This is a genomic window from Pelotalea chapellei, assembly GCF_018531195.1.
GTDB lineage: Bacteria > Desulfobacterota > Desulfuromonadia > Geobacterales > Pseudopelobacteraceae > Pelotalea > Pelotalea chapellei.
In genome coordinates this window covers 1-115,343 of the sequence record NZ_JAHDYS010000009.1, presented here as the reverse complement: position 1 = coordinate 115,343, position 115,343 = coordinate 1, and the positions used below count along the sequence as shown (strand labels likewise).

The 115,343-nt window shown below is 51.9% G+C and carries 112 protein-coding genes, 1 tRNA gene and 1 riboswitch (1 of these 114 running past the window's edge); of the genes, 47 read left to right on the top strand and 66 right to left on the bottom strand.

Features of this window, described 5'->3' with window-relative positions; genetic code table 11:
* The 4 genes from hemE to serS form a co-directional block, all read right to left on the bottom strand.
* A protein-coding gene (hemE, locus tag KJB30_RS10990) for a uroporphyrinogen decarboxylase (RefSeq protein WP_214299105.1) crosses the window boundary here: on the bottom strand, positions 1–865 show its 5' portion. Its footprint begins 158 nt before the window's first position; only the first 865 of its 1,023 coding nucleotides appear in the window; its start codon is at positions 863–865; its stop codon lies beyond the left edge, outside the window.
* A 165-nt stretch (positions 866–1,030) separates the two neighbouring features.
* Entirely contained in the window at positions 1,031–1,249 is a 219-nt protein-coding gene (locus tag KJB30_RS10985; RefSeq protein WP_281415610.1) for an RNA-binding S4 domain-containing protein, read from the bottom strand.
* A 71-nt stretch (positions 1,250–1,320) separates the two neighbouring features.
* Positions 1,321–1,408: transfer RNA gene (locus tag KJB30_RS10980), tRNA-Ser, on the bottom strand.
* A 63-nt stretch (positions 1,409–1,471) separates the two neighbouring features.
* Entirely contained in the window at positions 1,472–2,740 is a 1,269-nt protein-coding gene (serS, locus tag KJB30_RS10975; protein ID WP_214299104.1) for a serine--tRNA ligase, read from the bottom strand.
* Positions 2,741–2,820: 80 nt separating this feature from the next.
* On the opposite strand from serS, the gene KJB30_RS10970 reads away from it, so the two are divergent.
* Together KJB30_RS10970 and KJB30_RS10965 are read left to right on the top strand one after the other, a co-directional pair.
* Positions 2,821–3,843, top strand: a complete 1,023-nt coding sequence (locus KJB30_RS10970) for a CapA family protein (RefSeq protein ID WP_214299103.1) — start codon at positions 2,821–2,823, stop codon at positions 3,841–3,843.
* Positions 3,818–5,542, top strand: coding sequence for a B12-binding domain-containing radical SAM protein (locus tag KJB30_RS10965; RefSeq protein ID WP_246545638.1), 1,725 nt, complete (start codon positions 3,818–3,820; stop codon positions 5,540–5,542). Before KJB30_RS10970 ends, KJB30_RS10965 begins: the two co-directional genes overlap by 26 nt.
* A gap of 38 nt (positions 5,543–5,580) precedes the next feature.
* On the opposite strand, the gene KJB30_RS10960 is transcribed toward KJB30_RS10965, so the two are convergent.
* Positions 5,581–5,823 (bottom strand): DUF4911 domain-containing protein, encoded by a 243-nt coding sequence (locus KJB30_RS10960; protein ID WP_214299102.1) that lies wholly within the window; start codon positions 5,821–5,823, stop codon positions 5,581–5,583.
* Complete coding sequence (locus tag KJB30_RS10955; RefSeq protein WP_214299101.1) at positions 5,820–6,722, bottom strand: polysaccharide deacetylase family protein; 903 nt, start codon at positions 6,720–6,722, stop codon at positions 5,820–5,822. The genes KJB30_RS10960 and KJB30_RS10955 overlap by 4 nt, the downstream gene beginning before the upstream one ends.
* Positions 6,723–6,943: 221 nt before the next feature.
* Between KJB30_RS10955 and KJB30_RS10950 the strand changes: the two genes are divergently transcribed.
* Positions 6,944–8,764, top strand: a complete 1,821-nt coding sequence (locus tag KJB30_RS10950; RefSeq protein ID WP_214299093.1) for a KUP/HAK/KT family potassium transporter — start codon at positions 6,944–6,946, stop codon at positions 8,762–8,764.
* On the opposite strand, the gene mnmL is transcribed toward KJB30_RS10950, so the two are convergent.
* The 13 genes from mnmL to KJB30_RS10885 form a co-directional block, all read right to left on the bottom strand.
* Complete coding sequence (gene mnmL, locus KJB30_RS10945; protein ID WP_214299091.1) at positions 8,745–9,689, bottom strand: tRNA modification radical SAM protein MnmL/YtqA; 945 nt, start codon at positions 9,687–9,689, stop codon at positions 8,745–8,747. The two genes, KJB30_RS10950 and mnmL, sit on opposite strands and share 20 nt — an antisense overlap.
* Before the next feature lie 49 nt (positions 9,690–9,738).
* The gene (locus KJB30_RS10940; protein WP_367618970.1) at positions 9,739–10,380 is read right to left on the bottom strand and encodes a GDSL-type esterase/lipase family protein; all 642 of its coding nucleotides are present in this window, start codon (positions 10,378–10,380) and stop codon (positions 9,739–9,741) included.
* A gap of 73 nt (positions 10,381–10,453) precedes the next feature.
* Positions 10,454–10,960, bottom strand: a complete 507-nt coding sequence (locus tag KJB30_RS10935; protein WP_214299089.1) for a hypothetical protein — start codon at positions 10,958–10,960, stop codon at positions 10,454–10,456.
* A 130-nt stretch (positions 10,961–11,090) separates the two neighbouring features.
* On the bottom strand, positions 11,091–11,507 hold the full coding sequence (locus KJB30_RS10930) for a F0F1 ATP synthase subunit epsilon (protein ID WP_214299087.1): 417 nt from the start codon (positions 11,505–11,507) through the stop codon (positions 11,091–11,093).
* A gap of 87 nt (positions 11,508–11,594) precedes the next feature.
* A complete protein-coding gene (gene atpD, locus KJB30_RS10925) occupies positions 11,595–13,010 on the bottom strand; it encodes a F0F1 ATP synthase subunit beta (protein WP_214299085.1) in 1,416 nt (471 codons plus the stop codon).
* A 56-nt stretch (positions 13,011–13,066) separates the two neighbouring features.
* A complete protein-coding gene (gene atpG, locus KJB30_RS10920; RefSeq protein WP_214299077.1) occupies positions 13,067–13,933 on the bottom strand; it encodes an ATP synthase F1 subunit gamma in 867 nt (288 codons plus the stop codon).
* A gap of 18 nt (positions 13,934–13,951) precedes the next feature.
* Complete coding sequence (gene atpA / locus KJB30_RS10915; protein ID WP_214299075.1) at positions 13,952–15,460, bottom strand: F0F1 ATP synthase subunit alpha; 1,509 nt, start codon at positions 15,458–15,460, stop codon at positions 13,952–13,954.
* 8 nt (positions 15,461–15,468) lie between these two features.
* The gene (locus KJB30_RS10910; protein ID WP_214299073.1) at positions 15,469–16,011 is read right to left on the bottom strand and encodes a F0F1 ATP synthase subunit delta; all 543 of its coding nucleotides are present in this window, start codon (positions 16,009–16,011) and stop codon (positions 15,469–15,471) included.
* Positions 16,008–16,619: a F0F1 ATP synthase subunit B gene (locus tag KJB30_RS10905; protein WP_214299071.1), complete on the bottom strand. Its 612-nt coding sequence runs from the start codon at positions 16,617–16,619 to the stop codon at positions 16,008–16,010. The genes KJB30_RS10910 and KJB30_RS10905 overlap by 4 nt, the downstream gene beginning before the upstream one ends.
* A 1-nt stretch (position 16,620) precedes the next feature.
* Positions 16,621–17,046, bottom strand: coding sequence for a F0F1 ATP synthase subunit B (locus KJB30_RS10900; RefSeq protein WP_214299062.1), 426 nt, complete (start codon positions 17,044–17,046; stop codon positions 16,621–16,623).
* Between the two features lie 216 nt (positions 17,047–17,262).
* Positions 17,263–18,111: a ParB/RepB/Spo0J family partition protein gene (locus KJB30_RS10895; protein WP_214299060.1), complete on the bottom strand. Its 849-nt coding sequence runs from the start codon at positions 18,109–18,111 to the stop codon at positions 17,263–17,265.
* Complete coding sequence (locus KJB30_RS10890) at positions 18,104–18,877, bottom strand: ParA family protein (protein WP_214299058.1); 774 nt, start codon at positions 18,875–18,877, stop codon at positions 18,104–18,106. Before KJB30_RS10890 ends, KJB30_RS10895 begins: the two co-directional genes overlap by 8 nt.
* Before the next feature lie 321 nt (positions 18,878–19,198).
* The gene (locus KJB30_RS10885) at positions 19,199–20,080 is read right to left on the bottom strand and encodes an RluA family pseudouridine synthase (RefSeq protein WP_214299056.1); all 882 of its coding nucleotides are present in this window, start codon (positions 20,078–20,080) and stop codon (positions 19,199–19,201) included.
* Positions 20,081–20,163: 83 nt separating this feature from the next.
* Between KJB30_RS10885 and mnmM the strand changes: the two genes are divergently transcribed.
* The 8 genes from mnmM to KJB30_RS10845 all read left to right on the top strand — a co-directional run bounded on the left by mnmM (position 20,164) and on the right by KJB30_RS10845 (position 26,381).
* Positions 20,164–20,754 (top strand): tRNA 5-(aminomethyl)-2-thiouridylate-methyltransferase MnmM, encoded by a 591-nt coding sequence (gene mnmM / locus KJB30_RS10880; RefSeq protein WP_246545637.1) that lies wholly within the window; start codon positions 20,164–20,166, stop codon positions 20,752–20,754.
* Between the two features lie 2 nt (positions 20,755–20,756).
* Positions 20,757–21,899: a bacteriohopanetetrol glucosamine biosynthesis glycosyltransferase HpnI gene (gene hpnI / locus KJB30_RS10875; protein ID WP_214299054.1), complete on the top strand. Its 1,143-nt coding sequence runs from the start codon at positions 20,757–20,759 to the stop codon at positions 21,897–21,899.
* Positions 21,900–21,991: 92 nt separating this feature from the next.
* Complete coding sequence (locus tag KJB30_RS10870) at positions 21,992–22,762, top strand: MlaE family ABC transporter permease (RefSeq protein ID WP_214299052.1); 771 nt, start codon at positions 21,992–21,994, stop codon at positions 22,760–22,762.
* Positions 22,763–23,509: an ABC transporter ATP-binding protein gene (locus KJB30_RS10865; protein WP_214299050.1), complete on the top strand. Its 747-nt coding sequence runs from the start codon at positions 22,763–22,765 to the stop codon at positions 23,507–23,509.
* Positions 23,510–23,527: 18 nt separating this feature from the next.
* Complete coding sequence (gene mlaD / locus KJB30_RS10860) at positions 23,528–23,980, top strand: outer membrane lipid asymmetry maintenance protein MlaD (protein WP_214299048.1); 453 nt, start codon at positions 23,528–23,530, stop codon at positions 23,978–23,980.
* 11 nt (positions 23,981–23,991) lie between these two features.
* Positions 23,992–25,362 carry a TolC family protein gene (locus KJB30_RS10855; RefSeq protein WP_214299046.1) on the top strand — a complete coding sequence of 457 codons (1,371 nt, stop codon included), beginning with the start codon at positions 23,992–23,994 and terminating at the stop codon, positions 25,360–25,362.
* Between the two features lie 26 nt (positions 25,363–25,388).
* The gene (locus tag KJB30_RS10850) at positions 25,389–25,979 is read left to right on the top strand and encodes an MlaC/ttg2D family ABC transporter substrate-binding protein (RefSeq protein ID WP_214299044.1); all 591 of its coding nucleotides are present in this window, start codon (positions 25,389–25,391) and stop codon (positions 25,977–25,979) included.
* Positions 25,980–26,177: 198 nt separating this feature from the next.
* Entirely contained in the window at positions 26,178–26,381 is a 204-nt protein-coding gene (locus KJB30_RS10845) for a cold-shock protein (RefSeq protein WP_214299042.1), read from the top strand.
* An 82-nt stretch (positions 26,382–26,463) separates the two neighbouring features.
* Here KJB30_RS10845 and KJB30_RS10840 read toward each other — a convergent pair whose 3' ends face one another.
* The 3 genes from KJB30_RS10840 to KJB30_RS10830 form a co-directional block, all read right to left on the bottom strand.
* Positions 26,464–28,326: a YgiQ family radical SAM protein gene (locus KJB30_RS10840; RefSeq protein ID WP_214299040.1), complete on the bottom strand. Its 1,863-nt coding sequence runs from the start codon at positions 28,324–28,326 to the stop codon at positions 26,464–26,466.
* A 20-nt stretch (positions 28,327–28,346) separates the two neighbouring features.
* Complete coding sequence (gene argC / locus KJB30_RS10835; protein WP_214299038.1) at positions 28,347–29,387, bottom strand: N-acetyl-gamma-glutamyl-phosphate reductase; 1,041 nt, start codon at positions 29,385–29,387, stop codon at positions 28,347–28,349.
* A 148-nt stretch (positions 29,388–29,535) separates the two neighbouring features.
* Positions 29,536–29,772, bottom strand: a complete 237-nt coding sequence (locus tag KJB30_RS10830) for a hypothetical protein (protein WP_246545636.1) — start codon at positions 29,770–29,772, stop codon at positions 29,536–29,538.
* 163 nt (positions 29,773–29,935) lie between these two features.
* On the opposite strand from KJB30_RS10830, the gene KJB30_RS10825 reads away from it, so the two are divergent.
* Complete coding sequence (locus KJB30_RS10825) at positions 29,936–32,464, top strand: ATP-binding protein (RefSeq protein WP_214299036.1); 2,529 nt, start codon at positions 29,936–29,938, stop codon at positions 32,462–32,464.
* Between the two features lie 86 nt (positions 32,465–32,550).
* On the opposite strand, the gene KJB30_RS10820 is transcribed toward KJB30_RS10825, so the two are convergent.
* From KJB30_RS10820 to rplM, 4 genes are all read right to left on the bottom strand, one after another.
* Positions 32,551–32,694, bottom strand: coding sequence for a hypothetical protein (locus KJB30_RS10820; RefSeq protein ID WP_214299034.1), 144 nt, complete (start codon positions 32,692–32,694; stop codon positions 32,551–32,553).
* Positions 32,694–33,029 (bottom strand): hypothetical protein, encoded by a 336-nt coding sequence (locus tag KJB30_RS10815; protein WP_367618969.1) that lies wholly within the window; start codon positions 33,027–33,029, stop codon positions 32,694–32,696. The genes KJB30_RS10820 and KJB30_RS10815 overlap by 1 nt, the downstream gene beginning before the upstream one ends.
* Positions 33,030–33,175: 146 nt before the next feature.
* The gene (rpsI, locus tag KJB30_RS10810) at positions 33,176–33,568 is read right to left on the bottom strand and encodes a 30S ribosomal protein S9 (RefSeq protein WP_214299032.1); all 393 of its coding nucleotides are present in this window, start codon (positions 33,566–33,568) and stop codon (positions 33,176–33,178) included.
* A gap of 21 nt (positions 33,569–33,589) precedes the next feature.
* Positions 33,590–34,018, bottom strand: a complete 429-nt coding sequence (rplM, locus tag KJB30_RS10805; protein WP_214299030.1) for a 50S ribosomal protein L13 — start codon at positions 34,016–34,018, stop codon at positions 33,590–33,592.
* A 199-nt stretch (positions 34,019–34,217) separates the two neighbouring features.
* Here rplM and gatC point away from each other — a divergent pair, with 199 nt between their 5' ends.
* From gatC to KJB30_RS10755, 10 genes are all read left to right on the top strand, one after another.
* Positions 34,218–34,505 (top strand): Asp-tRNA(Asn)/Glu-tRNA(Gln) amidotransferase subunit GatC, encoded by a 288-nt coding sequence (gene gatC, locus KJB30_RS10800; RefSeq protein WP_214299028.1) that lies wholly within the window; start codon positions 34,218–34,220, stop codon positions 34,503–34,505.
* A 76-nt stretch (positions 34,506–34,581) separates the two neighbouring features.
* Complete coding sequence (gatA, locus tag KJB30_RS10795) at positions 34,582–36,039, top strand: Asp-tRNA(Asn)/Glu-tRNA(Gln) amidotransferase subunit GatA (RefSeq protein ID WP_214299026.1); 1,458 nt, start codon at positions 34,582–34,584, stop codon at positions 36,037–36,039.
* Between the two features lie 63 nt (positions 36,040–36,102).
* Positions 36,103–37,545, top strand: coding sequence for an Asp-tRNA(Asn)/Glu-tRNA(Gln) amidotransferase subunit GatB (gene gatB, locus KJB30_RS10790; RefSeq protein ID WP_214299024.1), 1,443 nt, complete (start codon positions 36,103–36,105; stop codon positions 37,543–37,545).
* A gap of 144 nt (positions 37,546–37,689) precedes the next feature.
* On the top strand, positions 37,690–38,553 hold the full coding sequence (locus tag KJB30_RS10785; RefSeq protein ID WP_214299022.1) for a LolA family protein: 864 nt from the start codon (positions 37,690–37,692) through the stop codon (positions 38,551–38,553).
* Between the two features lie 11 nt (positions 38,554–38,564).
* Entirely contained in the window at positions 38,565–39,272 is a 708-nt protein-coding gene (locus tag KJB30_RS10780; protein WP_246545635.1) for a LolA family protein, read from the top strand.
* Between the two features lie 129 nt (positions 39,273–39,401).
* Positions 39,402–39,887, top strand: coding sequence for a YajQ family cyclic di-GMP-binding protein (locus KJB30_RS10775; RefSeq protein ID WP_214299018.1), 486 nt, complete (start codon positions 39,402–39,404; stop codon positions 39,885–39,887).
* Positions 39,888–39,930: 43 nt separating this feature from the next.
* Complete coding sequence (gene rimO / locus KJB30_RS10770; RefSeq protein ID WP_214299237.1) at positions 39,931–41,244, top strand: 30S ribosomal protein S12 methylthiotransferase RimO; 1,314 nt, start codon at positions 39,931–39,933, stop codon at positions 41,242–41,244.
* 25 nt (positions 41,245–41,269) lie between these two features.
* On the top strand, positions 41,270–41,824 hold the full coding sequence (locus KJB30_RS10765) for a chromate transporter (protein WP_214299016.1): 555 nt from the start codon (positions 41,270–41,272) through the stop codon (positions 41,822–41,824).
* Positions 41,824–42,342, top strand: coding sequence for a chromate transporter (locus KJB30_RS10760; RefSeq protein WP_214299012.1), 519 nt, complete (start codon positions 41,824–41,826; stop codon positions 42,340–42,342). Before KJB30_RS10765 ends, KJB30_RS10760 begins: the two co-directional genes overlap by 1 nt.
* Before the next feature lie 51 nt (positions 42,343–42,393).
* Positions 42,394–44,937, top strand: a complete 2,544-nt coding sequence (locus KJB30_RS10755; protein WP_214299010.1) for a helicase C-terminal domain-containing protein — start codon at positions 42,394–42,396, stop codon at positions 44,935–44,937.
* A 54-nt stretch (positions 44,938–44,991) separates the two neighbouring features.
* On the opposite strand, the gene KJB30_RS10750 is transcribed toward KJB30_RS10755, so the two are convergent.
* Positions 44,992–45,471, bottom strand: coding sequence for a hypothetical protein (locus tag KJB30_RS10750; RefSeq protein WP_214299008.1), 480 nt, complete (start codon positions 45,469–45,471; stop codon positions 44,992–44,994).
* Positions 45,472–45,621: 150 nt separating this feature from the next.
* Here KJB30_RS10750 and KJB30_RS10745 point away from each other — a divergent pair, with 150 nt between their 5' ends.
* The 6 genes from KJB30_RS10745 (at position 45,622) to dtd (ending at position 51,754) form a co-directional block, all read left to right on the top strand.
* Positions 45,622–46,593, top strand: a complete 972-nt coding sequence (locus KJB30_RS10745; RefSeq protein WP_214299006.1) for a sensor histidine kinase — start codon at positions 45,622–45,624, stop codon at positions 46,591–46,593.
* On the top strand, positions 46,583–47,299 hold the full coding sequence (locus KJB30_RS10740; protein ID WP_214299004.1) for a response regulator transcription factor: 717 nt from the start codon (positions 46,583–46,585) through the stop codon (positions 47,297–47,299). The genes KJB30_RS10745 and KJB30_RS10740 overlap by 11 nt, the downstream gene beginning before the upstream one ends.
* A 188-nt stretch (positions 47,300–47,487) precedes the next feature.
* A complete protein-coding gene (locus KJB30_RS10735) occupies positions 47,488–47,820 on the top strand; it encodes a hypothetical protein (protein ID WP_214299002.1) in 333 nt (110 codons plus the stop codon).
* Entirely contained in the window at positions 47,817–49,727 is a 1,911-nt protein-coding gene (gene selB / locus KJB30_RS10730; protein WP_214299000.1) for a selenocysteine-specific translation elongation factor, read from the top strand. The genes KJB30_RS10735 and selB overlap by 4 nt, the downstream gene beginning before the upstream one ends.
* 269 nt (positions 49,728–49,996) lie before the next feature.
* The gene (locus tag KJB30_RS10725; RefSeq protein ID WP_246545634.1) at positions 49,997–51,256 is read left to right on the top strand and encodes a glycosyltransferase family protein; all 1,260 of its coding nucleotides are present in this window, start codon (positions 49,997–49,999) and stop codon (positions 51,254–51,256) included.
* A 60-nt stretch (positions 51,257–51,316) separates the two neighbouring features.
* Positions 51,317–51,754 (top strand): D-aminoacyl-tRNA deacylase, encoded by a 438-nt coding sequence (dtd, locus tag KJB30_RS10720; protein ID WP_214298998.1) that lies wholly within the window; start codon positions 51,317–51,319, stop codon positions 51,752–51,754.
* A 124-nt stretch (positions 51,755–51,878) separates the two neighbouring features.
* Here the strand turns inward: dtd and KJB30_RS10715 are convergent, their stop codons facing one another.
* From KJB30_RS10715 to KJB30_RS10690, 6 genes are all read right to left on the bottom strand, one after another.
* Positions 51,879–52,799 (bottom strand): AEC family transporter, encoded by a 921-nt coding sequence (locus KJB30_RS10715; RefSeq protein WP_214298996.1) that lies wholly within the window; start codon positions 52,797–52,799, stop codon positions 51,879–51,881.
* Positions 52,800–52,884: 85 nt separating this feature from the next.
* A complete protein-coding gene (locus tag KJB30_RS10710) occupies positions 52,885–53,760 on the bottom strand; it encodes a LysR family transcriptional regulator (RefSeq protein WP_214298994.1) in 876 nt (291 codons plus the stop codon).
* 96 nt (positions 53,761–53,856) lie between these two features.
* On the bottom strand, positions 53,857–54,306 hold the full coding sequence (locus KJB30_RS10705) for a ferritin family protein (protein WP_214298992.1): 450 nt from the start codon (positions 54,304–54,306) through the stop codon (positions 53,857–53,859).
* A 39-nt stretch (positions 54,307–54,345) separates the two neighbouring features.
* Positions 54,346–54,990, bottom strand: a complete 645-nt coding sequence (locus KJB30_RS10700) for an HAD family hydrolase (RefSeq protein WP_214298990.1) — start codon at positions 54,988–54,990, stop codon at positions 54,346–54,348.
* Positions 54,991–56,133, bottom strand: a complete 1,143-nt coding sequence (locus tag KJB30_RS10695) for a class I SAM-dependent methyltransferase (RefSeq protein ID WP_214298981.1) — start codon at positions 56,131–56,133, stop codon at positions 54,991–54,993.
* Positions 56,134–56,414: 281 nt separating this feature from the next.
* Positions 56,415–57,440 (bottom strand): helix-turn-helix transcriptional regulator, encoded by a 1,026-nt coding sequence (locus tag KJB30_RS10690; protein WP_214298971.1) that lies wholly within the window; start codon positions 57,438–57,440, stop codon positions 56,415–56,417.
* A 207-nt stretch (positions 57,441–57,647) separates the two neighbouring features.
* Between KJB30_RS10690 and KJB30_RS10685 the strand changes: the two genes are divergently transcribed.
* From KJB30_RS10685 to KJB30_RS10675, 3 genes are all read left to right on the top strand, one after another.
* Positions 57,648–58,136, top strand: coding sequence for a YqaA family protein (locus KJB30_RS10685; protein WP_214298969.1), 489 nt, complete (start codon positions 57,648–57,650; stop codon positions 58,134–58,136).
* A gap of 70 nt (positions 58,137–58,206) precedes the next feature.
* Positions 58,207–59,100: a complex I NDUFA9 subunit family protein gene (locus KJB30_RS10680; RefSeq protein ID WP_214298967.1), complete on the top strand. Its 894-nt coding sequence runs from the start codon at positions 58,207–58,209 to the stop codon at positions 59,098–59,100.
* A gap of 96 nt (positions 59,101–59,196) precedes the next feature.
* A complete protein-coding gene (locus KJB30_RS10675; RefSeq protein ID WP_214298965.1) occupies positions 59,197–59,706 on the top strand; it encodes a septal ring lytic transglycosylase RlpA family protein in 510 nt (169 codons plus the stop codon).
* Positions 59,707–59,860: 154 nt separating this feature from the next.
* On the opposite strand, the gene KJB30_RS10670 is transcribed toward KJB30_RS10675, so the two are convergent.
* The 3 genes from KJB30_RS10670 to KJB30_RS10660 all read right to left on the bottom strand — a co-directional run bounded on the left by KJB30_RS10670 (position 59,861) and on the right by KJB30_RS10660 (position 62,630).
* A complete protein-coding gene (locus KJB30_RS10670) occupies positions 59,861–61,342 on the bottom strand; it encodes an ammonium transporter (RefSeq protein WP_246545633.1) in 1,482 nt (493 codons plus the stop codon).
* A 59-nt stretch (positions 61,343–61,401) separates the two neighbouring features.
* On the bottom strand, positions 61,402–61,740 hold the full coding sequence (locus KJB30_RS10665; protein WP_214298963.1) for a P-II family nitrogen regulator: 339 nt from the start codon (positions 61,738–61,740) through the stop codon (positions 61,402–61,404).
* 83 nt (positions 61,741–61,823) lie between these two features.
* Positions 61,824–62,630 (bottom strand): hypothetical protein, encoded by an 807-nt coding sequence (locus KJB30_RS10660; RefSeq protein WP_214298961.1) that lies wholly within the window; start codon positions 62,628–62,630, stop codon positions 61,824–61,826.
* A 364-nt stretch (positions 62,631–62,994) separates the two neighbouring features.
* Between KJB30_RS10660 and KJB30_RS10655 the strand changes: the two genes are divergently transcribed.
* The 9 genes from KJB30_RS10655 to KJB30_RS10615 all read left to right on the top strand — a co-directional run bounded on the left by KJB30_RS10655 (position 62,995) and on the right by KJB30_RS10615 (position 71,155).
* Positions 62,995–63,294: a Rieske (2Fe-2S) protein gene (locus tag KJB30_RS10655; protein WP_214298959.1), complete on the top strand. Its 300-nt coding sequence runs from the start codon at positions 62,995–62,997 to the stop codon at positions 63,292–63,294.
* A gap of 89 nt (positions 63,295–63,383) precedes the next feature.
* A complete protein-coding gene (cls, locus tag KJB30_RS10650) occupies positions 63,384–64,796 on the top strand; it encodes a cardiolipin synthase (protein WP_214298957.1) in 1,413 nt (470 codons plus the stop codon).
* A 146-nt stretch (positions 64,797–64,942) separates the two neighbouring features.
* Positions 64,943–65,413, top strand: a complete 471-nt coding sequence (locus KJB30_RS10645; RefSeq protein WP_214298955.1) for a VOC family protein — start codon at positions 64,943–64,945, stop codon at positions 65,411–65,413.
* A gap of 38 nt (positions 65,414–65,451) precedes the next feature.
* Positions 65,452–65,646: a hypothetical protein gene (locus tag KJB30_RS10640; protein WP_214298953.1), complete on the top strand. Its 195-nt coding sequence runs from the start codon at positions 65,452–65,454 to the stop codon at positions 65,644–65,646.
* Positions 65,647–65,693: 47 nt separating this feature from the next.
* Positions 65,694–66,647, top strand: coding sequence for a UDP-N-acetylmuramate dehydrogenase (murB, locus tag KJB30_RS10635; protein WP_214298952.1), 954 nt, complete (start codon positions 65,694–65,696; stop codon positions 66,645–66,647).
* 120 nt (positions 66,648–66,767) lie between these two features.
* Entirely contained in the window at positions 66,768–67,229 is a 462-nt protein-coding gene (locus KJB30_RS10630) for an RrF2 family transcriptional regulator (RefSeq protein ID WP_214298950.1), read from the top strand.
* Positions 67,230–67,737: 508 nt separating this feature from the next.
* Positions 67,738–68,334 (top strand): peroxiredoxin, encoded by a 597-nt coding sequence (locus tag KJB30_RS10625; RefSeq protein ID WP_214298948.1) that lies wholly within the window; start codon positions 67,738–67,740, stop codon positions 68,332–68,334.
* A 94-nt stretch (positions 68,335–68,428) separates the two neighbouring features.
* Positions 68,429–70,666: a DNA polymerase domain-containing protein gene (locus KJB30_RS10620; RefSeq protein ID WP_214298946.1), complete on the top strand. Its 2,238-nt coding sequence runs from the start codon at positions 68,429–68,431 to the stop codon at positions 70,664–70,666.
* A gap of 87 nt (positions 70,667–70,753) precedes the next feature.
* Positions 70,754–71,155 (top strand): exosortase system-associated protein, TIGR04073 family, encoded by a 402-nt coding sequence (locus tag KJB30_RS10615; protein ID WP_214298944.1) that lies wholly within the window; start codon positions 70,754–70,756, stop codon positions 71,153–71,155.
* Positions 71,156–71,226: 71 nt separating this feature from the next.
* Here KJB30_RS10615 and galU read toward each other — a convergent pair whose 3' ends face one another.
* The 5 genes from galU to KJB30_RS10590 all read right to left on the bottom strand — a co-directional run bounded on the left by galU (position 71,227) and on the right by KJB30_RS10590 (position 75,719).
* Positions 71,227–72,090: a UTP--glucose-1-phosphate uridylyltransferase GalU gene (gene galU, locus KJB30_RS10610; protein ID WP_214298942.1), complete on the bottom strand. Its 864-nt coding sequence runs from the start codon at positions 72,088–72,090 to the stop codon at positions 71,227–71,229.
* A 213-nt stretch (positions 72,091–72,303) separates the two neighbouring features.
* Positions 72,304–73,179, bottom strand: coding sequence for a methylenetetrahydrofolate reductase (locus KJB30_RS10605; protein ID WP_214298940.1), 876 nt, complete (start codon positions 73,177–73,179; stop codon positions 72,304–72,306).
* A gap of 9 nt (positions 73,180–73,188) precedes the next feature.
* Positions 73,189–73,836: a methylenetetrahydrofolate reductase C-terminal domain-containing protein gene (locus tag KJB30_RS10600; protein ID WP_214298938.1), complete on the bottom strand. Its 648-nt coding sequence runs from the start codon at positions 73,834–73,836 to the stop codon at positions 73,189–73,191.
* Positions 73,837–74,043: 207 nt separating this feature from the next.
* Entirely contained in the window at positions 74,044–74,889 is an 846-nt protein-coding gene (gene folD / locus KJB30_RS10595) for a bifunctional methylenetetrahydrofolate dehydrogenase/methenyltetrahydrofolate cyclohydrolase FolD (RefSeq protein ID WP_214298936.1), read from the bottom strand.
* Positions 74,890–75,328: 439 nt separating this feature from the next.
* Positions 75,329–75,405, top strand: a riboswitch (cyclic di-GMP riboswitch).
* Positions 75,406–75,482: 77 nt separating this feature from the next.
* Positions 75,483–75,719, bottom strand: a complete 237-nt coding sequence (locus tag KJB30_RS10590; RefSeq protein ID WP_214298934.1) for an FmdB family zinc ribbon protein — start codon at positions 75,717–75,719, stop codon at positions 75,483–75,485.
* 430 nt (positions 75,720–76,149) lie between these two features.
* Between KJB30_RS10590 and KJB30_RS10585 the strand changes: the two genes are divergently transcribed.
* Positions 76,150–78,495, top strand: coding sequence for a multiheme c-type cytochrome (locus KJB30_RS10585; RefSeq protein WP_214298932.1), 2,346 nt, complete (start codon positions 76,150–76,152; stop codon positions 78,493–78,495).
* A 655-nt stretch (positions 78,496–79,150) separates the two neighbouring features.
* On the opposite strand, the gene KJB30_RS10580 is transcribed toward KJB30_RS10585, so the two are convergent.
* From KJB30_RS10580 to KJB30_RS10570, 3 genes are read right to left on the bottom strand one after another with little or no spacing between them, the layout of a single operon-like run.
* Positions 79,151–80,050: a CxxxxCH/CxxCH domain c-type cytochrome gene (locus KJB30_RS10580; protein ID WP_214298930.1), complete on the bottom strand. Its 900-nt coding sequence runs from the start codon at positions 80,048–80,050 to the stop codon at positions 79,151–79,153.
* A gap of 12 nt (positions 80,051–80,062) precedes the next feature.
* Entirely contained in the window at positions 80,063–80,539 is a 477-nt protein-coding gene (locus tag KJB30_RS10575; RefSeq protein ID WP_246545632.1) for a cytochrome C, read from the bottom strand.
* Positions 80,536–81,882 (bottom strand): hypothetical protein, encoded by a 1,347-nt coding sequence (locus KJB30_RS10570; RefSeq protein WP_214298928.1) that lies wholly within the window; start codon positions 81,880–81,882, stop codon positions 80,536–80,538. Before KJB30_RS10570 ends, KJB30_RS10575 begins: the two co-directional genes overlap by 4 nt.
* Positions 81,883–82,165: 283 nt before the next feature.
* On the opposite strand from KJB30_RS10570, the gene KJB30_RS10565 reads away from it, so the two are divergent.
* The gene (locus KJB30_RS10565; RefSeq protein WP_214298926.1) at positions 82,166–83,332 is read left to right on the top strand and encodes an ATP-binding protein; all 1,167 of its coding nucleotides are present in this window, start codon (positions 82,166–82,168) and stop codon (positions 83,330–83,332) included.
* 13 nt (positions 83,333–83,345) lie between these two features.
* Here the strand turns inward: KJB30_RS10565 and KJB30_RS10560 are convergent, their stop codons facing one another.
* From KJB30_RS10560 to KJB30_RS10510, 11 genes are all read right to left on the bottom strand, one after another.
* Complete coding sequence (locus KJB30_RS10560) at positions 83,346–84,053, bottom strand: Smr/MutS family protein (RefSeq protein WP_214298924.1); 708 nt, start codon at positions 84,051–84,053, stop codon at positions 83,346–83,348.
* Positions 84,053–84,895 (bottom strand): OmpA/MotB family protein, encoded by an 843-nt coding sequence (locus KJB30_RS10555; RefSeq protein WP_214298915.1) that lies wholly within the window; start codon positions 84,893–84,895, stop codon positions 84,053–84,055. The genes KJB30_RS10560 and KJB30_RS10555 overlap by 1 nt, the downstream gene beginning before the upstream one ends.
* A 13-nt stretch (positions 84,896–84,908) precedes the next feature.
* Positions 84,909–86,117, bottom strand: a complete 1,209-nt coding sequence (locus tag KJB30_RS10550) for a DUF401 family protein (protein WP_214298913.1) — start codon at positions 86,115–86,117, stop codon at positions 84,909–84,911.
* Positions 86,118–86,127: 10 nt separating this feature from the next.
* On the bottom strand, positions 86,128–86,514 hold the full coding sequence (locus KJB30_RS10545; RefSeq protein ID WP_214298911.1) for a response regulator: 387 nt from the start codon (positions 86,512–86,514) through the stop codon (positions 86,128–86,130).
* 112 nt (positions 86,515–86,626) lie between these two features.
* On the bottom strand, positions 86,627–87,553 hold the full coding sequence (locus KJB30_RS10540; RefSeq protein WP_214298909.1) for an ABC transporter substrate-binding protein: 927 nt from the start codon (positions 87,551–87,553) through the stop codon (positions 86,627–86,629).
* A 13-nt stretch (positions 87,554–87,566) separates the two neighbouring features.
* The gene (locus tag KJB30_RS10535; protein WP_214298907.1) at positions 87,567–89,663 is read right to left on the bottom strand and encodes a hypothetical protein; all 2,097 of its coding nucleotides are present in this window, start codon (positions 89,661–89,663) and stop codon (positions 87,567–87,569) included.
* Between the two features lie 2 nt (positions 89,664–89,665).
* On the bottom strand, positions 89,666–90,643 hold the full coding sequence (locus KJB30_RS10530; RefSeq protein WP_214298906.1) for a DmsE family decaheme c-type cytochrome: 978 nt from the start codon (positions 90,641–90,643) through the stop codon (positions 89,666–89,668).
* A 49-nt stretch (positions 90,644–90,692) separates the two neighbouring features.
* Positions 90,693–91,142, bottom strand: coding sequence for a hypothetical protein (locus KJB30_RS10525; protein WP_214298905.1), 450 nt, complete (start codon positions 91,140–91,142; stop codon positions 90,693–90,695).
* 211 nt (positions 91,143–91,353) lie between these two features.
* A complete protein-coding gene (locus tag KJB30_RS10520; protein WP_214298904.1) occupies positions 91,354–92,262 on the bottom strand; it encodes a tetratricopeptide repeat protein in 909 nt (302 codons plus the stop codon).
* Positions 92,259–93,098 (bottom strand): hypothetical protein, encoded by an 840-nt coding sequence (locus KJB30_RS10515; RefSeq protein ID WP_214298902.1) that lies wholly within the window; start codon positions 93,096–93,098, stop codon positions 92,259–92,261. The genes KJB30_RS10520 and KJB30_RS10515 overlap by 4 nt, the downstream gene beginning before the upstream one ends.
* Positions 93,076–94,236, bottom strand: coding sequence for an acetoin utilization protein AcuC (locus tag KJB30_RS10510; RefSeq protein ID WP_214298900.1), 1,161 nt, complete (start codon positions 94,234–94,236; stop codon positions 93,076–93,078). The genes KJB30_RS10515 and KJB30_RS10510 overlap by 23 nt, the downstream gene beginning before the upstream one ends.
* 334 nt (positions 94,237–94,570) lie before the next feature.
* Here KJB30_RS10510 and KJB30_RS10505 point away from each other — a divergent pair, with 334 nt between their 5' ends.
* From KJB30_RS10505 to KJB30_RS10490, 4 genes are all read left to right on the top strand, one after another.
* Positions 94,571–95,488 carry a cytochrome C gene (locus KJB30_RS10505; RefSeq protein WP_214298898.1) on the top strand — a complete coding sequence of 306 codons (918 nt, stop codon included), beginning with the start codon at positions 94,571–94,573 and terminating at the stop codon, positions 95,486–95,488.
* Positions 95,489–95,607: 119 nt separating this feature from the next.
* Positions 95,608–96,915 (top strand): hypothetical protein, encoded by a 1,308-nt coding sequence (locus tag KJB30_RS10500; RefSeq protein WP_214298896.1) that lies wholly within the window; start codon positions 95,608–95,610, stop codon positions 96,913–96,915.
* Entirely contained in the window at positions 96,912–97,379 is a 468-nt protein-coding gene (locus KJB30_RS10495; RefSeq protein ID WP_214298894.1) for a cytochrome C, read from the top strand. The genes KJB30_RS10500 and KJB30_RS10495 overlap by 4 nt, the downstream gene beginning before the upstream one ends.
* 23 nt (positions 97,380–97,402) lie before the next feature.
* A complete protein-coding gene (locus tag KJB30_RS10490) occupies positions 97,403–98,584 on the top strand; it encodes a hypothetical protein (RefSeq protein WP_214298892.1) in 1,182 nt (393 codons plus the stop codon).
* Positions 98,585–99,066: 482 nt separating this feature from the next.
* Here KJB30_RS10490 and KJB30_RS10485 read toward each other — a convergent pair whose 3' ends face one another.
* Positions 99,067–101,304 (bottom strand): EAL domain-containing protein, encoded by a 2,238-nt coding sequence (locus KJB30_RS10485; protein ID WP_214298890.1) that lies wholly within the window; start codon positions 101,302–101,304, stop codon positions 99,067–99,069.
* Positions 101,301–103,469, bottom strand: a complete 2,169-nt coding sequence (locus KJB30_RS10480) for an HDOD domain-containing protein (RefSeq protein WP_214298888.1) — start codon at positions 103,467–103,469, stop codon at positions 101,301–101,303. The genes KJB30_RS10485 and KJB30_RS10480 overlap by 4 nt, the downstream gene beginning before the upstream one ends.
* A 399-nt stretch (positions 103,470–103,868) precedes the next feature.
* Here KJB30_RS10480 and KJB30_RS10475 point away from each other — a divergent pair, with 399 nt between their 5' ends.
* Positions 103,869–104,735 carry an NAD(P)-dependent oxidoreductase gene (locus KJB30_RS10475; RefSeq protein ID WP_214298886.1) on the top strand — a complete coding sequence of 289 codons (867 nt, stop codon included), beginning with the start codon at positions 103,869–103,871 and terminating at the stop codon, positions 104,733–104,735.
* Here KJB30_RS10475 and KJB30_RS10470 read toward each other — a convergent pair.
* From KJB30_RS10470 to KJB30_RS10430, 9 genes are all read right to left on the bottom strand, one after another.
* Positions 104,732–105,097, bottom strand: a complete 366-nt coding sequence (locus KJB30_RS10470; protein WP_214298884.1) for a hypothetical protein — start codon at positions 105,095–105,097, stop codon at positions 104,732–104,734. The genes KJB30_RS10475 and KJB30_RS10470 overlap by 4 nt on opposite strands.
* Positions 105,098–105,136: 39 nt before the next feature.
* Entirely contained in the window at positions 105,137–106,285 is a 1,149-nt protein-coding gene (locus tag KJB30_RS10465; protein WP_214298882.1) for a Na+/H+ antiporter NhaA, read from the bottom strand.
* A gap of 250 nt (positions 106,286–106,535) precedes the next feature.
* Complete coding sequence (locus KJB30_RS10460; RefSeq protein ID WP_214298880.1) at positions 106,536–108,326, bottom strand: glycoside hydrolase family 15 protein; 1,791 nt, start codon at positions 108,324–108,326, stop codon at positions 106,536–106,538.
* A 78-nt stretch (positions 108,327–108,404) separates the two neighbouring features.
* Complete coding sequence (locus KJB30_RS10455; protein ID WP_214298878.1) at positions 108,405–108,746, bottom strand: DUF190 domain-containing protein; 342 nt, start codon at positions 108,744–108,746, stop codon at positions 108,405–108,407.
* Positions 108,747–108,767: 21 nt separating this feature from the next.
* A complete protein-coding gene (gene crcB, locus KJB30_RS10450; protein ID WP_214298877.1) occupies positions 108,768–109,145 on the bottom strand; it encodes a fluoride efflux transporter CrcB in 378 nt (125 codons plus the stop codon).
* A gap of 38 nt (positions 109,146–109,183) precedes the next feature.
* A complete protein-coding gene (locus tag KJB30_RS10445) occupies positions 109,184–112,870 on the bottom strand; it encodes an AAA family ATPase (RefSeq protein WP_214298875.1) in 3,687 nt (1,228 codons plus the stop codon).
* A complete protein-coding gene (locus KJB30_RS10440; protein ID WP_214298873.1) occupies positions 112,867–114,099 on the bottom strand; it encodes an exonuclease SbcCD subunit D C-terminal domain-containing protein in 1,233 nt (410 codons plus the stop codon). Before KJB30_RS10440 ends, KJB30_RS10445 begins: the two co-directional genes overlap by 4 nt.
* Positions 114,100–114,296: 197 nt before the next feature.
* Complete coding sequence (locus KJB30_RS10435; RefSeq protein ID WP_214298871.1) at positions 114,297–114,722, bottom strand: YbaN family protein; 426 nt, start codon at positions 114,720–114,722, stop codon at positions 114,297–114,299.
* Entirely contained in the window at positions 114,712–115,158 is a 447-nt protein-coding gene (locus tag KJB30_RS10430) for a hypothetical protein (RefSeq protein WP_214298869.1), read from the bottom strand. The genes KJB30_RS10435 and KJB30_RS10430 overlap by 11 nt, the downstream gene beginning before the upstream one ends.
* Positions 115,159–115,343: the final 185 nt, after the last annotated feature.

The following is a 115,343-nucleotide window of genomic DNA, read 5'->3' as shown; positions in this document are numbered from 1 at the left end:
AGGCATACAGTACGGTGGGATCAAGGTTACCCTGAACCGCCATCTCTGCGTTAAGAATATCGCGCGCCGAGCCCAGGTTGACATGCCAATCCAGACCCATAACGTCTCCGCCCGCCTTTTTGACTGTGTCCAGCATGGTACCGGCGCCTTTGACGAAATGTATCACCGGAGTTTCCACCCGGTTAAGACCATTGATCAGCTTGGTAGTATAGGGAAGCACATAGCGCTCGTAATCGGCGGGGGAAAGAATGCCGCCCCAGGTATCAAAGATCTGGATACACTGGGCACCCGCCTTGATCTGGGCATTCAGGTACTCCATGCTCATCATCGTGATTTTTTCCATCAGGGCTGCATAAACCTCAGGTGCAGCATACATCATGCGCTTGATCTGGGCAAAATCCTTGGACCCCTTTCCTTCAACCATGTAGCAGGCAAGGGTGAAAGGTGCTCCACCAAAACCGATCAAAGGGACCTTGGTGGCCAATTCCCGCCTGAGAATTTTGAGGGTTTCCAGCACGTAAGGTACATCCTGTTCCATCTGGGGGATACGCAGTTTTTCAACATCCGCCATGGTACGAATGGGACTTTCAAAAACCGGACCAGGCACAAAATCCAGTTTCATTCCCATCGGTTCAACCGGAGTAAGGATATCGGAGAAAAGAATGGCTGCGTCAACACCCAGAATATCCACGGGCTGGAGGGTAACTTCGGCGGCTAGTTCAGGTGTTTTGCATAATTCCAGAAAAGTACACTTGGAGCGTACAGCCATGTATTCAGGCAGATAGCGACCCGCCTGGCGCATCAGCCACACTGGCGTGCGGTCAACAGGTTTTCCCCAGCAGGCATCTAAAAAGCGTGTGTTCATGTCGGTCTCCTGAATGCGGTGCGCAGTGCCAGAAAACATCGGCGTGGCGTTCCGTGTGAAATATGATTTAACAAAAAAGATTGAAATTGTAGTTCCATACGGCCGAAAAAGTCAATGCATTTGAGGCGTGGCACAGCTCACTACACCAGACTGCCAGGCCCTCTGTTATAAGTCTATCCGTTCAACCCTGAATTCATATCCACCCACGGATGCAGTATCGCCCGGATACAACTTGCGGCCTCGACGCAACTCCACCTCACCATTAACCCGTACAAGACCATCTGCAATGACAATTTTAGCTTCGCCGCCGGAACCGACGACATTAACCGCCTTGAGCAGGCTGTCCAATTTAATGTATTCGGTCGTTATTTCAAACTCCATCATTATTCCTCCCGTAGCGACCATCTAATAAAAAACAAGGGGGCAACCGGTGTGGCTGCCCCCTTGGCAATATCTGGCGGAAGAGGTGAGATTCGAACTCACGGAGCTGTTACACTCGGCGGTTTTCAAGACCGCTGCCTTAAACCACTCGGCCACCCTTCCAGATTTGAGTTTTAATATATAGCACAGTAATTTTAAAAATTCAAAGATTAACAGCAGTCCCTATCAGGCAATCCGTTCCAGCCCGCCCATATAGGGCCTTAAGACTTCCGGAATAAGCACCGAACCATCTTCCTGCTGGTAGTTTTCAAGAATAGCTACAAGGGTGCGTCCAACCGCCAACCCGGAACCATTGAGGGTATGGACGAATTCCGGCTTGGATTTCTCATCTTCCCTGAAACGGATACCGGCACGACGAGCCTGGAAATCGCCAAAGGTACTGCATGAAGAGATTTCACGATAGCAGCTCTGCCCCGGCAGCCAAACCTCGAGATCATAGGTTTTGGCTGCGGAAAAGCCGATATCACCACTACACAGCGCCATGACGCGGTAGGGAAGCTCCAGCAGTTCCAATACTTTTGCAGCATTAGCGGTGAGCTTTTCCAACTCTGCATCGGATTCCGAAGGATGGGTAAATTTGACCAGTTCCACCTTGTTGAACTGATGCTGGCGAATCAAGCCCCTGGTGTCTTTTCCATATGAGCCGGCTTCACGCCTAAAACAGGGGGTATGGGCTGCATAGCAGATGGGAAGATCGCTTTTTCTGAGGATCTCGCCGCGGTGGATATTGGTAACCGGCACCTCAGCAGTCGGAATCAGGTAAAATTCAGGATCTCTCAGCGTGAAGAGGTCGTCGGCAAACTTGGGCAGCTGGCCGGTTCCGATCATGCTCTCCCGGTTGACGAGAAAAGGGGGCAAAACTTCCTGGTAGCCATGCTGCTCAGTATGGAGGTCAAGCATGAAACTGATCAAGGCCCGCTCAAGCCGCGCACCTGCACCACGATAGAGGGTAAAACGGGCGCCCGTCAGTTTGGCACCCCTCTCAAAATCCAGAATACCGAGAGATTCACCTATCTCCCAGTGCGGCTTGGCGGAAAAACTGAGCTGCCGCGGATCCCCCCAACTGCGAACGATAACATTGTCATCCTCGGATGCCCCCACCGGTGTTGCGGCTGCAGGCAGATTAGGAACCGTCAGCATGAACATCTGAAGCTCATCATCCACCAGCTTGAGTTCCTCGTCCATTGCCTTGATCTTCTGGGACACTTCACGCATTTCGAGAATTTTGTCCTGAGCCTGGCTCTTGTCCTTGATGCGGGCAATTTCCTCGGAGGCGGCATTTCGCATCGCCTTCAACGACTCACTATCGCGGAGCAGAGCACGGCGTTTTTCATCCAGATGGCGGAATCCTTCAAGGTAAGCCTCACCACCGCGGGTACGCAGCCGACGCTCGGCCTCTTCCAGGTTTTCACGGATAAATTTCATGTCAAGCATCTGAAAACACCTTTATTTTTGATGGTTAAGAGTGTATTTATTAGCATTACCAACGCCTTTTCGTCAAATCAAAAGAACCCATGAAGCTTCGTGCGCTCCCCATAGCTACATACATCATCATTCTTGTTCTGCAATTGCCTGCAGCAGCGGAAGAGATCGTTATCAATGCTGTTGGTGACATCATGCTGGCCGGCCGCTGGACAGCGGAGATCAGAAAAAAAGGATACGATTTTCCCTTTGCCGCCACTTCGGCCGAACTGGCCCAGGGTGATATCAACCTGGCTAATCTCGAATCACCCATCTCCCGTAGAGGTCAGGAATTCACACAGAAGAAGTTTCGTTTCCGCGCAGAACCGGCGGTAGCCAAGGCATTACGTACAGCCGGCTTCAATCTGGTCACCCTTGCGAATAATCACAGTATGGATTTCGGTGGTGATGCGCTAAGCGAAACCTTGCAACACCTCGAATCGGCAGGTGTCGCCTGGATCGGTGCAGGAGAAAACCTCGGCGAAGCGCGCAAACGGGCGGTCTATACTGTTAAAAACAAGAAAATTGCTTTTCTTGGATATTCATTGACCCAACCGATTGAGTTCTATGCAGGCAGCAGTCGCCCCGGCACAACCCCCGGATGGGAAAAGGTCTACACTGAAGACATTGCTCGAGCACGTCGCGAAGCTGATTATGTGGTCGTCTCCTTTCATTGGGGCGCCGAAGGAAGCACTGCGGCAAGTCCCTACCAGCGCACGGCCGCCCATAAAGCCATCGACGCCGGTGCAGACGCGGTTATTGGGCATCACCCCCATGTATTGCAAGGAATGGAGCGCTATAAGAAAGGTATCATTTTCTACAGCCTGGGAAATTTTGCCTTTGCCAGCACCAGCACAACAGCCGATTTCGGCGCACTTCTACGCCTCCGCTTCAACGAAACATCCCGTGAAGCTGAAATTTTGCCGCTGGATGTGCTAGCCAGCAGAGTTCGCTTTCAGCCCCGGGTTTTGACCGAAAATAAAGCCGCTGCTGTCATCGACAAACTGAACCTTCTCTCGGCACCATTCAATACGGAGATCCAGAACCGGAATGGCCGGTACGTTCTCCCCTTCTGACATGAAACTACTTCTCACTACTCTGCATGCCAAATATTCCCATGCCTCGCTGGCACTTCCCTGCCTTGCTACCTGTTGTCGCGACCTTTCCGGGATAGAAACCGTGATACGCGAATGGACTGTCAATGAACCTCGTGAACAGATTTTGCGGCAGATAATAGCGGAACGGGCCGATATAATCGGCTTCTCCTGCTATATCTGGAATATCGAGCCGACTCTGCAGCTTATTTCAGACATTAAAAAAATTGCTGCTGACACCATCATTATTCTCGGCGGCCCTGAAGCTTCCTTCAATGTCTTTGAGCTGATGCATGACAATTCGGCAGTGGATTTCGTGGTCAAAGGAGAGGGAGAAAAGGTTTTCAGAAAATTGCTGGAAACGGTGCTTGCTCGGCACATTGCTCCTCCAGAAAGTACCAAAGAGATAGAGAATCTGTTTTCGCGGGAGGATGGCGACATTGTCAGCGGTCCGCTCAGCACGGCCACTGTGGAACTGGACAGCATTCCATCTCCCTTCAAGGCCGGACTCGTGGAGTTGAGCAAGCCGCTTATCTACTATGAAACCTCCCGCGGATGCCCGTTCTCCTGTGCCTTTTGCCTCTCCTCAGTAGAAGGAACGGTACGCTCCTTCTCGCCCCAGCGCATAGAATCCGACCTGCTTTTCCTGATGGATCGGAATATTGCCCAAATAAAACTGGTTGATCGAACATTCAACTACGATGCCAGGCGAGCCGATCAAATCTGGGAGTTCATTCTCGAGCACAACCAGGGCAGCCACTTCCATTTCGAGATTGCTGCTGACCTGCTGACTGGTGACAATCTGGAACTGTTGCGCCGGGTCCCGCCTGACACTTTTCGCTTTGAGATCGGTGTGCAGTCCACCTCCCCGGGCACACTTCAGAGCGTAGCCCGCAAAGCTGATCTGGTCCGCATCTGCGACAATGTCAAACGCCTTCGAAATGAAACAGAGGTGGAGCTGCATCTGGATCTCGTTGCCGGCCTGCCCGGCGAAGATTACAACGGATTGCTTGCTTCTCTGCAAGTGGTTGCCGACCTGAACCCCCACGTCATTCAGATCGAACCACTCAAGGTCCTCAAGGGATCACCCATGCGGGAAATTGCCCGACGCGAAGGCTACCGCTACTCCGACTCCCCTCCCTACACCATCCTTGGCACGCCTTGGCTCTCTTTCGATGACATCTGCCGTATCGTGACAATTGGCCGACTGCTGGACCTGTTTCATAATCACGGAGGATTCAAACACGCGCTGCACTTCATGCAGCAGCGTATGAGCCTTAGCGAATTCCTCGACACCATCTCACGCAGGAGCGCCGGTGAAAATCTCTCCGGCCGCAATACCCGCCGGATATATGAGCTGTTTGCACACCTGGCAGATCCGTTGCTGTCCGAAGCAGAACGTCATCAGCTGCATGACGCGCTCTTTTTCGACTACTGCTGCAGTGAAATGCCCCTGCAGGGAAAGCTGCCTGCCTTCATTGGCGACCGTCAGGAGTGTGCCTGGCCCAGTCGCCGTGAGTTGCCCGATGGACTGGAGCTGCCGGAAGGTAGCCGAATCAAGATTTTCACTTTCAGTTTTCTGAAGGATTATCGTGGGGATAAATGGCAGGAAGGACCAGCGGCGGTTACATTTGTGTATGCATCCGTCGCCGGAGATGGGTTGCGGATCATTGTTGCATAAGAGAGCCAGTTGCTGCTGGCTGGATTCTTTTACAATATCTATTCCCTATCAGCAAAGGGAGAGTCCCTGTCATCCCACTCAACCGGCTCCATCGTCACCTGACTTCCCAAATCTGCCAGAAGTGCGTCCATGTCTTTTACAAAACCTGGCATGATCGCGATGCGAATGATGCCGACTTTATTATCAACAGTACTCATTACATTCATCCCTTCATAGGCTTCCAGGATGAATTTGAGATAAACCATGTCACGATGGTTGACTTTAAAATAGCGACAGATCATGAAACCTCAGCCCCCTGAATGGCAACCTTTCCAACTCTTCCTGGGAATTCCCCCAGGAACAACTCACAAGCTGGCGCGTCCATTACATTTTCCGCCACCTTTCCCAACGTAATGCAACGGATGCCGGCAGAAGCAACCCGTTCCAGCATCCGCACAAAGTAAGGTCGCATCCTGCCCCCCTCCAACTCGGCCTGAATAGTCATGACATTGATGCCCTCTTTCAAGTTATCCATATAGTAGTCATCAAGATTTTCGGGGGCGATACCGTTTGCACCAAGCAGCTCATCAGCGGTCGGCAGAGTGGTTGGAATCTGCAGAGTACGGAAGCGGCGACCTGCCATAACCGGATAGAAGGGATGGGTCCCACGACCATCGCTGCAATAGTCCAATCGCAAGACATCCTGTACTTCCAGTGAATCGGGAGAGACCATCCAGCCAGGCGCAGCGCAGGTAGTGGCCCAGTGCCCAACAATTTCTTCGAACAACCCGAAAGCCCTGCCCAATTCAAGGGCGGTCAGGTGTTTGGGAAGCCAGGGGAGGTAGTCGTGCCATTTCACATGGTCCCAGCAGTGGATTCCCATTTCGTGCCCCAGGCGTTTAGCCTCGCATAATACATCGGGAAAGGCTTCAGCAATCATCGGCGCCGGCAGGAGAGTACCATAGAGCATCGTTTTCAGATTATACTTTCTGGAAGAATTATTGCTGATCAGCTTCTTTAAAAACCCTTTGCAGGTGAAGATACGGCGGATCGCCTTGCCGGTATTATCCGGTCCAAGGGAAAAGTAGAAAGTAGCCTTTATACCGAAACGGGCCATGTCCTCCAAAAGGCGCGGGACTCCATCACGCGTACCGGCATACGTGTCCACATCAACCTTGAATGCAAGTATTTTTTCAGCCATGCATCACGTCCCTGCCACAGAAAAGTCAACATACTAACAGCTTTACTTTTACTGTAAACATCAAACTGTTATATGCATAATACCTCCTTGCGTCATCCCGGCAACTCATGGCATGACTCGGATCAGTACCTTGAGGGTTGGAATGTTACGCCATTTGGTATATAAGCGGGAGCGGCAATGACTGTCATTTTAATGTTCAGCTATAGTGCATCGGGAGTTTCATGAATTACAAAAACGAGGATTCCTTCTGGGGTGGCATCATTAAGGCTCTTGGCCTGGTATTCGGCGACATCGGTACCAGTCCGATTTACACCCTGACTGTTGTCTTTACCCTCACAAAACCGACTGCACAAAATGTCTACGGAATTCTGTCACTGGTGTTCTGGACTATGACCATCCTGGTTACGGCTGAATATGCTTGGCTGGCCATGAGTCTTGGCAGAAAGGGGCAAGGAGGAGAGATTGTCCTCAGGGAGATTATAATAAAGCTCTTCAAGAAGGGCCGCGTGCTGGCTTTTGCCGGTTTCCTTTCTTTTCTTGGTGTTTCCCTGTTGCTGGGAGATGGCGTCATCACACCGGCCATCTCCATTCTGTCTGCAGTTGAAGGTCTGCTGCTGATACCGGGACTCGAAACAACCCGTCAAGAGATTCTTGTCGTGATTGCCGCACTGATTGCTTTTACCCTCTTCTTCTTTCAGTCCCGTGGAACTGACAAGATGGCAGGCATTTTCGGACCGGTCATGGTGGTGTACTTTCTTTCTCTCCTGGTGTCAGGCCTGGTCTCCATATACGCAACGCCCGCCATTGTCACTGCGATCAACCCGTGGCACGCCGTCGAGTTTTTCCGGGAGAACGGCATTGCCGGTTACTTCGTACTTTCAGAGGTTATCCTCTGTTCCACCGGAGGTGAAGCCCTGTATGCAGATATGGGGCATCTCGGTAAAAAGCCAATCATTCGGGCATGGTATTTCGTCTTTGCAGCCCTCTACCTGAACTACCTTGGCCAAGGCGCATTTATCCTGCGCAACCCTCAAACGAAGAACATCCTCTTTGCCATGATCCAGAACCAGTCTCCAATGATGTACATCCCCTTCCTGGTACTCACTATCCTGGCCACGATCATTGCCTCCCAGTCAATCATCAGCGGAGTTTTTTCCATTGTATACCAGGGGATCACCACACGGCTCATGCCGCTTTTCAAGGTTGATTACACCTCAAGCCATATTCAGTCCCAAATCTACATTGGTGCCGTTAACTGGGGCTTGATGTGCGCTGTAATATTTGTCATGTTTTTCTTTCAAAAGTCCGTCAATCTGGCTGCAGCCTACGGAATGGCTGTCACTGGATCAATGACCATCACCGCCATAATGATGATCATGGTCTTTTCCAAAACCACCAAGAAATGGAAAGTACCGATAGTCGTTGTGATCGCCCTGATGGATCTCATTTACTTTACGTCCACTTTTTCTAAATTTCCCCATGGCGCCTACTGGTCAATCATTCTGGCTTCCATACCGTTTATCACCATTCTCATCTGGACCAATGGCCAGCGGGCGCTCTACCGTTCCTTGCGGCCGCTGGAAATGGATGTCTTTATGCTGTCTTATGAACAGATTTACGCAAAGGGGAAAAACATTCCCGGCACTGGGCTCTTTTTCATTAAAGAGCTGGATGTTATTCCTCCCTACATCGTGCATTGCGTCATCCGCTCAAACATCATCTATGAGCGCAATATTTTCATCTCCATCATCCGCACGGACGACCCATTCGGAACATACATCCACCACAAACCTGACGTCGGAACCGGTCTGGAGTTTTTTGAAATTAAGGCAGGCTATATGGTGGTGCTGGATATTGAGTCAGCCTTAAAACAGCACGGGATTCAGGAGAAAGTAATCTTTTACGGTATTGAGGATATCGAAACCGGGAACCCGATATGGAGGGTGTTCGCACTGCTGAAAAAACTGACCCCAAATTTCGTACAGTTCAACAAACTGCCCGCGGCTAAACTGCAAGGTGTCGTTACCCGGGTTGAGATGTAACTCCCGGGAACCCGCATCCCTGCCTGGTGCCGCGCTTTTCTAGTTCAGCATCGATAAGGTTAAGCACTTCGAATTTTTTCAGCGACCACAGCGGTGCAACAAGACTGTCGTGTCCACCGTCGCCCGTCAGGCGATGAATCAGGATGTCTGGATTCAAACGCTCCAGCACATCACAGACAAGACCTGCATAGTCATCTCGCCCCATGATTGCCAAACTGCCTTGCTCGTACATCGCGGCCAGTCGGGTTCCCTTCATGACATGCAGCAGATGCAATTTGATTCCTTCCACACCTACCCTATTCAGCTCATCAATGGTCGCCAGCATATCGCTTCTGGATTCTCCCGGCAGGCCGAGAATCACGTGTGCGCACACGCGCAATCCACGGGCTTTTGCCTGTTCAATTGCAGACAGGGAACAGGCGTAGTCATGACGGCGGTTGATGAATTCAAGGGAGCGGTCATGAATAGACTGCAACCCGAGTTCAAGCCAAAAATAGGTTTGCCTGTGCAATTCCGCCAGATAATCAAGAACACTGTCCGGCAGGCAATCAGGTCTGGTGGCCACAATCAGACCGGCAATTTCAGGGATTTCGAGGGCTGTGCCGAACAGTTTACGCAATCGTTCAGGCTGGGCGTAGGTGTTGGAATAGGACTGGAAGTAGGCCAGGAATTTTTGGGCCTTGTACTTTCTCCGCATGACCTCTTTACCATCTTCCAGTTGCCCTGCTATGTCCAGTTCTCGGCGAATGCCGTGGGAGCCGGAACCGTGCCCTCCGCAAAAAATGCAGCCGTCGCTGTCCAGCAGACCATCCCGATTGGGGCATGAAAAACCGGCATCTACGGAAATCCGCTGCACCCTTGTACCAAAGATTCGCTTCAGTTCATCCGAAAAGGCATTGTAACGCTTGACTGACCCTGCGGTCATTGGTTCCCTCACATGATTGGCATTTCCGTCCAGGGCTTCGACAATCAATCTAGCGTTCGAGAGCACCGCTGGACCTGAGTAATTCTGCTACCGCTTCGGCTAGTTGTGCATAACCTGCGGCATTGGGATGAATATAGTCCGACTTTAAAGAGGCGGTCCCAAGAATACGTCGCACCGCTTTTTGTTCCACAGGCAGTCCGAACTCCTTTGCAACCTCCTCATACAGTGCTGGCGGCCTAAGGGCCGGATCAGGCGCCGGCACAGCCAGTAAAACAACAGCTATTCCTCTCTCATGTGCGAGCCGTACCATTGAGCGCAGGTTGTGCGCAATCTTCTGGTTATCATGGCGCGCTAACATATCGTTGCCTCCATGGCAAAGGATCAGCAGAGATGGATGTTCCTGATCAAGGACATTCGCCAAACGGGCTGTCCCGTCTGCTGAAAACTCACCCGGAATACCGGAATTCACAACGGTACGCGCCACAAGCCGGGACAGAACAGCAGGATAACTCTCAGCTTCTCCGGCACCGGTTCCAGCAGTAAGGCTGTCACCAAAAGCAACAATTACGGCTCGTTCGGGCAAAGGTGATAGCTGAGGCACTTTTGAGCAACCAACATACAGCATGACTATTGACCCGACTAGAATATGCCGTGCTCTCCCTGTAAGAAATTGTATGATGTGCTGAAACACGGGGGCTCCGATCTAGGCTGCAATTTACAAACTCTTTCAACGCGAAAACCGTCTCCAGCTAGTAATGCCTTCATCAGATGGAGGCCCGCCTCTCCAACCGTTCTATCCAGCATTGTTCAACAGCGAGATGACGCAGAAACTCGGCAAGAAACTGGAACTTGATCTGGGGTACCGGCACGCTGATAAAGTCTTTCCCACGCGAAACAGTAAGGGCAAATCCATTTTTGCCACTACGCTCCCATTTTTCAACCGCTAATGTGGTGACGGTCTCCCCTTGTTCTCCTGCCTGGAATTTGTGGGGATTCAGTTTTTCTTTGCAAGGGACCGAAGATCCGGCTATCTGAGCTATCATTATTGCTAGATTATAGGCTTCATCAGGCTCACAGATAAAGCGAATCTGTGTAACTTCCTCCGGTTTTGATTTGGGCATCAACTTAAAGAAACGCAGTTGAATCCTGCCGATGCGTCCCACAGCCTGGTCATGTTCCTTGAGTGTTTTGGACATCCCGCTTATTTCCAGCCCGGTAGACTGGGAGAAAATTTCATAACATTGGCTACGCTTACAGTTGTCTAGTGGCATCCGACGCTCCTTGTTGATTACATGAATTTGAGGTGCATCGTACTTAATACCAAGGAGCAGGATTAATTACCACAAATACAAAAAGAGCGGCATCGCTGCCGCTCTTTTGAAAACACTTTATAAGACTAGCCTACTTGCGGGCAGCCTTTCCAGCAACCTGCACGCGAATCAATGCGCGCTCAAGCGCTGCTTCATATACCCTGAACTGCTTGTCTTCCGGCGGAAGTTGTTTGAGCTTATCTTCTGCTCGCCCCAGAGCAGCCTTTGCGCGTTCGACGTCGATTTCATCCGAACGTTCGGCAGTTTCTACCAGAACAACAATCTTGTCATCCTTGATTTCAAAATAGCCCCAGTTAAGAGCCATGCTCGTAGATGCGCCATTGTTCTTGTAGCTGAGTTCGCCGATGCGCAACGAGGTCAGGAAAGGTGCATGGCCCGGCAATACGCCGAATTCTCCGAGCTTACCGGTGGCCGTAACCTCGTCAACCTCCATGTCGACAACTTTGCTGTAAGGGGTGACTATTTCAAGCTTCATCTTTTCAGCCATATATAAAACCTCTAAAGGTTGAGGCTGAGGTTGAGGTCAAGAGAATATCTCAAACTCAACCTTAACCTCAATCGTAACCTGTCTTTTTTATACTGCAGCCAGTTTAGCGGCTTTTTCAAGAGCCTCTTCAATTGATCCGACCATATAGAAAGCCTGCTCAGGCAGAGAGTCGTGCTTTCCGGCAACGATTTCCTGGAAACCTTTGATCGTATCCTTCAGCTCAACATATTTACCGGGAGAGCCGGTGAAAGCCTCAGCAACATGGAAGGGCTGGGACAGGAAGCGCTGGATCTTGCGGGCACGTGCCACAACCAGTTTGTCTTCCTCGGAGAGCTCATCCATACCGAGAATGGCGATGATGTCCTGCAGGTCCTTGTACTTCTGAAGCACGTACTGTACCGAACGGGCGACTGCGTAATGCTCATCTCCGATAACCTGTGGATCGAGAATGCGGGAGGTTGAATCCAGCGGGTCAACGGCAGGATAAATCCCGAGCTCGGCAATCTGACGTGAAAGAACAGTAGTAGCGTCCAAGTGGGCAAATGCAGTAGCAGGTGCCGGGTCGGTCAAGTCGTCAGCAGGCACGTAGATGGCCTGGACCGAAGTGATCGAACCTTTTTTGGTTGAGGTAATACGCTCCTGCAACTCACCCATTTCAGTAGCCAGTGTAGGCTGGTAACCAACGGCGGAAGGAATACGACCCAAAAGGGCGGAAACTTCAGAACCCGCCTGGGTGAAGCGGAAGATGTTGTCAATGAACAGGAGAACGTCCTGGCCTTCTTCGTCACGGAAATATTCAGCGACTGAAAGTGCGGTCAGCGCAACGCGAGCACGGGCACCGGGAGGCTCATTCATCTGGCCATAAACAAGAGCTGCCTTGTCGAGAACGCCCGACTCCTTCATCTCCATCCAGAGGTCGTTTCCTTCACGAGTACGCTCACCAACACCGGCAAAAACGGAGTAGCCACCGTGCTGCTTGGCGATGTTGTTGATCAGCTCCATGATCAGAACTGTCTTGCCGACGCCGGCGCCGCCGAACAGGCCGATTTTACCACCGCGGGCATACGGAGCGAGCAGGTCGACAACCTTGATGCCAGTTGTGAATGCTTCAACTTTGGTAGACTGATTTTCAAAAGAAGGAGCTTCACGATGTATGCCGTATTCCTTATCGTTGCCAATCGGTCCCATTTCGTCTACAGGCTCGCCGATAACATTCATAATGCGGCCCAGAGTTTTGGCACCAACCGGAGCGCAGATCTGTTTACCGGTATCAATGACAACCTGACCGCGTTTGAGACCATCGGTAGAGTCCATTGCGATCGTGCGAACGGAGTTCTCACCCAGATGCTGAGCAACTTCCAGTACAAGGTTATTTTCACGGTCATCAATGGCCGGATTTGTCACGCGCAGAGCGTGGTAGATTTCCGGCAGCTTGCCGGGCTCGAATTCGACGTCGATAACGGCGCCGATGACCTGCGAGATTTTACCTGTGTTCTGACTCATGGAACGATGTCCTCCTGCGGCCGTGAGGCCTCATATAGTTATACGTATTTTGTGTATTAGCCTTTAATAGATTCAGAGCCGGAGATGATTTCCATCAATTCCGTAGTAATTGCAGCCTGACGCGCTCTGTTGTACTGGAGGGTCAGCTTACCGATCATCTCATTTGCGTTTTTGGATGCACTATCCATAGCTGTCATACGAGCACCGTGCTCTCCGGCAACCGTCTCCAGCATGGCTTTGAAGATCTGCACTTCGATATTTTTAGGCAATATCTCAGCCAGCAATTCTCCTACAGAGGGCTCATAGATAAACTCTACAGGGGTTTCGTCTGTGGTTCCCGTCTCTTCCGTCACGACTGGAAGCATCTGCTGAAAAGTTATGTCCTGAGTCATGACAGTGCGAAACGAGTTATAAAGAAGTTCTACCTGATCGTACTCTCCAGCAACAAAGCCGTCGATAACTTCCTGAGCAAGCATGGCTGCTGTTTGGTAGTTAGGCTTGGCCAGAACGTTAGAAAAGTTTTTATAGACCGTATAGCGGCTTCTGAGAAATTCGTGACCCTTACGGCCAATTGTCATGACGCTGATCTGCTCGTATTGGCCAGATTTTTCCTTGATATAACGATCAGCAGACTTGCAGAGGTTCGTATTAAACCCGCCACACAATCCTCTATCAGATGTAAGAACGATCAGAAGCAGTTTCTTGACCTCACGCTTCTCAAGCAGCGGGTGAAGATCACCCTCAAGGCTCGCCGACAATGACCGCAGCACTTCACCAAGCTTTTTTGCATATGGACGTGCAGCCACTACGTTTTCTTGGGCACGGCGCAGTTTGGCAGCCGAAACCATTTTCATGGCCTTGGTGATCTGGCGAGTATTTTTTACGGATACGATCCGTTTTTTAATGCTTTTTAGGCTTGCCATATCTCAAACCGTCCTTGTTTACGCGGTAAATTCCTTCTTTAATTGTCCCAGAGCGGCAATGATTCTGCCTTTCATATCATCATCGATGGCTTTTTTGTCACGAAGTTCAGCAAGCAGTTCCGCCTGACGATTATCGAAGAAAGCATACAGTTCAGTCTCATACTTTCTGAGGGCAGAAACTGGATACTCATCGAGGAAGCCGTTGTTGGCAGCAAAAATGATCAGAACCTGCTTTTCGTTGGGAATCGGACGGTACTGCGGCTGTTTGAGGATTTCAACAAGACGCACACCACGCTCTAGCTGCATCTGTGTTGCCTTATCAAGATCTGAGCCGAACTGAGCGAAAGCAGCCATCTCGCGATACTGAGCAAGGTCAAGGCGCAGGGTGCCCGCAACCTGTTTCATTGATTTAGTCTGCGCTGAACCACCGACGCGAGAGACGGAGAGACCGACGTTGATCGCCGGACGTACGCCGGAGAAGAACAGGTCGGATTCCAGATATATCTGACCATCAGTGATGGAAATAACGTTGGTCGGAATATAGGCGGAAACGTCACCAGCCTGGGTTTCAATGATCGGCAGTGCAGTCAGTGAACCAGCACCGCGATCATCGGAAAGCTTGCAAGCACGCTCCAGCAGACGGCTGTGGAGATAGAAGACGTCGCCTGGATATGCCTCACGTCCTGGCGGACGGCGAAGCAGCAGGGAGAGCTGACGATAAGCAACAGCTTGTTTGGAAAGGTCATCATAGATGATCAATGCATGCTTGCCGTTGTCACGGAAGAATTCTCCCATGGTAACGCCGGTGTAGGGAGCAATAAACTGCAGCGGAGCCGACTCGGAAGCGGTTGCAGCAACGACGATGGTGTAATCCATTGCACCATACTCAGTCAGCTTGGAAACAACCTGTGCAACCGTGGAACGTTTCTGGCCGATAGCGACATAAATACAGACAACATCGCCACCCTTCTGATTAATGATCGTATCGATCGCAACAGCTGTTTTGCCCGTCTGGCGGTCGCCAATGATCAGCTCACGCTGGCCACGCCCGATTGGAACCATGGAGTCAATTGCTTTGAGGCCGGTAGCCATCGGCTGGTGAACCGATTTACGGTCAACAATGCCGGGAGCCTTGATCTCTACCTTGCTGAAGGTACTGGTAGTGATAGGACCTTTACCATCGATTGGTTGACCGATGGCATTAACAACGCGACCGATCAGAGCATCGCCAACCGGAACCTCGGTGATTCGGCCGGTACGCTTGACAGTGTCACCTTCCTTGATCTCGGAAAATTCGCCGAGAATAGCGGCACCGACATTGTCTTCTTCCAGGTTGAGAACCATGCCGGACACGCCGCCTGGAAACTCCAGCAGTTCGCCGGCCATGGCGCCAGCCAGGCCGTGAATACGGGCGATACCGTCTCCAATGGAAATGATCGTGCCGGTCTCCGACACCTCAACTTCCTTGCCATACTCCTTGATCTGCTTTCTGATGATCTCGCTGATCTCTTCCGCTCTGATTTCCATAGAAGCATTTACCCCTTCTGTAATATATCTTGAATCCGTTTAAGCTGAGTTTTAACACTGCTGTCATAGGCAATGTCGCCAATTTGTATAACAACACCGCCTAAAAGGCTTTTGTCTATTGCAACTTCCGGGATGACTTTTTTCCCGCTTTTTTTCTCCAGGGCACCCTGAATCAGATTTACCTGATTCTCTTCCAATGGAAAGGCTGTCCTGATCACCGGACGGATCGTACCCGACTGCTCATCGGAAAAAGTTTCGTAGGTATGTACTATCTGGCTTAAAAAAGCGACTCTGTTCTTATCCACCAGTAACATCAAGAAATTGCCGACCAACTCGGAACAGCCAAGCTTGACCACCAACTCCTTCATGATCTGTCTTTTCTGCTCAGCAGTGAATGCGGGATTGGCAAAAGCAGCCCCTACATCTGCATTGGCGGCAAACAGGTCGTTTATGGCGGCAAGCTCTTTACGAAAGCTGTCAACCTGACCGTTTTCCGATCCAATCTGAACAAGGGCCTTGGCGTACCTTTTTGCTATTGTATTATTGATCACTGGGCCTGTACCACCTTGTCAAGATATTCACCGACAAACCGGTCATGATCACCTTTTTGAATGGCAACGGCAAGTTTTCCGCTGGCGAGCTGCACTGCCAGGCGGCCTGCCTCGGCTCGCAACTCAGCGCGGGCCTTGAGGGTTTCCTGCTCGGCAGACAGAGCAGCCTGGGCAGCGATCTTTTCGGCGGCCTTTTTGGCCTCGGCGATAATGCGTTCCTTTTCCTGCTCTCCTTCACGAATGATGGCTGCATGCAGTTCATCAATTTCGTGGGTAGCCTGGGCAAGCTTGATGCCGTATTCCTTCAACTTGGCTTCAGCTGCTTCACGTCCCTGCTGGGCTTCCTTGAGATCCTTCTCAATTTTAGCCTGGCGATCGGACAACATACCTTTGAGGTTAGCTTTTTTGAGTGCCCAGACAACAACACCGGCCAGGACGGCAAAGTTAAGAACCCTCCAGCCGAAATCCTTCATCTGTGCAGCCTTGTCTACGTGATGCGCCCCCTCGCCTCCTTCGGACGCAAAACAGGCAGCAGCCACAAGGACAAGAATGGCCGCACCGGCCAGGGAGACAGCTGTTTTTCTGGTGCGATCAGATACCATATGCATGCTAGAGGCTCCTCCCCAGAATTTTTTCGCTGATATCAATTGATAAAGCTTCGGCCTGCGTTGCCAGCTGAGCCCTGGCCTGGGCAGCTTCCTTAGCCACTCTGTCACGAATAGAGCCAAGAGAATCAGCAGCTTCCTTGCGTGCCTTTTCCAGCACAGTGGTCTCTTCCTGCTGGGCCTGCTTGAGCGCCTCTGCCCTTCGAGTTCCGGCTTCAGCTTTAGCCTCTTGGAGACGAGCCTCATACTGAGCCATCTTCTCCTGCACTTCCTGATCGACAGACAAAGCTTTCTCACGGGCAGCATCAATAACCTGACGACGTTCTGCCAGTATTCTGCGGATCGGCTTATACAGGAAGATGTTGAGAATCAGGACAAGGAGGCCAAAGTTGATCAACTGGACAACAAACGCTAAATTTAATTCAATCACGAACTACCCCTTGCTGCTTGACGGAATGTATACTGTATCCCAGACGGGTGCAAAACAGAAATTAGCTACCATAGCGCCGGCAGTATGTCAAGACAATTGACGTTTTTTTCATTTCCCAAAAACTGCGGAACAACTTGGACACAAAGCTGACAGTCCAGTAACCTGAGGCGCAGCTTTATTTATCACTATCCCTGCACGTGGATGATGCGGCGCAGACTAGATGTCAAGGAAGTCGATCAGTCGCGTCAATTCATCAGAGTCACTGAAATGAATTTCCACCTTTCCCGCTTTAGCACCGATTCTGCGGATGGCGACGCGGGTCTGAAAACGTTTCTGCAGCTGTTCTTCCAAGGAGCTCATCAGCAAGTCAGGCTGCCGAGCTTGCTTGGCAGGCGCCGGATTAATCTTGAGTTTTCGTACCAGTTCTTCAGTAGCACGAACACTGAGCTGACGCTGCAGAATCTCGTGACGGGCTCTTTCAATTAGTTCAGGACCATCAAGTGCAAGCAGCGCACGGGCATGCCCCATGCTCAAACGTTCCTCTACAATATCCCGCTGAACTTCATCAGGCAGACGCAAAAGACGTAACGAATTTGTAACTGATGTACGGTTTTTGCCAACCTTCTGGGCTATAGCTTCCTGTGATAGAGAGAAGTGCTCCACAAGTGACTGATATGCCTGGGCTTCCTCAATTGCATTCAGATCCTGGCGTTGAATATTCTCTACCAGGGCAAGTTCAAGCACAGCCTCGTCACTGGCCTCGCGGATAACCACCGGCACTTCGTGGACTCCTGCCTTCTGGGCCGCTCGCCAACGTCGTTCGCCAGCTATTATCTCAAAATAATCGTCTTTCCTGGTCACAACCAACGGCTGGATTATGCCCTGCTCACGAATAGAGGCCGCCAACTCTTCAAGTTTTTCAGTCGCAAAATGCTTTCGAGGCTGATTTTTATTTGGACGAATCTTCTCGATCGGACAGATAAAATAAATTCTGCCTTCCTCTACCACTTCCGTAACCTGCAGAAGCGCAGCCATGCCTTTGCCAAGGCCGCCTATTCTAGCCATTGGCTTCCTCCCTCTGAATAATTTCCCGTGCTAGCTGCAGGTAACTGGCAGCACCACGCGAAGTAATATCGTAATAAATTATCGGCTTGCCATGGCTGGGCGCCTCGGCCAAGCGGACATTTCGAGGAATAACCGCTTGAAAGACCTTATCAGGGAAATGCCCCCTAATTTCCTCGGCCACATCTTTGCCCAAGTTACTGCGGGCATCAAACATGGTCAGCAGGATGCCCTCTATAGCCAGCAAAGGGTTGATCATTTTCTGGATAAGTTTGATGGTATGCAGTATCTGGGAAAAACCTTCCATGGCGTAAAACTCGCATTGCAGCGGGATCAGCACCGAATGGGCGGCGGTCATTGCATTGATTGTCAAAAGGTTAAGTGAAGGCGGACAATCGATAATAATGTAACTGTACTGTTCCGCTACCTCCGCAAGAATGAACTTGAGACGCTGCTCCCGGGCAAGTTCGCCGGCAAGCTCCAGCTCGGCACCTGCCAGGGCCGAATTAGCCGGCAGAATATGCAGAAAAGGATGACCAGTATCTAAAATCAATTCACGAGGATCGACCTCATTGATCAACGCATCATAAACAGTCCGCTTGAGATTGACCTTTTCCACCCCCACACCGCTGGTAGCGTTGCCTTGGGGGTCGATATCCACGATGAGAGTCGGTCTTTCGGCAGCAGCCAGCGAAGCAGCCAGATTGACGGCGGTAGTTGTCTTGCCGACGCCCCCCTTCTGGTTGGCGATGCAGATAATCCTGGACATGTGTGTGATTTTCCGCCTGAACGGTTGATGAGATATCAGAGTCTTGGGCTGTGGGGAGTGCCGGGGAGCAGGGAAATTACCATAAAGCGGCAATGGGTGCAAATAACATTTTATAATAAACCATCTGCGTTTTTTTGACACCGACCAAATTATTCACCGTTCTACAACTGCTAGGATTGACCCAAAATCTATAGCAGACGGAGCGCAACAATGCTGACAAAGTTGGTGGAAAGGGACCGAAAGACCTGCCTCTTAAAACGCCGGAAATCAACGAAGCGGTCGCCTTCCATGCCACGGGGAATCAGCCTTCACTGAAAGCTGTCAATATTCCAGTCCCCGCTCGGCCATGAAACCCCTAAAAGCTTCGTCCAATGGAGCATGCACCAGAATTTGCCCGCCACGTTCGTTTTTAAAAACCAGTTCCGCACAGTGCAGCATCATCCTTGCTGCCTGCTGGCCACCATAGGTAGCGTCTCCTACAATGGACAACCCGGATGATTCCAGGTGCACCCGAATCTGATGAGTACGTCCGGTCAAAGGCTTGGCCTCCACCAGCGCATAACCTCCTGACGCCGCCAGCCTGCGGAATTTTGTCACTGCAGCACGCCCGCCGGGCATGATGCCATAGCGTGAAGGTCCTATTTTTCCGATGGCACCCTCCACGGTCCAGTCCTCCTGTTCAGGGGATCCATACACCAGTGCGAGGTACCGTTTTTCCATCAGATTGTCATGAAAACGCTGGGAAAGCCAGGCAGCAGCCCGCTTGTGTTTGGGAAAAAGCATTGCCCCGGAGGTGCCGCGATCGAGACGATGAATGACCCTGGCCGGTTCATTGATGTTCTGCTTTCTAAAATATTCGCTGACCCAGTATTCAAGAGTTCCTTTGAGCTGGTAAGGGGTGCGCTGGGTATTTACTCCAGCCGGCTTACAGACAGCGATCAGTTCCTGGTCCTCATAGATGAGAGCATCCGGCGCAAGAACAAGTTCACTGAAGCGCCCAGGCTCCATTATTCCCACTTCGATGACATCTCCGGCTTTCACAAGACGCGAAGCAACCCGTACCATGCCGCTATTGACCGAACAGCCGCCTCGGTCAATGATCCGGCGTGCTTCGCTCTTGCTGAGCCCCTCGAAAAGCAGGGCTGCCACATCATCCAGGCGTCGCCCGCCCATGTTTTCCTGTACCGTTCCTTTGCGTATCATACCTCTGTACTAGCCTGTTTCAGAGCAACAATGCAAACATTTTCAGATGACGAAGCCACACCGTTTTGATACCCTGTGCCGCCATGAAACCTGACACCTCCATACCCATGCCCCTGCTGCGCGGCCCGGTGCAGCTCTCCCGCCTCGTACTTGAAATATTTGTGAGAGCAGGCAGCCGGACCGTCGATGCCACCTGTGGCAACGGTCATGACACGCTGCTTCTGGCACGGCTGGTGGGAGCGAGCGGCAAAGTCTGGGCTTTCGATATCCAGGAGCAGGCTTTGCTGGAAACGCACCGAAAGCTGGAAGAATCAGGTCTGGAACAACGGGTATCGCTCCTTCATCAGGGCCATGAGCACATAGCAGAATATGTACCTGCGCCAGTCGACGCGGTGATTTTCAATCTTGGCTACCTACCGGGGAGTGATCGCAGCATTATCACCCGCCCGGAGACGACCTTGCTGGCCTTTGACCAGGCTCTGCAGCTGCTGTCACCCGAAGGGATACTCATAGCTGCCGTGTATCCAGGTCACCCGGGAGGTTGCGAAGAGGAACACGCCATCGAAGTCTGGGCGAGGGAATTGCCCCAGGAAGCATACCACGTCTGGCGCATGGGGCAGGTAAACACACAGCTCAATGCCCCCTATCTCATCCTGATTCAAAAGGCAGTTTAAATATGTTGCGTACATTGCTTCCTTTCATTGCCATACTACCGGCGCTGACCTATTCCCTCTTGTCCTTCTTTTCTGCCCGCCTTTTTTTCAGATCACCTGTCCCGAAACTTCAGCTTCCTGCTCCGGACGTAACCATTCTCAAACCGGTCAAGGGAATGGATGAAGACAGCTATGCCAATTTCGCCTCATTCTGCAACCAAAAGTTTCCCTCAAAGGTACAGCTGCTGTTTGCTGCCGCCTCTGCAGATGACCCGGTCATCCCTGTCATTCACAGCCTGTCTAAAGAGTTCCCGGACCAAGACATTTCTCTGGTCATCAATCCCGCCATCCATGGCCCGAACCACAAAGTCTCCAATCTGATCAATTCCTTCTCCAAGGCAAAACATGACATCATTATCATCTGCGACAGCGATATACGCGTCACCCCAGACTATCTGTCCAGGGTTATCGCCCACTTCGATGACCCACGGACAGGGCTGGTGACCTCTCTCTACCGCACCTCCCAGGTCCACGGCTTGGCCACAGCAGTTGAAGCGACCGGATTTTCCACCGAAATGATCCCCAATGTCATGGTAGCCCTGCAACTGGAAGGACTTTCCTTTGCTCTGGGCGCCTCCATGGCGGTTCGACGTGAGGCCCTGGCCGCCATAGGTGGATTCAAATCCCTGGCAGATTATCTTGCCGATGACTACCAGCTCGGCAACAAAATCAGCAGGGCCGGATGGAACATTGCTCTTGACAGCTGTTTTGTCGAAAGCGTGATGAAAGCTGAAGATCTACCCACCGTCTTCAACCGGCAATTGCGTTGGGCCAGGACCATGCGCATCAGCCGACCGGGTGGCTATCTTGCCTCCGGCATTACATTTCCCTTTCCCGCTGCTGTAGTGGCAGCCTTTCTGGCCACCGACGTCGCCACTGCCCTGACTGCAATCGGTTTGCTGTATGTTGTTCGACTTACCGTCAGCACTCTTTTTAGCCGCGCATTGGTTCGGGACAATCTCCTCCCCCGCTGGCTCTGGCTTATCCCGCTGCGCGACATGCTTTCCTTCTTCTCATGGGCACTCTCCTTTATGGGCAATAGTGTGGAATGGCGCGGGAACCGTTTCAGAATAAAACCTGGCGGAAAACTCGAAGAGGTAGTTTAAGCTTCAACTGCGCATCCTGAAAGCACGCTTCCCCCTTTACTTTTTCTATCAACCTGATGTATAAGTTCTTTTTTATTTAATGAGGTAATGCATTGGTAACTCTGGTTCAATCCATAGGGCATTCAACCCTCGGTTATGTGCATGAGCTGGGCAAAATGGGATGGTTTCTCATCTATTCCTTTTACATGGTTGCCCGCCGTCCCGGCCGTGCAGTACACATCCTCAAACAACTACGCTTCATCGGCGCAAAATCCCTCTTTGTCATCTGTCTTACAGCAGCCTTTACCGGCATGGTGCTGGGATTGCAGGGCTACTATACCCTGACAAAATTCGGCTCTGAAGGGATGCTTGGCACCGCTGTGGCCCTTTCCCTGATTCGTGAACTGGGACCGGTGCTGACGGCACTGATGGTGACCGGCAGGGCCGGCAGTGCAATCACCGCCGAAATTGGCATCATGCGCATCAGTGAACAGATAGAGGCCCTGGAAACCATGGCCCTTGATCCGTTCAAGTACCTGATTACCCCCAAACTCATTGCCGCTATCATCGCCCTGCCGCTTCTTTGCGCCATTTTCGATGTGGTCGGCATCTACGGCGGCTGGCTTGTGGGAGTCAAACTGCTGGGAGTCAATCCGGGAGCATACTTTTATGAGATGGAGAAAGCGGTTGTATGGCGGGATGTTTTCTCCGGCTTCGCAAAATCTCTCTCTTTCGGGGTCATTATCGCCTGGGTTGGCTGCTACAAGGGGTATTATGCAGGCCATGGTGCTGAAGGAGTCTCCCGCGCCACAACCGAATCGGTCGTGCTGACCTCGGTACTTATCCTGATCTGGGATTATTTCCTCACCTCGGTGTTGTTATAGATGATCAGCCTGAGCAACCTGCATAAATCATTCGGCAGTCAGACTGTCCTGAACGGCCTGGACCTGGAAATCCCGGCCGGACAGATTACCGCCATCATCGGCCCCAGCGGTGAAGGCAAGAGCGTCCTTATCAAGCACATGATCGGGCTGATGCAGCCGGACCAGGGGCGCATTGAGGTAGACGGCGAAAGCATTCTTGGAATCCGGCGCTCCCAACTGAACAGGATCCGCGAAAAGTTCGGCATGCTCTTTCAGAACGCGGCTCTCTTTGACTCCATGAATGTATTCGAGAATGTTGCCTTTCCACTTCAGGAAAAAACAGCTCTCTCCAAAAGTGAGATCCGTGACCGCGTGATCTCCGCCCTTGAAGATGTGGGACTGAAGAACGTTGAACATAAATACACCGATGAACTTTCCGGCGGAATGAAGAAACGGGTGGGACTTGCCCGGGCGCTGCTGCTCAATCCGAAGATCATTCTGTTTGATGAGCCGACTACGGGACTTGACCCGATTATCAAGCGAGCGATTCACCAGCTGATCAAAGACACCCACGCAAAGTTCGGTTTTACTGCGGTGGTGGTATCTCACGAAATACCGGAAATATTTGATGTGGCCCAGAATGTGGCCATGCTTTACAAGGGCAGGATCCTGCAGTTTGGAACAGCAGCTGAAATCAGGCACTCCCAGGACCCGGTGGTACGGCAATTCGTCAGCGGCAGCCTGGATGGCCCCATTCAAATGGTATAGCGCAAAGGTGGAACAGTAATGAGTATGGCAAAACTTGAAATGGTTGTCGGCGGTTTCATGGTCGTCGGAATCCTTTGTCTGGGATACATCTCCGTCAAGCTGGGCAAGATGGAGCTGATTGGCGGAGATTACTACACCGTGTCCGCAGGATTTGACTCCGTCTCAGGCCTCAAACCGGGTGCCCGGGTTGAACTGGCCGGCGTCGAGATAGGCAAGGTGGAGCGGATAACCCTTGACCCCCAGAGCGGCGACAGGGCCCTTGCTTCCATTAAAATCCAGCGTGATGTGAAGATCACCGACGATGTGATCGCCTCTGTGCGCACCAGCGGGATCATCGGCGACAAGTTCATCAAGCTCAAGCCCGGAGGCTCGGACCGCTTCCTTAAACAAAACGACAAGATCCGCGAGACTGAATCAGCCATCGATATAGAAGAGCTGGTCAGCAAATTCATCCACGGCAAAGTGGAATAGCAGGAATGGATATGAAAATATTTCGCACGCTTTTACTGACAAGCGCACTGCTTGTCCATGCCGTTGTCATCTCCGCCACCGAGATCCCTTCAGAAAAGAAAATGCTGCTGAGCCTTGATGACTGTATTCGCATGGCGTTGAAAACAGCCCCGGAACTGGGCGAGGCCCAGGCGGACATAGATCTGACAGCCAGCAAACTGGGTGAAGCCCAGGCCTATCGGTACCCGCGCTTCGAAATGACGGCCCTGCTTGGCCCTGCCCCCGGTGCACGCAGGGAAGATTTCCTCCGTACGGACAAAGAGTTCGCTTTCAAGGAATTGACCTGGTTCGCTGGAACCGATGCGACCCTGATCCAGCCCCTGTATACCTTTGGTAAAATTTCTGAAAACATGAAGGCAGCCACCCATGGAATCGAAGTGGACCGCTCCCGCAAAGAGCAGCGTTCCCACGAGATTGCCCTCAAGGTACAGGAATATTATTACGGGCTGTTGCTGGCACGGGAGATGAAAGAACTGGTGCTTGAAGTTCAGGAAACTTTGGACAAGGCGAGGGAAAAAGCCCGCAAACTTATTGATCAGGGTTCCGACAGCGCTGATGAACTGGACATCTATAAGTTGGATGCCTTCACCGGTGAAGTTTCTAAATACCGCGAAGAGGCTCTCAAAGGAGAGGCCCTTGCACTTGCTGCGCTTAAAACCCGCCTCGGCCTTCCCATCGACACCCCCCTTGATATAACTTCGCAACGACTATTCACTGTTGACGTTGAAGCTCCCCCTTTTGAAGCTCTGGTGCAAAAAGCCAACGAAAGGCGTCCCGAGTTTCACCAGATTGCAGAAGGACTCAAAGCCCGTTCTGCGCTGGTTGAGGCAGCAAAAGCCAATTATTACCCTGATATCTTTCTGGGGGCTCTTCTCTCTTGGGCTTACGCAGAAGATCGTGACCGCATCCACAATCCCTATATCAGCGATCAGTTCAAGCACCTTAGCGGCGGAGTTGCACTGGGAGCCCGGTGGAAGCTCGATTTTGGCATAACCGGAGCCAAGGTGGCCGCTGAACAGGCCCAATATAACCGCCTGCTCAGTACCCGCGATTATGCAAATGCAAATATTCCGTTACAGGTCAGAAAATTTTATCTGGAACTGAAAGAAGCAGAAAACAGCATTGCTGCAACCAAATCAGCCTATACGAATTCAAAAAAATGGGCAGTAACTGCTCTTGCCAATTTTGATTTCGGTGTCGGTCCGGCCAAAGAAATTTTTGAAGCACTACAGGCTTATGCCCGCATGCGCGGAGCCTACTTCCAATCCATTTACAATTACCGCATTGCCTGGGCCAATCTTGATTATGCCACGGCAGAGTCCCTGCAATCCCTCGCCAAATAGGTAAAACTACACCTGAAGGAGAAGTCATGTTACAGCGCATCATGGTCTTACTGGTATCTATACTATTTCTGGCTGCAAACGCCTTTGCGACACCCACCGCTGACGTCAAAAAAACTGTAGATCAGGTTGTCGGCATAGTTGCTGATAAAGAGATGAAGAAGAATGAGCAGAAGCGCCGCCAGGCACTGAAAAAATCCATCAGCCAGATTTTCAATTACGGTGAAATGGCAAAACGCTCCCTTGGCAAACACTGGAATCAGCGAAACGAGACTGAGAAAAAGCAGTTTGCCGATCTTTTCGCCACCCTGCTGGAAAATTCCTATGCGGCTAAAATCGAGTCCTACAACAACGAAAAGATCGTCTACATCAAGGAATCCATTGACGGAGATCATGCCGAGGTCAAATCAAAGGTCATTACCGCCAAACGCGACGAATTTACCCTTGATTACCGCCTTATCAACGAAAATGGCAAATGGATGGTCTATGACGTGGTTATCGAAGGGGTCAGCCTGGTATCCAACTACCGCAGCCAGTTCAATCGGATCATTACAGCTAATGGCTATGGCGAATTGCTCAAGAAACTAAGAACCAAAAACGATGAGCTGAAGGCACCATAACCCTATATTAAAATAACTTGACATGCACTTTTGGCCTATGATAAACGACTTTGGCAGCAAGTTTCGGAAGTTCCTGCGAATCGTAGAAGAACCCCTGTGTCACCAGGCTTTGCGGTTTTCCTGCATCAGACTCCGGAAACTTAGGCGTATCCCACTTGGTTCCGGTGTATGACCGGAGAAAAAAAAGGAGGTAGGAAAATGGCGCAAGGCAAAGTTAAGTGGTTCAATGACACCAAGGGTTTTGGCTTCATCGAGCAGGAAGGTGGCGAAGATGTATTCGTCCACTTCTCCGCCATCCAGGGTGACGGTTTCAAATCCCTCGCCGAAGGCGATGCTGTTACTTTCGACATCACCCAGGGTCCCAAGGGCCTCCAGGCTTCCAACGTTAACAAACTCAGATAAGCCTGAATTCACCCACAAAATCAAAACCCACTGAATTTTATTCAGCGGGTTTTTTTATGCTTAAAGGGATGCAGGAGAAGCTTTAGCGGCACCGTTTATGCTGGCCGGAACCTTGGGGCTTTTTTCTTTGTGGATGTCTATCACCCCTCTGTTCTCTTCCTGCCGCTGCTCCTGTGGCAGCACCCTCTGGTATCAGCACATTCGCCAATTCCTCCCGGCCCAGTTCCCTGAGCCCCTCCAGGCACCGTCGCCGCTCATCAGGCAGATGCCAGAGCAACAGTGCTTTCTGCAGCCCTTTTTCCCGATCGCTCTTCGCCACATGCAACGCTTTGCCACTGTCAGGGTCCATACCAGTGTAAAACATGCAGGTGGAAAGCGTTCCTGGTGTGGGTGTGAAATCCTGTACCTGTTCTACTTTAAGACCAAGTTTTCTAAGAACCAGGGCCAGATCCAGCATATCTCCCAGCGTGCATCCGGGATGTCCCGAGATCAGGTAAGGCACAATTGACTGACGCTTCCCCAGACGAGCACTTTCTTCTCTGAAACGCTTGAAGAACTCCTCAAAAGTCTTCCTGCCAGGCTTGTGCATCAGTGCCGTGACATGCTCTGCCAGATGTTCGGGCGCGATCTTGAGCAGCCCACTGACATGATGCCCCACCAGATCTGTAAAATATGCGGGCTGACGCTCCATCAGGTCGTACCTGACACCCGAGGAAACCGCCACGTTCCTGACCCCCTTCCGGGCCCGCACCTTGCGCAATAAACCTACGGCGCGCTTGTCACCGGTTGACAGGTTTTTGCAGATCTGCGGAAAAAGGCAACTTGCGCGTCGGCATAACTTACGACTGGCAGGATTGCCGCAGGAGAGTCCATACATATTGGCTGTCGGCCCCCCCACATCGCTCACACTCCCCCTGAACCACGGTTTTGCGGCCAAAGCGTCAATTTCGGCAATCACAGAGGCTTCGCTACGGGACTGGATTGTCGTGCCCTGGTGCATTGCAATGGCACAGAAGGCGCAGCCGCCGAAACAGCCCCGGTGACTGGTGATGCTGGCCTTTATTTGCTCCCAGGCCGGAATGGTATCCTTGTAGCCGGGATGCGGAGCCTTTTCAAAGGGCAAAGCGTAGACTCTGTCAAGCTCGGCTTCGGTCAAAGGCATTGCCGGAGGCATGCAGACCATCAACCGGCTGCCATGTGGCTGAATTACTATCCGGGCGCACTCGGGATTCTGCTCCTGGCTGCTAAGCCTAAAAGCCTCGGCAAATTTAGATTTGTCTGTAACTACCTGGTCAAGAGAGGGGAGCTCAATCCTTTCCCCTTCAAGCCGTTCCTGGGTACTCAAAGAAAAACATGTACCCCGCACATCCCGGATATCAGCCATTCTCTCACCTGAACGAATGCGCTGCGCCACTTCCAGAAGCGCTCGTTCGGCCATGCCGTATACCAGCAGGTCAGCCTTGGCATCCAGCAGCAGCGATCGCCGCACCTTATCCTCCCAATAATCATAATGGGCGAAACGACGCAAGGAGGCCTCGATGCCACCGATAACCACCGGGACATCCCGATAGGCTTCCTTCAGACGTGAGGTATAGATGATCGTGGCCCGATTGGGACGGGCACCATGGCGATTGCCGGGCGTATAAGCATCATCGTGGCGTAGTTTGCGGGCCGGCGTGTAATGGGCAACCATGGAGTCCATTGCTCCGGCGGATATGCCAAAAAAAAGACGTGGGCGCCCCAGGGCCATGAAGGACTCCTTGGAGCGCCAGTCCGGTTGGGAAATTATGCCGATGCGAAACCCGTGAGCCTCCAGCCAGCGGGCCAGCAACGGCACTCCAAAGGAAGGGTGATCGATATAGGCATCGCCGGAAATGAAGATAACATCCAACTCATCCCAGCGGCGCTGTTTCATTTCTTGCAGTGTTGTCGGAATAAAAGGCATGTCAGCTCTCTGCCGTTCGTCTACGGAAACAGCGCCAGCCCTTCCAGGCCCATTGTTTCAGGAAGGCCACAGACGATGTTCATGTTCTGCACTGCCTGGCCGGAAGCACCCTTACCCAGGTTGTCGATTGCGGACACGATGATGATACGGCCGGTACGGCTGTCAATCAGTGGTGAAATATCGCAGAAATTGGAACCACGTACAAAGGATGTTGAGGGAAGACTGCCCTGGGGCAGTACCCTCACAAACGGCTCTCCGCTGTAAAATTTATCGTACAGCTTGATAAGGGCCTCTGTGGTGGTCTCTTTCGAGGGTGCTGCATATATGGTTGAGAGTATCCCGCGATCCATGGGAAGGAGATGCGGCGTGAAGGTAACCATCAACTTTTCACCTGCCAGAAGCGAAAGTTCCTGTTCGATCTCCGGCGTATGACGATGTACTCCCCCCACTCCGTAGGCCTTGTAACCTTCATTGACTTCGCAAAAAAGTGAGTCGACCTTGGCCGCCCTACCGGCGCCGGTTACGCCGGAAGCTGAATCGGCAATTATGCTGTGCGGATTAATCAATCCCTGCTTCAGCAGGGGTGCCAGTCCAAGAATAATGCTGGTTGGATAACAACCGGGATTTGCGACCAGCTTGGCACCTTTAATTTTTGACCGCCGTATTTCCGGCAGCCCGTAGACCGCCTTTTTCAGGTTAGCCGGATTCAGGTGCGGCTCATACCATGCCCCGTATGTCTGGGGGTCAGACAGACGGTAATCGGCAGACAGATCTATGACCTGCTTGCCCAATTTTAAAAAGGTCGGCACAACTTCCATGGCCGCTTTGTGCGGTAGTGCAGTGAAGATTACATCCGCTTTTTCCGCAACTCGTACCGGCTCAAGATTTTCGAGCACCAGATCGCAGCGCCCTCTCAAAGTAGGAAAAATTTCTGAAATTCTCTTTCCGGCGCTCTGCTCGGACGTCAGACAAGTTACCGCCACCTCCGGATGACGATACAGAATTCTAATCAATTCCAGACCGGTATAGCCGCTGGCTCCAACAATAGCAACATTAAGCATGAAAAGCCCTCCTCTGTGCTAACCATACGCAAACAGCACCTTTAAGGCAAGTTTTTCGGGGTGGAATAACAATGGGCGAATGGGTAAATACCAGCTTCAACGTAGAAAGGAGATTTGTAAGGATAAAGGCAGGTTTATACTATTGATTCTATACACGCTCTTCAGGGCCGCCTAAATATTTGCTCACTTCGTTAGCGAGGATTGAGTAATGAAGTAGCCTGCCAGGAATTTTTTCGCTGCCGAAAAACTCTTTCTGCCACGGTTGGCGTTTGAGCCAGTCCATAAGCAATTGCCAAGAAGTCCAGTCATTGAACTCACGATCAATACCGGTCAACTGAGTAAGAAACTGGTCTCTAGGACTTTTCATTCGTGATGGAGGTGCCATGAATTCTTTCTGTTCAAGGGATGCCAGTTTCCAAACTACCTCCGAACCCCGTTGGAGTCAAGTCGTGAAGAGCATAAATGCAACAACAAATTGACTATAACTTATTATAAATGATAAATGTTTATGACCGTCGTGCACCGTAGGATTAAATGGAGAATCCGGAATGCATAAGCAGCTACAGCAACTCTGGAGCAATCGTGAAAATGATTCTTCCACAGATTTAGAATTTCGCCAGTTCCGGCTGATCTGCCTGTTGATTTCTCTTCTTTTCATCCTGCTTGTCTTTCCAATAAATTTGCTTCAAAAATTGCCAATTTCTCTGGATGTATCAATATTTCTTTTCGGCGTATTTTCCCTCTACTGTTATCGTGCTTCATCCAGTGGCCGCCACCATACAATTTTATTCTACATTATGGCATTGTTGCTATTGAATCTCGCCTGGTTCCTGAACGCCGGCTCTGCAGGCAGTGTCAGCTTCTACTTCTTTGCAATGGCACTCTACCCGCTGATTTTTTTTCATCGTAAAACCCGTTGGTTTACGCTTGTGCTGCTCATGACAAACATCTGCATACTTCTGCTGCTAGAACAGTTAATTCCTGCATGGATCACCCATTTTCACAGTCCGCAAGATCGCATTGTCAACATTGCCACAGGACTTTTTTTCAGTGGCTTTATCTGCATGATCTTATTCTGGTTGATCCTGTCCGGCCAACGGCGTGAATTGATTGTACGCCGCTGCACAGAAGAAGACCTGAAGCGGGCCCAGATCGAAGCAGACGAGAAAAGAAATGCACTTGAACATTTTCTGGTTGAGTACAGAAAAGTGCAGGACGAACTCAAGCTGTATCAGGCGGAGCTTGAGGCACGCGTTGCAATAAGGACAGAGCAGCTAGCGGGAAGCATCGAACAACTCCAGCAGGAAATTGCAACACGTAGGACTATCGAAAAAGAACTTAGGCACAGCAAGGAAACTCTCCAACTGGCGATAGAAGCTACATATCTGGGAACCATTGATTTTTATCCCCTAACCGGACAGTTATTGTGTTCTGATATAGCAAGACGACACTTCGGTTTGACTCAAAACGCCCATCTCAATTATGACATCCTGCTCAGTTCAACTCATCCTGAGGATCGTGCAAGGGTTGTTCGTAAAATAGAAGAAATATTACACTTCGGCAGTGGAGGTTTATTCAGGGAAGAATTTCGTCTGGTCGGAATCGAAAACGGCAGACAAAACTGGCTTTCTCTGCGTGGACAGGCTTTCTACAATGAAAGCGGTGTTGCAGTACGCCTCATTGGCATAACAAGAGATGTCAGCAGGGAAAAACACTCGGAAGAAATGATTCTGCGTATGAATCGGTTCTATGCTGTGCTGAGCGCTACCAATCAAGCCATCATATACAACACCGACAGCAAATCGATATTTAACGAGTTTTGTCGTGTGGCCGTTGAGCAGGGTGGGTTTAGACTCGCCAAAGTAGGGCTGGTCGACAGAGATACAGGGCAAGTATCTGTTGTGGCTGCATGCGGAACAACGGAGTATTTGGAGGGAATAAACATTTCCGTCAGAGGTCCGGAAGGAATGGGGCCAACCGGTTTGTCAATCCGTACGGGAAGCTACTATGTTTGTAATGATTTTTGCAATGCTCTCATTACCCTTCCATGGCACGAAAAGGCGAAAGCAAATGGGATTTATTCCGCCGCCAGCATTGCAATCAAGCAAAACAACGAAGTAATTGGTGCACTGTCATTATATGCGAGCGAGAAGAATTTTTTTGATTCTCACCAAATAGAACTACTTCAGCAGATGGGGGCTGATGTCTCATTTGCCATGAATATTATCGACAGGGAAACTCGTCGCAGTGAAGCTGAGCGTGCCCTGCAACACGAAACAGAGGAACGAATCAAGACATTGGAAAAACTGCGCCACAAAGAGCAAATGCTGATTCAGCAGAGTCGACAGGCAGCAATGGGTGAAATGATCGGCAACATTGCCCATCAATGGCGCCAACCCTTAAACACGCTTGGTTTGAACATTCAGCATTTGATGTTGTTTTATGACATGGGGAAGTTCAGCAGAGAGTTTCTGGAGGAGGGTGTATGCAAATCGATGGAAATCATCCAACACATGTCGCAGACAATTGATGACTTTCGCAGTTACTTCAAACCTGACAAGGAAAAAGTTGACTTTCGCGTACATGAAGCTGTAACCAAAACAATCTCACTTATGTCAGCAAGCTTCCAGAATAATCAGATAAGCATATTCATCGACGCTCAGGCAGATCCGGTAATATGTGGATATCCAAATGAGTATGCCCAGGTATTATTAAATATTATGATCAATGCCCGAGATGCTTTTTTGGAACGCGGTACCCAGTGTCCGCACATCACTATAACCATAGATCAAAATAATCAGTCGAGTGTCGTAACGATTTCAGACAATGCCGGAGGAATTCAGGAAGAAATCCTTGAAAAAATCTTTGACCCTTACTTTACAACCAAGGGCCCACAGACAGGCACGGGTATTGGGCTTTTTATGTCAAAAGCGATTATCGAAAAGAATATGGGTGGCCATCTCAGTGTGCGAAACATACAGGAAGGTGCCGAATTCCGCGTTGAAATGATAGTGAGTGAAGCTGCTTACCGACTTACAACACCTTGCAATTCAGATACTCTTTTATTTCCTGCCTGAACTTCAACAAAGCGATTTTTTCATCTCCAAAAGTATTGGGATGGTTAATTATACTCGTGACCAGAGAATTTAATTTCACGATCCTGTCATGATCGCCTGATGCACTCCGTAGTTCCCGCCGCAATTCCTGAACCGACCTGCTTTCGTCCCTCATTTTCACCTCCAGCAATGATAACACTGGCACTAAAATCGAAGATCAATTTACCTTCGACTTCTGTCAAACTATTCATTAGCTTTCTGCCTTCCCCCATGTATCGTTGAAAAAGCAGTGGTGCAATTTATTCTGAACATTTACTGCGCCGAGAATTTCCTCGCCCTCTTCCTGAGTCAGGCCAACTTTGGGCCTCACTCCCATCCAGTAAGCTGCATTTCCGGTAGAATTTTCAGCTAAGCGGGGCAATGGTGGACCGGGCTTATAATTTCCTTCGATAAAAAGAGCCGCTTCATAATGTCCTTCACACCTCACAAGGTAAACCTCTACGAGCATTCCATTTGAAAGGGTTTTCTCGATGATTTGGGAAAGGACCTCGGTACCATCAGGCACCCCTGTTAATGACAAAGCCACGTCATGCCTCCTCTGTTATAGGTTCGAAATTTTATACGCCTTTCGCTCACCGAAATCATTATAAAATATTTTCATGGAACAGCCATATGACAAAGGGGAAGTCCTTTTCTGGACTTCCCCTCTGCAACATCTTATATAATCCAGTATTAACGCTTGGAGAACTGGAAACGTGCGCGTGCTGATTTGCGACCGTACTTCTTACGTTCTTTGACGCGTGAATCACGTGTAATGAAACCGGCTTTTTTCAAGGTGCCGCGCAATTCCGGATCGGTCCCCAAAAGTGCTTTTGTGATGCCGTGACGAATGGCACCTGCCTGACCGGAGTCGCCTCCGCCCTGAACGGTGACAAAAATATCGAACTTCCCGACTGTCTCGGTCAATTCCAAAGACTGACGCACAACCATTTTTGAAGTTTCACGCCCGAAATATTCTTCAAGGGTCTTATTATTGACTGTGATAGCGCCTGCACCCGGCTTAAGCCATACCCTGGCTATCGAACTCTTGCGCTTGCCTGTTCCGTAAAAGCTAACTGCTGCCATATCGTGCCTCTCCTCGGAGTATTAAATTGCCAGGTTCTTGGGTTGCTGGGCGTCGTGGGGATGGGACTCACCCGCATAGATCTTTAGTTTCTTGAGCATGTGCCGGGACAGCTTATTTTTGGGAAGCATTCCCTTAACAGCTTTCTTAATGATGTCTTCCGGCTTCTTTTCCAGAAGCTTGCCGGCTGTAATCTCTTTCAAACCGCCAGGAAAGCCGGAGTGACTATAGTAAACCTTGTCAGCCAACTTGCGACCGGTCAACGCGATCTTATCAGCGTTCACTACGATGACAAAGTCTCCTGTATCAACACTGGGGGTGAAAATGGCTTTGTTTTTTCCACGCAGAACATTGGCGACTTCACTGGCAAGCCTGCCAAGCACCTTGTCCTGTGCATCAACCACGTACCAATCCCGCTTCAAGCCTTCAGCTTTTGCTACTTCCGTTTTCATAGAATCCTCACATAACATACTAAACCTGACACATCAGGCCATGGTTTTTTCGAAGAGGTGTAAATTACTGGACGATGTCTTACATGTCAAGCAAAAAAATCTATCTATTCCCCGCATAATTGAACAATTGTTGTCAATCCACCTGATTCATGATACAAAACCGGCTGCACAAGCACCCTGTCTATACGGAGTATATCCAATGAAGATAACTGCTGCCAATGTGGAGCATGTCGCCCGGCTGGCACGACTGGAACTGAGCGACGAAGAAAAAAACCTTTTTGCGGGACAGATGGACGCCATCCTTGCCTATGTGGAAAAACTGAAAGAACTGGACACCGACGGAGTTTTGCCCACCTCCCATGCTGTACCCATGGAAAATGCCTTCCGCGAAGACGTGACCGAACCTCCCATAGGGACTGAAAAGGCATTGGCCAATTCACCCGATAGGGCTGATGCTTTCTACCGTGTTCCCCAGATAATCGAATAACCTGGACAGCCGACATCCCGCCTCTATGATTTGCCTGATATCAGCGACTACTGGCGAGTGACTACTGGAGTATATCATGGAAATTTACGACCTCACCATACATGAGCTGCACGACAAACTGAAAACCGGGGAAGTATCCGCAGTGGAAGCAACCTCCGCCATGCTGGACCGCATTGAAACGGTTGAGCCGCAGATCGGCTCATTTATCACCGTTGCCCCGGAACAGGCGCTTGCTGATGCAGCGGCAGCCGACCGACGTATTGCAGCCAAAGACATCGATCTTTTGACAGGTATTCCCCTGGCCCTCAAAGACATTTTTCTGACAGAGGGAATCCGCACCACCTGCGGCTCGAAAATTCTGAACAACTTCGTCCCCCCCTACAGCGCCACCTCTTTTGAAAAGCTCAAACAGGCTGGTGCTGTGCTGCTTGGCAAACTCAACCAGGATGAATTTGCCATGGGTTCCTCCAATGAATCCAGCGCCTATGGCTGCACCCGCAATCCCTGGGACCAAACCCGCATCCCTGGCGGCTCTTCGGGCGGCTCGGCCGCGGCCATTGCGGCACGCCAGGCCACGGCAACCCTCGGAACGGATACGGGCGGCTCCATCCGCCAGCCTGCCTCGCATTGCGGCTGCGTCGGACTTAAACCCACCTACGGCCGCGTATCACGCTATGGTGTCATTGCCTATGCATCCTCCCTTGATCAGGTCGGCCCCTTGACTCGTGATGTCACCGACAGCGCCATCATGCTGGCTGCCGTGGCCGGCCATGACCCCAAAGACTCCACCAGCGTCGATGTAGCGGTGCCAGACTACCTCGCAGCCCTTACCGGCACAATCAAAGGATTGCGCATCGGTTTGCCCAAAGAGTATTACATCGCTGGCCTCGATGCCGACGTACAGAGTGCAATGAACTCAGCCATTGAGACCTACCGCAGGCTTGGGGCAGAATTCGTCGACATCTCGCTGCCACATACCGACTATGCAGTAGCAACCTATTACCTGATTGCCACTGCCGAAGCGAGCTCAAACCTGGCACGTTATGACGGGGTTCGCTTCGGCCACCGCACCGAAAATGCAGACAATCTGCTCGAAATGTACTGCAAAAGCCGCAGCGAAGGTTTTGGGGCAGAAGTCAAGCGCCGCATCATGCTTGGCACCTATGCCCTTTCCGCCGGCTACTACGATGCTTATTACGTGAAGGCCCAAAAGGTGCGCACCCTGATCATGCGGGATTTCATTCAGGCCTTTGAAGGCGTTGATGTGATCCTGACACCTGTGGCACCCACCCCTGCCTTTCGCATCGGAGAAAAAACCAATGATCCACTACAGATGTACCTGTCCGACATTTTCACCATACCTGTGAATCTGGCAGGCACCTGCGGCATCTCCGTGCCTGCCGGCTTCAGCGCCGATGGATTGCCCATCGGCCTGCAGCTGATCGGTAAACCCTTTGGCGAAGAAACCATTCTTCGAGCAGCACACGCCTTCGAACAGGCGACGGACTGGCATATGAAAAGGGCGCCTCTTTAAGCGAAGCACGATCCCTGATTTTCAATTACAAATCATCACCTAAGCAACTCCGGAGATTGTTACATGAAATTTCAACCTGTCATTGGTCTCGAAGTTCACGTTCAGCTCAAGACCAATTCAAAAATTTTCTGTGGCTGCTCAACCGCCTTCGGTTCGTCACCCAATTCCCAGACTTGTCCGGTCTGCCTGGGACTGCCCGGCGCACTACCGGTATTGAACAAGCAGGTGGTGGAATTCGCGATCAAGGCCGGCCTCTCGACCAACTGTTCCATCACCCCCCGCAGCATCTTCGCCCGCAAAAACTACTTTTATCCAGACCTGCCAAAAGGGTACCAGATCAGCCAGTTCGAGGAGCCGATCTGCCAGCATGGCTGGCTGGATATCCAGGTGGAGGGGCAGGACCAGAAACGTATCGGCATCACCCGTATTCACATGGAAGAGGACGCCGGTAAACTTGTTCACGGAGAAATCGCCGGACTTGAAAAAGGTTCCGGCGTTGACCTCAACCGCGCCTGCACACCGCTCCTCGAGGTTGTCTCCGACCCAGATTTGAGAACTTCAGACGAAGCGGTGGCCTATTTGAAACAGCTTCACCAGATTGTCACCTGGCTTGGTATCAGCGATGGCAACATGGAAGAAGGAAGCTTCCGCTGCGACGCAAATGTGTCTGTCATGCCGGTTGGGGCCGCACAGTTCGGCACCCGCGCAGAAATAAAGAATGTCAATTCTTTCAAGTTCGTGAAGCAGGCCATCGAGTATGAAATCCAGCGCCAGATCGACCTGATCGAGGATGGCGGCACAGTGGTTCAGGAAACGCGTCTGTTCGACCCGAACAGCGGCACCACCCGTTCGATGCGCGGCAAAGAAGAGGCCCATGACTATCGTTATTTCCCGGATCCTGACCTTGTACCGCTGGTCATTGATCCCGCATGGGTGGAGCGCAGCCGCAGCGAACTGCCGGAACTGCCGGAAAAGAAGAAGCAGCGCTTCATGGAAAGCTACAGTCTACCCGCCTATGACGCCGATGTGCTCACCGCTACACGGGCCTTGGCAGAGTATTACGAAGAGTGCCTGGCGCTCCAGACCAACCCGAAGGCAGCCTCCAACTGGATAATGGGAGAAGTCATTCGCGGTCTTAATGATTCCGGTTTGCCCATAGAAGAATGCCCGGTAACTCCGCGCCTGCTGACAGACCTGCTCAGGTTGATCGAAGAGGGCACAATCTCCGGTAAAATAGCAAAAAAGGTCTTCGATGAGGTCTGGAAGAGCGGCAAGGACCCCAAAACCATCGTTGAAGAACAGGGGCTGGTACAAGTATCGGACAGTAGCGCCATCGAAGCAATCATTGATGATTTGCTGGCCAGAGAAGCTGGACAGGTGGCCGAATTTCGCAGTGGAAAGGACAAGCTGCTCGGCTTCTTTGTCGGACAGGTAATGAAAGCCAGCAAGGGAAAAGCAAACCCTGCCGTGGTAAACGACCTGTTGCTGAAGAAACTGAAAGGCTAGAATCTCCAAATCCAGCTGGAACAGCTCCTCAAAAGGCGGTTGCGATACCTGAAAGCTTATGGCAAAATCGACATTCGCTTCCACTATCAGGCCGTTGGAGGCGAAGCGCCTTGATCCCAAACCCTTGACTCCTGGAGAAAAGCTATGAGACGAATCATGCTGGCTATGGCCCTGCTGCTTTGTTCATGGACCTGGGCTTCTGCAGCCACCATGAATGCCGGACTGAACGATGTCATTGCAGCTGTTGAAAAAGCTTTTCAGCAGGACAACAGCGGGCATGCACCGATCAGTGATTTTACGGCAGATTTTTTTCAGCGCACCCAGCTCTCCACTGATCGCCGGGAAATGCGCGGTGATGGCCGGGTAAGCGTCAGAATGCCTTCAGACGGCCAGCCACTCATGTTCCGTTTTGAGTATTATCGGCCAGCGCGGCAGGAAATAGTCAGTGATGGGCGCTCCATGTGGATTTATCTTCCGGAAAACCGGCAGGTAATCCTTAGCGATGTCAGTTTTCTCTATGACCGCCGCAGCCTGAGTCCCAACAACGACCCATCCGTCAACTTCCTGCAGGGCTTGGGACGAATTTCAAAAGATTTTCAGATCAATTTTGCTCCCGGCATGTACGATGCCGCCGGTAACTACGTGCTGGAACTCAATCCACGACGTTCAATGCTCAACACCCGTCGGATTTTGCTGGTGGTTGACCGTGACAGTGTTGTGGCCAGGACCGCCGCCAAAGGAAGTACCCCAACCGCGCCTCCAACAAACCGGCCCGGATCACCAGCTGCCAAAACTGGCCCACTGGCTCCACTGGGAGCATTCGGAGTTCCCCAATCAAACCTGTTTCCAGTGTTATCCTCCACGGTAGAGGGTCACGATGGAACAATCGTGACAATGGAATTCAGCAACATCAGGATTAACAACCGCATTCCGCGCACTGAATTCAATTTCATCATTCCCGCAGATGCCCAGGTAGTACGGCCATCGGACAAGAACCTGCCCCGATGAGGAGAATTGCTTTGAGACAGAATCTGCTGTTCTTCTTTCTGCTTGTTTTCGCTTGTCCAGCCTGGTCGGCGGAGAAACCGGCCGCCCTGAAAGATGTGGTCGCCGCCCTGGAGAAGAGTTATGCTTCTCTTCATGACGTGCAGGCTGATTTCCGCCAGAAAACGGTGATTACATCAGTCAAGCGGGAGCAACTGGGAAACGGAGAGGTACTGCTGAAGCGCCCTTCACCCTCCTCCTCCATGTTCCGCTTCAATTACACAAAGCCGCCTCAACAGATCATCTCCGATGGCAAGCAGGTCTGGTTTTATCTTCCCGAGAACAAGCAGGTCATGGTTTCGCCGGTAGTCGCCATGTTCAAAGGCGGCAACTCCATCGCCCTTTCATATCTGACCGGACTGGGTAACGTCACGCGTGATTTCAATATTTCCTTTGCCAGGGAACAACGGGACGCAGCCGGCAATTACCATCTCGACCTGACACCCAAAACCCCCTCCCCCATACTGTCAAAGTTGCGTCTAACAATCTCTGCCGAGGCGGTGGAGCGATTTGTCAAGAATGGAAGTGTCACGAATATCTTTCCCATCGTTGCCTCAATCATATACGATGCCGGCGGCAACGAAACCCGCATCGACTATAGCCGCACCCGGGTCAACAAAGGGATTGACAACAGCAGGTTCAGCTTCAAAATCCCCAAAGGGGTTGAAATCATCAAACCATAGATTCTGGACCGCAGGGACACGGAGAACATCACGAAGCATCAAAAGCAGTGCTTTTGCCTTCCTCTCATCACCTCCTCTTTTCTCATGATGCCTTCGCAGTCTCTGCAACTTATTCTTCCGGAGGATAAAATGCCGTCATTTGACATCGTTTCAAAAGTTGACATGCAGGAAGTTGATAATGCCGTTAACCAGGCCATCAAGGAGATCGGGCAACGTTACGATTTCAAGGGTTCCAAGAGTGAGATCAAACAGGAAAATGATGCGGTCAAAGTGCTGGCCGACGATGATTACAAGCTGAAAGCAGTCATCGATGTGCTCCAGTCCAAGTTCCTCAAGCGCAACATTTCCATTAAAGCCTTGCAATATGGCAAGGTCGAACCATCTTCAGGAGGGATGGTGCGCCAGATAATCACGGTTCAGCAAGGGATCTCCAAGGAAAAAGCCAAGGAGATCATCGCCGTCATAAAAGAAAGCAAACTAAAAGTTCAAGCCCAGATTCAGGATGATCAGGTACGGGTTACCGGTAAGAACCGGGATGACCTGCAGGATGCAATCCAGCTTTTAAAGGGCAAGGATCTGGACGTAGAAATGCAGTTCACCAACTTCAGGGATTAATACGAGGGAAATTTTGAGCGAAAGCGTAAAACAGAAAGTCAGCATGGTCAGCCTGGGGTGCCCCAAAAATCTCGTGGATGCCGAGGTCATGCTGGGAGTCCTCTCCCGGGAGGAATACGAGATCACCACCAACGAGAAAGAGGCTGATGTCATCATCGTCAACACCTGTTCCTTCATCAAGGAGGCCAAACAGGAGAGCATCGATGCCATCCTTGACCTCGCCGAGCGCAAGCACGATGGCCACTGTCACACACTGATCGTGTCCGGGTGCCTTCCCCAGCGCTACCAGGATGAGCTGGCCAAGGAACTGCCTGAGGTTGATATTTTCATAGGCACCGGAGATTATCCCCGTATCGCAGAAATACTCGCAGAAAAAGCGGGCACAACTGAACAGCTGCGATACATCGGTGATCCCGATTATGTTTATGATGAAAACCTGCCACGCCTCAATTCTTCACCCGGCTGGTACTCTTTCCTCAAGATCGGTGAAGGATGCTCCAACTGCTGTTCCTACTGCATCATCCCCAAACTGCGCGGTGCTTACCGCTCACGCCCTGTTGAAGCCCTCGTGGCTGAGGCGGAGAAACTTGCAGCCAGAGGCGTCAAGGAACTCAACATCATCTCCCAGGACATTACCCGCTACGGCAGCGACATGGGAGACGGCACCACCCTGGAAACCCTGCTGCGCCGACTGGTTACAATTGAAGGTATTCAATGGATACGCCTGCTGTACGCCTATCCCGACGGCATCAGCGATAGTTTGATCGCCCTGATCCGTGACGAACCGAAGATCTGCAAATACCTGGATATCCCGATTCAGCACATCAGTGATCCGGTCCTGCAACGGATGAAACGCAGAAGTTCAGAGCAGCAGATACGAGACCTCATCGCCAAGCTACGCCACGAGATCCCGAGCATTTCCCTGCGGACGTCGCTGATCGTAGGTTTCCCTGGCGAAACCGCTGAAGATTTCAGCACCCTGATGCACTTTGTGGAGCAGGCACAATTCGACCGCCTGGGAGTCTTCTGTTATTCACGGGAAGAGGGCACACCTGCTGCCGACATGGCTGAACAGGTTTCCGAGCGCATCAAGCGCGAGCGCTACCGCAAGCTGATGCGGGCCCAGGCACGCCTCTCTTTCCGCCGTAACCGTGCGCTGATCGACCAGACTGAACAGGTCATAGTCGAAGGTTACAGCGAGGAGACCGAACTGCTTCTCAAGGGCCGCTCATCCCGCCAGGCGCCTGATATCGATGGCCAGGTATACATAACCTCCGGCACCGCCGATGTTGGTGACATCGTCACCATCAGGTTCACCGACTCGTCCGATTACGATCTGATCGGAGAAATGGTCTAGCGCCCCCTCAGTGACTCCCATTACCATGAACAAATCAAAGCCGGTCAGCCTGAAAGAAATCTTTCTGACATTTGTCAAGATCGGGTTGACCGGCTTCGGCGGCGGCATGGCCATCGTAGCCCTGGTGGAGCGCATCTGTGTCCATGAAAAGAACTGGATTTCTTCAGAAGAGTTTCTGCACGGCCTGGCCTTCGGCCAGATCCTTGGTCCTTTTTCCCTGAATGTCTGCACGTTTACCGGTCACCATCTTCGGGGCATTCGCGGCGGTGTTACTGCGGCTGTCGGCTTCATTCTGCCCTCCTTCCTGCTGGTGTCCCTTCTCTCCTGGATCTATTTCACCTACAACAAACTGCCCCAGCTCCAGGCTGCCCTCAGGGGAACCAATCCGGTCATTATCAGCCTCATCGTGGTGGTGGCCATCGACATGGGGCGCAAACAGATCAAAGGTGCAAACGGCGCCCTGATGGCCCTGGCGGCCTTTGGCGCAACAGTGCTGCTCAACTTCAATGCCGCCTGGGTACTGCTGGCTGCAGCGCTCTGGTCCCTTGGCATGAGCCTCTATCGCAGGGAGAATGCCTGATGACCTCGCTCGTTTCCCTGGCATGGATCTACCTGCGTATCGGCCTGGTCTTCGTTGGCGGCGGCTATGTCCTGATTCCGCTGCTGAACCATATCATGGTGGAGCAGTACCGCTGGCTGACCCTGCGGCAATTCCTGGATGGTCTGGCACTTTCCCAGTTGACCCCCGGACCGCTGGCCATGCTGGCCACCTTCACCGGCTTCAGAGCCGGCGGGTTCCTGGGTGGGCTGGTGGCAACGGTGTTCATCTTCATCCCTTGCGTTGTGCTGATGCTGATAGTAGGGCGCAACTACCATCGCCTGAAAAGGATCGACCTCATCAAAGGCACCCTGGACGGCCTGCTGCCTGCGGTAGTCGGGCTGGTGGCGGCCGCTGCCTGGAACCTGGGAGTTTCCTCCCTCTCCGGCGCCAAGGAACTCATCATCATGGCAATCGGTTTTGCCATCTTCAAGTGGACCAAAGTCAGCCCCATGCTGGTCATTCTCGGCGCAGGGCTTACCGGCCTGCTGATCAACTGATATTACCCCCAACCAAAGGTTTTCCTCTGCAGTGAAAGAGCCTGATCCCCAATGAATAATTTTTTTACAGAAGATGCACTGCTGCTGATACGCCACGAGATCACCCGTGCCGCGGGCAATGAAGTTTTTTTTATCGGCCATACTAACGTTGAGGGAATTGTCTACGAAGTGGAGACCATTGCCAGGGGCAGCAAAATGGCCGTCCCGGCCATCCTTTCCCGTGCCGCCTGTGGCGACGTTGTCATCCATAATCACCCCTCCGGCGACCTGACACCCTCGGCCGCAGACATGGATATCGCTTCTGTCTGCGGCAACCAGGGGATCGGCTGCTCCATCGTGGATAATGCCTGTACCCGTTGCTACCAGGTAGTGACCCCCTTTGCGGAAAAAAAAGGAGAAAAGCTCTCTCTCGATGAAATCAGCCGTATCTTCGGTGCCGAGGGAGTGCTGGCCTCCAACCTGAAAGGGTACGAACAGCGCGATGAACAGATGGCCATGGCCTCGGCCGTCTCCGAGGCGTTCAACCATGATCGTGTTGTGCTGGTCGAAGCAGGCACCGGCACCGGAAAATCGCTTGCCTACCTGGTGCCTTCCATCCTCTGGGCAGTGCGCAACAACGAGCGCGTGGTCATTTCGACAAACACGATCAATCTTCAGGAGCAGTTGATCAAAAAAGACCTTCCTTTTCTGGCCCGCCACACAAACGTAGAGTTCAAAGCGGCGCTGATCAAGGGGCGCAGCAACTATGCCTGCCTGCGGAAGCTGGAAAATGCGGAGGCTGAGCCGAGCCTGTTTCCGGACGAGTCGTCAGCCGAACTGACTGCGATCATCGACTGGAGCAAATCTGCGGCTGATGGCTGCAAGAGCGGCCTGACCTTCACCCCGCATTCCGGCACCTGGGAAGAGGTCTGCTGCGAAGCCGACCAATGCGGCCGTTCGCGCTGCAAACACTTCAATCACTGTTTCTTTTACCGTGCCCGGCGAGAAGCCTCGGCCGCCAAAATTCTTGTTGCCAACCATGCCCTGCTGCTGTCAGACATCGTTCTGCGCAAGGAGACCGGGTATGATGCCACCGCAATCCTGCCCCCATTTACCCGCCTGATCTTCGATGAGGGGCATCACCTGGAGGATGTGGCTACCAGCCACCTGTCGCTGATGATCTCCCGGGGCGGTATCCTCAAGCAACTGCACCGCCTGGTGCCGGCAAAAGCCAATCGCAGCGGACTGCTGACAATCATCTCCAACCGGCTGGCCCGCGACCTGCCGGAATCGCTCGACGCGCTGTACAACGAGCTGTCCGGACTGCTGGAAACCCACCTGCTTCCCAAGGCCCACGATCTTGCCGGTCTGACTGAAACCACCATGGACTGGCTGGCGCTTGCCGTGGAACACGAGACCGGCAATGCCCCTGGCAGGGAACAGAAATTACGCATTACCCCGGCCATTGAAAAGAGCGCGTTCTGGCAGGAGTGCCGCCAACGGCTGCATGTTCTGGCTGACGCCATCGGCGAGTACACCTCGGCTCTCCGCACCCTTAATCGCCGCTGTGAGGGGCTGCCGGACAAGGTGCGCGAACGGCTGACAGATCAGCTGGTCGATATAGCCGGCATCGAAGGGCGCCTGCAGGCCATGGTGGACAGCCTGCTGTTCTGCAGTGCCGATGCCGAAGGGTATTGCCGCTGGCTGGAGGTCAACCGCAACTCTCGCGGCATCCAGGCGAGGCTCTGCGCTGCACCGCTGGATATCTCGGGCCAGGTCAAGGAAACGATCCTGGACAAACTCAAAACCATCATTGTCACCTCTGCCACCCTGACGATCGGCGGTGACTTCAAGTACCTCAAGAAACGTTCCGGCTTCGGCCTGCTGCCGAAAGACCGCCTGGCCGAGCTGCAGCTCGCGTCCCCCTTTGATTATGATTCACAAGCCTTTGTTTCAGTTCCTGATGACATGCCTGAACCGACTGCTCCGGGGTACCGCACTGCGCTGGAAGAGCGCATCCTGCAGGCCTGTGCCATTTCCAGGGGTGGCGCGTTCATCCTCTTCACCTCCTACGACCTGCTCAACAAAACCTACGCTGCCCTGGCACCGGATCTGGCCCGACTCGGCCTGGCGACACTCAAACAGGGCGAAATCGGGCGGCACGCGCTTCTGGCCCATTTCCGCAAGGAGGGTAACGCCGTACTTTTCGGCACCGATTCCTTTTGGGAGGGGGTCGATGTAAAAGGGGAGGCGCTGCGGCTGGTGATCATGGCCCGGCTCCCTTTTCAGGTTCCCACGGAACCGGTACAGCAGGCACGTTCCGAGCAAATCGACGCCACGGGAGGGGATTCTTTTCGCGATTTTTCCGTGCCCCAGGCAGTGATCAAATTTCGCCAGGGTTTCGGCCGGCTGATCCGCAGCCGCAGCGATCGCGGTGCAGTGCTTATCCTGGATCGGCGCATCACCACCAAAGGCTATGGCAAGATTTTCCTGAGATCATTACCGAAGGTGACGCTGACAACCGGGGATTCGGGTGACATTTTTAAAAGAATGGAAAGTTTTTTTGGAATGTCGGAAGACGGGAAGAGGCAAGGGGGTAAAGGGGTGAAAAGGTGAAGGGGTGAAGGGGGTACAACCTCGTCTCCTCGTACCCCCGTCACCGTTTTTTTGTCAGCTCACCTGTTTCATGCGCTTTTTGGCGCTGAAGTTGAAACACTGGAAATAGGTCAGAAAGATCAGCAGAAATGAGAAGAGGGCTGTGCTCTGGAAAAAAGGTGTGCCCATTTTTTCGGCGCCAGGCGCGCGGACCACGAAGATCAGGAAAAAGAGTATCACCGATATTTTCCACAGATCGCTCAGCAGCCTTTTTTTACGCAAAGCCTTTAGCACATCCACGGAAAGTCCCAGTACGCTGCTGTCAAGCTCTATTCCTGCATCTCGCCAGGCAAGGCGATAGAGTGGATACACCAGAAACATCTGAATGATGATTGAAAAGATCAGGCTTTTGAAGAAATGATCCGGCTTGCCCAGCAGGCCGTAACGGTTCTGAAATATGAATGCCATGAATGCCAGCAGGGCCAGCAGAATGAATTGAACAACCCGGTAGATCGTCAGGGTGTGGTTGAGGCGCTTGAAATTGAAACTCGACATTGCTATCTCCGCTGAGGTATCAGATTGCGCTGATTGCGCCCGGAGTTTATAACAGAATAACAGGGTTTGAGGCAAGCATTCAAAGTTGTGCCACCTGCCCCCTTATTTCCCGTTGTTTCACCATAACAGTGGTATGTAACCAGAGGTACAATGAAGCTGCTCCGCAAAATATTCCATCCTGTCATGGCTCTCATCGCAATCCAGCTGGTCTGGATCACCGTGGTGATTTTCTGGATCTACTGGTTCATCGGCAAACAGCGGGAAATTCGCGCCCTGGCGGAAAAATATCGGCCAGAGCTCCTGGGGGAGGGCATCAACTGGCTGGTCATGGTCGAGGGACTGGTAATGTTGACCGTCATCCTCGCCGGGGTGTACATCATCTTCGTCTACTGGAACCGCCAGTCAAACCTCTATCACCACCAGCGCACCTTCATCTCCCAGGTCACCCACGAGCTCAAGTCGCCGCTGGCCTCAATCCAGCTCCACCTTGAGACCATCCGGCTGCGCCACCCTCCCGTTGAAAAGCTGAACAGTTTTGTGACTACCATGCTGGCCGATACCGAACGGCTCCACTACCTGATCAACAATCTGCTCATGGCCGCACGGCTGGAACAGCGCCGCAAACCTGCCGAACGACGCCTGACCGACCTTTCGGCAATGGTGGCGGAGTATGTCCAGAGGGAGCGGGACAATCTTCCCCAGGGGGGCAGCATCACCCTGGAAAGCGAACCAGGACTCAAGGCAATGATCGACCCGGAAGAGATGGGCATGGTGCTGCGCAATCTTTTTGAGAATGCTGTGCTCTATTCTCCGGGCAGCCCGGATCTCACCGTGCATTTTAACCGCTCGGGAAATACGCTCCACCTGTCGATCCAGGACAAGGGACGGGGCCTGGACAAAAAAGACTTGAAGAAGGTCTTCGACATGTTCTACCGTGTCCAGACTGCTGGAGAAAATGTGCGCGGAACCGGCTTGGGATTGTATATCGTCGACAGCATCATCACCGGATACAATGGCAGTGTGACTGTCGAGAGCCCCGGCCTTGGCCGGGGCTGCACCTTTACGATCAGGATTCCCGCAGCGGGTTTGACTTCCTCAGCCCGGAGAACCGATGACCACTGACAAACCCCACATAATGCTTGTGGAAGATGAGATGCACCTTGCCAGGGGCATCTGCTTCAATCTGGAGGAGGAGGGTTGCCGCGTCAGCCACTTCGACACCGGGGAAAAAGCACTGAAAACCCTGGAAATGGAGCATTTCGATCTTGTCATTCTGGATGTGATGCTGCCCGGCATGAATGGCTTCGAGGTGTGCAGAGCAGTGCGCAAACTGGATGCCAGGGTGCCGATACTGATGCTGACCGCACGATCGGAAGATACTGATCGGGTACAGGGACTTGAAAACGGCGCTGATGACTACCTTACCAAGCCATTCAACCTGGTGGAGTTCCTCCTGCGTGTCAAAGGCATGCTGCGGCGTTCCTCCTGGTACCGCCCGGACCCGGTGGAGGAAGGATACCAGTTCGGGGACAATGAAGTCTTTTTGCTCTCCTATCGGGCCAGAACTGCCCAAGGGGAAATTGACCTGACCGAGATGGAGGTGCGGGTTCTGTCCCTTTTCTTTCAAAAAGAAGGAGAAATCATCCCCCGCGGAGCTCTGCTGAATTCGGTGTGGGGTTATACGAACGATACAGAAACCCGCACGCTGGATAATTTCATTGTCCGCTTGCGCAAATACTTCGAGCCCAATCCGGGCAAACCGATCCATTTCCAGACAGTGCGGGGAGTTGGGTACAGGTTTAACCGGGATGGGCGTGAACAACCTTAACACGTTATCCAGAATCGTGACGCCTTCACGCTTCCACTTGTCTGGAATGCCTATTTATGGGCTTCCGGGAATAGGAAACTGTCTGGCGAAGGGCACCTGGCACCATCGGCATGTGGCGGGTAGGTAATTATTAACTCCGGCATTCCAGCGTCACGGATTCAAAAAACATCTTAACTAAAAGGACTTCCATGATTGAACAATATCAACTCCCCTTGTTTCTGCTGAATACCCTGCTGGTGCTGCTGAATGCTTCCCTCGGCTACCATATGGCACCCCGCCTGCTGGCCGGCGTGGATGATCCGGAGATTGCCGTATCAGGTATCAGAAGCATCCGCGGACTTTTACCAGCCATTGTTGCGTTGTACATGTTCTTCAACTGTCTGGGGTACTTCCAGGCAAGATCAGCATATCTCCTGGCTGTCACTGCTCTGGTGTTTGCCGACCTCGCCCTGCAACTGGTGCTACGCAATAAAGCCAAAGCTCGCAGAGCAGATAACGGTGAAGGGAAAGAAGAACCTTGAAGCACCTGATTCTCGGCACGGCCGGACATATCGATCATGGCAAGACCTCGCTGGTCAAGGCTCTGACCGGCATTGACACCGATCGACTGAAAGAGGAAAAAACCCGCGGCATCACCATCGAGCTCGGCTTTGCCCATCTTGAGCTTGAAGGAGGAATCCGGTTCGGCATCGTCGATGTACCGGGGCATGAGAAATTTGTCCGCGCCATGGTAGCCGGCGTGGGCGGCATGGACCTGGTCATACTTGTTATCGCCGCTGACGAAGGCATCATGCCCCAGACCAGGGAACATCTGGACATCCTGCGGCTGTTGGGAGTTAAGAGCGGCCTGGTGGCTTTAACCAAGTGCGACATGGTTGATCGGGACTGGCTGGATCTGGTCACAGAGGAAGTTCGTGATTTCGTGGCCGGCAGTTTTTTGGAAAAAGCACCGATATGCGCCGTATCATCCCGTACCGGCGAAGGACTGGAAAAACTGAGGATAGAACTGACACGCCTGGCGGATGATGTTGCGGAAAAGAGACGCGAAGGGCAGTTCCGTCTGCCGCTGGATCGCGTTTTCACCATGGCCGGCTTTGGCACCATTGTCACCGGCACCCTGTTGGCCGGCGAAATACATGTGGGTGATGAAATCGAACTGCTCCCTTCCGGCCGCGAGGGTAAAGTACGCGGTATTCAAGCCCATGGAAAAAAAGTCGAAACCGGCCAGGCAGGCCAGCGGCTGGCAGTGAACCTGCAGGGGATCGATCTTGACCAGGCCCACCGGGGGAACGTGGTGGTGCCGCGCGGTCTGTTTCGTCCTACAAGGGCAGTAGATGTGCGTCTGGACTACCTGGCTTCTGCTCCGCGCATGCTGAAGCATCGCGCGACGGTGCGCCTGCACTCCGCCACCTATGAGGTGCCGGCCCAGGTGATTCTGCTTGATCGTGACACGCTCCAGCCGGGGGAAAGCGCCTACGCCCAATTGCGCCTGAAAGAACCGGCACTGCTGCTTTCCGGCGACAGCTACATCCTGCGGGCTTTTTCACCACAGGTAACCATCGGTGGTGGCGTGACCCTCGATCCGTTTCCGCCAAGCCGGCGCCGCAGGAGCGACGATGCGCTGCAATTGCTGGAAGCGCTGGATACCGCCGAACATCAGGCAACACTCCGGCTTATCATCAGCCAGAGCCTCTTGACCGGCATTTCCTACGATGACCTGCTGCTCCGCGCCGGTATTCCGCGCAAAGCTGCTGACACCGCTCTGGCAGCGTTGCTCGCATCAGGCACGATTCTTCAAATGAACCGTGAGCCACGGCTGTTTCTGGCACGGGAAGCGCTGGAACAGCTCAAGCAGGGAATGCTGACGGAACTGACGACGTTCCTGGCGGCCAATCCGCTCAAGCAGGGCATGGGCAAGGAAGAACTCAAGACGCGCCTGCCCAAACGAAGCGACGCCCGATTTTTTGCTCCGCTACTCTCTGCCCTGGAGCGGGACGGTGTGGTGTTGGCCGACCGCGATATCGTCAAGCCGGCAGGCCAGACCATCCGTCAAAATATGGCTGTCGATGGCCTCGGCGGCAAGATCGCGGTATTTTTGCAGGAAAAGGGTATCGAGCCCCCCACGATCAAGGAGATCATGGAACGCTTTCGCTGCGACGAAAAAACCGTCCGCGACAACCTGGCTTTGCTGGTCAGAAACGGTGACGCTGCGCGCATCTCCAGCGACCTGTTCTATGCTACATCGGCACTGGACGGCTTGCGCAGCAAGCTGGTGGACCACCTGCGAGAGAAGGGCGAGATCACCCCGCCTGAATATCGCGAGCTGACCGGGCTATCCCGCAAGTTTCTGATTCCGCTACTGGAGTACTTTGACGGTGAAAAAGTAACCATCCGGGTAGGAGACAAGCGGGTGGCGAGGAAAAGGTAGTAAGAGAGGACTTTATGGGGCAGGATTATGATTCTCGCACAGGCATTATACGCGAAGCATTGAGCCAGAATAATATGGCGGGTTCCGCACAGCAGCGCCGGAGACAACTGATGAAAGTGAGTCTCAAGGTGCGCAAAGAAAGCATGAAGGTTAATTCCGAATTCGATACGATAGAGGATGCTCCCAATACCATAAGACTCGAGGAATAGCTTGAAATTATCCTCTTATACCGACTTGGTTAAATTCAGAAAAATGTCGAAGGCTTCATCTTGATACCCCGCCACATCGCAGCGTACCTGGCCAAACATGTTTCTTACGATCACTGCCACCTCAATGAACCACCCGTTGCTTCATACCGTGGAGCGGTGGTCATTCCCAGTCTGGCCGAGTTTCACAACCTTCCCCACACCCTGCAATCGATTGCCACCAATCCCCCTGAACTACTGGAACAGTTCCTGATCCTGATTGTCGTCAACCAGCGTGCCGATGCCTCGCCCGCTGAGCAGGCCGACAATCTGGCCACCCTGACCGCACTGCCGGCATGGAAGCGTGAGTATGGCCTGAAACATCTCAGGTGGGTGGATGCCGCTTCCCCCGGACATGAACTGCCGCACAAGCAGGGAGTGGGTCTGGCCCGCAAAATCGGGCTCGACCTGGCTCTGAATCATCTTGAATTCAACAGCTACGATCCTCTGCTGATCTGTCTCGATGCAGACACGATTGTACAACCCGACTATCTGTCAGCCCTTGCTCATCATTTTGAAAGTGCCACAGCAGGGGGAGCAAGCCTTCCTTACCGCCACCGTGCTGCTGCCACTCCCGAGAGCCAGGCGGCTATCGACCGTTACGAACTCTTCCTGCGTGTTTATGTTCTGGGATTGGAACAGGCCGGTTCCCCCTGGGCCTTCCATACGGTGGGAAGCGCCATGGCAAGCCGGGCATCGGCCTATGTCGCCAGCGGAGGTATGAACAAGCGCCTGGCAGGGGAAGATTTCTATTTTCTCCAGCAGGTGCACAAGACCGCCGGAGTTGCTCCCCTGTCCGGCACGACTGTACATCCATCACCACGTTCTTCCCACCGGGTTCCTTTCGGTACCGGCCGGGCCGTGGGCGATATGCTCAACAAGGGCGAACAGCAACTGCTTTTCTATCAGCCGGAGCTGTTTGGGATACTGGGGGAGTGGTTACACCTGATTACAAACAATTCCAGTGGTGATGGAGATGAAATTGAGCAGGCGGCGGGATCGATTTCGCCACACCTGAGAAGCTATCTGGAACAGACCGGTTTTGGGGCGGCCTGGGACAACCTGAGACGCCACAATCCCGACCGGCAACGATTGATAACCGCTTTTCACGGCTGGTTCGATGCATTCCGCACCATGCGCCTGATGCACCATCTGACCGACAGTGCCTGGCCACGCATCTCCCCCGAGCAGGCGGTACGACCTTTACTGGATCAAGCAGGTCTTACGTCAGGAGAAACCGTGAGCAACCAGCTTGAGCTTTTACGAAGCATGCAGGGAGTATAAAATGCACTATTACTTGGTACCTGAACAAATGGAGCAGCCAATCTGCAAGGAGAACCAACAATGAAAACCGTTATTCAGCGTGTCAGTTTCGCTTCCGTTACCGTTGACAACAATGTGGTCAGCCGCATAGGCCAAGGCATTGTAGTGCTGGTTGGAGTGGAAAAGGGTGATGACGAGGCTCAGGCAGACTGGCTGGCGGAGAAGATCGTGAACCTGCGTATCTTCGAAGATGAATCAGGCAAGATGAACCTTTCCCTGCAGGATGTAGGGGGCAGTCTGCTGGTCGTATCCCAGTTCACCCTGGCGGGCAACTGCGCCAAGGGCAAACGTCCCTCCTTCGATACTGCCGCGCCACCTGATGAAGGGCAACGACTGTACAATTATTTTGTAGAAGCAGCCAGACGACTGGATGTACCGGTAGAAACCGGCATTTTTCAAGCCGACATGAAAGTGCACTTGGTAAATGACGGACCAGTGACGTTTGTTCTGGAGAAATGATGATATGACGACGTTACCCAGCGTGATTTCCCAGGATAGTCGATCGCATTCCTGGCCTCGTTGCTCAGTTCCATGAGCGGTGCCGGTATGGTGATGTACCGAAGGATCCCTGTAGTGCCAGTTTTCAACGCAGCAGCCAAATGGTAAGTGGCAACGTGATGAAGGACATGCAGGTCTGGGCGGTAATGATTGCGGACATGGCGTCATGGTCGCCCCCCATCTGGCGGGAAAGGATATAGGCCGATGGGGCGGTCGGTACGCTGAAGAGCAGGACCGCCACACCTGTTGCCATCCCGGAAAGCCCCAGGTGCGTGGCCAGCCCCCATGCTATCAGAGGCTTGCAGAGGAACTGAACTGTGCTGCTAACTGCCAGCGGCTGCCAGTGCATACGCAAAGAGCCGGTGCGGTAGGCGGCTCCCACTGCCATAAGCCCCAAAGGAAAGGCCGCTTTCCCGGTCAAGGCAAGCAGGCCGTCAACCGCCTTGGGCAGCGAGACCCCCACAACATTCAACCCCACCCCGATCACGCAGCCAACAATGAGCGGATTGCGCAGCAGGTCGTTTAAAAGCCGCCGCAGATCCATCCCTCCCCTGTTCCCAACAGCAAGCGAAAATACCGACACGCACAGCACATTGATCAGAACAATCATGAATCCGGCCCCAAGAGCTGCCAGCATCAGGCCATCGCGGCCAAACATGTTTTCCACCAACGCCAGTGCGACAAACGTGTTGAAGCGCACCCCCCCCTGGAAGAGCGACGTGAAGGCGGCTCCTTCCATGTGGCGGTGTGTCAGCCACCAGAGCGTCACCAGCAGTGCGCTGGCGATAACCGCGCCTTCCACGGTCATTACCATTTTCAGCCAGGGCAGATCACTAATTTTTTTGCCGGCGAGGCTGTGGATCAAAGTTGCCGGCAAGAGAAGGAAATAGGTCAATTTTTCGGCTGATGGCCAAAATGAGGGATGCAGGAAGTTAGTGCGCTGAAGGATGAAACCAACCAGGATCATTGCCAGCACTGGTGTGAGTATGTCGCTTATGGCAAGCATGGGTTACCCTCCTGAGAAGGAAGATAGCACCGCAAATTCATAAATAATAGTTGATAATAATTGCATTAAGCATGAGTTTTACTTGTTATCCACATTCCCGGCACAGCTCATTCAAAACCAGTTCCGTCAATGTTTTACGTGGATGACGCCGCCTCTGATACATGCCCACCCGCCGGGTCAGCTGGGGAGAACCAAACTCAGTTAAACTGAAATGACTCCTTGCCTGCATAAGGCGCTTTTTGTTGAGCGGCACCACGGCAATGCCGAGGCCTTGCTCCACCAGGTGCAGGGTTGCCTCCAGAGAATCGATCTCCAGCACATCGCGCGGGCGGATGTTATGGGCCACAAGTTGGCCATTCACCATGGCCCCGGCCCAGGCGGTCTTGTCAAAACGCACAAAGGTAAAGCGCCTGAATAACTCCTCCATGGTGCCGGCCTCGGTACCCATCGGTGTCACCATGAAAAACGGCTCCACATCGAACGGCTGCCATTCGTACTGGGGCGGCACGGCGAAAGGCGGTTCGGTCGTAAGCGCGGCATCCAGCTCGGCACCCTCCACTTTGCTGAACAGTTCGGCAGAAAGTCCTGATAACAGACGCACATTCAGGTTTTCGTACTGTTTCCGCAACCGCCCCAAAACCGAAGGAAGTGGGCCGGTCAGCACGGTGGGTACCACCCCCAGAGTCAACGTCCCCCCCACTCTGCCGGAAGGATCCAATTCCTCCTTGATGCCGTCGTACAGCGAAAGAATCTCCTCGGCCCGGTCAACAACGAGTCTGCCGTTGGCGTTGAGCTTGGGACTGCGGCCGCTACGCTCGAACAGCAGTACGCCCAGCTCCTCTTCCAGATTCTTTATCTGCAGACTGATTGCTGACTGGGTCAGACCAAGATAATCGGCAGCCGCGGCAAAACTGCCTTTGCGAGCGACGGCGGTTATAATTTGAAGATTGCGAAGGGACATTGGTGGGTTCTCTTGGTTCAGTTGCTTGCAGGCAGAAGATGTACAGCAGAGGAATGAAAGGGCGGCCAGACCTGGCCGCCCCTGAAGGTTAATATCCTACTTCAACGTTTCAAGCTTCTCCGTGATGATCCGCAGATGCTCAATCTCCTCATTCCTGAGAGTCTCCAGCATTGACTTGCCTTGTGGATCGCTGGCCTTTCCAATCATCTCTTCGTACAGATTGATGCCACGCTGTTCGATGTCCCGGGCAATCTGAAGGGCTTCGATATCATCGGTTTCGAAGGTAACCTGATGCTCATCGCCAGTCGGAACCAGGCCGAAATCCGAGCCGCCATAAAAAACCCAGCGTCCGCTCTCATGCAGGGAGTTGTACAGGTCCGACAGCTTCATGTAATGAGCTTCCTCGGTAGACGCAAGCCACTTGAAGATCCGCTTTCCCGCGGGATTAAAGGTCTTGTGCTCGGCCTTCACATAAAAATCAAACGTTTCCTTCTCCAACTCAATGGCGCGCATAATGGCGTCAAGCATTTCCTTATTGTTGCTCATATTGAAATCCTCCTTGGAATATGTTTTTTCTTCAAATGACTAGTTGCTGTTCAGTAGTGCATCCAGCCGCAGCAATTGATCCACGCTCTGACTGAGATAGATCGGGCACCCCTTCTGTTCCGGAAGCCGCAGATCCACATCAAAGCGGTCTCCGACAAAAAGTACCTCCCCCGGTGCGTGCCCAATGGTTTTCAGTATCTGATCCAGCCTTGCCTCGTCCGGCTTGCCTATCCACAGATCATCTATGGCAAAGACAGCGCTGAATATATTGTCAAGACCGAGGCAGTCAATAATTCGGGTCGTTACCGAGTGATTGTTATTGGTATAGACATACAGGCCATATCTGCTTCGAAGCCTTTCCAGCAGTGTTACCACCCGGTCGTCGCGCACCAGACACTCTTCAGGTTTGAGGTATTTGCTAAAGAAACCATGCAGGTCGATGATGTTTCCGCCAAGCTCAGTGCAGACGGCCGACAGGGTTGGCTGAAGACCGCTCTCCTCGGTCATCCTGGCGCGCGTGGCGGCCATCATTGCCCGCATTTCATCCCGCTCCATTCCCTTCAAAGCAGCCATATAGATAACTGCAGCTTCCTGGATGACTGCGGCAAATTCAGGCGAGACGTATAATGTCCCGTCCAGATCGAAGACTATGGCCCTGATTGCAACGGCGCCGGCAGACTGCATCTATCCTCCGATCCGGCGCTGACAGAGCAGACGCGGTTCAGCGATTCCTTTGGACTGCACAAGCACCCTGAAAATGCCTCCCATTCCCTCAGGCATGATCAACTTTTTCAAAGCAAGGCGTATGCGAAGTTTTTCCTCTTCGGAAACATCCGAACGCTCCACTTCCTCCAGCTCCTCAATGATGCCGGTGGCCATCAGAAAGCGGTACTGTTCTCCGAACCATTCTGATTGGAGACCAATTTCCGCACCTCGTTTCATCAGACTGGTGAAATCCACATGGGAGGTAATATCCTGTTGACCAAGGCGGATATACGGATTTTCTTCGGTCTGGTGACGATGGTAACAGAGCAGCGTACCCCGCATGCGGTGGGGAGCGAACAGCTCCTCTGCCGGATAGCCATAATCGATGGTCATTATGAAACCCTGCTGCAGTGCTTGCGCTACCGTGGTCAGCCACTCCAGGGCGATCAGGTTGATCTCCGCCTGCTTGCCAGGGTGGAGCTGAATGCCGAGGCGCTGCAGATACTCCTCCAGGGCCGGAGTCGACAGCGCTCCCGCCTCTTCCATCAGCTCACCATCCTTGAGGGTTACATAGACCTCTTGCAGGCCTTCTTCGGTCATCACCACGCGATGTACCGGCAAGGCATCCACAAGTTCGTTGCTGTACAGACAGCCGCTGAAAGTGAATGAGCCGCTGTAAAATTCATCGGGCGCCAGCCAGCGTACATGTTCAAGATGCTGCGCCAACAGCCGGGCTTGGGCCTGTTCCAGTGTCGGTTCCCGCTCGACCAGCACCAGAGAGAGTCCGCCATACATCACCGGCTCCCGTTCGGCGAGATAGTCCAGGATGTCGCAAGCCAGCCGGCCGTTACCCGCTCCGCATTCCACCAGGGTAAACTCTGCGGGAGACCCCATACTGCGCCACATCTGGGCCATCTCCCTGGCAATCACCCGGCCAAAGGCGGCATGCACGGAAATGCTGGTGTAAAAATCTCCCTCTGCACCCACCTTGCGACCTGCAGAAGTATAATAACCAAGCTCCGGCTCGTAGAGACAGGCTTCCATAAAAGCAGCAAAGGTGATGCGTCCCTCTTTTGCAATGCGGGCGGCGATAATGTCGTGCAGCTGCTGGTGGTCACTCATATGTCAGTTCCGTAAGTTCCTGGGAAATAAAGAAGCATTGTTATAATGCAGCCTGCCACGCTTGTCAAACATGCCGTTTAGCGCTTTATCAGACTGTTGAAAAACTCAGGTCCTTCAAAAATAGTCAGATCGTCACATCCGGAGAAAGTCCCGCGGAGGCATGAGCATAATCCGTCGCACACTTTCACGTGTGAAAGTGGACCGCGAAGGCGCCCGAAGGGTGAGGCTTTAGGCCGAAGCCACAAGGCGGCTTTCGAGGACGGCGGCGAGATGGCTGTTTTTCAACGACCTTTTAATTCCTGCTTTTTGTCCTTGTTGCGATAAAACTGGCGCATCTCCCGCACCTGCCGCTTGACCTCTCTACGCAGCTCGGGAGGCTCCAGCACCTCGGCGTGGGCGCCATAGGAAAGTATCCATGATACCAGTTCCATTTCGCCGGCAGCTTGAAACTCAAGCCTGAGATAGCCTTCTCCGTCGCTCTCAAGCTTTTGTCCCGGTCTCCAGATGCGCTCACGTATCGCATGGGCAACCTCGGGAGAGAAACGTACAACCACATTCATTTTGCGATCACTTACCAGTCCAAAAGCGCTATCAAAGTGCTCTTCGGGTGCATATTTTTCCGGAAGCTCGAAACGCTGGCGAGTCACTTCGACCCCGCGCACGCGCTCCAGGGCAAACAGCCGCATCCCTCCGCGATTATGGGCATATCCCAGAAGATAGACTCCACCCTTGTGAAAAACCAGCGTGTAGGGATCAAGCAGATATTCCTCGGTCGCATGAAGCCCTTTTTTTGCATAGCTCAACTGCACCCGAAACTGGTGGAGCAGCGCCCGCTGAAGCTCCCCCATGTAGGCTGCTGCAGCATTGTAGTCCCGGGCTCCGTGCAGGACCGGCAGGGAAACTCGCGCAATACGCTCCAGATGTGCAACATAACGGTCCGGCAATACGGAATTGATACTGTGGAAGACCTCTTCAATCTCGCCTTGAAAGGGCGTTCCGGCCAGGTACACTCCCAGGGAACGCAGCAGATAAAGAGACATCAGCTGGTTCAGGGTGAAGGTGATCGGCGGCAGGTGGCGCGACTTTGTCAGGAAGCTGTAGCACTTCTTACCCTCCTGCCATTCGCTGGTGAGTGTGTAGCCAGCCTCCTCAACGGCCTTCAGATCGCGATGAATGGTACGCCGATCAACATCGCACTCTTCCGCAAGCTCATCCAGGGTCAGGCCGCGTCGCACTTCCAGCATCCGAATGATCCTGTGCAGCCGCCCCGCCTGGGAATACTTTTTAGCCGGTTTCCCCTTCTGCATATTCGCTCCTTGCCGAAATATTATTTCCCGTTACAATGTCCACCGATAAATAAGAATCAATTTATGGCTTTGCAACTAGATTAGCGTTTATCTTTCGATGGCTTATATCTCCCTCCCCTTTATGCCCCAGAGGGTACTTGAAGGGGGAGAAACTTCTTAGGCGGAAGATTGAGGCTAATCAATTTTACGAAGAGGCATTGTAATTATATGGAGCAAATTGACAACACATTTCTGACATATATTGTCGCAGCCCATGGTTGGCTCAATCAGCCCGGATACGGCTCGCTGTTTTTGGTAAGCCTGTTGGCATCGACACTGATCCCCATGGGATCAGAATGGTTGCTGGTGATGATGCTGGCCAAGGGCTACCCTCCCCTGCCGGCCATTCTGACCGCTACTGCCGGAAATTACCTGGGCGCAACCACCACCTGGCTGGTCGGCCTTTATGGCGGCAGCTGGCTGATCGAAAAAGTTTTCCGCATTTCCCAGGCACAGCAGGAACGGGCCCGTGGCTACTACCAGCGCTATGGCATTTTTTCTCTCTTTTTTTCCTGGGTACCTGTCATTGGGGACCCGCTTTGCCTGGTGGGGGGGCTGATGCGCGTTAATTTCTGGTTCTTCAGTGGTCTGGTCGCATCGGGAAAACTGCTGCGCTATGCAGTCATCGCATGGATAACCCTGCGCTCCATCAGTTGAACAGGCTGTTCATCCCCCTTGGTATGTTTTTCAACAGCCTGTAGTAAAATTACAGGACAAGGAGCAGACCATGAAAATCTTAATCACCGGCGGCACAGGCTTTGTCGGAAGTCACCTGCGTAAAGAACTGCTGCGAAAGGGTCACCAACTGCGCCTTCTGGTTCACCGCCAGACTGACGGACTGGAAGATGGAGTGGAGCAGGTCAAAGGCGACATCACTCGGATGGAGACCCTGGGGGGGGCGGCCGAAGGCTGCCAGGCACTGATCAACCTGGTCGGCATCATCCGCGAGTTCCCATCCAAAGGCACGACCTTCCAGCGCCTGCACGTTACAGCCACCGCCAACGCCCTGGCCATGGCCCGGGAAGCAGGAATCGATCGTTATCTGCAGATGTCTGCCCTCGGCACCCGGCCCGATGCCGTCTCCGAATATCATAAGACCAAGTTCAAGGCGGAAGAGCTGGTACGGGCCAGCGGCCTTTCCTGGACCATCCTGCGCCCATCGCTTATTTTCGGTCCCAAGGATGCCTTCGTAAACATGCTGGCGGAAAACCTCCGCCTGGCGCCCGTCATGCCGGTCATGGGAGACGGGAAGTACCGGCTACAACCTATCCATGCAGATGATGTGGCCCGCTGTTTTACTCTCTGCCTGGAACTGCCCGCAACAGTGAGGCAGAGTTACGAGCTCTGCGGCAACGATCGCTTCACCTATCAAGAACTATTGGACAGGATAGCCGCCGCCATGGGCAGACCAGCTCCGTTCAAACCACAATTACCGTTAGGACTGATGAAGCTGGTCATTCCGGTCATGCAGCACCTCCCTCCTTTTCCGATCACAATGGACCAACTGCAGATGCTGCTGGAGGAAAACATCTGCGATGGTAACTGGAAGCAGACATTCAACTTCGAACCAATTTCCTTTGAGGCAGGAATTCGTGAGTACCTAGGAGCCTGTCATTCCTAAGTCCGATAGGCTCCTAAGCAAGCCAATCCGCTGAAACACGTTCATAACTTGACCATCCCGCTCTGGTATAGTATAAGATACCGCTAAGGAGTTTCTATGAATGTGAATTTTATAGGAAAAAAGCTCTGCGCCGTTCTCGCCTGTACTCTGGCATTCAGCGCCGCAGCAGCCAATGCCGAATTACTGACAGTCGATGATCAGCTGGCCGAGAGCTCCGATGCGCTACTGAATGAACTCACCAATCCTCCCGATTCACCCCTGGAGGAGCTGATCACCAAAAGCAGCCCCAGGGAAGCAAAAAGAGGGTATGCCTCCTATTACGCCTCCCGTTTTACCGGTAAACGAACCACCTCCGGCCATCGCTATCGTCCGGAAAAGATGACCGCCGCACATCACAACCTGCCGCTGGGCACGGTGGTGCGAGTAATAAATCCTGCAACAAGCCAGGCTGTGGAAGTCACAGTCAATGACCGTTGCGCTGCAAAACCGTTCCCTTTCATCGATCTTTCCCGCGCTGCTGCTCAAAAAATAGGCCTTTTGGGCAAGGGCAAGATTAAAGTTGTCATTGTTCCGTTACTGGACGGTTCAGAAGAGGAACCGGCCTGACACCCAACGGCAGCAAATTTTAAAAGTTTTAGAAAGACCGTCTCCGCGATGAGATCGGTCTTTTTTTGTACCTAATTGCTCCGACAAAGAAAAACAGCCGCGAATCTCGAGATTAGCGGCTGTTTTGTTCTTCACGTTACTTCAAACCCGAAGATTACATATTGTAACCGGACTCCGAATGCTGTGTCTGGTCAAGACCCATGATCTCATCTTCTTTGTCAACACGCAGACCAATGGTTTTATCGAGAACAAAGGAGATTACCAGGGTCACGATAAAGGCATATGCTCCGGCAGCAACAACAGCGATCAACTGGATCATCAGCTGCTTTGCGTTTCCTGCCAAGAGTCCGGTAGCTCCAACTGTTGCAAACACGCCGGTTAGAATGGCACCGAATGTTCCGCCAATGCCATGCACGCCAAAGGCATCCAGTGAATCGTCGTACTTGAGTTTTGCCTTGAGCAGAACGCCACCATAACAGACAACACCCGCAGCCAGCCCCATCAGAATGGCTGCACCCGGCTGTACGAAGCCGGCAGCCGGAGTAATTACAACCAGGCCAGCCACAACACCCGAACCGAAACCAAGTGCGCTCGGCTTGCCGGAATGGATCCACTCTGCAACCATCCATGACAGACCTGCAGCGGCCGGGGCAATGGTGGTGGTGGCAAAGGCCAGACCTGCCAACCCGCCGGCTGCATCGGAATTATTGGCACCGACGATTGCTGAACCGGCATTGAACCCGAACCAGCCGAACCAAAGCAGCCCGATGCCGAGCAAAGTAAATGGCAAGTTATGGGGTGCCATGCGCTCCTGTGGGAATCCGTGACGTTTTCCCAGGAATATGAGGAATGCAAGAGCAGAGATACCTGAGGAGAGGTGGACTACAGTTCCGCCGGCAAAGTCTAGAGCACCTTTCTTGAAGAGCCATCCATCGGTCATCCAGACCCAGTGGGCAAGGGGATCATAAACCAGGGTTGTCCAGAGCAGCACGAATACGCAGTATGCGGAGAACTTCACACGCTCGGCCATGGCACCTGAGATCAGTGCTACCGTGATCATTGCGAACATGCACTGATACATGGCAAAGACCAGTTCAGGAATTGCACCGGGCTCCTTGGTATAATTCTGAAACAGGGTCCATTCAACCGTGCCGCTGGCAGCATCCTTCATCACAATCAGCCCTTCAAGCATAAACTTGCTGAAGTCACCTACCAGGCCCATCTTGCCCAAGTCAGGGGCAAAGGCGAGGGAGTAACCGATCACGGCCCACTGTACCCCGACGATCCCCATGGCAACAAAAGAATGCATCATCGTAGAAAGCACGTTTTTCTGACGAACCATGCCACCGTAGAAAAGAGCCAGTCCCGGAATCATCAGCAGTACCAAAGCCGAAGAGACAAGCATCCAGGCGGTATCACCGGTATTGAGAACCGGCTTGACGTCGGGCGGTGTAGCCGGGGCTGCAACGGCAGCTGCCGGTGTCGCCGAAGTGGCGGCAGGGGTCGCCGTGGCAGCGGGTGCTGCAACTGTTTCAGCAGATGCGGCACTTTTTACTTCTTCTGCCATGGCGGAAACCGGGATCAGTCCGGCCAAAAGTATGAGCATTATTGCTGCAAAATAAATTCTGAGTTTCATAAACAGCCTCCGTTTAAGTTTTTCCGCCGGCAGATGTCTCTAGAAGTCACACAGGCTCCTTAGATAGCGTCGGTGCCCTTTTCTCCGGTCCTGATCCTTACTGCTTCCTCAAGTGGGATGATGAAAATCTTGCCGTCACCTATTCTGCCGGTTTTGGCGGTGTTCTCAATTGTCTCCACCACTTTGTTGACAAGTTCATCAGGCACTGCGATTTCCATTTTAATTTTGGGTATGAAATCCACCACATACTCGGCGCCACGATACAGTTCCGTGTGGCCCTTCTGCCGGCCGAATCCCTTTACCTCGCTGACAGTAATACCTTCGATGCCTATTTCATTGAGGGCATCCTTAACTTCATCCATTTTGAAGGGCTTGATTATCGCTTCCACAAGTTTCATTGCCTGCCTCCTTACTTGCTTTTATAACGATCACTCCTGAAAAGGCGGGGGCTTTTCGGCCCCCGAATTAAAGGAGGCACTGCCTAGAAAGAAATATCCAGCTGGGTGGTCAGAGCCGGCTTTCCGCCGGGCAAAGCGCCATTGTCTGCGGCGCTTATATTGTAAAAAGGGTTGAAGAAAACAACACCGACCAGCAACGAAGCCTGTTTTGAGAAGGCCCAGGAGCCACCGACGGAAATCTCGCCGTTGTAATTGTTACCGCTCATGTAGTCCACCGCCAGCCAGAGCTTGTCGGAAATCTCAGGCATACTGCGGTCCCAGGAGGCCAGAATACCGTTATTATTGTCCGTACCGCTGGGATTACCGGGAGTAGCCAACGCCCGTGACGAGCCGTGGTAGCCGCCTGCCGACAGGCGACCGATGACCGGGAAGGTCTTGCCCACAAGGCCATAGACTATGTTCTGGCGGGTGGAGAGCCCTTTATCAGGTCTGTCATAAGTACCGAGGTTAAAGGCACCAACTGCAAAGGCAGGCAGGCCCTTGATGCCAAAGCCGTCTTCAGGAGTACCCAGCTTGGCATTGAAATAAAATGGGTGATTGTCTGCCTGATTATCGTTCTGAAATCCGCTCACAATCATATCAGCTCCGACTTCGAGCTTCACATTTTCAAAAGGGAGCACACCTGCGCTCACACCGAGATTGTAGTAGTTAGGGCCGGCATCGGCTTTGGGGGAGAGACGCATGTAGTTATCTACATCGATATGGACATCTTTAAAACCTTTGACATCCGGTGAAGGAATCCAGATCTGGGTAGAGGGGGTAGCCAATGCTGTTCCGCATGACAGAGTCATGATCATGCCTGCTGCTGCCAAAATCTTCCTGATATCCATTGGTATTCTCCTTTTCGTCGTTGAATGTGATGCAAGGTCATTACATGCTCTGCAAAGTACCTGTCGTGGCCACAACAGATCTATTTCGCTTCTATCCCTCTATAGCATCCATCGTGCCATATTAGATTTGCCTGTAATTACGGAAACTTACTTAATGAAAAAGAATTGCCGCGATTCTGCGTCACTATTCTGTGCTTAAAGAATGTGCAACAATTTTCTTTTTCAGGTGAATTCTGCTAATAAAGCAGCAATCCCTGTGAGAGCCTTCCCTGATTAAGCGCCCAAAGAATAGGCAAAAGAAATTGACTCACCTGATTTTTCAGGTACGGTGGAAACAATAAGAATAATCCAAGGAGGAACCGAGATGATACCTGCAGCCAAATTGAGTGACGTTCCAAATTTCGGGAAAAAAGTAGTAACCGTGTCGGACCGCGAAATACTACTTATCAATGTCAAGGGTACTATTTATGCCTGTGAAAATGAGTGCCCTCACCAGAGCAGTCCCATGACAGCCGGTGTCGTCAAAGAGGGCTCGATTTCCTGCCCCCGCCATGGATACCGATTCAACCTTGCCAATGGAACCTGCGCTGATCACCCTGAATACACCCTGAAAACCTATCCGGTTCAGGTCAACGGAGAAGAGATCCTGGTGGAGCTGGATTAACCAGCCACATCTTCCTGAGAACACTTACAGCCAATCTTCAGCCGACATCGAACTATAACGGGTCAACCTTGAACCATGCGCTGATCATAATGTGCAGCATTATCATTGCCTCCCTATCCTGCCTGGCTGCCGGCCATGCCCTGCTCCATAAACGTGATTCGCGCTCTGCACTGGGTTGGATGAGCCTGTGCCTTACCCTGCCGCTGCTGGGTCCTTTCTTTTACTGGTGCCTCGGAATTAACCGCATCTCCCGAAGGGCCCGTATCTGGCAGAAGAGCGGGCGCAGGATCAGTGGAATCGCAATTTATCCACTTGATCAGGACAATCAACCGGTACACCTTCCTGCCGGCAGCGCACACTTAATCGACCTCAGCACCCTCACCGATCACATAGTGCAGACCCGTTTGAAGGATGGGAACAGTGTCATCCCGCTCATCAATGGTGAAGAAGCTTATCCTGCCATGTTGGATGCCATCGACCGCGCACGCCAAACCATCAATCTCAGCAGCTACATTTTTGAGGTGGACGAAATTGGTGCTGTTTTTGTCGATCGCCTGAAGAAGGCGGCTGAACGAGGTGTCGAAGTGAGGGTGATTCTTGATGCTCTAGGAGAGAAATACAGCATAGTGTCACCGCGTACTGCTCTGGCAGGTTCGGCTGTGCATCTGAAACGTTTCCTACCCTTGCGTCACGGTGCCTACATCAATTTGCGCAATCACCGCAAACTGCTGATTGTGGATGGCCAGGAGGCCTTTACCGGCGGAATGAATATCCGCAGTCGTCACCAGATCTCCCGCACCAATCTTCAAACCGCCGTTCAAGACATGCATTTTCACATCGAAGGCCCAGTAGTCAGTGATTTGCAGCGTGCATTTTTGGAAGACTGGCATTTTGTTGCTGGTGAACGCATTAAAGATCCATCGCTCTTTTTCCCCTCTATCAAACCACAGGGAAGTGTCATCGCCCGCTGCATCAGCGATGGACCGGACAAGGAGTTCAGGAAACTCGAGCAGATTTTTCTGGGTGCCATCTCCTGCGCATCAAAAAGCATTTATGTTATGACACCCTATTTTGTACCTGACCGTACCATGGTATCAGCCCTGACAATCGCCTCTTTGCGCGGGGTCGATGTCCATATTTTGCTGCCGGCAGTGAACAACATCCCCTTTATCCACTGGGCCACAAGGGCGCTGCTGGATGAATTACTGGCAAGTGGAGTACATTTCTATTATCAGCCCGCCCCCTTTGTTCATACAAAGCTCTTCCTGGTGGACGACATCTGTACCCTGATCGGATCTGCCAACCTGGACGCCAGAAGCCTTCGTCTCAATTTTGAGCTAAACCTGAGCATAATTGACAGCAGCTTTGCATTGAAGATCAGAGAGCATTTTGAAAACGCCATCAACTCTTCCCGCATTATTACAATCAGCGATTTAAAATTACGCAGCCTGCCGGAAAAACTTCGGGATAACTTTGCCCGCCTGTTTTCGCCCTACCTCTAGTCTTAAAACAGTTCCGATCATGCATGGATATGCCGTTCAGTAATTCCCATTCCGGTTGCGCTCCGCCTGTATGAACACTACAATTAAAGAAAAGGTGCCGGCGGTTTAAAAAAATGAGCCGCAATTCCCACAAAGGAGAATTCGCCATGACACAACCAATCCCCGAAGGATATCAAAGTGTCACCCCGATTTTTATTTTCAAGGACGCCCGCAAAGCGATAGATTTTTACAAGCAGGCGCTGGATGCACATGAGCGCATGATCGTGCCGGGCCCCAACGGCAAAGGCATCATGCACGCAGAAATCCAGGTAGGAAGCTCAATTATCATGATTGGAGAGGAGAACCCGCAACAAGAATGTAGAAGCCCGGAAACACTTGGCGGATCCCCGATCAGCTTGTACATGTACGTTCAGGATGTGGATAAGTCTTTTAGGAGAGCTCTTGAAGCTGGAGCCCAAGAGCGGATGCCTGTGCAGGACATGTTCTGGGGGGATCGCATCGGTGCCATTCAAGATCCTTTCGGTTACAGCTGGACTCTCGCCACCCACACAAAGGATCCAACCCCGGAAGAAATCCGGAAAGGAGCCGAAGAAGCCTGTAATCAGGCAGTGAAATAATCATCTAAAGGATAATGAAGAATAAGGAGTCAACTGCCATGCATGATCTGCTGCCGGAGGGTGAAGAGATACGACGCGCAGTAAAATGGATTTCTTGCACTATGGAAGAAAACCCGGACCAGCCAATTATGCCGCTGGTCCAGAAAGCCATCTTCAAATTTGATGTTTCACCAAAAGATGCAGAATTCCTTATTCGGTTCTACACCAGAAAGGAACCTGGTTCTTCTTCTTGAGCAGACCTATAGATGCTTTTAGAGTGTGAAGATGAAGAGGAAGAAACATGGCTCTGCAATATGAAATAGAAATTCGCCTGCCGGTCATCCGCAACCAGGTCCTTCTGGCTCCCTTTACCACAATGGGGGTCGGGGGATCTGCGCGGTATTTCACGCAGGTGGAACAACTGGGCGAGTTGATTGCGGTCCTGGAATACGCACAACAACATCAATTGCCCTATTACCTGCTCGGAGGAGGAAGCAACGTCTTGATCAACGACAGGGGCTTTGACGGCCTTGTCATTCAGATGGAACTTGATTCCGTGGCTATCGATGGGAACAGGCTCAGCGCCGGGGCGGGGACCGTTCTTGCCGATGTAATTGAAAAGGCAGCTGAAAAGAGAATCACAGGACTGGAACATCTGGCGGGAATTCCGGGAACGTTTGGCGGAGCCGTCCGGGGAAATGCCGGAGCATACGGAGTGGCGCTTGGAGATATTGTCACTGAGGTCACGGTTCTTGAGGCGAAAACCCTGGAGTTGAAAACATATGATCGGACGAAATGCGATTTCAAATACCGCGATAGTGTTTTCAAACAGAATCCGGGACTGATCGTGGTTTCAGCCGCGGTGGAATTGGCTGCGGGAGATCCTCAAGAGATACGGGAAACCATGACAAAAATTCTCAAACGGCGGGAATGTCTCGAAACGGCAAAGAGCGTTGGCTCCTATTTCATGAATCCAATACCTGATGATCCGGTAATTATTGAAAAATTTGAAACTGATTGCAACGTGGTCTGCCGCAACTGCATGATCCCTGCTGGGTGGTTCATCGAAAAATCAGGACTGCGCGGCACGCGCGTTGGCGGGGCCATGGTCAGCGAGAAACACTGCAATTACCTCATCAACACCGGAACAGCGACTGCAGAAGACCTGCGCGGCCTGGCCCGGGTGGTCAAGGAAACCGTGCGGGAAAAGATGGGTGTAGAGCTGCAGGAAGAGGTGAACTATGTAGGGTTTTAAACCTTTGAATAGAAAGCCGTCTTCTCTTCTTCTTTTTATCTGCCAATCCCATTTGCATCCATTGGCTGCCAGGTTTACCTTGACAATCATGAATATATTGTCTCTATACTTAGCAGAATGATGATCTCCAAAAAAACAACATACGCTTTCAGGGCGTTACTTCATCTTGCAAAAGCCCCCAATGGACAGCCTGTATTAATCGCTGACCTTGCCCGGGACGAAAAAATTCCCAGGAAATTTCTGGAATTTATTCTCCTTACTCTGCGCAAAGGTGGGCTGCTTCAGAGCAGAATCGGCAAGGGTGGCGGATATAACCTGGCGCTTCCTCCCGACAAAATCACTATTGGATCAATTGTGCGAGTACTCGAAGGTGATATCGCGCCGGTACCGTGTTTAAGCGATACAAACTATGCACGATGCGAAGAGTGTCAGGATGAGGCTACCTGCGGTATAAGGCTGACCATGGCTGATGTGCATGTGGCACTTTCCAATGTATTGGACAAGCTGACATTGGCTGACATGATTGAGCGAAGCGAAACAGAACGTAGTAAACGGCAGAATATAGTAGACTTTAATATCTAATGTTTGCTTGAAAAGGCCCAGTGAATCGGAGATAGATATGTTAACGGTAGCGATAAACGGACGTGATAAGAAATTCAATATTGGATGCCGAACATTTATTTCGATCTGTGAGATTCTAAGGCTTCTGAAATCAAAAGATCAGCAGGTGCTATTGAACGGAGAAGCGATTCAAGGGCATGACTTTGCGAGGACAATGGTAAAGGCTGGAGACATACTAGACCTGAAGTAACCTCTACCCCATCATTAAAATCTATTTGCACACACTCTCCGATACCTCTCTTTCCTCCATCTCAATACTGCTTTCCATGTCAAGGACAGCCCCCCTCCTAACCACTTACACGAACATACGTCCATCCCCGCGAGATGGTTAGCTTCCATCCTAATATGCCTGTACTATAGCCAGTTATTTCTAAAAAACAAAAAAGACTCTTTTTATCCTATTGACAGCTGCTAAAAGGATTGGTATTAAAATTACATCAAATTTCATCACACTAAAGGAGAGAAATTCATGTGCCTTACAACACTTGTCACACAGCAGGCTCCCGATTTTACCGCTGAGGCTGTATTTCCGGATAACACTTTTGGATCCATTACACTTTCGGGCTACAAAGGGAAATATGTCCTCTTGCTCTTCTATCCGCTGGATTTCACGTTCGTCTGTCCCTCGGAGATCCTTGCCTTTAATAAAAGAATCAATGACTTCAAAAACAAGAACTGCGAAGTCGTGGCGATATCTGTTGATTCCAAATTCACACACCTGGCCTGGAAAAATACAACGGTGGATAATGGCGGCATCGGTAATGTTCAGTTCCCGATGGTCCAGGATCTAAATAAAGAAATTGCCAAATCATATGGCATTCTTTTCAATGGTTCAGTAGCTTTGCGGGGTCTGTTCCTGATCGATCCGACCGGCAAAGTACGTCACTGCGTCATCAACGACCTGCCACTCGGCAGAAGCGTGATAGAGGCACTCAGGATGGTGGACGCAGTTCAATTCTCCGACACCCACGGTGAAGTCTGTCCGGCCAACTGGCAGGAGGGCGAAGAAGCCATGCAACCTACCGCAGAAGGTGTAGCCAGTTACCTGGCCAAACACGCCCAGTAATCACTACCAAAAGAATAGCTCACTTCCAGGCGCAGCCCCATCGGCTGCGCCTTTTCTATTGCCTCCCTGTCAACGGCTATCGTAGAGTTAAAATATGAATACGCAAGAGATTGAAAACACACCGCTGCTTTTCGGTCATGACCGGCGCACCGGAATTGTTGCCGTGGAAACCGCCGGTCATTTCGTGCGAGTTTTTTTCAGAACAGCGCGAGGTGTTCATTTTCACGACGAGCCCTTTCGCCCCTTCATTCTGGTCAGCGATCCGCTTCTTGTGCATGGATGCAAAACCGCCTGCTCCATCCGCCAACTCTCCGGAGAAGCGTTGTTCCGATACCAGTTGCAGTTCGATTCCTGGAACGACTGCCTGACTGCACGAGATTTCCTTGCATCCACAACAGGGCAGACCACCACCGGGGCTCAGGCTCCCTATCTGTTTATCCCGGACCCCGTCCATCAATACCTGCTGAGCAGCGGAGCGACCCTTTTCAAAGGGATCGAATTCAGCGAACTGCGCTCACTGACGCTGGACATCGAAACCTTCTGCTGCGAAGGATACAACTTCTCCAACCCTGAACGGGCAGAAGACCGCATCATTTCCATTGCCTGCCGGGATTCCCATGGCCAGGAAACAGTGCTGAGGGGAGATCGCCTGTCCGAGTCGGATATGCTGCTGGCCCTGAATGACATCATCCGCACAAGCGACCCCGATGTCATCATCGGCCACAATATCTTCCGTTTTGACCTGGATTACATCGGCAAGCGCGCCCGCAGACACGGCATTACCCTCAAGTGGGGACGAAACGGCTCCCCTCCTCGCATTTCCAGCGGATCCCGCTGGAATCTGGCTGAACGCTCGATCGATTATCCCCGCTGGGATGTTCATGGTCGCCACATCATTGATACGTATTTTCTGGTTCAGCACTACGACATCGCCCAACGCGGACTGGAAAGCCACGGGCTGAAACAGGTGGCACGCCATTTCGGGGTTGCTGCACCGGAGCGGGTATATCTGGAAGGGAACAAAATTTCGGAACAGTTCACCCGGAATCCGGAACTGCTCTATCGTTACAATTTGGATGATGTGCGAGAAACCGAATCGATTTATCGCATTCTCGGCTATGCCTGGTTTCTCCAGACACGCATATTCCCCTACTCTTTCCAGAACTGCCCTCTGAAAGGAAATGCCACACGAATCAATTCGCTCTTTCTGAGAGAATACCTGCATCAGGGGCATTCCATTCCGGCACGCACCACAGAATCCACCGCCTTTGAGGGGGGCTACACAGAGCTTCCCCAGGCGGGAATATTCGGACCGGTGGTGCATTGCGACGTTGCCTCGCTTTATCCCTCCCTGATGCTGACCTACCGCCTCAAGCCCTCCCGCGATGTCCTGGGACTTTTTCTGCCCATGCTTGCCGAATTACGACGCTTCAGGCTTGAGGCAAAACGGGCGGCGCGTGAAAGTGACGCCGAAGATACGAGGCGCTACTTCGATACCCTCCAGCAGGTTTTCAAGGTACTGATCAACTCCTTCTTCGGCTACCTGGGAGCACCGCTGCACAATTTCTCCGATCCAGCCGCTGCCGCCGAGGTAACGCGCCTGGGACGGGTAACCATCAAGGCCATGATCAGCGTGCTGCACAACCACAATGCCCGGCCCCTGGAGGTGGACACCGACGGCATTTACTTCCAGCCGCCGCCCGGATGTGAAGAAGAGGAACACCAGCAGGCTCTGGTACAGGCACTTTCCTCCAGCCTGCCCGAAGGGATTGAAGTCGAAATGGATGGCCGCTACCGCTCAATGTTTGCCTACAAAGCCAAAAACTATGCCCTGCTCGGGTATGACGACAGAATCACCATCCGTGGAAGCGGTCTCCGCTCCAGGGGAATGGAACAATATCTCAGGGAGTTTCTGCGGGAGGCGGTTGAATTGCTGCTGAAGGGTGAGAGCAGTTCGGTGGATTCATGCTGCGAACGTTATGTCAGCCGTCTGGTGCGACGTGACTTTGAGATTGGCTGGATCGCCAGGACCGCGACTCTCAATGAATCGCCGGCCAGCTATCAGGCCAAGCTACGCCAGGGCAAGTGCAATCCGTCAGCTGCCTTTGAGATTGCCCTGTCAGAGGAGCGAACTTTTTACGCCGGAGATCAAGTCTGCTACTACATCCGCGGCGCCGGCAAAGGAGCTACGGCCCATGAAAACTGCCATCCCGTGAGCGGTTTTGATCCGGCCCGCTGCGATGTCAACATTTCCTATTACGTTCAGAAGCTGCGCCATCTGAAAAAACGCTTCGAGCCCTTCCTGCCCCAGCAGCCGACGCTGTTCGATTAGCGGGACGATAATCCCGAGTTGCAAGAAGGGCTTCTTCTGTGATAAGAGACAGCATCTTTACTTGATGCGCATGCCAAAGGAGAATATATGAAAAGTCGCCAGCTGCTTCCTGCACTGTTGTTGGTTATCTTGCTCGTAATGCCGTGTATCGCCTCTGCCGAACAGCCACCCGAAAGAATAGCAGAAAAAATGGCAATCAAACTGACACGTGGCGTTACCAATCTTGTCACAAGCGTTGCCGAATTGCCGAAACAGACGGTTCTGACAGTGCGTGAAATGGGCACTCCCGGATATGTCGTCGGGCCTTTGAAGGGAATCGGCATGACCCTCTACCGCGCTTTTATCGGCGCAACCGAGACGGTCTTCTTCCTGGTCCCCCAGCCCGGCTACTATGATCCCATGATGGAACCGGTCTATGTCTGGCAGGGATGGGAACCGAAATATGATAGTTCAGCCACACCAGCCCCAGCTGTGGAAGAAAAGAAATAGGCTGACCCTGCACTTACAAAAAAGGCGGACCCTCATCAAGGTCCGCCTTTTTTTATATTTCGATGTGTTAATCACCCCAAACGCTGTCGAAGGTATGCCTCGAACTCCGAACGAAATTCGTCCCGCTTCAGAGCCATGTCGACCGTGGCCTTCAAAAAGCCGAGCTTGTCGCCGCAGTCATGGCGCAGCCCCTCAAACAGACAGCCATAGACCTTCTCTTCCCTGGAAAGCTTCAGAATTGCGTCGGTGAGCTGAATTTCCCCCCCTTTGCCCGGTTCCTGCTGCTCCAGTATTTCAAAGATGCGCGGCGTCAGCACGTAGCGCCCGATGATAGCCATGTCCGAGGGCGCTTCCTCCCGCTTGGGTTTTTCCACCATGTCCTTCACATCAAAGACCCGCTCGGAAACCTTTTCAGCCCGTACGCAGCCGTAGGAGGAGATGTTTTCCATCGGCACTTTTTCAAGGGCCAGCACTGATTGTCCATGAACCTGGAATACATCCAGCAATTGCCGCAGACAGGGGCGTTCGCTGTCAATGATGTCATCACCGAGCAGGACGGCAAAGGGCTCATTGCCGATAAAATCCTTGGCACACAGGATCGCATGTCCAAGCCCGAGCGCCTGGCGCTGACGCACATAGAACATCTCGACCATTTCGGCAATTTCCCGCACACGGCTAAGTTCCTGGTCCTTGCCCTTGTCATAAAGATGAGCTTCCAGCTCCACGGAGATATCGAAATGATCCTCGATTGCTCGCTTGCCGCGGCCGGTGACGAACAGGATCTGCTCGATTCCAGATGCAACCGCCTCCTCCACCACATACTGAACGAGCGGCTTGTCGATCAGCGGCAGCATCTCCTTGGGCGAAGCCTTGGTAGCAGGGAGAAAGCGGGTGCCAAGCCCGGCAACCGGGAAGACGGCTTTTTTAATTTTCATACAGAAATCCTCCGTTTGTATCTGAAAAACCATTTTCACTACAAAATCTCACCACAGAGTCACAGAGGTAAAACTAAACTGATTTTCAAATAAGCAGTAATCCTCTTAAAATGATTCCCTCACGACTCTTCAGGCGGATAGCGATTGCTGAATCAGTCATAAATAAACTCCTGTCCTTCTCTGTGCTCTCTGTGACTCTGTGGTGAAAATTTTTCAGAGACTTCGCACTACAGCAGCTATGCATGGGACCACTTCGTCACGTCCCATGGACATGATGTGGATGCCGCTGCAGACAGTACGGCTGTGCAGCGCCATTTCAACAGCAATCTCGATTCCCTCGGTCGCCGGATCTGCTGCTGCTCGCAGGCGCTCAATGACCGTCAGGGGGATTCTCAATCCAGGAATATGCTGGTTGATAAATTCCGCCATTTTAGCAGATTTAAGCACCAGGATACCTGCGATGACCTGCACACCCGACGGAGTGACGGCATCACAGAAGGCAGACAGCTTCTCAGGGTTGAACACAGCCTGGGTCTGAAAGTATCGAGCTCCGCTGGCCACTTTCTTGCCCAGCTTGGGAAGTGTGACTCCAAAAGGCTCGACCTCCGGCGCGGCAGCGGCACCCGCAAAAAAGGATGTGGCTCCGGCAAGCGGTGCACCATTCATGTCGCAACCCGCATTCATCGCTGTTATTGTCTGAAGCAGTTGTACTGAATCCAGGTCGAATACAGAACGACCCTGGCGGTGATCGCCACAGCCGATGCCATCACCAGTCAAAGCCAGGATGTTATGCACGCCCAGTGCGGCCGCCCCCAGCAGATCGCTTTGCAGTGCCAGGCGATTGCGGTCGCGGCAGGTCAGTTGCATGATCGGCTCGATTCCCTCGCGCACCAGTGCTGCCGCAGCACTGAGCGGCGACATACGCATGTTGGCACCCTGATTGTCAGTAACATTGACCGCATCAGCATACGGAGCCAGGTATGCGGCAGAGTGCAGAAAGGGGGTCAGATCACAGCCCCGTGGCGGGGCTACTTCAGCGGTAATGACGAATTCATGGGCAGCAAGCTTGCGGGCAAGAAGCGAGGGCATAATTTTCCGTTATCTACCTAATTTAAGGCTGCCGGGAGTGGCTTCATGAATAAAATCTCTGGCCGGAGTGGTGCCATGCAGCTGTTCTACACGTTCCTGGCGCTCAAGTCGCTCGTAAATGGTGACCCATGCGCAGGGACTGTCCCCATTCACTTCGCAGGCCCCATCCACCATACCACCACACGGGCCGTTCAAGAGCCCCTTGGCACAGACCGTCACCGGACAGACCCCGCCGGTCTCATTGAGGCGGCAGTCTCCGCACAGGGAACAGCGCTGTTCAAACTGACCGAAGCGACGGATGTTGCCGAGGAATTTCGAGTCAGTGCCGGCGACGACTTTTGTGTCAGATGCCTCGGCGACAGACTGAATGCCTGCTCCACAGGAAAGGACCAGCAGAAAATCCGCCTGGTTGACCTGTTCCTGACGAGAACGCAAGTCGCGTGAGGTGCGCAGCATATGACAGGTTTCGTCAATCACGATGGTGCCGGTGATTTCTTTGCCCGCCTCTGCCAGCGCTTCCTGCATGCGGAAAACTTCCTCCTCCCCACCCGATTTACAGACCGTGGCACACTTGGCGCAGCCGATGATAAAGACGCGACTGCCACCATCAAGTGCGGATATGATATTTTCAAGTGGCTTTTGGGTGGAGACGATCATGGCGTTCCTTTAGACATACCTTCTACCACAGAGTCACAGAGAACACAGAGAGCTGCAAAAAAGTATTTCCGGATAGATCTCATTTCCCCTGCTCGGTCATTCGTTCTTGTTGGAAAAGATGATACCAATAGAAAGATAAGCGGAATGAATCTGATTCCTCTGTGGTTTGCCTCAGTGTCCTCTGTGACTCTGTGGTGAACAATCTATTTATGCTGTCCGGCGAGCAGATTCCAGTGTGTTGTACAGCAGCATGGTAATCGTCATGGGGCCCACTCCGCCGGGAACAGGTGTGATTGCCGAGGCCCGCTCACTGGCAGCGGCATAGTCCACATCGCCCACCAGCTTCTTTTCTCCAACGCGATTCACGCCAACGTCGATTACCACCGCACCTTCCTTGATCCAATCTCCCTTGACCATCTCCGGGCGACCGACGGCAGCAATGACCACATCCGCACGACGCACGACATCGGCCAGATCACGGGTACGGGAATGACATACCGTTACTGTTGCATTCTGAGCCAGACACATCATTGCAACAGGCTTACCCACAATGTTGGAACGGCCGATGACCACGACCTCTTTGCCATTCAAATCCACACCCTCTTCTTGCAGCATGATCATGACACCATAGGGAGTGCAGGGCTGAAAGAGCGGCTTTCCAACGGACAGGCGGCCAACATTGTAGGGATGAAAACCATCGGCATCCTTTAAAGGAGAAATCGCTTCCAACACTTTTTCGGTATCAATCTGGGGAGGGAGCGGCAACTGCACAAGAATACCGTGAATTTTGGGATCGTTATTCAGCTTGTCCACCAGGGCCAGGAGATCAGCTTCGCTGGTGTCGGCAGACAGCTTGTATTCGTCGGAGAAGATGCCGGCCTCGTGGCAGGCTTTTTCCTTCATGCTTACATACACGCGACTGGCTGGATCTTCTCCTACCAGCACCACTGCCAAGCCAGGGGTTATCCCCTTCTGCTTCAGTTCCTGAACGCCTGCTGAAATCTCGGTACGGATCTTTGCGGCAATAGCCTTGCCATCGATTACCTTTGCCATGCTATTTCTCCTTACTTTATAAATTCCGCACATAGTACTGTCCCGGCCTCTGCTTTGTAAAGGCTGTTTACGCGAAACAGTCCATACCGTCCATGCGGATCAAAACCTTTACAGATGGAATAACACGGAGCAACGGAGCAACCAAGAAATCAACACCCCTTTTAGTCCACCACGGAGACACGGAGAGAAACGGGTAAAAGAGCAACCAATCTTTAGAGGTAAGGCCCCAAAAACAAACTTTTCGGGTTAAACCTTGAAACCTAAGTTTTTTGTTTTCGCTCGATTTTGTCTATCCTCCGTGTCTCTGTGCCTCTGTGGTGAACGAGCTGGATTCTTGGAGTGCAAACACAATAAACATAAGTAAATACTAATTATTTTATAAAACATTCTGTTTGACACCGCCTGTAGAAATGTTTACATTTCCCTCACAATTTTTCCTCTCTGAAAAAAGCAAACCCGGAGCAATCCGGGGACGCAAAGCCAACAGATCCCCCAAGGGATGGCTGGGCCGCCGACAAGAGGGCGCACAAACAAAAACGCCCTTCTTTGCATTTTTCAAGAAGGGCGTTTTTTGTTTTTTTTGTTCTTTTACATCACGAAGCAGCACAACAGCCGCCGCCAGCGCAACCGGCTGGCTTGGGAGCCTCTGTCTTGGGGCAGTAACCGGTATTGAACCAGCCATCTCCCTTAAGACTGAAAGCGGTGGATGAGATCATTTTTTCGACTTTGCCATTGCATTCAGGGCATTCGCTGACAGGTTCGTCCGAAAATTTCTGGCGAACCTCAAATTGATGATCACATGCTGAACAACGGTATTCGTACATCGGCATGACGTAATTTCCTCCCAAGACTATTGATTATGTACTTGAATGATAGTGATTCGTGACGTGTTTTGTCAACCACCCAAGTCAAATAGCTTGTTCTGTACCGGTGAAAAGACGGCAACGCTTCGACATCAAAAATAATCTGATTCTTTGTAAACCTTGCGTTCAGATTAGATTTTTTCTCACTGGAGGCCGCAAATCATTAAATTTGTGATGAAGCATAGTGTGTAAAAAAAATCGACAAAACCATTGCTTGTTTTTTTAATGAATTGGCAAAGGTTATGCAGACTAAGGAAATGTTGGTCAATTTCTACAATCGGATGCTTAAGCATCAAACTCAAACAAAGAGATAAGGAGGTTACCGGCACAAATCAGAGACACATGGCAATTAGTAGATTCTAGTTTATTGGAAGCAAACCACAAAGGGAGGTAACGCATGCAAAGCAAAAACATGAAACGATTTACAGTATTATTAGCCTCCGTTGCCACAGCCGCTTTAATGCTGGGCGGTTGTTCAGACGGCAAAGACGGCGCAGCCGGCGCACCTGGCGCTGACGGCCAAGGTGTAGCAACAAAAGCAGTTGAATCATGCAGTGTATGCCACGGAGACGGCAAAGCCGCCAGCGTTGATGCTGCTCATGGTCTGGCGAATTTTGGAGACCTTGTTGTTACTGTTAAAACTGCGCCCGCGGTAGTCGGGGCAGACCTAGTAATGACCTTCAATGTAAAGCGTAACGGCGCCAACGTCACCAATTATACCAATTTCTACAAGAGAAACGCGACTTCTTCTCCTTTTGCGTATCGCCTAGCCAAGGATGACATGAAGCGCCATCCCATTGCAGCTACTGGCACGGACAACGATGGTACAACACCCGTCCTGGATACTACCGGCGCCGCAAGCGGCGATTACAAAGTCACCATTACCGGTGGTGCTGCCAAGGCGGCAATAGACTCACGCTATATGTTCCGTTTGTCAGACCTGCCTATTAGCGGAACCAACGGTGCCATGTTGCTGGTGGATTACCCTAACGCTCCGGTAACTGACCTTTTTGGCGCTAGCTCAAAATCTTGCGAAGACTGCCACGGCACATTAGGAAACGGTTTCCATTACGGTTCTCCTGCTTATGGCGGTAAGACCTGCGTTGTTTGTCACGATGCAGTAAACACCACCTATCCGCGTCTCCCGGCCCTGATTCACGGCATCCACCAGTCGGGCAATATGCCGACAGGAAAATTTACGGCAATGAGTAATGCTGCTACCCCTGCCGCTGTTGCTGAGTATGCAATTAAGTTCCCGTCCTACATGGACAACTGCAGCATCTGCCATAAGTCCGGCGCACCGCTTACCACGGTAAACACCCAGGCGATTACTTATGACTTCTGCATGACCTGCCACCAGAACTGGGACGGTTTCACCGGGACCAAAGTGGGTGGCGCGGTAGCTTTCCACAGGAATTATACTTCTACTGTTGGAACCTGTGCTACCTGCCATGACGGTGCTACTGCTCCGGCAACTATGGGCGCCATGCACAACGCTGCTGGATTGTACACCGAGCGCAGCGGACTGGTGTATAACGGCGAAGACATTTCGGTTACCGAGGGAGCGAAAGTAGTCCAGAAAATCACCGGCGTAACCAGGACGGGCAAAACCCTTGCCATTAAATGGACAGCGGAATATCCCGCCGGTACAGCGGTCAATCCGTGTAATGCAACTGCTACGACAACCGCACCGGCATTCGCCTATGCAGCCGTTACCGCCTCCGGCGCGCAACCTGCCGTCTCAGCCCAGAACTTCAGCATCCTGAAAGCGTTCTTCCAGGGTGACGATCTGGTCAACGCAAATAACGGCGCCACCTCACCCGGCCAGCCGCTTAATACAGCTCTTACTTTCACTGGAGCTACCCCCAACACTGTCTGCAGCAGCAATGTTGCCACAACCACGATTACGCTTACTGACAAGGAAGCAGCGCTTACCGGCAATGCTCGCGTTGGTCTGCAGGGAAAACCAATGTTGGTTTATGCTCCCGCCAACAACAGGAAAATTCTGGTTCGCGCCAAATCGCCGATCTATGATTTCAAGCTTGCCGATGGCGCTGCAATTCCGGCACGCCGTCCGGTTGCAGATACGGATAAGTGCCTCAAGTGCCATGTCGGTTCACTGTATCAGCATGGTGGAAACCGCGTGGACAGCGTTGAACTGTGCGTAATGTGCCACAACGAAGCATCCAGCGAGCAGAACAACCGTGTTGCGTATGGCGTTACCGCAGCTAATTCCTATGACGGTAAAGTCGGCCAGACCTATGGCTTCAAATCAATGCTGCATGCGGTTCACGCATCAGGAACTCCAGGCTTCTCAAAGCCGATCGCATTCTATCGCAGCAACGGTATCTACACCTTTGCCTTGACCGAGGCAGCGCTGTTTGGAAATTGGCCGGGTGCTGGTGCAGTAACGAAAACCTATGGTACTAATCCAGCTAATACGGATAGAACACATAATTTCGCTTCTGCACATTACCCACGTGCGTTGCAAGACTGCCTCGCATGCCACGCATCGAACTTCTCGAGGATACCTGATCCGACCAAAGCAGTAGCGACTACGCTTGATGCCGGCGCAGCTCCGTGGGATAACCAGCTTGATGATACGCTGCAGGGTGCGACAGCAGCAGCTTGTACCAGTTGCCACTCTAACTCCGCTACTGCTGCCCATGCAGCACAGTTTGGCTTTACTCCTGCTGTCCTTGAGAAGGGACGTCAGACTGTTTTTGATACAGCCAACCAGTAGTTGTCCGTAACACCCCGGAGGCTTCTGTAAAGGGCCTCCAGGGTACTAGTTTAGCATTAGTATAAAAAATACCGCCTCTGTTGCTAGAGGCGGTATTTTTTTATGGTGCGCCAGAACGGCCGTGGCGCATAAACGCCACTAATCAAGTGTTGTGCGTAATTGGTGACTTGAAGGCGCAAGTCCCTATCTTTTACCGCTCCTTAAGTGGAGAGTTTTTGAGATCCCCAGTACCCCTTTTTGGGGGACAACCTCCAATTGCCCATGCTTCCTAATGCATTTTTCAGTGGACGAGATCATGGCCCAATTATAATCAAGCCCATTTGATAATTGAGCTTGAATCTGTTGACGACAAAGTTCAACTTACAAGGGGTTGTGATACTGCACTCGATCATAAGATTGATGCTGTAAGGGAATGAGTTGAAAAAGGAAAGAGCTAACTATTCCTGCATTCTAGGCCATGCAATCACAACCCCGCCTGCTACCATTTACACTAGGAGGGTGCTTTGATGTCGCGAGATGAAACCTCCACCAAAATAGCTGGCCGCGAAGTACTAATGGTGTAATTTAGACAAATTGTTTTTTACTGAATCACAAAAGCCCCTCTCAAACATTGAGAGGGGCTTTGTGATTTTAAAAACTTATTGCAAAGCCAGGATTAATTTTGCCATTTTCTCACATTGTGACAAACACTGGTGCAGTTCCCTGCGGAATAATCTGTGACACTGGTTTTAGCGCCTGTGGCATCTCCGATGGTATTAGCTGGAGCAGTAAAGTTGTGATTTGAAAGTGTATTAAAATGAACGGTATTCAGCTTGTCAATATTATGGCAGCTGTTGCAAGTAAAACTTAATTGCAGGTGGAGCTGATGCAAATTGGGTACAATGATTCCTTTGCCGGAGTAGAAGCTGTTGTATTGTGGCGTTGGGGTGGTATCAGGCGCCACTGGAGCAGAACCTAATTCATGACACTTGAGACAATCCGTGGCTACGGTTATTGATCCGGCTGCAGTCCATTTGGGAGTGACCTGGCCGCCATGGCAACTGACAGCAGAACAAGAACCGGCATTGTAGCCAAAGGTTCCTGTCTTGGCACTGAAAGTAGTAGCAAGTAATACATTGGTAATGCCGTTGGCATGAAGCGCTGTGCCGCTCCCTGCTCCATTATGGCATGTACCGCAGGTTACGCCGTTCAGCGCCAGATGCTTTGCATGTGCATTATTGCGGTTGGGAAAAGAATTACCGTTAGGGCCGGTTGTACCGGCGCCATGACACGATACGCAACTTGCCGAATTCGGGAGCGGAATAGTTGTGTGACATCCTGCTGCAGGGTTTATACAGCTTACCTTGCTGATGCCGCCGGACAGATCATTGCCATGGCACTCAGTACACGCTGTGGAGGATGTGAATGCTACATTTTTATGTGTATTGATCCAACCAGCAGGATGCTTACCGTTACTGTCTACCAGTGAAACATTGCCGCTGTTGGCATTACCGCAGGCAGAAAGCGCGAAGGCAATTGCAGCCGTTGCAGATATTTTGATCAGGGGGTTTTTCATATTTCAGTTCTCCTATTTATGACAAGCTATGCAACGCTCATTGTTAGCTCTGCCATGGCATCGGTAACAGCTGGCCGGGTTTGTCTTGCCTTCAATTTTGTGAACAGCCATATAATTCCCTCTATGGGGCATCTCCAGGTCAGGGCGGTAACCATACTTTACCGACGGTTTCATTTCCACCTGATTGGTATGGCAGTCAGCGCAAAATGAAGCCTTATGGCATACGGAACAGAGACGGTCATCACTCGAAGCATAATAGCGATGATTCTTGACAAAAATCTTTGTATGGCTAAAAGCAGTCAATGGTTTCATCGTTCCTTTAGAAGAATTATCATGGCATTCGGAACAGTTGATCTGCTGTCCAGCAATGAGCGACTCAGGGTGGGAATCAGGCAAACCGGGTATTGATTTGATAGAAGCACAGGCGGCAACTACCAGAAGTAGGCCTGCAAGCGCCAAGACAGGAAAAATGGAAATCATACGTTTCATTTAGCACCCCCTTTACTGCTGTAGCTCATGTTGTAAGTCAGGCGCAACAGGCCCTTAAGGTCGTCATTGTATTCCGGGCTCTGACCATAACTGATATCCCCGGAGAGTGCAATTGCAGGGGTAAAGCGATAACCGACAGAGGTTATAACTTCCCACGCGCTCTTTTTGCCTGCAATCTCTTTTTCAAAAACATAGGCAATGGCATCGGCAGATGCAAAATATTTTTTAGCATCCCGCATGATATAGCCACGCAACTCATGAAAGGACGCCGATGTTGTGGACGATGGTATTGCGGCAAAACCGGAACCTGCCCGCAGATAGTGATAACCAGCGCCTGTGCGGATATCGTTGCCCTTGAATCTGTAGCTGAGCTCCGCACCCATTCGATCTGCATTGCCAATTTCGCGAGTATAGTGGCGGTAATCGGCGGAAAGCTCGGTTTGGCTGTTAAGACCGTAGGATGCAATGGCGCCTATAACACGTGATCTGTCGCGCAGAGCAGAATACATGCTGGAAAACACGGGCGAAGAATAGAAATAGCTACGATCACGATATTCATTAAATTCTCCGGTTAACACCAGGTCCTTGACGGGTTTCAAATTCAGCTGATAGCTATGTTCAGCAACCGCATCGGTTTCGGTATTGTAGCTAGTGCGCCCCATAAATTCCACCATACTGTGCGGCGCCAGCCAGATATCACCGCCGATAAGTTTGTGATCCCCAAATTTACCGTTGTTTACCATAGAGCGGTTTTTTACTTGGGAAAAACTGGGCGCTTTGGTTTCATAAAGACCTGAAACTCCCAACTCCAATTTACCGCCGTAGCGATAATTCAAACGACCACCGTAAATGCCATCACCTTTCCCATCTGTGTTTTCCCCAGATATATCCGCAGTATGTACGGTGGCACCGCCGAATGCAGATATGCCAAAGCCCATCGGAAGCTCGGTGCGGGCGCTCACGCCATCAATCTGCTCATTCACAATGCCTTCGGTTACGAAAAGACGGCCAGCCCGAATCTGAGCATTAGCATGGTTAAAGCGGTATTTGAGGAAACCGTAAGTAAGGCTTCCATCTGCCCGATCATTGTTAAAGCTTTTGTCTCCAAGATCCATTCTGCCCCAGCCATAAAGGTGAAGTGAAAGGTTACCATCGCCAAGCTTATCGAAATCAGCACCTAAGAACTGAGTTATAGGTGCCATATCTTTCGTAGAAAAGCCTGCACGATCATCCTGGAAGTAACGAACAATGGTAGTAGATTCAACAGAGGTGTCTGCCAATGCAGCGACGGGCATAGCGATAGCAAGTACTGATGACAGCAGGTGGCGGGTTATTCTTTTCATAGGGTCTCCTGTACTGAGGTGAGATTGCAACGACCTCATTTCATATGCCCAAGGGCCAGTGGCGTAAAACGATGAAATAAATACCAATAATCCCTAATAAAATCAATCGGTATCTAGTATCTTTATGCACTACGGCAAAAAATGGTTGTTTGGCCTATTCCACTATCAGTTTCCGCCCTGATTCTCCCAACGCCACGAAGAACCAATGGTTGTTTGCTGGAAAACTAGCTTTGTAAATCGTAAATTGAATTTACAATTTACAAAAAACAAATATAATCCAGCCATGATTCCACGTCGAGCACACAAAACTATTCTTGATTTGGCACAAGGTTTCCCGTTTGTAGCCATCACCGGACCGCGTCAATCGGGGAAAACAACCCTCTCACGTGCAGCCTTCCCCGACAAGCCCTATGCCTCCCTGGAAGATCCCGATTTACGTGAATTTGCGGATAATGATCCGCGCGGCTTTCTTGCCGGCTACCCTGATGGTGCCATTTTTGACGAGGTCCAGCGATGCCCGCAGTTGTTTTCCTATCTTCAAACCCGGGCCGACCTGGATGGTCGCCAGGGCCTGTATATCTTAACCGGTTCCCAGCAATTCGGGTTGTTTTCCAATATCACTCAGTCGCTGGCAGGCAGGGTGGGCATGGTGCAACTGCTTCCATTTTCATCCACAGAGCTGAATCAAGCCGGCATCCCCCCGATCTCGCTTGATGAACTGCTGTTTACCGGCCTGTATCCACCTATTTACGACCGTCCGGTTTCTCCAGCCCAATGGTATTCCGGATATATCCACACCTATCTGGAGCGGGACGTTCGCCAGATGATCAATGTCCGCGATCTATCGGCTTTCCAACGTTTTCTCAGACTGTGTGCTGCCCGTACCGGACAACTACTTAACCTGTCTTCTCTCGCCAATGATTGCAGTATTACTCATAATACTGCAAAGGCATGGATTTCAATTCTGGAGGCGAGCTACATCGTTCACCTGCTGTTGCCGCACCACAGCAATTTCAATAAGCGTCTGATCAAATCGCCAAAATTATATTTCCACGATACAGGTCTTGCCGCATGGCTAGTCGGAATACACGAGAAATCACACCTCAGTTTTCATCCACTGAGAGGCGCACTGTTCGAAACCTGGGTGGTGGGAGAGTTACTCAAAGGGCGATTTAACAGAGGATTACCTTCAAACCTTTACTTCTGGCGGGATAGTACCGGAAACGAAGTTGATGTTCTCTTCGACCAAGGACTGACCCTGGAACCTCTTGAGATCAAGGCTGGTCAAACCGTTACCTCAGACTATTTTACCGGATTAAAAAAATGGATTGGACTTGCAGGACAATCCGCCGGACGTCCTTTCCTAGTGTATGGAGGGGACAAATTGCAAACAAGGCAGGAAGTCGATGTCATTCCTTGGAGTAAAATTTCGAGCATAACAGAGAGATAATTTAACTCGCCTCCTACCCTCTCAAAAAAACCACAAAAGCCCCACTACCCCCCATGTCCCTAGGCGCCGGAGCATATTCAACTATCAATTTTCTGCCGGCGTCCCGCAGCCACCCAGCTACGGCCTGCTGCAGCACCGGCTCCGCCGGAGAGTTGTTACCCTTACCTGTAATGATCAGTACCGCTTTTTCGCCGTGAGCAGCGGCACTTCCCAGGAAGCGAGGCAATGCTTCCAGCGCCTCTTCGCGTGTCAAGCCATGCAGATCAAGTTGGCGATCGACTATGATCACCCCGCGTTTGAGCTGACGCAGTCGATTGGCTCCCAGCGCCTTGATCTCTTCATCTTCCGGGATCTGGTCAGTAAAAGCGACATCCAGCTTGAGTTGACCGATGGCTTCGGCAAAAGCAGCACGCTCATCAGGATCAATCTGCGGCAAAGGTTTGGAGCTGCCGTGAACTGGTTTATGTTCCATAGCGGGCTCAGCCTCTGCAGGTGCCTTTTTTGCCAAAGGTTGCCGGCCATCCACCCGCGTAACACCTTCCATGGCCTGAAGAAACAGAGCAGCCTCATCCGGGGCAGCCGGCTTTGGTTGTGGTGCAACCGCCTTAGGCTCTTCGGGCTGTTCCGGAACCGAAACAGCCACCCCTTTCAGGGCACTGAAAGGGGTGGTTTTGAAAATTGCAGGTTTGGGCTGGTGTTCTTGCTTTTTCTTCTTTGCCATCAGTCTTTTGCCACCAGTGTAATCTCGATTCTACGGTTCTTGGCGCGTCCTTCTTTGGTGTCATTTTCCGCAACTGGTTTGAATTCACCGAAGGCGGCTGCTGAAAGCATGGCCGGGTCCAAGCCCTGCTTTTGCAAATAACGAGTTACATTTATGGCCCGGGCAGCTGAAAGCTCCCAGTTGGTGGGGAACGAGTGCGTCAGGGGGCCGCTGATCTGAACATTATCGGTGTGTCCCTCGATACGGATCGCTTTGTCCTTTACGCTCTTCAACGTATCTACCATCTTTTGCAGAATGCTCAAGCCATCCGGTTTTACGTCCGCTTTGCCGGAATCAAAAAGAATAGCAGCTTCCATGTTGACGGTCAGTTTGCCCTTCAGTTCAGAAATCGTTACTTGACCTTGGGCAATTTCATTCTTCATATTCTGCAAAAGCTGTTCGTAGGTGCCGCTGACTTCCTTGACCTTCTCTTCCTTGACCTTCTGCAGGTTAATTATTTCGGCCTTAAGAGCATTGTTTTCCGCTTCAAGAGCCGTCACCTTCTGGCGCAACTCGCTGATGTTATGGGAAAGAGTATCTGATTTCGCCTTCAGCACCTGTTCCAGCTCCTGCTTGTCCTTGGACAGCCCAGCCGCCTCTACTTTAAGTTTTTCGTGTGCCTGTTTCAGTGCCGTATTATCTGCAATGAGTTGATCATGCTTCTTTTGAAGCTCTCCCAACCCGCTGGTCAGAGTATCGGCTTCCTCTACCTTTTTCAGGTACGTACTTTCTGCCACGAGACAGCCACTCAGTGATGCGGCGGTGCTTCCCATGATGATCATTGCTGCGATTCTCTTGAACATGGTGTTCCTCCTTTCAGAATATCAATAAAGGTATGATTGCGGCAGCCAGCACGAGAGCTGACGGAAGAAAAAGGCGGTGATAGATGCGGGCGATATCAACCTGAAAGTATTCACAGGTCAGAACATAACAAAGATGTACCGGCGAGAGCATGACGCCGGCAAAACCGGCCCCAAAGGCAAGCGCAACCAGACCAGGTGAAGCGGAGGCTCCCCCCATCAGGGGAAGCAACAGGGGAAAGGTGATTCCGACGTACCCGACTGTCAGTCCGGTCAAAATGCCGGCAATAAAGGGAATCAGAATCAGCACCAGATGCACCGGCAAACCTGAAGAAGCAAAAAAAGACGATATGCCGGCGAGGGCACCGGTGACCTGCAGGACTTCCTGGAAAATCATGATTCCTGTCACCAGCAGGAGAGCTTTTATGGAAATACTTTCTTTCAGATTTTTAAAAATGGCACAGGGGGAATAACGATGCGCCCCGTAGAGCACCAGCACGGCACCCCCGAGCGAGATTGCGGGGTTTACTTTGAACAGCACCACCAGCAGCAAAGCCAAAAGTATCGGCGAAGCCATTATCAGGAATGACATAAACTCTTTCCTGCGCACAGTGCCGATGGAAGGTATGTTTTGCCGCCCCATGCCGCGAAAGCAGAAGATCGCTCCCCAGCCGACCACGGAAAGGGCAAAGGGCAGGTTTGCCAGGAAAAGGGTTTGGGTAGAAAGGCCGGTGATACCTGCAGCCAGGATGATGCCGGGATACAGCGGTGAAATATATTCCCAGATATGACGATACCAGTAGTTGGTCAGAGCTTTTTGTTCCGGCTGGATAGCAGCTTCGCCGGCAGCTTCATTGACCATGGGAGCGGAGAAAACAGCTCCTCCAGGAGAAGGAAGCAAACCTATCATGGCGGGCATGGCTGCCATGATCAGCCGCCGGTCGGGCAAGGCGGCCGACAGCGATGACACCATGCGCTTAAGCATTCCTGTGGTGCGCAGTATATTTTCCATGACCATGGTCAGCGCCAGGATCAGTGTCATTTCAAGAGATTTAGCCGAAAAGGCGCCCGACCATGCGGCGGAGAGAAATATCTTTGGAGGAGTCAGGTAGATGATACCCAGCAACAGGGCACCGATGGGCATGACGGCTGCCATGGAGGTTTTGCGGCGCAACAGAAGAACTATGAATATGAGCACCAGCGTTGTTTTGAGAAGATCATTCATGGGAAGGAAATCAGATACCCCCTGCTTTCTTGTGCAGGGAATTGAAAATCATGTCCAGAACCGCCTTTTGCCGGGCTTCGAATTTATTAAGCACAGCCAGGCAGGTTCCCATGGGACAGAGTTCATGCAGTACATCGGCATCGCGTCCTGAAAGGATCACGATCCGGTTCTTGTCCATCCCGGTCTGGGTGGCAAAACTCAGCAGCTTGAGTCCATCAATGGTAGGCATTTCCAGATCGATCAGCAGCAGGTCATAACCATCGTGCTTGATTCGCTGCAAGGCACTCACAGGGTTGTTACAGATTTCAACATCGAGGAGAGGATAAGTTTCCCGGATGTATCCGGAGAGGAAATTTGTGAAGCCCCTGTCGTCATCGATAAGCAATATTCGACCCATAGCGGCCTACTATAGCCGATTTGCCGCTACCCGAAAACAAAAATCATTAGGTGAGGGGACGGTGCAGAACCGCAGGTTCTTGATCAGAGGAGCATGCCCTGCTGGCAGTCGATCATTTTAGAATTCTGGTTGCCCCGGATAAAACGGGAAAAGGTATGTTAATTCCCAGTTCACGTGCGACTTTCAGGTTGATTACCAGGTCCACCCGGCGCGGGGAGAGCAAAGAGAGTTGTTCCGGCCTGGTTCCGTTCAAAAGCTGCAGCGCAGTCTCTGCAGCCATTTTCCCTTGTTCCTGGGGACTGATCTCCAGAGAAACCAGGGCACCTTTTTCGGCAGCATCCGGCATGGGAGAGATCACCGGAACTGCCCGAGCTTTTGCACGTGCAATCAGCTTGTCAAATTGGCGACAGACCACGCCGCTTTCAGTAACAATCAGCCCATCCGTCCTTTCCAGCAGGTCAGCCGCAATGCCGGCCACCGCCGATGATGAAGTGGCATTTCCCTCGATTACCTGTATCCCCAACTGTGCAGCATACTTGAGAATATCTTCCATCTGTCGTTGGGACCCAAGCTCGCGTGAGTTGTAGATAACTCCAATCCTGCGAGTGGGACGTATCTCCATCAGGGTCTTCAGCAGGGTTACCATCGGCACGCGTGAACTGATTCCGAATGAACCGCGGGCAGGCGACTCAGGCGCATACATATCCACTGCCAGCACGGGTATTCCCTGGGCTTCTTTCAGTGCTACCTGCGCTACCGGAGCTCCATAGGCAACAATCATACTCGGCTTATAGGCATTGAACTTTCTGATCGTGTTGGACCATGATTGAGAATCAGGATTCGGAACCTGCAGCAGGATCTCCGTGTTGGCGGAAGTATAGCCGTGGGCGGCCATGGATTTGACGAAAGCACGGTGTGCTTCGCGATAACGCGGCTGATCACTGCTCATTACCGCTGCAATAACTCTACCGGCGGCAGGGCAATGGTACGGGTAGCACAACATCAGTAGTGCAACCGCTGTTATAAGAAAGCGCTTCATAAACATCCCGGAGTTACCATCGCGCCTTCAAGGAGATCATTGTCGTATGGACCGAGCCATCATAAGCGACATTTCCTGAATCATAGACCCTGAAACTATAATCAAGGACACATCCAAGATGTGGCGTCGCCCGCCAATCAGCGCGTGCAGATAGACCGGTTTCAGTAGTATCCAGCCTGGTTAATCCGGTTATGCCGGTGGAATTATATTGGGTTGCGCCAAAGCTGTCAGTAGCACTGAATGGAGTAATAAGCGGAACGTCGAAGAACGCTTTTGAAAAAACCTGCTGAAGGGACAGGGAAAGATCAAGCAGTTCGGTTACAGCATAATTGGCATCGATCCCGTAGACATGGCTTGTGGAGAGATAGCGGGTAGCAGCCAGGGCATTCCGGGAGAGTTCGGTGAGCAATGCAGTCTGGTTGATCTCCGACTCAAGGAAAGAATAGCTGGTGGTAATCGTCAGGCGCTCAAGAGGACTGAACCAGACACCGGCGGTGGCAGAGTTGCTGCGACTTTGCCGGGGAAGAAGATGAGATGAGGGATCGTTACCGGTACTAATAAAGAGATCCGTTGCAGGAGGAGGAGTGACCGAGGCGCTGCTTTCACCATTCGCATGCTGGACCAGATAACTGCCAGTCACCCCCCATTTCCCGGTCTTCGTATAAGTCAGCAGCAGTTTTCCGGTATGACGATCACTGAATGAGGCGCGGTAGGTTGGGTTGTCACAGGCAGCATAACTGTAGGAACCATTGAGTTTCAATCCGCTGGCAGGCCGCCAGTAGAAGGAGGTTGTGCCGGTATGGGTCAGACGGCTGTCGGAATGGTACGCACCGCTTGATTCAAGAGGTGCCTGGGCATCACGGACCCCGTCGCGGGATTCCAGGTCAGCATTGTACTCCAAACGGTAAATCATCCTGGGATATGGCCGGAAGATGACTGAAGCGGTCACCACATCCCTGCTGGTTGAGGGTGCCGGATTGAGAAACTTAATTGCCGCAAAAGGATACGATAGAGCAGAAGGAGTGGTACGCTCGATTTCCTGATGCCGATATTTCAGGGTCACTGAATGGGATTTGGAGGGAGTATAGCTGAAATCTCCAGCTGCCAGATGAATGACATCCGAAGGACGCTCGGAAGGTACAGCTTCGCCATGCCCTCCCCTGTTCTCCCTCTCGGTCAGGGTGTAGACACCAGACGCCACAAGACCTCCGCTCATATCGGAAAAAAGCTTGAAAGTATGTGAGGCGACCCGGCTGTCGGGGATTACATCGTGGGCATGAATTCCAGGAACAAGTGCACCAAAAGCATTAATGTTAAAATCGTAGCGGGGATCTTCGGCCCTATTAGAGAAATCACGGATACGAAAACCATAGGAAAAATCTACAGGTCCAAGGTGGGCGTCCACCCCAACAGTTCCCTCGCGGGTGATACGATCAACATGGTTGGCCTGGGTGATAATGCTACCGGAAAGGGTCTGGGGATCAGCTGACCAGTAATGGTCGGAAAAGCGTAATTGCTCGCTTCCATGGCGCCTCAACTCCCAATACCCCAGGTTGAGGTGAAATGGATTATTGCCTAGCTTGATGCGGGCACGAGCCTGGGTTGTGGTAGTACGGACACCATAGGTTTCTCCAGGATCCAGCTCGTTGAGGAAGAGCTGAGTACCAGGATATATCTGCTCGCGCAGCAGATTGTGCCACATCGCCTCACTGGAGGCCTGCAGCCGTACAAAGCCACGATAGTCGAATGCCAGTTCGCTCTGATAGTCGTCCTCATGGAGGAAGGTCCCGTTAACATTGAGCTTCAAATTGGAACCTAGGGTCGCAGCTGAAAAACCTCCGGTTGCCCCTGATTTAAATCGTTCATAAGGTGCAGCAGCAGTTGGAGGACCATCTGGAGTCAGGAACCGATATCCAGCAGCCAGTGAAACATTGTTCACTGTCGTGGCGGGTTCATTTGACTCACTAAACACAGGCTCCGATTCCGCAGCATCAACCGGTTCGGCAGCCGCACATGCCGGATTACTAAACATCAAGGACATGAGGAGCGCTGGTGCCAGGAAGGTAGCTCTTCCCGGCACCACAGAAAGGTTCGAAAGGCGCTGGACCATGATCATTTCCTCAAGGTTCCGAAACCACGATTATCTGGCGTATCAGAGCCATGAATAGTGGAATGGCAGTCAGTGCAGCGATTGGCGAACAGGGGCTTGGTTTTATCGTCAAGAATGTTGCGGTGTCCCGGACTATGGCATTGGATGCAGAGAAAGGGCATGGCTGCCGCCAGCAAGCGGCGGTTGACCGAACCGTGAGGAGCGTGGCAGTTGGTGCAGGTTTCAGTTACGTCGCCATGCTCATACACGAACGGGCCACTCTTCTCCATATGGCAACGCGTACACATATCCCGCTGACTGTTCCCCTTGAGCAGTGCAGGAAGAGAGGATCCGTGTGGCTCATGGCAGTCGAAGCAGCCCATTTTCTTCTCCCGCACCGGGTGGCGGGAAAACAAACTGAATTGTGCTTTAACATCCGGGTGGCAGCCGTAGCATAGCTCGGCCATCTTATCGCGGCTTACCTTCTGGTGAGGGCCTTCGTGCAGTTTATGACAGTCGAAGCAACTTAGGTCGTTAAGCGCATGAACGCTGGTATGCCACTGGGCCAAAGCGGGGGTCGAAGCAGCAGAATGGCATTTGAGGCAGATAAGTGACTGGGCCTGTGGGGGCAAGGTTTTCAGATCCAGCAGCTTGGAAAAATCGCATTTATCTCCCGCTTCTCCCAGCAACTGTCTGTTCTTTTCAATTTTGTCAATGGCCAGGCTGCCGGGCCCATGACAGGATTCACAGTTAACCAACGGCAGACCGGTTTGCGGCGTGATCTGCTCACCGTGAACGCTCAGTTTGAAATCATTGGTAAGTTTGTCGTGCTTATGACATTTGGCGACACAGTTATCGGTTCCCACGTAATCAGCATCAAGGCGGCCAACCACCATTTTTTCGTACTCGCTGACAGGTAGAAGCGGGTATCCCTCTTTCAAAGCTGTGCATGCCGAAACAACCAGCATGGCAATCAGCACCGGTACAATGGAAATGTGCATAACAGTTCCTCAATGAATGTTTAGAAAAACTAAAGCAGTATTCGTACCGTCAGAATAAAAAGTTTGAGCGATTGCTGAAATACTGGCGGCTACGGTAGATAAATATGGTAAGCAGCACGATTGCGATCAAGACAGAAATATTATTGTTGATTAATGCCTGAGGATCCACCGGCTGTCCCATCATTTTTTCAAGTTCCGATGCCGTTATAAACCGCAGGTTAACCAGCGTATTGACCATTTCGAATATGTTGTAGCCCAGCAGCAGATACCAGGTCAGCTGTTGCCTCTTCATTAACCCCAGAAAGAGATACAGACAGATAATGCTGTCCATGAAGACCACAACTTCAGCTACCCTCCCCTGCAGAATCATCCCAAACAGGGGATAGGGATGGCCAAAGGTGGACATGGTCAACATAAGAAAAAACAGATACAGCCCCCCCAACAAAACCATCGGCAGAGGGCGGCGCTCGTTTTCATGATCGTCATCAAGTTCTTCCATTTGGACCTCGCACGTGGTTTCCCGGCCAACAGGCCCTATCGTTCCGGTATCCGGTATTCCTTGAAAATGCAGCGATCCAACCAGCCACACAATACATAATCAGTGTCCCTTCTTCTTTTTCTGAACCAGCGCGCTCAAAGCAACACAGGCGTAGATAACGATAAGGATGAAACCGATAAAGATCCAGTCAGCCGTGCTGAATCCGAACATATCAACTCCTCTTGAAAGCCTTGGCGGCCTCGTCCATCATTCCCATTTCCTCATAACAAGTTCCAAGCAGAAAATGAATCTCATTCATGGGAAACTGTTGGCTGAACACCGGGTCAGCCAACACATCTTCGATTATCCCGGCAGACTCATCATTGCGACCGGCCTGATGCTCCTCCACCGCCACTGCCAGGGCCGTCAGGTAATCCACCGGCGGCACCAAAGGAAGCTTGCCGGTAAAAATAGCGGCAATGCGAGCTTCAATTTTGCGCTTCCCGGCATCATCACAGCCAGCAACCGCCTTCTGCCAGATCTCCGCAGCCTGGTCGTAACGCCCCAGCACGTAAAGAGCTTCCCCATACTCATAAAGACTGTCGCGATCATCAGGGTCAAGTTCCAGCGCCTTTTTCAGATATTTTTCCGCCGAGTACCAACTGGGTACGGCCTGGTGGAGCGTGGAGAGCCGTGCTCCCTTATCTGCAAAGGTTCGCGCAATCTCCCGGCAGAGGCCGGCATTGCCGGGATCGAGAAGTAACATGATCCTCAGGAAATTGATCTTGCGATCAAGATAGGGAGTATCCACCTCCTTGGCATCGAGCATAATTATCTGCCCGCCTAACTCGGAAATGACATGCGGATAGGCATCCTTGAGCAGTGCTGCATAATCGGCTGCAAAGGTGCAGTCGGGATTAAGCCGCAGAGCCTGATAGATGCCGCGTCCCACCATATCGTAATCCGGTGCGCCGGACTGTTCTGCCGCAAAAAAATCTTCATCCAGAAGCGGAAACGGCGGCTTGCCATCCCAGGGAATGCTGACCCGCCCATCACGTCCGTGAAGTATAAAACCGGCCGGAGGCGAATAGTACTTGATACCATCAAGTGCTGTTGGCTTGACTTCCTGTTCACTGTTCATTGCTGCTCCTGCATCCTTTCAGGAAATGTATTCACACCGGCATGCACGCCGATTACCTTGTAAATCTGCACTTCATCCCACGGCTCGTCCAGAACACCGTCATGAATGGCCCAACTTCTGCCCCTCACCGTGTGCTCTGCACCGGGTCTTCGAAAAGGACTCGAGCTGTCCAGTTTCATGTAGTATCTCCCGCCCGGCTGAAACTCCCTATTGATCTCCAGCATCAAACGTTTGCCGCGCAGATAGTCAAAACCATATTTTTCGTAGCGGATAGCATTGTCATAGGTCAGCGGTTCAGCCATAATCATTTCAATTCCCAGGGCATCGGTGAACAGCTCCAGAAGCGGCAGGAATTCCCCGAACATTCTCAATCCCCGACGTACCTGGTTGGGAAATAATCCCGCAGACATGGCACGGACCTCTTCGGGAATATTGCGGCCATGGGAAGTGAACCAGTTGTTTCTGCCCTCTGCATCCATATCCACATCAAACCGGGGAGCATCGGGGTCACGAATCATGCAGAAGGAAAGCTCCATCTGGTGAAACTGCGTATCCGACAACTCCACAAAAAACACGGCATCCTGACTTGAACCACTATGTACTGCTATTCGAACCAGCGACAGACCCGAGGGTGCAACGACCTTAAACACTCCATTCTGAGCAAGACGAAGGGGGTCTTCAAGATCAATATTCAGCAACCTGGCCAGACGCCCAGGCAGAAGTCGGCTGTATATTGTTATTTTTTCCGACTCTTGCAGACGGTTGATCGCCTTGAGTGAACTCAAGGGCTGTCCGGCGGCATCAACCAGCCGGCTATTCTCCGGAAGTTTCACCATAGGATCCGATTATACCAGGGAAGATCGTTTTCTTGATTCTGCTGATGCTCTTCTCGACTGCTTCCAGAGCCAGGTTACGATCATGGTCATCTGACCAATGCATGGCATCCAGTAGTACGCGATGTGGGTAACCCATTTTTTTGATTTTCCGGGTAAAGGCAGTCGGCAGACGCGGATTGAGTTCGACACCGTTCATAATCGACCAGGCCAGGGTCCAGGCCCGGGCAGTATTCATCAGATCATAACCACCACCGCCAAGTGCCACCCAGGGGATTTTGAGCGCCTTGAGCTTGCGCATGATATAGCTGTAACTGTGAGTGGTAATTTCCAGACGGGTGAGCGGGTCAGTCCGAAAGGTATCCGCACCTATCTGAGTCACTATTACATCCGGATTGAAGGCCGCCAGCAATGGATAAGCAACTTCGTCGAATGCCTTCATATACAGGGCATCATCCGTATGCGCTAAAAGAGGAAGGTTAACTGAGTAGCCTTTCCCTCGGCCTGTCCCTATCTCGTCCTCGAATCCGGTTCCCGGGAAAAAATAGATGCCGCTCTCATGCAGCGAAATTGTCAGAACACAGTCACTGTCGTAGAAGCCTTCCTGGACTCCGTCACCATGATGGGCGTCAATATCCAGATACACCACTCGACGTCCCCGCTCCACCAACCAATTGATAGCCAGCACCGCATCATTCAAATAAGAGAATCCGGAGGCTCGGCTGCGATGTGCATGATGCCAGCCACCGGCAAGGTTAAAAGCAATATCAAAGCCTTCCTCTTCCACCAGGCGCGCAGCCTCTAGAGTGGCCCCAGCGCCCAAGGCCGCACAATCATATAGCCCCTTGAAAACAGGACAATCTGCATCTCCCAGCCCAAAAACAAAATCAGCACGGGGTTCGGTCGAGGCACTGAATTCCTTCAGCCTCTCAATGTATGCCTTGGAATGGAAACTCAACGCCCGATCCTCGTCAATCGGGCAGCAACCTTGAATCTTCATGTTTGGCAGATTCAGTAAGCCATAGGTTTCCATAAGATGGTGGGTAAGATGATAGCGCTGAAGCTTGAAGGGGTGGTCGTCGCCATAGCTGTAGCTGCCGAAGAGAGGTGAATATATTAGTGCTGTACGGGCAGCAGACACAGAAAACTCCTCAGATATTTAGAACTGGGAGGGCAATAATGCACTATTTTCTATGATCCGTCTATTGAGAATAAATGAGAATTCATTGGTAATCTGGAGATAAAGTGGAGGCACTATGGTGTTGTCAATGCTACTCCATGAATGAATAAACTGGTGCTGCCTCTGCCTTGTAAGCATCTTCCTGACTTGACAAGATGACGGGAGAGGTTAGTATAATGGATAATTATTAATAAAATATTGTTATTTAAAATTTTATATTGTACGGTCAATGCCTCTTATTGTATACAGGTCAACCGCATTGCATTATCAGGTGAGCAGGAAAGGGGAAAATTTCATGAAAGCAGGAATTTCAAACAAGCTGGTTACGATGCTGGCTGCATCTATTCTATCCATGAGCCTGACCGTATGCGTTAGTTTCGGCCAGTCTCAACCAGAAACATCTCCCTCAGCAGGGACAAAGGCCGCAGAAAAACCTGCGGGTGCAAGTACATCCCCCAATCCGGAACTTTACTCCGCTGAACCGGCTTCCCTTACACCGGTCCAGTGTGGCCAATGCCACACCAGCATTTATCGCGATCTCAAAAATGATGGTGGTCGTCATAAATTCCAGTGCGACAACTGCCATACCAGGTTCCATGCCTATAACCCGGTAAAACAAAACTGGCAGCAGTTGATGCCCAAATGCAGCAATTGCCATGTACCTCCTCCCCATGGCCCCAAAATCACTGATTGTTCAGGTTGCCATGGCAATCCCCACGCTCCCAAAAAAATGGCCATGTCAACATTGCTGGTAAATTCATGCAGTACCTGTCACAGCCAGCCGTTTGAATCATTAAAAAATTTCCCCAGCAAGCATAGCAAACTGCAATGCCAGAACTGTCATACAACCCACGGGTACATTCCCAGCTGTAATGCATGCCATAAACCACATTTTCAGGGGCAACCATTTGCCACCTGCGCCAGCGAATGTCATCCGGTGCATATGCCGTTGCAGATAAAATACAAGAATAATGTTGATTCCCGCACATGCGGCTCGTGCCACGACCAAATCCATGCAAAATGGAGCAAGTCGCCCAGCAAACACGCCAAGGTCAGCTGTGCCTCATGCCATCATACCAAACATGGCTACAAACCGGCCTGCACCGAGTGCCACAGCCTGCCTCACAGCAAAGACCTGCATGCAAAGTTCCCGCTATGCCTGACCTGTCACCAGGATGCTCATGATCCACCGGTGAAGCAAAGCGGCAAATAAGTAATAGTTCAACCGGAGTTCACGAGGATTCCCCGTGGACTCCGGCACCATATTTCTGAGATTTCTTCTATTGCTTTTTATTGCGATTTTAATTTGATTAAGTGAGGGAGATGCTGCACTTGAAATGTTGCGGCCGGATATATGTGGTTGTGGCCGGGCTTCTGCTTTTTGCCTCATCCGGGGAGGCGGAGCAAGTAAGTCTTTCTTCTGAAACGATCCTCCGTGGGTTCCAGAGGGACCGCAATGATCGCAGCAAAGCTGACGCTGCTCCAGTCTATGAATACCTGCAACTGAACTATATAACCAAGAAAGTTCCTGGTCTTTCCCTGCACCTTAACGGATGGGGGCGGTTGAACCTGGCTGATGACTACAACAGGGGTACCACCGACGGCCGACTCCTTCATGCCTACCTTCAATATGCTCCCCCGAAACAAACCTATCAGCTGCGTGCCGGCCGGCAGTACATATTTGAAGGGGTGGCGCGGGACAATATCGACGGTATATACGGTAAAGTTCTCGCCTTACCTGGCACAACCGTTTCAGCATATGCCGGACTGCCGACCATGCTTGATAATGCAAGCGGGGTAAAAGGTGATCTAATCTATGGCGGAAAACTGACCTATGCCGTCCCAGGCCGATACGATGCAGGGTTTTCCTACAAGCATATTCTTGACAATAGAGCCGCCCGGGAACATGTTCTGGGTGGAGACCTAGCCGTAAACCTTCCAAAAAGCATATACCTACTTGGGCATTCCACCTATGACCTGATCAGCAGCAGTTGGGGGGAACACTCCTATGAGATGCGCCTCCCTTTAGGTCCGGTTACTTTCCAACCCTTCCTGCAGCGTTTCCGCTACACAAGTTACTTCAGCAACAGACGTAACAGTGTTCCTCCCTTCAGGTTTCTGGAAGGAAGTGGGAACACTCTGACCACAGCCGGCACCGATCTCTTCTGGTATCCATCTGACCAGACTGAAATTGTTCTGCGATTCAAAAACTATGACTACCAGAACCGCTTCAAGCCATCGCAATACTATTCATTGATCGCAACGCGACGATGGAAGATTCTATCTGAGGTGGGCACGGAAATCAGTCGCATGCAGGGTAGCGAGGCTGAAAACCGCTATCTGCTAACCAGAGCTTATGTCTACTGGAAATTTGCGCCTGGATTCGTGACCGGTGATGTCACCTATGTTCATTACGACCGCACCATTTATGGAAAATCATCCTCTCTTTTCGCATCTGTCGGTCTCGGAACCGGGTTTTTAAATGACACTCTTAATGTAAAAACCTCTTTCGACTACAGCAATGATCCGTATTTCAAGGCTGATTATCGCTTCATGGTCAAACTGAACTACCTTTTCGAAAAAAACTTTGATCTGCCTAGCACGATGAATAGCAATACCTTCAGGGAGAGTATCAAGTGAAAGTATTCGGGGCAGCAGCCTTAATCTTTATACTGGCACTTCTGGTTGCCTGCACAGCAGGTAATAGCTACCTTATGCCGGCCTCACATCCAAAGATTTACGAACTTGGGGAAAGGCGGGAATTCTGCACCAAATGCCATGGGTTCAAAAAAGAACCTATTGATTTTGAACGCTACAATCATACGGCTTTATTCACAGATAACCATCGCATGGTCGCCTACCAGGAGGACAGAGTATGTACACTTTGCCACGAACAGAGTTTTTGCAGCGACTGCCATGGACGGGTTGAGTTGAAACCCTCTTTAAAAGATCAAACCAAAAATTTCAGCCGAATGCAGCACCGCGGTGACTATCTGACCCGCCATCGCATTGATGGCCGCATCGACCCGACTTCATGTTTTCGCTGCCACGGAACACCTCGTTCCTCAGGCACCTGTCAGCCATGCCATGGTAATCCACGTTGAACTGTACAAGGAGAGCAACAGACATGAAGTTGCGGATGGCACTGCTCAACATATCATTTCTGATTCTGGTTGCTTGCAGCAGTAGCTCAAACGAGAAGGCTCCGACAACAACCAACGCTCACGAACCTGGCTGGATCACTATGCATGACGAGCAGGCACGCCAGAGTCTGACCCAATGCCAGGTATGTCATGAAAAAAATTTTTCGGGAAATCCCCCAGCGCCGGGCTGCGGCGAATGCCACACCTTCGGAATCGCTCCTTTTGTGATTCACCCTCCGTACCGTGAAATAAAACTCGCCTGGTCACACCCTTCAAATCATGGATGGTATGCAAAAGAAAACATCAAGCTATGTCAAGGGTGCCATTCCGGTCTAGGACCGGGACCGGGAAGCAACCCTCGTTTCAACAGACCGCTGGGCAATCTCGAAGCAGGGTGCGAAAGTGCAGCCGGCTGCCATAACAATAATGACCTCATCAACAGCTTCACCAACGGCCACAATCCCCGCGCCGCACATCCCAGCTTGGACCCGCAGGCTCCTTCAAAACAGGATCTCAGACACTGGTATGGTGAAAACATTGTCTACCGCGCTCCTGACGGGGTGTTAAAAAACGCTCCCCTCAACCACAGCACAGCCGGCAATGTGACATCAGCCTGCGCTCTTTGCCATGGTGCTCAGCTCCAAGGGGGTGTAGGCCCTGCATGCATGGATTGTCACGTTTTGGATCCGATTGCAAATCCATCTCGCTGTGTCTCCTGCCATGGGCCCATTCCCGGGCAACAGCAAAGTGCACCCCAGAAACCGTCCCAACTGGCCCGACTAGCTGGCAGAACAGACATGCTGTCACGGAATACCTTCAGAAACTTCACCAGCCAACTCATTAGCAGAATGCGCCTCGATCATATCAAGCAAATGATCGAGAAAAAAAATCCGAACCAATTTTTATTTTTTAGCTATACCACCGTCACAGGCCTCTCAGGACGATCAAGTCATCTACACCACGACACCCTCCCTTGTGCTGACCGCCAGAACAACGCCACATGCAGCCAATGCCATACTGCCAACAGGGTAGGGTTCAACCGCGATCGACATCACGACTTAATGTTCTCCCGTGGTCTAGGATGCCTAAATTGCCATAAATTAAATGGAGGCTTTGCCCCTTTCAGAGATTGCAAAGACTGCCACAGGGAACACTTCTGCAACTGAACTCATCCTGTTACGAACTCACCAGCGAGCTACATATCTATCCATCGAACATCCTGAACTCCTCAGTTTACAAGCATCCGATTATGACTAGGCTTTATCTAGACCTAATCGGATGCTTTTAACATTGCTGCTGATCAAGAAGCAAAGGAGATGTCATGGGCGCAAAGAGAAATAAAAGGTTGCTTCGCTCTGGGTGGACACTTCTTTTTGTCCTCAGCTGTGGTGTCAGTCTCGTCAGTGGGTGGGAGGGGTCAGACTATGGCTGGAATAATTCAGACAATGACATGGATAAATTGGAGTATGGGTGGTCCTTTGGAGACGGTGTGCTCTCAGGCACCTCATTTCAGCTACCGGTAACAAGTACATCGAGGCAATCAGAATCGACAACTGCCTTTGACTATTAAAGCTTCCACATAGCTGAAAAAACGGTTGACCACACTAGACAGGAGATCATTGAATGTTTGTTTCTCAACAACCTGCTTTTAAACAACCTGAGGGAGAGATGGTTGAAGCGGTATGTGGTACTGCTGACAGAAATCATTCAAAAATGATGAATTCAGCAGCAGACACTCAACATCGGCGGCCGGCAGGGGTTTGCTGAAAAAATAGCCCTGCATCTCATCACATCCCAGATCATGAAGAATCTTCATCTGATAAAGTGTTTCAACTCCTTCCACCACAAGATCAAGCCTGAAGCCTTTGGCAATTCCTATGATGGCATGAATAATCGGCGAAGTATTGCTACCTTCCCTGAGGTCGCAGACAAATGATTTGTCTATTTTTATGCTGTTTATCGGGAACTGACGCAAGTAGTTGAGTGACGAATAGCATGTACCAAAATCGTCGATCGAAATGCGTATTCCATGGCCATGCAGCTCCTTCAATTTATCAATGACCTGTGGAACATCGCGCAGCATCAGGTTTTCAGTGATCTCTATTTCCAGAAAATGAGGAGGGATGTTATAGCGGGAAATGCTGGAGACCATCCGCTCAACTACATCACTGCGGTCGACTTCCTGGGGTGACATATTCACTGACATACGCAGATCCTGTAAGCCCATGCTGCGCCAAAGGGCCAGCTGCCTGCAGGCCTCGGTTACGACCCAGTCAGTAATTTCACAGATCAGGCCGGTTTCCTCAGCCAAACTTATAAAATGCTCCGGAGTCAGCAGGCCATGCACTGGATGTCTCCAGCGGATCAATGCTTCCACCCCGATAATACGATTTCCAATCACACTGATCTGTGGCTGGTAATGCAGTTCAAATTCCGCTTCTTTTATTGCCTGCCGCAGTTCATTCTCTAAAGCTAGACGTTCATGGTAGCATTCATTCATGTGGGCATTAAAGAACATGAAATTGTTCTTGCCGCTGGCTTTAACTTTATACATGGCAATATCGGCATGTTTGAGAAGTTCATCTGCACCAGCTCCGTCACGCGGATACACTGCAATACCTATGCTGGCAGTAGTGCGGACTTCCTGATTTCGCACCTGAAAAGGCAGCTTGAGCTCCTCCTGGATTTTTTCTGCGATGATTATCGCATCCTCGGAATGCTGTATATCAGGCAACAGCACCGTGAATTCGTCACCACCCTGACGAGCAAGCGTATCGCCGGACCGAACGCATTTTCGCAGGCGTTCAGCTACCTTTCGCAGCAGACCATCTCCCTCTGCATGACCATGGGTATCATTCACCAACTTGAAGCGATCCAGATCGATAAACATTACTGCCACATTCCTGCCATACCTTTGGGAATGGATTAGCGAAAGCTCAAGACGGTCCATGAACAGCCGGCGATTCGGCAGGTGGGTGAGCTGATCATGCAGGGCCTGAAAGCTGATTGTTTCCTCGGCCTTTTTCCGCTCTGTGATATCCCTCGCAACCCCGTAGGTCCCCATGAAACAGCGTGTCAGCGGCACTTCAAGTCCATCTTCACGGCAGTCATAGACACCAGTGGCACTGAGCATTGCTACAACATGTCGGCTTTCGAAACTTCGGTAATGGTTACCTTTGCATTTAAGACGCACTTCAACATTTGAAACGGCACGGTTATCGCTGCGACGTTCTGTAAAAGCATAAAGCGCTTCATCCAGATCGTCCTCGTGAACAATAGTGGTGTAACTGCTGCCGACCAGTTCGTCCCGGGTGTATCCCAGCAAGGTCTCGGTGCGATTGTTGATAAAAAGAAAACAACCGTTGGAATCAAGGGTGTAGATCAGGTCCGGAGAATTTTCGACGAGGAAACGGTGCAGTCGTTCGGACTGCTCGAGACGGGCAGTCATTATCAAATGCCGACGTTCCATGCTGCGTCGGTTCAGGACATTCTCAACCTTGTGCTGGATTTCATCCAGTTCCTTGGGCTTGCGGACAAACTCCACGACTCCATTACGCAAAGCGCGAATGGCGGAATCGATATGATCATCAGAGCTGACAATAATAACGCTGGTGGGGATTTTGTAACTGGCGATCCACTCCATAACTTCCAGACCAGAGAGGTCCGGAAGATTAATATCAAGGAGCACAAGATCGATGGTGCGGGTCTTGAGGATGGTAATCGCATCGCCGCCTGTTTCGCATTCCTGAATAGTCCGTGACGGGCTTTCAAGCAGCAATCGCAGACTGGCACGAATACGTGCCTCATCATCCACAATCAAAAGACGGTCAGGATGACAGACAGTGCTTACAAGAGAATCATACGCCGCCTGTGCAGAAAGATTCATGCAGGATCAACCATCTCTGCCAAAGGCAGCAATATAGTGAATGTTGTACCAGCCCCATTGCTGTTACAGGTGATATGCCCGCCCATTCGTTCGACCAGCTCACCTACGATGGCAAGCCCAAGGCCGGAGTGACCAGGACGGCTTGTCTCCAAAGGCTGAAAGAGGCGTTGCATGACCTCGTGTGGCAACCCGGGACCCGAATCAGCCACCTGAATCTCAACGTACAAACCATCCTTGTATCTGATTTTATCATTCGTTGAAATGGTCAGGGTGTCCTGATCGGATAACGCTTCTGAAGCGTTTTTCAACAGGTTCAGCAAGAGCTGTTTCAAACCGTCTCGTTCACCAGAGACGAGTGACAGTGCTGGAGCAAGCTTTTTTTCCAGCACGATGTGACGATCTGAAAAAAAGGCTTCGCCGTACAGGGCGAGCATACCCTCTATCACGGCATTCACATCCACCCTCTCCTGACTGGGTGCAGTAATGTCCGTACGACTGAGGCTTTGTACGATATTCACTACCCGGTCTATCTCTTCCCTGAGGATTTCGAGTTCCTGACTGATACCACTGTCTGCAGGCTGCTTCTGACTGACGATTTTCAGATAATTTTTTATGATGCTAAGAGGGTTGCCAGCCTCGTGGATGATCTTTCTGGCATTTTTTTCAAACCGGTCCGTCAGGCTTCGCGTAAGATTCTGCTCTCGGTAGCCAAGTTCGCGACAGGCCTCAATACTGACAGCTGAAATATGGGCGAAACTGGTCATCCAGGTGATGCGATTGCTGATCCGCTTATATTGCAAGGTACTCAATCCGCAGATCATAATGCCGATAGGGCCCTTGCGGCCATGCATCGGTACGTATAGCACTCCTTCGCTGGACATTGCCCGGACGACCTGAATGTCCACAAGTGAAACATCGCCAGGAGGATGTTCATCGAAGGTTGAAGATGGGTGATCGCCAAGGGTAGTAACTGCAGCCAAACTCGTGGGAGGCTCGAGCCTTATCTCAAGCCGCTTCAGCAGAGGCGGCTGGCCAGCTATGTCCGGTGCCACAAGAAAACGTTGATCAGGATCGATCGACAGAAACCCTACTTTCTGCAAACCAAAAAGAATTCTTGCAGATTCGCGCGCGGCGATCAGCATTTCTGCTTCATCTGCATGCCCGAAGAGGTTATGTTGCAGAGACTGCAACAACGACATATCCCGTACTGCAGATTCCAATTCAGCCTGCGCCTCATCTCCACTGCGTCCTGACACTGGATTTTCGAAAGTAATGGATGAATAAGGATGGGTACGTGGATCGTCGGTAGGGGTAATGCCAAAAGCAGCCGCCAGCACAGCCACATCTTCCTCGCTCTGAACGCTGACAGCTGCGATCTCGGCAAGATCTAATCCCAACAGAGATTCAGCAGCAGCCATTTCCGGCGGTTGCTCTTCGCTCGTGAGGGTCGATATATTATGAATTCCGCTGACAACATGGGCGGACCAAAGGATCTGGCTCAGCCTGTCCGCATAGGCTATTTCAGCAGCTGAATTATGGTGAAACAGAATCGCGTCAGCCACAAATGAGGTAAGTTCCCAGCGATCCACAAGCCAGGCCCCAACTACAGCATGGTCGGTCCCCAGTACCGGCCCTTCGATTGCGAGCAGAGCATCCTCATCACTGCTGCAAACCAGCAGGGCTCCATAACTTTCACCCACACCGCCAAGCAGCATCAATTGACCGATATCATGCAAAAGACCGGCAAGATAGGCCTCATCGGAACCCGGGAAATTTATCTTTTCAGCAAATGCTCGTGCAATCTCCGCAACTCGCAGCGAATGCATCCAAAAACCGGTATAGTCATAGGTGGCATCTCCGGCGGTCCGATCAAAAACACTCTGGATGGCCAGACAGGCCGCGAGCGTACGCACAAGGCGTGTGCCGAGAGTGATCAGGCACTGTTCGATACTGGTAATTTCTTTGCCATGCCTCATGGCGGCTGAATTTGCAATTGTAAGCAGACGGGCGCATAGCGAAGGATTCTGCCGAACCAACGTAGCCAGCTCATTTACTGAGGCATTATCATTATCCACAACTTGCAAAAACCGCAATAATGTCTGCGGCATATACGGAAGGTGAATGGATTCGATTGCATCAAGTATTTCATCTGGAATCTGCTGCACAAAATCCTCGCTGGCGTCGATGGGTGTAAACCAGGAAAAAGGATATTTTTAACATGGTTACATAATCTCTAAATTGGGTTGAGTCAACGTAAATATGGAAAAAATAACATTACTAATATCTCATGAATACTGAGTTCAGGGTTTTTTTGAGGCCAGCCTTCCCTCTTCTGGCAAAAGTACGAAATAAACCGGAAACAAGTACTGAAAGTCGGGTAAAATGTTTTTCATCCCGTTCAATAAAACTCTGCTGGATGTTCTGAAGTATTTTAACTCCAGCAATTAAACATATAAACACTGCTGTAGGGCCACGGTTTGCAGTGTCTCGAATTGGGCGAGGCAAGTCAGGCTCTACCTTGATATGTTTGACCGCCGTAACAATATCGACATGTGAGGTGATAGATGAAAATTGGATTTATCGGATTAGGTATCATGGGCAGCGCAATGGCGACAAATCTGGTCAAGGCAGGTTATGACCTAACGGTGTGGAACCGCTCGGGGAACGCGTGCAGACCTCTGGCAGAAATCGGGGCAACCGTCGCAGCTACCCCTCGTGCCGCAGCTGAAACGTGCGACATTGTGATCTCAATGATGGCGGATCCTGCCGCTGTGAAGGCGGTTCGTGACGGGGTTGACGGCATCATTTCAGGCATGTCCGCAGGAAAAGGCTTTATCGATATGTCTACCGTGGACGCTGAGACCTCTTTGAATTCAGCCCGAATGACACAGGAAAAGGGCGCACGCTATCTTGAAGCCCCTGTGGCAGGAAGCCGTAAGCCGGCGGAAGATGCCGCACTGATCATTATGACGGCAGGAGACCGCCACCTGTACGATGAGGCATTGCCGATCCTGGGAAAGATGGGCAAGAAGATTCTCTACCTCGGTGACACGGGTAGTGCTGCCCGTATGAAACTGGCCAACAATCTGGTTATGGCAGGCATGCTTACGGCATTATGTGAAGGCTTGGCACTCACCGCAAAAAGCGGTCTGGATGTGGCTCAACTGCTTGAGGTGGTGGATTCGGGTGCCATGTCCAACCCGATGTTCCGGTTGAAAGGACCCTTGATCACTGCTGATGGTGAAATCCCTGCAGCTTTTCCTCTCAAACATATGCAAAAGGATCTGCGCCTCGCCTTGCGGCTGGCTGAAGAGGTCGGACAGCCGCTTTTTGCCGCGGCCACGGTGAATGAACTTTTTAAATCTGCCCTGGCAGCAGACTTGGGTAATTCTGACTTTGCTGCCGTAAGTCGGATTGTGCACCGGGATTAGCGGGATTTCGGGTCTCGCTCGAGCTGCTTCGTAATAATTGAAATTATGTATCCGGCCACTGCGAGTTGAATTGCTTGAACTATGGCATTCCACATGTATATGTCAGTTGCCGATAAAGATCCTGGATGGCTCAACCTGGAAATAGATATAATTTCAACCATGCATAACAGGGTAACAATATTGCACCACAATTTTCCCATGATTTTAGCAGCCAGGTATATTGGGATGATATAGACAACAGTAATGACGTACTCACCGGTCTTATAATCTATGATGCCTATGAAAAAAGCCAGTACTATACACACTGCAAGAAGTACCCGCCTCTTACTGTCATTTATACCGGGTAATATCTTTTTCAGCATGTTAGCACCCCAAGTTTTTGCATCAAGCTCTGACGGGTTTCACCCGATTCTTCTGATTTTAAACAACCTGCCGAGGATTATGGCTAGCAACGCTAATCCACCACTCAGCAGCGCCCCCATCTTTGCCGCCCCCTGAACGCCGGGGTCGGCAAAAGCCTCTCCTGCCACAAAAAGTGCCACCGTCAATCCCAATCCGGCAACGATACCGACAAGCAGAAGCTCTCTTGCGCCCACATGCTCGGGAAGCGGAAATCCAAGAGTCTTCCCCACCAACCCCATCGTGAATATTCCCACCGTCTTGCCAATGAAAAGTGAGCACAGAACGAGCCAGGTGGCTGTGCCAATGCCGGAAAACAAAACGCCTGCATTGGCAAGCCCAAACATGAACATTCCAAAATCAACAAAGACTTTCCACTCATGCTCAAAAGTAGCCAGAGTTGACCGGTCGGCCGGATCATCCTCAAAAATATGCTGAGCCTCCCTGCGGGAATGGGGGAGAAAAGGGACCACAAAGGCGAGCGCAAGGGCGGGATGCAGGTGAGACAGGTACAATCCACTCCAGCAGAGCCCTCCACCAACAATCAGATAGGGCCAGTAGCTCCTCATCTTCATGTTCCGCAGCAGATATGCCACCGCCATGCCGACAATCACCAGGAATAGCCACTGGGGCGAGGTCGGAAGGCTTGGATCGGGATAGAAAATGGCAATGATGGCCAGCCCGATGGCGTCGTCGGCCACGGCAAGCAGCAGGAGAAAGGATACAGCAGGATGACCGGCCCCAAAAACCATACGCGCCACCAGCCAGGCCAATGCAATGTCGGTGGCGGTTGGTATGCCCCACCCCCGGGCCAGCGCCGGCTCGCCGATGACGGCGTTAAGCCCCAGGTAGACAGCCACTGGTCCGATCACTCCCCCCAGTGTGGCCAAGAGCGGGTTGACCGCCTTGCGCGGCGGGTTCAGGTCGCCACCGGGAAGGCAGCTTTGAGTAATTTCTACAGCTGCGATCCCGAAAAAGAGAACCATGAACAGGTCATTGGTAATAAAATGAAAACTCAAAGGCCCGAACAAGGGGTTGTCGACAAAATGGTGGTAGCTCTCTGGCCAGAGATTTGCCCAAGTCAATGCGGCGAAAACTCCTGCAAGCAACGGAACGGAGAATTCCCGTAACATATTGATTCTTTTTTTCAACACCCACTCCAGATATCTAAAGTATTCATTTCAGGCTATTAGTCTCTTACAACTTGAGATTTTACAAAATTTGAGCATATCTAACTGCAATAGAACGCGGATTGAGCGGATTTACGCAATTTTCAAACTTTTATTTTTGTTTTCTTTATCCGCGAAAATCCGCTTAAATCAGATTTGATCCGCGTTCCATTGCCTTTGACTTTTCTTGTTTGGTTCCGGCTTCGCCGGCTTACATAAGGGATTGGCGCATCTAAAACGCTGAGTCCCAGCGCCTGCTCAACCGAAGGGCCGAATTTATCAGGCCGACCATGCTGTAGGTCTGGACAAAGTTCCCCCACTGCTCACCGGTCTGTACATCAACATGTTCCGCCATCAATCCGTGCCGGTTATGCCGTTTCAACAGGTTCTCGAACAGCAGGCGCGCTTCGTCATTGCGGCCAAGTGCCACCAGGGCATAGATATACCAGTAGGTGCAGACGATGAATGCATTTTTGGGGGTGCCGAAATCATCTTCCTCGACATAGCGAAAGATATAGTCCCCGTGCCGCAACTCTCTTTCTATGGCAGCGACTGTCGAAGCAAAGCGCGGATCGTCCGCTGCAAGGAAACCGACGTCGTGCATCAGTAACAGACTTGCATCCAGGCTGTCCCCCTCGAAGGCTGCAGTAAAGGCTTTCTTTTCATCATTCCAGCCGCGGCTGCATATGGTGGCATGGATATGATCGGCCTGAGCGCTCCAGTAGGTGACACGTTCCGGAAGTTTAAGCCTGGCTGCGATTCTGGCAAGACGATCACAAGCCGCCCAGCACATGATGCTGGAGAAGGTATGCACCCGTTTGGTGCCGCGCAGCTCCCACAGACCTGCATCCGGCTGATCATGAACCAGAATGGCAAGTTCTCCCAGCGTTTCAAGGCGAGTGAACAATGTCGTGTCCCCCCGCTGTACAAGCCGCCGGTCAAAAAAAACGTGGGTCACTGCCAGAATTGCCGAACCATAGACGTCATGCTGGATCTGTTCGTAGGCCTGATTACCAACCTGAACCGGCCCCATGCCACGGTATCCGGCAAGGGTATCAACCTTCTTTTCCTCGATATGCGCCCTGCCATCGATGCCGTAGACCGGTTGAAGAATTCCGCCGGGGGCCGCGGCAACCACATTAACCAGATAGTTGAGATAGTGCTCCATGGTGTGGGTGGTACCGAGCCGGTTCAAGGCATTCACCACAAAATACGAATCACGCAGCCAGCAAAAACGGTAATCCCAGTTGCGTCCCGAATCCGAAGCTTCCGGTATCGATGTTGTCATGGCGGCGATAATAGCGCCGGTATCGTCAAACGTATTGAGTTTCAGTGTGATGGCGGCACGAATGACTTCATCCTGCCAATCGAAGGGAATGGCCAGATCGCGCACCCATTCATGCCAGTACGACAGGGTTTCATCCAAAAATCTCCGCGTCATCTCAGGAAGAGCCTCCGGGATGATCTCGTCGGGGCCGAACATGAGGGTCAGGCGGTCCTCCAGAAAGAAGGGCAGTTCCTGCAGAATGGCGGTGATGGAGGCGTTGGTCGTCAGGCGCAGCACCGATCCGGGGGATACATAGCGGATATGATGACTGCCGTGGGTGAAACTGCACTGCTCGCGTCCATAATCATATGTTGGCCGGACCAGGAGGCGGATGCGGGGATTGCCCTGCACCCGGTGAACCTGCCTGACCAGCATCATCGGGTTGAACACTCGCCCGTGGTGATGAAAGCGGGGACAAAAGTCGGTGATCTCCACAACCGCCCCCTGGGCATCGGTTAGTCGCGTAACCAGAACGGCCGAGTTGGGGAGATAGCTCTGTGTCGCCTCGATCTGGTCCACAAGCTCGATGGCACAGTAGCCTTTGCCCTCTCCGACAGTGTGTTCATGCAGCAATGAGCAAAAGGTCGGGTCGCCATCGAAGCGGGGCAAACAGTACCAGACTATTTCAGCCGATGGATCGATCAGGGCGCCGACCTGACAGTTGCCGATTAATGCCAGATCCAATGAATGGTTCATACTGTGACTCCTTTCTGCCGCCATGGAATGGAAGTAACTTGGCCATTACCGGGCAGCGATTAGGTCTCAACAGATTGATCAATCACCTTTGCCGGTATAGCGAATGACAGTTGCCTTCTCTAATGTAATCATGCCACCTGACATCATTTCGTCTATACGTGGCATGATGGATTTTATTTTTTCTTCGGTATCAACGACCTCCACGATCATAGGCAGGTCAGCGGAGAGGTCCAGCAGCTTCTGGGTGTGATACACGCTGTGAGCTCCGAAACCTGAAATGGCACGGATTACAGTGGCACCGGCACAGCCTTCTTTTCTCAGCAGTTCCACCAGCGCTTCATACAACGGCTGATGGCCATGACGATCGGTCTCGCCGATAAAGATCCGCATCAAAACATTTTCGCCGATTAGCTTAGTCATTATGTTCTTCTCCTGTCAGGGTCATGAAAGCGAACGAATGGTTATGATTCCAAACCAGGTAAAGATCAGACAGACAACCACGCTTGCCAGAACATTAACAAAAGCTATGGCAAATTGGCCATCCTCCAGCAGTTTGAATGTCTCGTAACTGAAGGTGGAGAAGGTCGTCAGCCCGCCCAGAAAACCTACCGTCAATCCCAGGCGCAAAGTATCCGGGATAAGCGCGCTGCGCAGACTGAATTCCATGATCAAACCGATGAAGTAGGCCCCGATGATATTCACAACAAAGGTGCCGTAGGGAAAAGAGCGGCCAACCAGACTGTAAATCCACCCTGAGAGGTAATAGCGGGTCAATCCCCCACCGGCACAGAACACGGCTATCGCTGCTGCTGTTTTCATCCAGGATCTCCCTCAACAAAAATCATACTATATTGCTGCTACACAACCTGCCTGCACCCCGGTCCACTCAGACTGCTGCGCCCGGCACTGCCCGCTTCCACCTGAATCTGGGTGCCGATACGTTCTTTCAGTGCATGAACATGGGAAATGATGCCAATCAGCTTGCCATCCTGCTGCAGGCCGGAAAGGGTTTCAAGTGCGGTCTCCAAAGCTTCTTCATCCAATGTACCGAATCCTTCGTCCAGAAACAACGAATCGACACGCACATTACGGCTGGCCATGCTGGAAAGTCCCAGGGAGAGGGCAAGGCTTGCAATGAAACTCTCGCCGCCGGAGAGGTTTTTGGTGGAGCGGATCTCCCCAGCCTGATAGTTGTCGATCACGTTCAATTCCAGCGGTTCTGAACGATCACGCACAAGGATGTAGCGGTCGCTCATCTTCAGCAATTGACGATTGGCGTGAGCAACCATCAGTTCAAAGGTCAGTCCCTGGGCGAAATTGCGGAACTTTTTGCCGTCACTGGAACCGATCAGGCTGTGCAGTCGCTCCCAGCGGTCACATTCCCGCTTCTGGATCTCAATTTCCTGAAGCCGGGCCTGATGGCGCCGTTGCTGTTCCGCATGCTGCTGCAGTTTTTGATGAACTGCGCCCAGCGCCTTCTGAAGCTCGCTCAGTTGCCCCGTGACGGCTGCGTTTTCCTCGCGGACCGTGGCAAGCGGCATGTCAGTCAAGTTCCTGGTCAACTCTGCGGCCAAAGCAAGTCGCCGATCCTCATGCCGGGTCTGCAGTGCTGTCTCGTCCCTGTGCAACTGGTCAGCCATCCGCGTAAAGGCATCGAACTGTTCTTGCGGCACGCAGGCTTGCAGAAAGTCTGTTTCATCTGCAAAACCTGACTCATTCAGGCGCAGATAGAGATCCTCTTCCAGCCGGGACAGCTGATCACCTCTCTCGGCAATCGCATCTGTCACCCTTTTAATCTGCTGTTTCAATCGTTCAAGCTCGCCCTGAAGGCGGTTATACTCCTGCAATGCCCCTTCACGCTGCTCGCCCGCCTGTCGAAGAGCCTCGGCCAGACGTTTTTCCTCTGCATCCGGATTGCGCTCTCCATACAGTTCCAGACGCTGCTCGACCAATTCATCCCGCTGTGCGCTCTTATCCCGCAGTTGACGTTCCGCTTCCTCAAGCAGCTTTACGGATTCAGCAAGCAATGCCTGCTGCTTTTCCATTTCAAAACTATACTCTGCACGATTTTTTTCCAGACGCTCACGAGCCTGCACCTGCTGTACATAGGCGTCACGGCGACCTGTCAGGTCGGTCAGCAGTTTTTCAATGGCATCTGGAGCAACATCATTCCAGCCATACGCTGCAACCTCACCCGCAACCTCGGAGAGCACCTCTACCAGATTGGCTTGAAGGGCTGCCGATTCACCCTTCAGGCGCGCGTGCTCGGACAATGCCGATTCGTGCCCCAGACGTGCTGCCAGACGCGCCTGGTCATGCTTTGCCAGCTCATCCTTGAGAGTATCCAGTGTCGACTGGGCGCTGCGTTCCTCCCGCTCTTTCTGTTCAGCCTCACAGATAACAGCTCGGCGCGTGACCAACTCCACCTGGCAGGTTTCATGCGCCTTCAGGATAACCTGTAACCATGCCTCCGGGTTAGAACCCACTTCGAGAATCATTCCCAACTCAGCCGCGGCGTTACTACAAAAATCCCCATCACCCAACTGCCGCCCCTCAAGCTCCGCCCGGTCCTGACCCGCTTGCTGCAAGTCCTTGACAACCCCAGCCAGTTCCAGCTGAATCCGTGCATGCTGTTCCCGCACCTTTCTGGCCTCGGCAAGAGCCAGCTCCAGCTCCTTCCCGGCCTGATCCAGACGAGGAATGTTGCCGACAGCATAGGGATGTTCAGCGGAGCCGCACAGGGGACACGGTGCACCATCCACAAGCTGCTTGCGGTCTTCTTCCAGGTCACGCACCCGGTTAAGCAAAATAACGTTGTCCTGCAATTTGAGAACAATCTGCTCGCGCAGCTCGCATTCCCCGACCAGTGATACCTCCTGCTGTGTCAAGACCAGCCGCTGCTGCTCAAGTTCTCCCCTGCGCTGTTTCAACCCTGTCAGCTTGTGGGCGACTTCTTTGATGCGTGCCACCGCCTCCTGCATCGCCCCCAGAGAATTCTGTCGGGTGGCAAGACGTTCCGCTTCCCCACGCCAGGCAGAAAGATCACGACCCTGCAGCAGAAGATTACGAGCGGCACGTTGCCCCACAAGCCTCTCTTCAGCCTCTGACATTCTTTGCTGTGCTGCCAGCCAGGCGGCCTCTGCCTGGGTCAGCGTAAGCAAAGCACCTTCCACCACGTTTGCCTGCAAAACCAGCCTGGTCTTGACGTGGCGATCTTGACTATCGATTGATTTCAAGAACTTGAGTCTCTGTTCGATTCCGGCCAAAGCTCCGGTCAAACCGGCATCTGCCTGGTGATCGTCCAGAAAAGCTCCAACCTTCTGCAACTCCCCGGCAATGGTGCTCATACGTTGATCGGATTCTGCCAGTGTCGAACGGTAGATGGAGTTCTGCCGACCTGTTTTTTCGATATCATCCGACAAACCCTGCAGCCTGGCCTGGACCTCGCCAAGCCTGACATCAAGCTCGCGCGCAGCGCGAATCAGCTCCCCCTGCTCTGCCTGCTCTTTCCTGGCGATTGCCAGCCGGGATTCTCCCTGCTCCAGCGCCTCGAAAGCCGCCTGCCAGTCAAGCTGAAGCTGGGGGAGCCGTTGCGTGGCTTTCGCCAGTTCGGCCTGCTCCTTCTCCTGTTGCGTTCGCAACACGTGAATATGAGCATGCTCGCCACCCAGCTTAAGAGCGCGACCAGCCAATTCCAACCGTTCCAGCTCCGGTGCAGCCGCTGCCTTGCGTGCCTGAAATGAAATCCGGTCCTGATCAAGTTGCAGAAGTTCTGCCTCAAGAATCGCTATCCGCTCCAGCCAGGATTGGGCTTCGTTGATTTCTCGGGCAGCGGCTTTCAGCTTTGTTTCCGCCAGGTGCAGTTCAGACTCTTCAAGCGCCAAAGCCTCTGCTTCCGCCGGCGACACGAGCTGAATACCTTCGAGCTCGGCACGCAACTCCGCCAGCCGGTTGCGCTCCTGAGCGGTACGTTCGTGAACCTTGATAGAAATCCGGCTGTAGATTGCGGTGCCGGTGATCTGCTCCAGAATCGGAGCGCGCTCGTCGGGACGAGCCTGCAGAAACGCGGCAAAGCCCCCCTGGGCCAGCAGCATTGAACGGGTGAAGCGATCGAAATCCATGCCGGTGACTTCCTCAACCTTGTCAGCTACGGCTCTCAGCTTCGATTCCAGGATCAGCCCACTCTCCGCCTCGGCAATCTCGTGCCGGGGGGACTGCAGCTGGCCGTCAGCCGCCTTGCGCGAACGGTGCTGGCTCCAGTGGCAGCGATAGCGCCCCCTGGCTGTTTCGAACTCAACCTCGGCATAGCATTCGCCGGTCTGGCGCGACATGATTTCATTGTCGCTCTGGGTGATTCTGCCCAAACGGGGAGTCTGGCCATAAAGTGCCAGGCAGATTGCATCGAGGATGGTTGTCTTGCCTGCGCCGGTCGGTCCGGTGATGGCGAAGATACCGCTGGAGACAAAGTCGGGATGTTTGAAATCGATATTCCATACGCCGGCCAGGGAATTGAGATTCTTGAACGAAAGACGGAGGACCTTCATGATTCCCCCTGGCTGAAATCTTCATGCAGAGCTGCAACCGTCTCCTGAAAGAGGGTCATCAGCTCACCCTGCTGTTCCGGGGGCACCTCGTGAGCAGCGAGGCAGCGGACAAAGACATCATCAATACTGAGATCATCAAGTGTCTCTTCCGTCGCCATCCGCCCAAGAGTCTGCTCGACCAGGCGCATGTTCTTTGCCCGCAGGATCTCCAGAGAAGTCCCCTCCACCAGTTCCCGCAGCCGTTCCTGCAAATCTCCGATGATCTCGTCTCCTTCATAGACAATCTCAAGCCAGACCGAAGCACCCTCTTTTTTAAGCTCTGCAAGCCGGCCCATGATGTGGTTCCAATCGCCGCGCACCGTTGCCAATGGCTGAAAACAGGGCACAACGATCTCGCGTACCGTAACACCTGTAACAGCCACATCCACTGCGATCACGATCTTGCGTTGCCTCGCTTCGCCGAAACTCATCGGCAGCGGAGAACCGGAGTAGCGGTGGAAATCCGAGCCGCTGACCCGCTGCGCCACATGCAGATGTCCCAAGGCCAGGTAATCGAAAAAGTCGGGAAATATATCGGCCCGCACCTGCCCGAGAGTGCCCACATACAGCTCCCGCACGCCATCCCCCTCCAGGGTCTGGCCACCGGAGGTAAAGAGATGCCCCATGGCAACTATGGGAATATCTCCTCCCAGGTCGGCGCACATGGCAACAGCCGCGTCCCCAACTTCACGGTAATGATCGCGAATCCCTTCCACCAGCTTGCGCCCCTTGTCCTCAAAGGTCTCGCCCGCCTCGGCGCGGCGGATATCGCGGTCGCGAAGGTAGGGAACCGCACAGACTATCAGCTCCGGCTTGCCCTCAGCGTCCTTCAGAACCACCAGTTCCTCTTCGGCCTCCTCGGCCATGCAGCCGATCACATGGGCATTCAGGTGGCGCAGCACCTCTCGTGGAGCATTGAGAAGAGAGGGTGAATCGTGATTGCCCGCTGTAACCACCACATGCCGGCAGCCTGCCCCGGCGCAGCGGCATAGAAATCGGTAGTAGAGTTCCAGGGCCCGATTGCCCGGAGTGCCATTGTCAAAGACATCTCCAGCTATCAGCAGAGCTTCAATCCCTTCGGCTTCAATGCAATCGATCAGCCAGTCAAGAAAACGCTCGAATTCCTCAAAGCGTTTGCGGCCATACAGGGACCGCCCCAGATGCCAATCGGAGGTATGCAGAATTTTCATGTAAAGCTATCCTTTGTTTCTATTCAATAACGCCATTGCAAAAAGGCTTCGGCAGCGGTGATCATACCAGCCATGCTCACTCTAGTCGTTTAAAAAATCACAAATTTGATCAGGAAGGCACGAACGCGGAAGGAGAAAACGAATTCAGTAACTAAACAAAGTGTGTGGAAAGGGAAAAGAGACCTGGGGCAGGAAAATCATTCTTTTATTTTTGGCTCTCCGGGTGAATCAAGCGGGGTGGGTGCAGGCAAGCAGAGCAGGTAGAACGAAATGCCTGCCGCTATGGTCAACAGCACTATCCTGAGCCACAGAGCCTGTACGAACAGAAACACCGAGACAGGGAAAGAGACCCAGATCATGCCGATTGCCATCAGTTTCGCTCTTAACGGCATACCGCCACCGGAAAGATAACCCCGCACCAGCGGTCCCAGCCGGTTATGTTCAACAAGCCAGGTGTGAAAGCGCTCGGAGCTTTTGGAAAAGCAGAATAGTGCCAGCAGGAGGAACGGCACCGTCGGTACGAGCGGGAGGAAAATCCCGATAATACCTGCCGCAATGGAAATCCAGCCAATGCCGATCAAGATCCAGCGCAGCACATCACTCTTTACAGGGTTATGCCGCATCAATGATTTCGTAGCCCTCCAACCGAAAGCGGTTGTTCCATTTCGTCTCGCAGCGACTGCAGGTGTAATATTGTTCCTGAAGATCGCCAGTTTTTTTGATATGCCCGGGATTGATGTCCCTGGTAGCGCATTTGGGACAACGCTCCCCACCCTGTTTCACAAATATTTCCGTCGGGGTAAATGCAGGCTTATGTGTACCTTGAACTGCTTTGAAAACCAGTGCGGTCTGGGCCACACCAGAGATGCAGGCATCAGCCTCCGAAGCAGAGCCTTGGGACAAAAGTGTCTCAGGCGGAGTGCTATCCCTGTAGACCAGTTGAACGGTGTACCCTTTAAGGCCGCGGTCCACCTTTATGCCGAACAACGTCTCTCTCAAGGCTCCCATATTCATGGAAGTTACTTTTTCTTTCAGCGACTTTTCAGTTACCTTGCTCATCTATTCTCACATCTCCCCATCTTTATTAGAACCCATGTTAAACCCTTAAAACATTGTTGAATACAGGTTGTTCAAAAATAGTCAGATCGTCGCACCCGGAGAAAGTCCCGCGGAGCAACCGTGTTCTCTGTCAAGTGAAAGCATAAAAACTATCGTTCCAGCGGCGGTTGTCCCTGATCATGGCG

Bases quoted from the DNA above. Each gene is read 5' to 3' on its own strand.
- KJB30_RS10885 (WP_214299056.1), bottom strand. From the start codon at position 20,080: ATGATACGCAAAGGAACGGTACAGGAAAACATGGGCGGGCGACGCCTG.
- KJB30_RS10820 (WP_214299034.1), bottom strand. From the start codon at position 32,694: ATGAATAGTTTGACAGAAGTCGAAGGTAAATTGATCTTCGATTTTAGT.
- KJB30_RS10715 (WP_214298996.1), bottom strand. From the start codon at position 52,799: ATGCTTGCCATAAGCGACATACTCACACCAGTGCTGGCAATGATCCTG.
- KJB30_RS10740 (WP_214299004.1), top strand. From the start codon at position 46,583: ATGACCACTGACAAACCCCACATAATGCTTGTGGAAGATGAGATGCAC.
- KJB30_RS10435 (WP_214298871.1), bottom strand. From the start codon at position 114,722: ATGCGGCATAACCCTGTAAAGAGTGATGTGCTGCGCTGGATCTTGATC.
- KJB30_RS10935 (WP_214299089.1), bottom strand. From the start codon at position 10,960: ATGCCACTAGACAACTGTAAGCGTAGCCAATGTTATGAAATTTTCTCC.
- KJB30_RS10455 (WP_214298878.1), bottom strand. From the start codon at position 108,746: ATGACTAAGCTAATCGGCGAAAATGTTTTGATGCGGATCTTTATCGGC.
- KJB30_RS10630 (WP_214298950.1), top strand. From the start codon at position 66,768: ATGATCTCCAAAAAAACAACATACGCTTTCAGGGCGTTACTTCATCTT.
- KJB30_RS10515 (WP_214298902.1), bottom strand. From the start codon at position 93,098: ATGGTGAAACTTCCGGAGAATAGCCGGCTGGTTGATGCCGCCGGACAG.
- murB (WP_214298952.1), top strand. From the start codon at position 65,694: ATGGCTCTGCAATATGAAATAGAAATTCGCCTGCCGGTCATCCGCAAC.
- argC (WP_214299038.1), bottom strand. From the start codon at position 29,387: ATGCTTAATGTTGCTATTGTTGGAGCCAGCGGCTATACCGGTCTGGAA.
- KJB30_RS10750 (WP_214299008.1), bottom strand. From the start codon at position 45,471: ATGTCGAGTTTCAATTTCAAGCGCCTCAACCACACCCTGACGATCTAC.
- gatB (WP_214299024.1), top strand. From the start codon at position 36,103: ATGAAATTTCAACCTGTCATTGGTCTCGAAGTTCACGTTCAGCTCAAG.
- KJB30_RS10615 (WP_214298944.1), top strand. From the start codon at position 70,754: ATGAAAAGTCGCCAGCTGCTTCCTGCACTGTTGTTGGTTATCTTGCTC.
- KJB30_RS10600 (WP_214298938.1), bottom strand. From the start codon at position 73,836: ATGATCGTCTCCACCCAAAAGCCACTTGAAAATATCATATCCGCACTT.
- KJB30_RS10475 (WP_214298886.1), top strand. From the start codon at position 103,869: ATGAAAATTGGATTTATCGGATTAGGTATCATGGGCAGCGCAATGGCG.
- KJB30_RS10440 (WP_214298873.1), bottom strand. From the start codon at position 114,099: ATGAAAATTCTGCATACCTCCGATTGGCATCTGGGGCGGTCCCTGTAT.
- KJB30_RS10670 (WP_246545633.1), bottom strand. From the start codon at position 61,342: ATGAAACTCAGAATTTATTTTGCAGCAATAATGCTCATACTTTTGGCC.
- KJB30_RS10585 (WP_214298932.1), top strand. From the start codon at position 76,150: ATGCAAAGCAAAAACATGAAACGATTTACAGTATTATTAGCCTCCGTT.
- KJB30_RS10695 (WP_214298981.1), bottom strand. From the start codon at position 56,133: ATGAGTGACCACCAGCAGCTGCACGACATTATCGCCGCCCGCATTGCA.
- KJB30_RS10550 (WP_214298913.1), bottom strand. From the start codon at position 86,117: ATGAATGATCTTCTCAAAACAACGCTGGTGCTCATATTCATAGTTCTT.
- mnmL (WP_214299091.1), bottom strand. From the start codon at position 9,689: ATGACCGCAGGGTCAGTCAAGCGTTACAATGCCTTTTCGGATGAACTG.
- KJB30_RS10905 (WP_214299071.1), bottom strand. From the start codon at position 16,619: ATGCATATGGTATCTGATCGCACCAGAAAAACAGCTGTCTCCCTGGCC.
- KJB30_RS10485 (WP_214298890.1), bottom strand. From the start codon at position 101,304: ATGAATCTTTCTGCACAGGCGGCGTATGATTCTCTTGTAAGCACTGTC.
- KJB30_RS10430 (WP_214298869.1), bottom strand. From the start codon at position 115,158: ATGAGCAAGGTAACTGAAAAGTCGCTGAAAGAAAAAGTAACTTCCATG.
- cls (WP_214298957.1), top strand. From the start codon at position 63,384: ATGTGCAGCATTATCATTGCCTCCCTATCCTGCCTGGCTGCCGGCCAT.
- KJB30_RS10690 (WP_214298971.1), bottom strand. From the start codon at position 57,440: ATGCAGAAGGGGAAACCGGCTAAAAAGTATTCCCAGGCGGGGCGGCTG.
- KJB30_RS10640 (WP_214298953.1), top strand. From the start codon at position 65,452: ATGCATGATCTGCTGCCGGAGGGTGAAGAGATACGACGCGCAGTAAAA.
- KJB30_RS10525 (WP_214298905.1), bottom strand. From the start codon at position 91,142: ATGGAAGAACTTGATGACGATCATGAAAACGAGCGCCGCCCTCTGCCG.
- KJB30_RS10645 (WP_214298955.1), top strand. From the start codon at position 64,943: ATGACACAACCAATCCCCGAAGGATATCAAAGTGTCACCCCGATTTTT.
- KJB30_RS10970 (WP_214299103.1), top strand. From the start codon at position 2,821: ATGAAGCTTCGTGCGCTCCCCATAGCTACATACATCATCATTCTTGTT.
- KJB30_RS10545 (WP_214298911.1), bottom strand. From the start codon at position 86,514: ATGGGTCGAATATTGCTTATCGATGACGACAGGGGCTTCACAAATTTC.
- KJB30_RS10605 (WP_214298940.1), bottom strand. From the start codon at position 73,179: ATGCCCTCGCTTCTTGCCCGCAAGCTTGCTGCCCATGAATTCGTCATT.
- KJB30_RS10830 (WP_246545636.1), bottom strand. From the start codon at position 29,772: ATGGCACCTCCATCACGAATGAAAAGTCCTAGAGACCAGTTTCTTACT.
- KJB30_RS10490 (WP_214298892.1), top strand. From the start codon at position 97,403: ATGAAGTTGCGGATGGCACTGCTCAACATATCATTTCTGATTCTGGTT.
- KJB30_RS10565 (WP_214298926.1), top strand. From the start codon at position 82,166: ATGATTCCACGTCGAGCACACAAAACTATTCTTGATTTGGCACAAGGT.
- KJB30_RS10625 (WP_214298948.1), top strand. From the start codon at position 67,738: ATGTGCCTTACAACACTTGTCACACAGCAGGCTCCCGATTTTACCGCT.
- KJB30_RS10785 (WP_214299022.1), top strand. From the start codon at position 37,690: ATGAGACGAATCATGCTGGCTATGGCCCTGCTGCTTTGTTCATGGACC.
- KJB30_RS10520 (WP_214298904.1), bottom strand. From the start codon at position 92,262: ATGAACAGTGAACAGGAAGTCAAGCCAACAGCACTTGATGGTATCAAG.
- KJB30_RS10890 (WP_214299058.1), bottom strand. From the start codon at position 18,877: ATGTCCAGGATTATCTGCATCGCCAACCAGAAGGGGGGCGTCGGCAAG.
- KJB30_RS10765 (WP_214299016.1), top strand. From the start codon at position 41,270: ATGAACAAATCAAAGCCGGTCAGCCTGAAAGAAATCTTTCTGACATTT.
- KJB30_RS10760 (WP_214299012.1), top strand. From the start codon at position 41,824: ATGACCTCGCTCGTTTCCCTGGCATGGATCTACCTGCGTATCGGCCTG.
- KJB30_RS10755 (WP_214299010.1), top strand. From the start codon at position 42,394: ATGAATAATTTTTTTACAGAAGATGCACTGCTGCTGATACGCCACGAG.
- KJB30_RS10665 (WP_214298963.1), bottom strand. From the start codon at position 61,740: ATGAAACTTGTGGAAGCGATAATCAAGCCCTTCAAAATGGATGAAGTT.
- atpG (WP_214299077.1), bottom strand. From the start codon at position 13,933: ATGGCAAGCCTAAAAAGCATTAAAAAACGGATCGTATCCGTAAAAAAT.
- KJB30_RS10735 (WP_214299002.1), top strand. From the start codon at position 47,488: ATGATTGAACAATATCAACTCCCCTTGTTTCTGCTGAATACCCTGCTG.
- KJB30_RS10590 (WP_214298934.1), bottom strand. From the start codon at position 75,719: ATGCCGATGTACGAATACCGTTGTTCAGCATGTGATCATCAATTTGAG.
- KJB30_RS10700 (WP_214298990.1), bottom strand. From the start codon at position 54,990: ATGCAGTCTGCCGGCGCCGTTGCAATCAGGGCCATAGTCTTCGATCTG.
- KJB30_RS10460 (WP_214298880.1), bottom strand. From the start codon at position 108,326: ATGAACCATTCATTGGATCTGGCATTAATCGGCAACTGTCAGGTCGGC.
- atpD (WP_214299085.1), bottom strand. From the start codon at position 13,010: ATGAGTCAGAACACAGGTAAAATCTCGCAGGTCATCGGCGCCGTTATC.
- KJB30_RS10965 (WP_246545638.1), top strand. From the start codon at position 3,818: ATGGCCGGTACGTTCTCCCCTTCTGACATGAAACTACTTCTCACTACT.
- KJB30_RS10850 (WP_214299044.1), top strand. From the start codon at position 25,389: ATGTTACAGCGCATCATGGTCTTACTGGTATCTATACTATTTCTGGCT.
- KJB30_RS10560 (WP_214298924.1), bottom strand. From the start codon at position 84,053: ATGGCAAAGAAGAAAAAGCAAGAACACCAGCCCAAACCTGCAATTTTC.
- KJB30_RS10570 (WP_214298928.1), bottom strand. From the start codon at position 81,882: ATGAAAAGAATAACCCGCCACCTGCTGTCATCAGTACTTGCTATCGCT.
- KJB30_RS10930 (WP_214299087.1), bottom strand. From the start codon at position 11,507: ATGGCTGAAAAGATGAAGCTTGAAATAGTCACCCCTTACAGCAAAGTT.
- KJB30_RS10960 (WP_214299102.1), bottom strand. From the start codon at position 5,823: ATGATCTGTCGCTATTTTAAAGTCAACCATCGTGACATGGTTTATCTC.
- KJB30_RS10705 (WP_214298992.1), bottom strand. From the start codon at position 54,306: ATGAGCAACAATAAGGAAATGCTTGACGCCATTATGCGCGCCATTGAG.
- rpsI (WP_214299032.1), bottom strand. From the start codon at position 33,568: ATGGCAGCAGTTAGCTTTTACGGAACAGGCAAGCGCAAGAGTTCGATA.
- KJB30_RS10575 (WP_246545632.1), bottom strand. From the start codon at position 80,539: ATGAAACGTATGATTTCCATTTTTCCTGTCTTGGCGCTTGCAGGCCTA.
- atpA (WP_214299075.1), bottom strand. From the start codon at position 15,460: ATGGAAATCAGAGCGGAAGAGATCAGCGAGATCATCAGAAAGCAGATC.
- KJB30_RS10620 (WP_214298946.1), top strand. From the start codon at position 68,429: ATGAATACGCAAGAGATTGAAAACACACCGCTGCTTTTCGGTCATGAC.
- rimO (WP_214299237.1), top strand. From the start codon at position 39,931: ATGGTCAGCCTGGGGTGCCCCAAAAATCTCGTGGATGCCGAGGTCATG.
- KJB30_RS10555 (WP_214298915.1), bottom strand. From the start codon at position 84,895: ATGTTCAAGAGAATCGCAGCAATGATCATCATGGGAAGCACCGCCGCA.
- folD (WP_214298936.1), bottom strand. From the start codon at position 74,889: ATGGCAAAGGTAATCGATGGCAAGGCTATTGCCGCAAAGATCCGTACC.
- KJB30_RS10470 (WP_214298884.1), bottom strand. From the start codon at position 105,097: ATGCTGAAAAAGATATTACCCGGTATAAATGACAGTAAGAGGCGGGTA.
- KJB30_RS10535 (WP_214298907.1), bottom strand. From the start codon at position 89,663: ATGGTCCAGCGCCTTTCGAACCTTTCTGTGGTGCCGGGAAGAGCTACC.
- dtd (WP_214298998.1), top strand. From the start codon at position 51,317: ATGAAAACCGTTATTCAGCGTGTCAGTTTCGCTTCCGTTACCGTTGAC.
- KJB30_RS10660 (WP_214298961.1), bottom strand. From the start codon at position 62,630: ATGGATATCAGGAAGATTTTGGCAGCAGCAGGCATGATCATGACTCTG.
- KJB30_RS10540 (WP_214298909.1), bottom strand. From the start codon at position 87,553: ATGAAGCGCTTTCTTATAACAGCGGTTGCACTACTGATGTTGTGCTAC.
- KJB30_RS10985 (WP_281415610.1), bottom strand. From the start codon at position 1,249: ATGATGGAGTTTGAAATAACGACCGAATACATTAAATTGGACAGCCTG.
- rplM (WP_214299030.1), bottom strand. From the start codon at position 34,018: ATGAAAACGGAAGTAGCAAAAGCTGAAGGCTTGAAGCGGGATTGGTAC.
- KJB30_RS10745 (WP_214299006.1), top strand. From the start codon at position 45,622: ATGAAGCTGCTCCGCAAAATATTCCATCCTGTCATGGCTCTCATCGCA.
- KJB30_RS10580 (WP_214298930.1), bottom strand. From the start codon at position 80,050: ATGAAAAACCCCCTGATCAAAATATCTGCAACGGCTGCAATTGCCTTC.
- KJB30_RS10845 (WP_214299042.1), top strand. From the start codon at position 26,178: ATGGCGCAAGGCAAAGTTAAGTGGTTCAATGACACCAAGGGTTTTGGC.
- KJB30_RS10775 (WP_214299018.1), top strand. From the start codon at position 39,402: ATGCCGTCATTTGACATCGTTTCAAAAGTTGACATGCAGGAAGTTGAT.
- KJB30_RS10505 (WP_214298898.1), top strand. From the start codon at position 94,571: ATGAAAGCAGGAATTTCAAACAAGCTGGTTACGATGCTGGCTGCATCT.
- gatC (WP_214299028.1), top strand. From the start codon at position 34,218: ATGAAGATAACTGCTGCCAATGTGGAGCATGTCGCCCGGCTGGCACGA.
- KJB30_RS10855 (WP_214299046.1), top strand. From the start codon at position 23,992: ATGAAAATATTTCGCACGCTTTTACTGACAAGCGCACTGCTTGTCCAT.
- KJB30_RS10955 (WP_214299101.1), bottom strand. From the start codon at position 6,722: ATGGCTGAAAAAATACTTGCATTCAAGGTTGATGTGGACACGTATGCC.
- KJB30_RS10865 (WP_214299050.1), top strand. From the start codon at position 22,763: ATGATCAGCCTGAGCAACCTGCATAAATCATTCGGCAGTCAGACTGTC.
- KJB30_RS10530 (WP_214298906.1), bottom strand. From the start codon at position 90,643: ATGCACATTTCCATTGTACCGGTGCTGATTGCCATGCTGGTTGTTTCG.
- hpnI (WP_214299054.1), top strand. From the start codon at position 20,757: ATGTTGCGTACATTGCTTCCTTTCATTGCCATACTACCGGCGCTGACC.
- KJB30_RS10950 (WP_214299093.1), top strand. From the start codon at position 6,944: ATGAATTACAAAAACGAGGATTCCTTCTGGGGTGGCATCATTAAGGCT.
- serS (WP_214299104.1), bottom strand. From the start codon at position 2,740: ATGCTTGACATGAAATTTATCCGTGAAAACCTGGAAGAGGCCGAGCGT.
- KJB30_RS10710 (WP_214298994.1), bottom strand. From the start codon at position 53,760: ATGTCCCTTCGCAATCTTCAAATTATAACCGCCGTCGCTCGCAAAGGC.
- KJB30_RS10895 (WP_214299060.1), bottom strand. From the start codon at position 18,111: ATGGCTAGAATAGGCGGCCTTGGCAAAGGCATGGCTGCGCTTCTGCAG.
- galU (WP_214298942.1), bottom strand. From the start codon at position 72,090: ATGAAAATTAAAAAAGCCGTCTTCCCGGTTGCCGGGCTTGGCACCCGC.
- crcB (WP_214298877.1), bottom strand. From the start codon at position 109,145: ATGAAAACAGCAGCAGCGATAGCCGTGTTCTGTGCCGGTGGGGGATTG.
- gatA (WP_214299026.1), top strand. From the start codon at position 34,582: ATGGAAATTTACGACCTCACCATACATGAGCTGCACGACAAACTGAAA.
- KJB30_RS10680 (WP_214298967.1), top strand. From the start codon at position 58,207: ATGAAAATCTTAATCACCGGCGGCACAGGCTTTGTCGGAAGTCACCTG.
- KJB30_RS10685 (WP_214298969.1), top strand. From the start codon at position 57,648: ATGGAGCAAATTGACAACACATTTCTGACATATATTGTCGCAGCCCAT.
- mnmM (WP_246545637.1), top strand. From the start codon at position 20,164: ATGAAACCTGACACCTCCATACCCATGCCCCTGCTGCGCGGCCCGGTG.
- KJB30_RS10825 (WP_214299036.1), top strand. From the start codon at position 29,936: ATGCATAAGCAGCTACAGCAACTCTGGAGCAATCGTGAAAATGATTCT.
- KJB30_RS10675 (WP_214298965.1), top strand. From the start codon at position 59,197: ATGAATGTGAATTTTATAGGAAAAAAGCTCTGCGCCGTTCTCGCCTGT.
- mlaD (WP_214299048.1), top strand. From the start codon at position 23,528: ATGAGTATGGCAAAACTTGAAATGGTTGTCGGCGGTTTCATGGTCGTC.
- KJB30_RS10445 (WP_214298875.1), bottom strand. From the start codon at position 112,870: ATGAAGGTCCTCCGTCTTTCGTTCAAGAATCTCAATTCCCTGGCCGGC.
- KJB30_RS10655 (WP_214298959.1), top strand. From the start codon at position 62,995: ATGATACCTGCAGCCAAATTGAGTGACGTTCCAAATTTCGGGAAAAAA.
- KJB30_RS10840 (WP_214299040.1), bottom strand. From the start codon at position 28,326: ATGCCTTTTATTCCGACAACACTGCAAGAAATGAAACAGCGCCGCTGG.